General features: G+C 39.9%; 108 protein-coding genes, 5 tRNA genes and 5 pseudogenes (1 of these 118 running past the window's edge). 73 read left to right on the top strand and 45 right to left on the bottom strand.

The genetic code is table 11. The features are described from left to right. Positions 1 to 89: 89 nt before the first annotated feature. Positions 90 to 165, top strand: a tRNA-Gly gene (locus tag INT04_RS08020). Positions 166 to 200: 35 nt separating this feature from the next. Next, positions 201 to 276 (top strand) — tRNA-Gly (locus INT04_RS08025). A gap of 716 nt (positions 277 to 992) precedes the next feature. Here the strand turns inward: INT04_RS08025 and queG are convergent. Continuing rightward, on the bottom strand, positions 993 to 2,147 hold the full coding sequence (queG, locus tag INT04_RS08030) for a tRNA epoxyqueuosine(34) reductase QueG (protein ID WP_193015636.1): 1,155 nt from the start codon (positions 2,145 to 2,147) through the stop codon (positions 993 to 995). A gap of 225 nt (positions 2,148 to 2,372) precedes the next feature. Here queG and tsaE point away from each other — a divergent pair, with 225 nt between their 5' ends. The 16 genes from tsaE to rplI all read left to right on the top strand — a co-directional run bounded on the left by tsaE (position 2,373) and on the right by rplI (position 18,849). After that, entirely contained in the window at positions 2,373 to 2,840 is a 468-nt protein-coding gene (gene tsaE / locus INT04_RS08035; RefSeq protein WP_193015637.1) for a tRNA (adenosine(37)-N6)-threonylcarbamoyltransferase complex ATPase subunit type 1 TsaE, read from the top strand. Positions 2,841 to 2,853: 13 nt separating this feature from the next. Further along, positions 2,854 to 4,176 carry an N-acetylmuramoyl-L-alanine amidase gene (locus INT04_RS08040; RefSeq protein ID WP_193015638.1) on the top strand — a complete coding sequence of 441 codons (1,323 nt, stop codon included), beginning with the start codon at positions 2,854 to 2,856 and terminating at the stop codon, positions 4,174 to 4,176. Positions 4,177 to 4,199: 23 nt separating this feature from the next. Continuing rightward, the gene (mutL, locus tag INT04_RS08045) at positions 4,200 to 6,212 is read left to right on the top strand and encodes a DNA mismatch repair endonuclease MutL (RefSeq protein WP_193015639.1); all 2,013 of its coding nucleotides are present in this window, start codon (positions 4,200 to 4,202) and stop codon (positions 6,210 to 6,212) included. Then, positions 6,181 to 7,122: a tRNA (adenosine(37)-N6)-dimethylallyltransferase MiaA gene (miaA, locus tag INT04_RS08050; RefSeq protein WP_193015640.1), complete on the top strand. Its 942-nt coding sequence runs from the start codon at positions 6,181 to 6,183 to the stop codon at positions 7,120 to 7,122. The genes mutL and miaA overlap by 32 nt, the downstream gene beginning before the upstream one ends. 109 nt (positions 7,123 to 7,231) lie before the next feature. Further along, positions 7,232 to 7,519: an RNA chaperone Hfq gene (gene hfq, locus INT04_RS08055; protein ID WP_072069604.1), complete on the top strand. Its 288-nt coding sequence runs from the start codon at positions 7,232 to 7,234 to the stop codon at positions 7,517 to 7,519. A 94-nt stretch (positions 7,520 to 7,613) separates the two neighbouring features. Then, on the top strand, positions 7,614 to 8,897 hold the full coding sequence (hflX, locus tag INT04_RS08060; protein WP_193015641.1) for a ribosome rescue GTPase HflX: 1,284 nt from the start codon (positions 7,614 to 7,616) through the stop codon (positions 8,895 to 8,897). 92 nt (positions 8,898 to 8,989) lie between these two features. After that, a complete protein-coding gene (gene hflK, locus INT04_RS08065) occupies positions 8,990 to 10,264 on the top strand; it encodes an FtsH protease activity modulator HflK (RefSeq protein ID WP_193015642.1) in 1,275 nt (424 codons plus the stop codon). Positions 10,265 to 10,266: 2 nt separating this feature from the next. After that, complete coding sequence (hflC, locus tag INT04_RS08070) at positions 10,267 to 11,271, top strand: protease modulator HflC (protein WP_193015643.1); 1,005 nt, start codon at positions 10,267 to 10,269, stop codon at positions 11,269 to 11,271. Positions 11,272 to 11,724: 453 nt separating this feature from the next. Further along, a complete protein-coding gene (locus INT04_RS08075; protein ID WP_193015644.1) occupies positions 11,725 to 13,023 on the top strand; it encodes an adenylosuccinate synthase in 1,299 nt (432 codons plus the stop codon). 425 nt (positions 13,024 to 13,448) lie between these two features. After that, a complete protein-coding gene (gene nsrR, locus INT04_RS08080; RefSeq protein WP_193015645.1) occupies positions 13,449 to 13,877 on the top strand; it encodes a nitric oxide-sensing transcriptional repressor NsrR in 429 nt (142 codons plus the stop codon). 39 nt (positions 13,878 to 13,916) lie between these two features. Further along, positions 13,917 to 16,406 carry a ribonuclease R gene (gene rnr / locus INT04_RS08085; RefSeq protein WP_193015646.1) on the top strand — a complete coding sequence of 830 codons (2,490 nt, stop codon included), beginning with the start codon at positions 13,917 to 13,919 and terminating at the stop codon, positions 16,404 to 16,406. Positions 16,407 to 16,505: 99 nt separating this feature from the next. Next, the gene (gene rlmB, locus INT04_RS08090) at positions 16,506 to 17,237 is read left to right on the top strand and encodes a 23S rRNA (guanosine(2251)-2'-O)-methyltransferase RlmB (protein WP_193015778.1); all 732 of its coding nucleotides are present in this window, start codon (positions 16,506 to 16,508) and stop codon (positions 17,235 to 17,237) included. A gap of 162 nt (positions 17,238 to 17,399) precedes the next feature. Next, positions 17,400 to 17,798: a 30S ribosomal protein S6 gene (rpsF, locus tag INT04_RS08095; RefSeq protein ID WP_193015647.1), complete on the top strand. Its 399-nt coding sequence runs from the start codon at positions 17,400 to 17,402 to the stop codon at positions 17,796 to 17,798. 8 nt (positions 17,799 to 17,806) lie between these two features. Continuing rightward, positions 17,807 to 18,127 carry a primosomal replication protein N gene (gene priB / locus INT04_RS08100; RefSeq protein ID WP_193015648.1) on the top strand — a complete coding sequence of 107 codons (321 nt, stop codon included), beginning with the start codon at positions 17,807 to 17,809 and terminating at the stop codon, positions 18,125 to 18,127. 4 nt (positions 18,128 to 18,131) lie between these two features. Further along, positions 18,132 to 18,359 carry a 30S ribosomal protein S18 gene (rpsR, locus tag INT04_RS08105; RefSeq protein ID WP_000135199.1) on the top strand — a complete coding sequence of 76 codons (228 nt, stop codon included), beginning with the start codon at positions 18,132 to 18,134 and terminating at the stop codon, positions 18,357 to 18,359. Positions 18,360 to 18,399: 40 nt separating this feature from the next. After that, positions 18,400 to 18,849 carry a 50S ribosomal protein L9 gene (gene rplI, locus INT04_RS08110; RefSeq protein WP_023583606.1) on the top strand — a complete coding sequence of 150 codons (450 nt, stop codon included), beginning with the start codon at positions 18,400 to 18,402 and terminating at the stop codon, positions 18,847 to 18,849. 83 nt (positions 18,850 to 18,932) lie between these two features. Here rplI and INT04_RS08115 read toward each other — a convergent pair whose 3' ends face one another. Together INT04_RS08115 and INT04_RS08120 are read right to left on the bottom strand one after the other, a co-directional pair. Beyond that, positions 18,933 to 19,601: a LysM-like peptidoglycan-binding domain-containing protein gene (locus INT04_RS08115; protein ID WP_193015649.1), complete on the bottom strand. Its 669-nt coding sequence runs from the start codon at positions 19,599 to 19,601 to the stop codon at positions 18,933 to 18,935. 53 nt (positions 19,602 to 19,654) lie between these two features. Beyond that, complete coding sequence (locus INT04_RS08120; protein ID WP_193015650.1) at positions 19,655 to 21,349, bottom strand: hypothetical protein; 1,695 nt, start codon at positions 21,347 to 21,349, stop codon at positions 19,655 to 19,657. A gap of 236 nt (positions 21,350 to 21,585) precedes the next feature. Here INT04_RS08120 and INT04_RS08125 point away from each other — a divergent pair, with 236 nt between their 5' ends. The 4 genes from INT04_RS08125 to INT04_RS08140 all read left to right on the top strand — a co-directional run bounded on the left by INT04_RS08125 (position 21,586) and on the right by INT04_RS08140 (position 23,341). Continuing rightward, on the top strand, positions 21,586 to 21,834 hold the full coding sequence (locus INT04_RS08125; protein WP_193015651.1) for a type B 50S ribosomal protein L31: 249 nt from the start codon (positions 21,586 to 21,588) through the stop codon (positions 21,832 to 21,834). 10 nt (positions 21,835 to 21,844) lie between these two features. After that, the gene (gene ykgO, locus INT04_RS08130) at positions 21,845 to 21,970 is read left to right on the top strand and encodes a type B 50S ribosomal protein L36 (RefSeq protein ID WP_006535739.1); all 126 of its coding nucleotides are present in this window, start codon (positions 21,845 to 21,847) and stop codon (positions 21,968 to 21,970) included. A gap of 4 nt (positions 21,971 to 21,974) precedes the next feature. Next, positions 21,975 to 22,622 (top strand): metal-binding protein ZinT, encoded by a 648-nt coding sequence (gene zinT / locus INT04_RS08135; RefSeq protein ID WP_193015652.1) that lies wholly within the window; start codon positions 21,975 to 21,977, stop codon positions 22,620 to 22,622. Positions 22,623 to 22,864: 242 nt separating this feature from the next. Beyond that, entirely contained in the window at positions 22,865 to 23,341 is a 477-nt protein-coding gene (locus INT04_RS08140; protein WP_193015653.1) for an Hcp family type VI secretion system effector, read from the top strand. Positions 23,342 to 23,372: 31 nt separating this feature from the next. Here the strand turns inward: INT04_RS08140 and INT04_RS08145 are convergent, their stop codons facing one another. From INT04_RS08145 to INT04_RS08155, 3 genes are all read right to left on the bottom strand, one after another. Continuing rightward, positions 23,373 to 23,774, bottom strand: a complete 402-nt coding sequence (locus tag INT04_RS08145; RefSeq protein ID WP_088493996.1) for a DUF1240 domain-containing protein — start codon at positions 23,772 to 23,774, stop codon at positions 23,373 to 23,375. After that, entirely contained in the window at positions 23,767 to 24,603 is an 837-nt protein-coding gene (locus INT04_RS08150; protein WP_193015654.1) for a hypothetical protein, read from the bottom strand. Before INT04_RS08150 ends, INT04_RS08145 begins: the two co-directional genes overlap by 8 nt. Positions 24,604 to 24,982: 379 nt before the next feature. Then, positions 24,983 to 26,431 (bottom strand): NAD-dependent succinate-semialdehyde dehydrogenase, encoded by a 1,449-nt coding sequence (locus tag INT04_RS08155; protein ID WP_193015655.1) that lies wholly within the window; start codon positions 26,429 to 26,431, stop codon positions 24,983 to 24,985. A gap of 261 nt (positions 26,432 to 26,692) precedes the next feature. Here INT04_RS08155 and INT04_RS08160 point away from each other — a divergent pair, with 261 nt between their 5' ends. Both INT04_RS08160 and cysQ read left to right on the top strand, forming a co-directional pair. Continuing rightward, the gene (locus tag INT04_RS08160) at positions 26,693 to 27,313 is read left to right on the top strand and encodes an FKBP-type peptidyl-prolyl cis-trans isomerase (protein WP_193015656.1); all 621 of its coding nucleotides are present in this window, start codon (positions 26,693 to 26,695) and stop codon (positions 27,311 to 27,313) included. A gap of 143 nt (positions 27,314 to 27,456) precedes the next feature. Beyond that, positions 27,457 to 28,197, top strand: coding sequence for a 3'(2'),5'-bisphosphate nucleotidase CysQ (gene cysQ / locus INT04_RS08165; RefSeq protein ID WP_193015657.1), 741 nt, complete (start codon positions 27,457 to 27,459; stop codon positions 28,195 to 28,197). A gap of 53 nt (positions 28,198 to 28,250) precedes the next feature. On the opposite strand, the gene INT04_RS08170 is transcribed toward cysQ, so the two are convergent. Next, positions 28,251 to 28,811 carry a YtfJ family protein gene (locus INT04_RS08170; RefSeq protein WP_193015658.1) on the bottom strand — a complete coding sequence of 187 codons (561 nt, stop codon included), beginning with the start codon at positions 28,809 to 28,811 and terminating at the stop codon, positions 28,251 to 28,253. 283 nt (positions 28,812 to 29,094) lie between these two features. Here INT04_RS08170 and INT04_RS08175 point away from each other — a divergent pair, with 283 nt between their 5' ends. Then, positions 29,095 to 29,301 (top strand): DUF1107 domain-containing protein, encoded by a 207-nt coding sequence (locus INT04_RS08175; RefSeq protein ID WP_193015659.1) that lies wholly within the window; start codon positions 29,095 to 29,097, stop codon positions 29,299 to 29,301. 78 nt (positions 29,302 to 29,379) lie between these two features. Here the strand turns inward: INT04_RS08175 and INT04_RS08180 are convergent, their stop codons facing one another. Beyond that, a complete protein-coding gene (locus tag INT04_RS08180) occupies positions 29,380 to 30,762 on the bottom strand; it encodes a hemolysin family protein (RefSeq protein ID WP_193015660.1) in 1,383 nt (460 codons plus the stop codon). Between the two features lie 157 nt (positions 30,763 to 30,919). Further along, positions 30,920 to 31,552: a peptide-methionine (S)-S-oxide reductase MsrA gene (msrA, locus tag INT04_RS08185; protein ID WP_193015661.1), complete on the bottom strand. Its 633-nt coding sequence runs from the start codon at positions 31,550 to 31,552 to the stop codon at positions 30,920 to 30,922. Between the two features lie 126 nt (positions 31,553 to 31,678). Between msrA and tamA the strand changes: the two genes are divergently transcribed. From tamA to INT04_RS08200, 3 genes are read left to right on the top strand one after another with little or no spacing between them, the layout of a single operon-like run. Then, on the top strand, positions 31,679 to 33,421 hold the full coding sequence (gene tamA / locus INT04_RS08190; protein WP_193015662.1) for an autotransporter assembly complex protein TamA: 1,743 nt from the start codon (positions 31,679 to 31,681) through the stop codon (positions 33,419 to 33,421). Beyond that, positions 33,418 to 37,245: a translocation/assembly module TamB domain-containing protein gene (locus tag INT04_RS08195; protein WP_226894032.1), complete on the top strand. Its 3,828-nt coding sequence runs from the start codon at positions 33,418 to 33,420 to the stop codon at positions 37,243 to 37,245. The genes tamA and INT04_RS08195 overlap by 4 nt, the downstream gene beginning before the upstream one ends. Before the next feature lie 4 nt (positions 37,246 to 37,249). Further along, positions 37,250 to 37,597 carry a gamma-glutamylcyclotransferase gene (locus INT04_RS08200; protein WP_193015663.1) on the top strand — a complete coding sequence of 116 codons (348 nt, stop codon included), beginning with the start codon at positions 37,250 to 37,252 and terminating at the stop codon, positions 37,595 to 37,597. Positions 37,598 to 37,820: 223 nt separating this feature from the next. Here the strand turns inward: INT04_RS08200 and ppa are convergent, their stop codons facing one another. Together ppa and fbp are read right to left on the bottom strand one after the other, a co-directional pair. Further along, positions 37,821 to 38,348, bottom strand: a complete 528-nt coding sequence (gene ppa / locus INT04_RS08205; RefSeq protein WP_166540294.1) for an inorganic diphosphatase — start codon at positions 38,346 to 38,348, stop codon at positions 37,821 to 37,823. A gap of 199 nt (positions 38,349 to 38,547) precedes the next feature. Beyond that, positions 38,548 to 39,555, bottom strand: coding sequence for a class 1 fructose-bisphosphatase (fbp, locus tag INT04_RS08210; protein WP_193015664.1), 1,008 nt, complete (start codon positions 39,553 to 39,555; stop codon positions 38,548 to 38,550). A gap of 164 nt (positions 39,556 to 39,719) precedes the next feature. Between fbp and mpl the strand changes: the two genes are divergently transcribed. Beyond that, entirely contained in the window at positions 39,720 to 41,099 is a 1,380-nt protein-coding gene (gene mpl / locus INT04_RS08215) for a UDP-N-acetylmuramate:L-alanyl-gamma-D-glutamyl-meso-diaminopimelate ligase (RefSeq protein WP_193015665.1), read from the top strand. A 59-nt stretch (positions 41,100 to 41,158) separates the two neighbouring features. Here the strand turns inward: mpl and argR are convergent, their stop codons facing one another. Further along, on the bottom strand, positions 41,159 to 41,629 hold the full coding sequence (gene argR, locus INT04_RS08220; protein ID WP_193015666.1) for a transcriptional regulator ArgR: 471 nt from the start codon (positions 41,627 to 41,629) through the stop codon (positions 41,159 to 41,161). A gap of 446 nt (positions 41,630 to 42,075) precedes the next feature. Between argR and mdh the strand changes: the two genes are divergently transcribed. Further along, on the top strand, positions 42,076 to 43,014 hold the full coding sequence (gene mdh, locus INT04_RS08225) for a malate dehydrogenase (RefSeq protein ID WP_193015667.1): 939 nt from the start codon (positions 42,076 to 42,078) through the stop codon (positions 43,012 to 43,014). Positions 43,015 to 43,116: 102 nt separating this feature from the next. On the opposite strand, the gene INT04_RS08230 is transcribed toward mdh, so the two are convergent. Further along, positions 43,117 to 43,383: a helix-turn-helix domain-containing protein gene (locus INT04_RS08230; RefSeq protein ID WP_109408493.1), complete on the bottom strand. Its 267-nt coding sequence runs from the start codon at positions 43,381 to 43,383 to the stop codon at positions 43,117 to 43,119. Positions 43,384 to 43,569: 186 nt separating this feature from the next. Between INT04_RS08230 and INT04_RS08235 the strand changes: the two genes are divergently transcribed. Together INT04_RS08235 and INT04_RS08240 are read left to right on the top strand one after the other, a co-directional pair. After that, positions 43,570 to 43,920 carry a DNA-binding protein gene (locus tag INT04_RS08235; RefSeq protein WP_193015668.1) on the top strand — a complete coding sequence of 117 codons (351 nt, stop codon included), beginning with the start codon at positions 43,570 to 43,572 and terminating at the stop codon, positions 43,918 to 43,920. Between the two features lie 78 nt (positions 43,921 to 43,998). Beyond that, on the top strand, positions 43,999 to 44,415 hold the full coding sequence (locus INT04_RS08240; RefSeq protein ID WP_193015669.1) for a DNA-binding protein: 417 nt from the start codon (positions 43,999 to 44,001) through the stop codon (positions 44,413 to 44,415). A 49-nt stretch (positions 44,416 to 44,464) separates the two neighbouring features. Here the strand turns inward: INT04_RS08240 and ispB are convergent, their stop codons facing one another. Beyond that, on the bottom strand, positions 44,465 to 45,436 hold the full coding sequence (gene ispB / locus INT04_RS08245) for an octaprenyl diphosphate synthase (RefSeq protein WP_193015670.1): 972 nt from the start codon (positions 45,434 to 45,436) through the stop codon (positions 44,465 to 44,467). 263 nt (positions 45,437 to 45,699) lie between these two features. Between ispB and rplU the strand changes: the two genes are divergently transcribed. From rplU to cgtA, 3 genes are all read left to right on the top strand, one after another. Next, complete coding sequence (rplU, locus tag INT04_RS08250) at positions 45,700 to 46,008, top strand: 50S ribosomal protein L21 (RefSeq protein ID WP_036939370.1); 309 nt, start codon at positions 45,700 to 45,702, stop codon at positions 46,006 to 46,008. A 19-nt stretch (positions 46,009 to 46,027) separates the two neighbouring features. Then, positions 46,028 to 46,285, top strand: coding sequence for a 50S ribosomal protein L27 (rpmA, locus tag INT04_RS08255; RefSeq protein WP_004246250.1), 258 nt, complete (start codon positions 46,028 to 46,030; stop codon positions 46,283 to 46,285). A 130-nt stretch (positions 46,286 to 46,415) separates the two neighbouring features. Beyond that, positions 46,416 to 47,591, top strand: coding sequence for an Obg family GTPase CgtA (gene cgtA, locus INT04_RS08260; protein WP_193015671.1), 1,176 nt, complete (start codon positions 46,416 to 46,418; stop codon positions 47,589 to 47,591). Positions 47,592 to 47,664: 73 nt separating this feature from the next. Here cgtA and dacB read toward each other — a convergent pair whose 3' ends face one another. Beyond that, positions 47,665 to 49,107: a serine-type D-Ala-D-Ala carboxypeptidase gene (gene dacB / locus INT04_RS08265; protein WP_193015672.1), complete on the bottom strand. Its 1,443-nt coding sequence runs from the start codon at positions 49,105 to 49,107 to the stop codon at positions 47,665 to 47,667. Positions 49,108 to 49,514: 407 nt separating this feature from the next. Between dacB and greA the strand changes: the two genes are divergently transcribed. Continuing rightward, a complete protein-coding gene (gene greA / locus INT04_RS08270; RefSeq protein ID WP_193015673.1) occupies positions 49,515 to 49,991 on the top strand; it encodes a transcription elongation factor GreA in 477 nt (158 codons plus the stop codon). 121 nt (positions 49,992 to 50,112) lie between these two features. Here the strand turns inward: greA and yhbY are convergent, their stop codons facing one another. Then, a complete protein-coding gene (gene yhbY, locus INT04_RS08275) occupies positions 50,113 to 50,406 on the bottom strand; it encodes a ribosome assembly RNA-binding protein YhbY (RefSeq protein WP_151436703.1) in 294 nt (97 codons plus the stop codon). 145 nt (positions 50,407 to 50,551) lie between these two features. Here yhbY and rlmE point away from each other — a divergent pair, with 145 nt between their 5' ends. The 16 genes from rlmE (at position 50,552) to INT04_RS08355 (ending at position 68,702) form a co-directional block, all read left to right on the top strand. Beyond that, positions 50,552 to 51,181: a 23S rRNA (uridine(2552)-2'-O)-methyltransferase RlmE gene (gene rlmE / locus INT04_RS08280; RefSeq protein ID WP_193015674.1), complete on the top strand. Its 630-nt coding sequence runs from the start codon at positions 50,552 to 50,554 to the stop codon at positions 51,179 to 51,181. Between the two features lie 47 nt (positions 51,182 to 51,228). Beyond that, entirely contained in the window at positions 51,229 to 53,175 is a 1,947-nt protein-coding gene (gene ftsH / locus INT04_RS08285; RefSeq protein ID WP_193015675.1) for an ATP-dependent zinc metalloprotease FtsH, read from the top strand. A gap of 83 nt (positions 53,176 to 53,258) precedes the next feature. Further along, positions 53,259 to 54,101, top strand: coding sequence for a dihydropteroate synthase (gene folP / locus INT04_RS08290; protein ID WP_193015676.1), 843 nt, complete (start codon positions 53,259 to 53,261; stop codon positions 54,099 to 54,101). After that, positions 54,098 to 55,435 carry a phosphoglucosamine mutase gene (glmM, locus tag INT04_RS08295; protein ID WP_193015677.1) on the top strand — a complete coding sequence of 446 codons (1,338 nt, stop codon included), beginning with the start codon at positions 54,098 to 54,100 and terminating at the stop codon, positions 55,433 to 55,435. Before folP ends, glmM begins: the two co-directional genes overlap by 4 nt. Positions 55,436 to 55,600: 165 nt before the next feature. Beyond that, positions 55,601 to 55,945 (top strand): preprotein translocase subunit SecG, encoded by a 345-nt coding sequence (gene secG / locus INT04_RS08300; RefSeq protein WP_193015678.1) that lies wholly within the window; start codon positions 55,601 to 55,603, stop codon positions 55,943 to 55,945. Positions 55,946 to 56,005: 60 nt separating this feature from the next. Next, positions 56,006 to 56,095: transfer RNA gene (locus INT04_RS08305), tRNA-Leu, on the top strand. A gap of 60 nt (positions 56,096 to 56,155) precedes the next feature. Next, positions 56,156 to 56,232 (top strand) — tRNA-Met (locus INT04_RS08310). A 202-nt stretch (positions 56,233 to 56,434) separates the two neighbouring features. Beyond that, positions 56,435 to 56,887: a ribosome maturation factor RimP gene (gene rimP, locus INT04_RS08315; RefSeq protein WP_193015679.1), complete on the top strand. Its 453-nt coding sequence runs from the start codon at positions 56,435 to 56,437 to the stop codon at positions 56,885 to 56,887. Between the two features lie 20 nt (positions 56,888 to 56,907). Beyond that, the gene (nusA, locus tag INT04_RS08320; RefSeq protein ID WP_193015680.1) at positions 56,908 to 58,416 is read left to right on the top strand and encodes a transcription termination factor NusA; all 1,509 of its coding nucleotides are present in this window, start codon (positions 56,908 to 56,910) and stop codon (positions 58,414 to 58,416) included. Positions 58,417 to 58,438: 22 nt separating this feature from the next. Then, positions 58,439 to 61,195: a translation initiation factor IF-2 gene (gene infB, locus INT04_RS08325; protein WP_193015681.1), complete on the top strand. Its 2,757-nt coding sequence runs from the start codon at positions 58,439 to 58,441 to the stop codon at positions 61,193 to 61,195. A 302-nt stretch (positions 61,196 to 61,497) separates the two neighbouring features. Further along, the gene (gene rbfA, locus INT04_RS08330) at positions 61,498 to 61,899 is read left to right on the top strand and encodes a 30S ribosome-binding factor RbfA (protein ID WP_193015682.1); all 402 of its coding nucleotides are present in this window, start codon (positions 61,498 to 61,500) and stop codon (positions 61,897 to 61,899) included. Continuing rightward, on the top strand, positions 61,899 to 62,852 hold the full coding sequence (truB, locus tag INT04_RS08335; protein WP_193015683.1) for a tRNA pseudouridine(55) synthase TruB: 954 nt from the start codon (positions 61,899 to 61,901) through the stop codon (positions 62,850 to 62,852). The genes rbfA and truB overlap by 1 nt, the downstream gene beginning before the upstream one ends. A 124-nt stretch (positions 62,853 to 62,976) precedes the next feature. Then, positions 62,977 to 63,246, top strand: a complete 270-nt coding sequence (gene rpsO / locus INT04_RS08340) for a 30S ribosomal protein S15 (protein WP_193015684.1) — start codon at positions 62,977 to 62,979, stop codon at positions 63,244 to 63,246. A gap of 250 nt (positions 63,247 to 63,496) precedes the next feature. Continuing rightward, on the top strand, positions 63,497 to 65,626 hold the full coding sequence (pnp, locus tag INT04_RS08345; protein WP_193015685.1) for a polyribonucleotide nucleotidyltransferase: 2,130 nt from the start codon (positions 63,497 to 63,499) through the stop codon (positions 65,624 to 65,626). A 112-nt stretch (positions 65,627 to 65,738) separates the two neighbouring features. Beyond that, a complete protein-coding gene (gene nlpI, locus INT04_RS08350) occupies positions 65,739 to 66,626 on the top strand; it encodes a lipoprotein NlpI (protein ID WP_193015686.1) in 888 nt (295 codons plus the stop codon). A gap of 171 nt (positions 66,627 to 66,797) precedes the next feature. Beyond that, positions 66,798 to 68,702 carry a DEAD/DEAH family ATP-dependent RNA helicase gene (locus tag INT04_RS08355; RefSeq protein WP_193015687.1) on the top strand — a complete coding sequence of 635 codons (1,905 nt, stop codon included), beginning with the start codon at positions 66,798 to 66,800 and terminating at the stop codon, positions 68,700 to 68,702. Between the two features lie 121 nt (positions 68,703 to 68,823). Here INT04_RS08355 and INT04_RS08360 read toward each other — a convergent pair whose 3' ends face one another. From INT04_RS08360 to INT04_RS08370, 3 genes are read right to left on the bottom strand one after another with little or no spacing between them, the layout of a single operon-like run. Then, a complete protein-coding gene (locus INT04_RS08360) occupies positions 68,824 to 69,198 on the bottom strand; it encodes a YjaA family stress response protein (RefSeq protein ID WP_193015688.1) in 375 nt (124 codons plus the stop codon). A 24-nt stretch (positions 69,199 to 69,222) separates the two neighbouring features. After that, on the bottom strand, positions 69,223 to 69,939 hold the full coding sequence (btsR, locus tag INT04_RS08365; RefSeq protein WP_036939320.1) for a two-component system response regulator BtsR: 717 nt from the start codon (positions 69,937 to 69,939) through the stop codon (positions 69,223 to 69,225). Positions 69,940 to 69,941: 2 nt separating this feature from the next. Further along, the gene (locus INT04_RS08370; RefSeq protein ID WP_193015689.1) at positions 69,942 to 71,645 is read right to left on the bottom strand and encodes a sensor histidine kinase; all 1,704 of its coding nucleotides are present in this window, start codon (positions 71,643 to 71,645) and stop codon (positions 69,942 to 69,944) included. Positions 71,646 to 71,879: 234 nt separating this feature from the next. On the opposite strand from INT04_RS08370, the gene INT04_RS08375 reads away from it, so the two are divergent. From INT04_RS08375 to INT04_RS08385, 3 genes are read left to right on the top strand one after another with little or no spacing between them, the layout of a single operon-like run. Further along, a complete protein-coding gene (locus tag INT04_RS08375; RefSeq protein WP_193015690.1) occupies positions 71,880 to 72,851 on the top strand; it encodes an HlyD family secretion protein in 972 nt (323 codons plus the stop codon). A 9-nt stretch (positions 72,852 to 72,860) separates the two neighbouring features. Continuing rightward, the gene (locus INT04_RS08380; RefSeq protein WP_193015691.1) at positions 72,861 to 74,006 is read left to right on the top strand and encodes an ABC transporter permease; all 1,146 of its coding nucleotides are present in this window, start codon (positions 72,861 to 72,863) and stop codon (positions 74,004 to 74,006) included. Continuing rightward, entirely contained in the window at positions 74,006 to 75,166 is a 1,161-nt protein-coding gene (locus tag INT04_RS08385; protein ID WP_193015780.1) for an ABC transporter permease, read from the top strand. The genes INT04_RS08380 and INT04_RS08385 overlap by 1 nt, the downstream gene beginning before the upstream one ends. Positions 75,167 to 75,308: 142 nt before the next feature. On the opposite strand, the gene INT04_RS08390 is transcribed toward INT04_RS08385, so the two are convergent. Both INT04_RS08390 and ubiU read right to left on the bottom strand, forming a co-directional pair. Next, a complete protein-coding gene (locus INT04_RS08390; protein ID WP_193015692.1) occupies positions 75,309 to 76,187 on the bottom strand; it encodes a U32 family peptidase in 879 nt (292 codons plus the stop codon). 13 nt (positions 76,188 to 76,200) lie between these two features. Next, complete coding sequence (gene ubiU / locus INT04_RS08395) at positions 76,201 to 77,196, bottom strand: ubiquinone anaerobic biosynthesis protein UbiU (protein WP_193015693.1); 996 nt, start codon at positions 77,194 to 77,196, stop codon at positions 76,201 to 76,203. A gap of 216 nt (positions 77,197 to 77,412) precedes the next feature. Between ubiU and ubiT the strand changes: the two genes are divergently transcribed. Continuing rightward, positions 77,413 to 77,946: a ubiquinone anaerobic biosynthesis accessory factor UbiT gene (ubiT, locus tag INT04_RS08400; protein ID WP_193015694.1), complete on the top strand. Its 534-nt coding sequence runs from the start codon at positions 77,413 to 77,415 to the stop codon at positions 77,944 to 77,946. Then, the gene (locus INT04_RS08405; protein WP_193015695.1) at positions 77,940 to 78,446 is read left to right on the top strand and encodes a GNAT family N-acetyltransferase; all 507 of its coding nucleotides are present in this window, start codon (positions 77,940 to 77,942) and stop codon (positions 78,444 to 78,446) included. The genes ubiT and INT04_RS08405 overlap by 7 nt, the downstream gene beginning before the upstream one ends. Positions 78,447 to 78,461: 15 nt before the next feature. On the opposite strand, the gene INT04_RS08410 is transcribed toward INT04_RS08405, so the two are convergent. Next, positions 78,462 to 78,752: a GIY-YIG nuclease family protein gene (locus tag INT04_RS08410; protein WP_193015696.1), complete on the bottom strand. Its 291-nt coding sequence runs from the start codon at positions 78,750 to 78,752 to the stop codon at positions 78,462 to 78,464. A gap of 287 nt (positions 78,753 to 79,039) precedes the next feature. Here INT04_RS08410 and INT04_RS08415 point away from each other — a divergent pair, with 287 nt between their 5' ends. Then, positions 79,040 to 79,291: a YdgH/BhsA/McbA-like domain containing protein gene (locus tag INT04_RS08415; protein WP_193015697.1), complete on the top strand. Its 252-nt coding sequence runs from the start codon at positions 79,040 to 79,042 to the stop codon at positions 79,289 to 79,291. A gap of 114 nt (positions 79,292 to 79,405) precedes the next feature. After that, positions 79,406 to 79,846: a YhbP family protein gene (locus INT04_RS08420; protein ID WP_193015698.1), complete on the top strand. Its 441-nt coding sequence runs from the start codon at positions 79,406 to 79,408 to the stop codon at positions 79,844 to 79,846. Positions 79,847 to 79,871: 25 nt separating this feature from the next. Here the strand turns inward: INT04_RS08420 and INT04_RS08425 are convergent, their stop codons facing one another. The 8 genes from INT04_RS08425 to argF all read right to left on the bottom strand — a co-directional run bounded on the left by INT04_RS08425 (position 79,872) and on the right by argF (position 86,814). Continuing rightward, on the bottom strand, positions 79,872 to 80,234 hold the full coding sequence (locus INT04_RS08425) for a hypothetical protein (RefSeq protein ID WP_226894033.1): 363 nt from the start codon (positions 80,232 to 80,234) through the stop codon (positions 79,872 to 79,874). 159 nt (positions 80,235 to 80,393) lie between these two features. Next, complete coding sequence (gene nrdG, locus INT04_RS08430) at positions 80,394 to 80,858, bottom strand: anaerobic ribonucleoside-triphosphate reductase-activating protein (protein ID WP_193015699.1); 465 nt, start codon at positions 80,856 to 80,858, stop codon at positions 80,394 to 80,396. A gap of 4 nt (positions 80,859 to 80,862) precedes the next feature. After that, complete coding sequence (nrdD, locus tag INT04_RS08435) at positions 80,863 to 83,001, bottom strand: anaerobic ribonucleoside-triphosphate reductase (protein ID WP_193015700.1); 2,139 nt, start codon at positions 82,999 to 83,001, stop codon at positions 80,863 to 80,865. Positions 83,002 to 83,345: 344 nt separating this feature from the next. After that, positions 83,346 to 83,732, bottom strand: coding sequence for a RidA family protein (locus INT04_RS08440; RefSeq protein ID WP_006535650.1), 387 nt, complete (start codon positions 83,730 to 83,732; stop codon positions 83,346 to 83,348). A gap of 322 nt (positions 83,733 to 84,054) precedes the next feature. Beyond that, positions 84,055 to 84,513, bottom strand: a complete 459-nt coding sequence (pyrI, locus tag INT04_RS08445) for an aspartate carbamoyltransferase regulatory subunit (protein ID WP_006535648.1) — start codon at positions 84,511 to 84,513, stop codon at positions 84,055 to 84,057. Positions 84,514 to 84,526: 13 nt separating this feature from the next. Beyond that, positions 84,527 to 85,462 carry an aspartate carbamoyltransferase gene (gene pyrB / locus INT04_RS08450; RefSeq protein ID WP_193015701.1) on the bottom strand — a complete coding sequence of 312 codons (936 nt, stop codon included), beginning with the start codon at positions 85,460 to 85,462 and terminating at the stop codon, positions 84,527 to 84,529. Continuing rightward, complete coding sequence (locus INT04_RS08455) at positions 85,462 to 85,632, bottom strand: hypothetical protein (RefSeq protein WP_193015787.1); 171 nt, start codon at positions 85,630 to 85,632, stop codon at positions 85,462 to 85,464. The genes pyrB and INT04_RS08455 overlap by 1 nt, the downstream gene beginning before the upstream one ends. A gap of 177 nt (positions 85,633 to 85,809) precedes the next feature. Next, complete coding sequence (argF, locus tag INT04_RS08460) at positions 85,810 to 86,814, bottom strand: ornithine carbamoyltransferase (protein ID WP_193015702.1); 1,005 nt, start codon at positions 86,812 to 86,814, stop codon at positions 85,810 to 85,812. Positions 86,815 to 86,998: 184 nt separating this feature from the next. On the opposite strand from argF, the gene rraB reads away from it, so the two are divergent. Beyond that, positions 86,999 to 87,433, top strand: coding sequence for a ribonuclease E inhibitor RraB (rraB, locus tag INT04_RS08465; RefSeq protein ID WP_193015703.1), 435 nt, complete (start codon positions 86,999 to 87,001; stop codon positions 87,431 to 87,433). Between the two features lie 108 nt (positions 87,434 to 87,541). Here the strand turns inward: rraB and INT04_RS08470 are convergent, their stop codons facing one another. The 7 genes from INT04_RS08470 to pepA form a co-directional block, all read right to left on the bottom strand. Beyond that, on the bottom strand, positions 87,542 to 88,411 hold the full coding sequence (locus INT04_RS08470; RefSeq protein WP_193015704.1) for a pirin family protein: 870 nt from the start codon (positions 88,409 to 88,411) through the stop codon (positions 87,542 to 87,544). 287 nt (positions 88,412 to 88,698) lie between these two features. After that, positions 88,699 to 89,622 carry a tetratricopeptide repeat protein gene (locus tag INT04_RS08475; protein ID WP_193015705.1) on the bottom strand — a complete coding sequence of 308 codons (924 nt, stop codon included), beginning with the start codon at positions 89,620 to 89,622 and terminating at the stop codon, positions 88,699 to 88,701. Positions 89,623 to 89,832: 210 nt separating this feature from the next. Further along, positions 89,833 to 90,000, bottom strand: coding sequence for a YhfL family protein (locus tag INT04_RS08480; protein WP_036914671.1), 168 nt, complete (start codon positions 89,998 to 90,000; stop codon positions 89,833 to 89,835). A 421-nt stretch (positions 90,001 to 90,421) separates the two neighbouring features. Then, positions 90,422 to 90,931, bottom strand: coding sequence for a GNAT family N-acetyltransferase (locus INT04_RS08485; RefSeq protein ID WP_193015706.1), 510 nt, complete (start codon positions 90,929 to 90,931; stop codon positions 90,422 to 90,424). A gap of 363 nt (positions 90,932 to 91,294) precedes the next feature. Further along, positions 91,295 to 94,183, bottom strand: a complete 2,889-nt coding sequence (locus INT04_RS08490) for a valine--tRNA ligase (protein WP_193015707.1) — start codon at positions 94,181 to 94,183, stop codon at positions 91,295 to 91,297. Between the two features lie 13 nt (positions 94,184 to 94,196). Next, complete coding sequence (locus tag INT04_RS08495; protein WP_006535638.1) at positions 94,197 to 94,646, bottom strand: DNA polymerase III subunit chi; 450 nt, start codon at positions 94,644 to 94,646, stop codon at positions 94,197 to 94,199. 105 nt (positions 94,647 to 94,751) lie between these two features. Beyond that, positions 94,752 to 96,260 (bottom strand): leucyl aminopeptidase, encoded by a 1,509-nt coding sequence (gene pepA / locus INT04_RS08500; protein WP_193015708.1) that lies wholly within the window; start codon positions 96,258 to 96,260, stop codon positions 94,752 to 94,754. A 286-nt stretch (positions 96,261 to 96,546) separates the two neighbouring features. Between pepA and lptF the strand changes: the two genes are divergently transcribed. Further along, positions 96,547 to 97,644 carry an LPS export ABC transporter permease LptF gene (lptF, locus tag INT04_RS08505; protein WP_193015709.1) on the top strand — a complete coding sequence of 366 codons (1,098 nt, stop codon included), beginning with the start codon at positions 96,547 to 96,549 and terminating at the stop codon, positions 97,642 to 97,644. Then, positions 97,644 to 98,723 carry an LPS export ABC transporter permease LptG gene (gene lptG, locus INT04_RS08510; RefSeq protein WP_193015710.1) on the top strand — a complete coding sequence of 360 codons (1,080 nt, stop codon included), beginning with the start codon at positions 97,644 to 97,646 and terminating at the stop codon, positions 98,721 to 98,723. Before lptF ends, lptG begins: the two co-directional genes overlap by 1 nt. 69 nt (positions 98,724 to 98,792) lie before the next feature. On the opposite strand, the gene ampH is transcribed toward lptG, so the two are convergent. Continuing rightward, positions 98,793 to 100,025 (bottom strand): D-alanyl-D-alanine-carboxypeptidase/endopeptidase AmpH, encoded by a 1,233-nt coding sequence (gene ampH / locus INT04_RS08515; RefSeq protein WP_193015711.1) that lies wholly within the window; start codon positions 100,023 to 100,025, stop codon positions 98,793 to 98,795. A gap of 1,594 nt (positions 100,026 to 101,619) precedes the next feature. Here ampH and INT04_RS08520 point away from each other — a divergent pair. From INT04_RS08520 to INT04_RS19340, 3 genes and pseudogenes are all read left to right on the top strand, one after another. Beyond that, positions 101,620 to 101,704: transfer RNA gene (locus INT04_RS08520), tRNA-Leu, on the top strand. A gap of 188 nt (positions 101,705 to 101,892) precedes the next feature. Further along, positions 101,893 to 103,164 (top strand): tyrosine-type recombinase/integrase, encoded by a 1,272-nt coding sequence (locus INT04_RS08525; protein ID WP_193015712.1) that lies wholly within the window; start codon positions 101,893 to 101,895, stop codon positions 103,162 to 103,164. Positions 103,165 to 103,192: 28 nt separating this feature from the next. Continuing rightward, positions 103,193 to 103,429, top strand: a pseudogene (locus INT04_RS19340) (integrase); the annotation flags it as partial. 202 nt (positions 103,430 to 103,631) lie between these two features. Here INT04_RS19340 and INT04_RS19345 read toward each other — a convergent pair. After that, positions 103,632 to 103,818: pseudogene (locus INT04_RS19345) on the bottom strand (IS3 family transposase); the annotation flags it as partial. A gap of 249 nt (positions 103,819 to 104,067) precedes the next feature. Between INT04_RS19345 and INT04_RS08530 the strand changes: the two are divergent. The 3 genes from INT04_RS08530 to INT04_RS08540 all read left to right on the top strand — a co-directional run bounded on the left by INT04_RS08530 (position 104,068) and on the right by INT04_RS08540 (position 105,914). Further along, positions 104,068 to 105,252 carry a hypothetical protein gene (locus INT04_RS08530; RefSeq protein ID WP_208291971.1) on the top strand — a complete coding sequence of 395 codons (1,185 nt, stop codon included), beginning with the start codon at positions 104,068 to 104,070 and terminating at the stop codon, positions 105,250 to 105,252. Between the two features lie 64 nt (positions 105,253 to 105,316). Then, positions 105,317 to 105,502, top strand: a complete 186-nt coding sequence (locus INT04_RS08535) for a hypothetical protein (RefSeq protein ID WP_166685026.1) — start codon at positions 105,317 to 105,319, stop codon at positions 105,500 to 105,502. 154 nt (positions 105,503 to 105,656) lie between these two features. Next, the gene (locus INT04_RS08540) at positions 105,657 to 105,914 is read left to right on the top strand and encodes a hypothetical protein (RefSeq protein ID WP_166685025.1); all 258 of its coding nucleotides are present in this window, start codon (positions 105,657 to 105,659) and stop codon (positions 105,912 to 105,914) included. A gap of 80 nt (positions 105,915 to 105,994) precedes the next feature. Here INT04_RS08540 and INT04_RS08545 read toward each other — a convergent pair whose 3' ends face one another. From INT04_RS08545 to INT04_RS08555, 3 genes and pseudogenes are all read right to left on the bottom strand, one after another. Further along, positions 105,995 to 108,457 (bottom strand): DNA cytosine methyltransferase, encoded by a 2,463-nt coding sequence (locus tag INT04_RS08545; protein ID WP_193015713.1) that lies wholly within the window; start codon positions 108,455 to 108,457, stop codon positions 105,995 to 105,997. Positions 108,458 to 108,793: 336 nt separating this feature from the next. Then, a complete protein-coding gene (locus INT04_RS08550; protein WP_193015714.1) occupies positions 108,794 to 109,141 on the bottom strand; it encodes a hypothetical protein in 348 nt (115 codons plus the stop codon). A gap of 155 nt (positions 109,142 to 109,296) precedes the next feature. Beyond that, positions 109,297 to 109,413, bottom strand: a pseudogene (locus tag INT04_RS08555) (IS30 family transposase); the annotation flags it as partial. 67 nt (positions 109,414 to 109,480) lie between these two features. On the opposite strand from INT04_RS08555, the pseudogene INT04_RS08560 reads away from it, so the two are divergent. Continuing rightward, positions 109,481 to 110,013, top strand: a pseudogene (locus tag INT04_RS08560) (transposase); the annotation flags it as partial. 633 nt (positions 110,014 to 110,646) lie between these two features. On the opposite strand, the gene INT04_RS08565 reads toward INT04_RS08560, so the two are convergent. The 3 genes from INT04_RS08565 to INT04_RS08575 form a co-directional block, all read right to left on the bottom strand. Next, positions 110,647 to 110,964 (bottom strand): hypothetical protein, encoded by a 318-nt coding sequence (locus INT04_RS08565; protein ID WP_193015715.1) that lies wholly within the window; start codon positions 110,962 to 110,964, stop codon positions 110,647 to 110,649. 235 nt (positions 110,965 to 111,199) lie between these two features. Next, the gene (locus tag INT04_RS08570) at positions 111,200 to 111,409 is read right to left on the bottom strand and encodes a helix-turn-helix transcriptional regulator (RefSeq protein WP_193015716.1); all 210 of its coding nucleotides are present in this window, start codon (positions 111,407 to 111,409) and stop codon (positions 111,200 to 111,202) included. A 105-nt stretch (positions 111,410 to 111,514) separates the two neighbouring features. After that, a complete protein-coding gene (locus INT04_RS08575) occupies positions 111,515 to 112,102 on the bottom strand; it encodes an inovirus Gp2 family protein (RefSeq protein WP_193015717.1) in 588 nt (195 codons plus the stop codon). Positions 112,103 to 112,509: 407 nt separating this feature from the next. Here INT04_RS08575 and INT04_RS08580 point away from each other — a divergent pair, with 407 nt between their 5' ends. From INT04_RS08580 to INT04_RS08595, 4 genes and pseudogenes are all read left to right on the top strand, one after another. Further along, positions 112,510 to 113,469 carry a hypothetical protein gene (locus INT04_RS08580; protein WP_193015718.1) on the top strand — a complete coding sequence of 320 codons (960 nt, stop codon included), beginning with the start codon at positions 112,510 to 112,512 and terminating at the stop codon, positions 113,467 to 113,469. 60 nt (positions 113,470 to 113,529) lie between these two features. Next, a complete protein-coding gene (locus tag INT04_RS08585; RefSeq protein WP_193015719.1) occupies positions 113,530 to 114,402 on the top strand; it encodes a GTPase family protein in 873 nt (290 codons plus the stop codon). A 91-nt stretch (positions 114,403 to 114,493) separates the two neighbouring features. Next, the gene (locus INT04_RS08590) at positions 114,494 to 114,919 is read left to right on the top strand and encodes an antirestriction protein (RefSeq protein WP_193015720.1); all 426 of its coding nucleotides are present in this window, start codon (positions 114,494 to 114,496) and stop codon (positions 114,917 to 114,919) included. 13 nt (positions 114,920 to 114,932) lie between these two features. Further along, positions 114,933 to 115,343 (top strand): annotated as a pseudogene (locus INT04_RS08595) (DUF932 domain-containing protein) (it continues 426 nt past the right edge of the window).

Consider the following 115,343-nt stretch of genomic DNA (forward strand, 5'->3'; position numbering starts at 1 on the left):
AACACAACCTTGCCAAGGTTGGGGTCGCGAGTTCGAGTCTCGTTTCCCGCTCCAAATCTTTTACTAATTATTGTCAAAACTTACCAAACGCGGGAATAGCTCAGTTGGTAGAGCACAACCTTGCCAAGGTTGGGGTCGCGAGTTCGAGTCTCGTTTCCCGCTCCAAATCTTTTACTAATTATTGTCAAAACTTACCAAATGCGGGAATAGCTCAGTTGGTAGAGCACAACCTTGCCAAGGTTGGGGTCGCGAGTTCGAGTCTCGTTTCCCGCTCCAAGTTTTTCTCTTCAGCTTCACCAAATCTCATTTTTAATTCCCATAAAGAAAATTTTAAGTTTTTCTCTCGCTTTTTTAAATATCGACTACACTGTTTTAGGGTGCTAATTAAGGAGTTTTACTTAATACACATAAAGAGAGTATGAATGATTATTGTGCAAAAAAAGAAATGTTGTTATTGCCTGTAAGATCAAGCTATTTTTTTGTGATCTATCTTTGATCTTTGCTTGCTTTTCTATTTTGACAGCACTAGAATGTGCGCCTTTCCTCATTTAAGAGGGAAATAAGAGGCAAGATCATTTTTTAGGTTTTAGGCCTTTATTCTGTTAAACATGCATTGAATAGTATTTTAGAAAAAGAAAAGGATTTTTCAGGCTTTTCTTTAAAAAAATGTGATAGATATTCTACTATTCTTAAAATCTTCCCACATCGATTTATCCACAGTAAGATGCTAATAACCACCGCATCTAAGCACTGTTTGTTTTTTTACTGCACAGAGTTATCCACAAGCACGTATCATAATGTGATAAGGGTATTATTCTCTTTTATAAATTAATTGGATTTTATATCTAATTGATAATTCAGTTTATTTTAATTTTTTTAAATTTGAGTCTTAGTTCGCTTGAATTTTTTTTTCATGTTGATAGGCAAGGGATTTTTATTTTATTCACAGATAAAATTAAGGGTTACTCGTTATGCGCTTATTCTGTTAAAAATTAAGCATCACGGGGTAAGCCTTTAGTTATTGCTCTTACTAAGCGTTTTTGTTGTGAAGTCTGTATTTTCACCTCTTTTTCATTTCTCTTTGTTGTCTGCTGGGCTATCGCCCAATTCAAATGTTCATCTAAAACGTCACTCAATCCAACGCGTTCTTGCAAGGCAAGTATAATTTTATCCTGATAAGGTGCATTTCCTAACGCCACACTAATATTTCTAAGCCAACGTAAATAGCCAATACGGCGAATAGGTGATCCCTCTGTTATACGAAGAAATTTTTCTTCATTCCATTGAAAAAGATCGAGTAACTCAGGGGTATGAAGTGCTCGGCGGGGAGAGAAATCGTCTTCATCAGTCAGCGATGAAAAGCGATTCCAAGGGCAGATAAGTTGGCAATCGTCACAGCCATAGATGCGATTCCCCATTAATGGACGAAATTCCTCAGGAATAGCACCATCTAGCTCGATAGTAAGGTAAGAGATACAGCGACGTGCATCAATAGTATAAGGATCAACAATCGCACCTGTCGGGCAAGTCGTCATACAAGCCACACATTTACCACATTGCTCTTCAACAGGGCTATCTGTGGGAAGTGGCAAATCAATGAGTAATTCACCAAGAAAGAACCAAGAACCTGCTTGATTATTGATAACAAGTGAGTGTTTACCAACCCAGCCAAGTCCTGCCTTAACGGCTAAGGGGCGTTCCATAATTGGCGCTGAATCAACAAAAGGACGAAAATTAACGATCCCTTGATATTCATATTGTTGACAGTATTGTGAAATTTTCTCGCCAAGTTTTTTAAGACGCTGTCTGAGTACTTTGTGATAATCCCGCCCGAGTGCATAACGGCTGATATAACCCTGTTCGGGGTTATTTAACGTTCGCGCAAAAGCGGCATCGGTGGGGAGATAATTCATTCTTACACTAATAACGCGTAATGTACCAGGTACAAGCTCATGAGGCCTAGCCCGCGTCATGCCATATTTTTCCATCCATGCCATTTGACCATGATATTGCTTATCTAACCACGCTTGTAAGCGGGGCTCTTCAAGTGATAAGTCAGTATCACATATCCCTGTTTGTTGAAAACCTAGCTCAGAGCCCCATAATTTAATGTGCTGAGCGAGAAGATTAAGATCAAGTGATGACATGAATAAACCGAATCAATAGGTAAGAGGTGAGTCCTAAGAGCGCGCAGTGTATCATAGTGGAGCAGTAGGAAAAATCCTCGCAATAAATAGATTTATGGTATGGTTATTTGGTAGTGATTTCGATAACTATTTGCCTTAAGAGAATATAAAAAAGCTTAGTGTTTGATGTTTTCCAACGATCTCTCTTAACTAAGCCGTTATAACTTAACAATAGATTATATAAATATGAAAGAATGGGTTGTTACATTAGAAGATGAAGCGGCGACAGTTGAACTTGGGCGCACTGTTGCAATGGCGACTCATCATAGCGGATTGATCATGTATCTATATGGTGATTTGGGGGCAGGTAAAACAACCTTTAGCCGAGGCTTTTTACAAGCGCTTGGTCATCAAGGGCATGTTAAGAGCCCAACATATACATTGGTTGAGCCTTATATGCTCTCGCCAAACCCTGTTTATCATTTTGATCTCTATCGTTTAGCGTCGGCTGAAGAACTGGAATTTATGGGAATACGCGACTATTTTGAGCAAGATGCGTTATGCCTTATCGAATGGCCATCACAAGGCGAAGGTTTTTTACCCAACGCAGATTTAGAACTGCATTTAAGTTACGAAGATGAAGGTCGAAAAGCGCGTTTTGTTGCCCTTTCACAAAGAGGGAATACTGTTTTATCCCATATTCAGTCTGCATAAAGGAATATTGATTATGTCGAGTCTTATCACTATTGTGAGTCAAAGTCAGCGCTATTTTGTTGCCTTTCTGTTGGTTGTTTTATCTTTTTTCTTTGTGCAAATAGCACAAGCTGCCACTGTGACAGGTGTAAAAGCAGAAAATGGTAGCGCAGTAACAACCCTCACATTCTCGTTTAGTGATGGGAAGCCTAGCTATCGATATTACTCATTAAAAAGCCCAGACCGCTTGGTAATGGATTTTAAACAGAGCACAAAAATAACCGGCTTACCTGCAACGTTTAGTACAAACCAATTAGTGCATAAAATTCGCTCGACTCAATCAAAAGATAGCCAATACCAAAGTATGGTTGTCGAGCTTGCTCAACCGGTTGTGGTGACGGAAAGCTTGATAAAAGTTAGTGGTGATTATAAGTTAGTGCTTACTATCAAATCAATGAATGGTCGCCAAAATAGCAATGCTCAATCAACTGTGAGTGTCGTTGCGTTATCTTCTACAACAACAGTTACTGCATCAAATTCAAATAGGGAAATGGCCCCTTTAATCACTACGCCAAAAGCAGAGATTACCCCTGTTGTCCCTGTTGTAAAACCTCGCACTCCCCCTTCAAAGCCACAAGCAGGCTCTCGCCAAATTATTATTGCGATAGATGCAGGCCACGGTGGACAAGATCCAGGTGCTATTGGTCAGAAAGGAAATCGTGAAAAAGATGTCACGTTAAGTGTAGCAAGGAAACTAGAAGCACGATTACGTAATGATCCCATGTTTAAGCCGGTATTAACACGTAGCGGCGACTATTTTATTTCAGTTGCAGGACGCTCTGAAGTTGCTCGTAAGCAAAGTGCCAATATGTTGGTTTCTATTCATGCAGATTCTGCACCTAACCGCAGTGCAAGAGGCGCTTCAGTGTGGGTGCTTTCTAATCGTCGTGCAAACAGTGAATTAGGTAAGTGGCTTGAACAAAGTGAAAAGCAATCTGAATTGCTAGGGGGGGCGGGAGATGCTTTATCAGACGGTGCTGATCCTTATTTAAGCCAAACAGTACTTGATTTGCAATTTGGTAACTCACAGCGAGTCGGTTATGACGTTGCTGTTGCCGTGTTATCTGAACTTAGAAAAGTAGGCTCATTACATAAAAAGACGCCAGAGCATGCAAGTTTAGGTGTTTTACGCTCGCCTGATATCCCTTCAATTTTAGTTGAAACAGGTTTTATCAGTCATGCATCTGAAGAACAGCTGCTGATTTCGGATGCCTATCAAGAGAAACTGGCCGCATCTATTCATGCGGGGTTAAGACATTATTTTCTGGCTCACCCCTTACAAAATGCGCCTAATTGATTGAGTAAAATGGAATAAAGGTCATGGCGATAAATTTATTACCTCCTCAGCTTGCAAACCAGATTGCCGCAGGGGAAGTTGTTGAAAGACCTGCCTCTGTCGTTAAAGAGTTGCTGGAAAATAGTTTAGATGCTGGGGCGACAACTATTGATATAGATATCGATAAAGGTGGCGCTAAGCTCATTCGTATTCGTGATAATGGATGCGGCATCAATCGTGATGATTTGAAGTTAGCGCTTGCTCGCCATGCAACAAGCAAAATATCAAGTCTTGACGACCTCGAAGCTATTATGAGTATGGGATTTCGCGGTGAAGCCTTGGCCAGTATTAGCTCAGTTTCTCGTTTAACACTGACATCACGCACGCCATCTCAAGATGAAGCATGGCAAGCTTATGCTGAAGGTCGGGACATGGCGGTTACAGTTAAACCTGCGGCTCATCCTGTGGGAAGCACTGTTGAAGTATTAGATTTGTTTTATAACACGCCAGCCAGACGTAAATTTTTGCGTACTGAAAAAACAGAGTTTGCACATATTGATGAAGTGGTACGCCGGATTGCATTATCACGTTTTGATGTTTCCATTAATCTTACGCATAACGGTAAACGTGTCCGTCAATATCGAGCCGTAAAGGATGAAAGCCAGCAAAACCGTCGTTTAAGTGCGATTTGTGGCAATAATTTTGTTAGCCAATGCATGCACTTATCGTGGGAGCATGGCAATTTAGCAATAAAAGGCTGGGTTGAACATCCTTTATCTCCAGTACAAAGTAGCGAAATTCAATATTGTTATGTAAACGGACGAATGATGCGTGACAGGTTAATCAACCATGCTATTCGTCAAGCCTATGAAGGGTATCTGCAAGGAGAGCAGCAACCTTCTTATGTTTTATACCTAAGCGTTGACCCTCATCAAGTTGATGTTAATGTGCATCCAGCTAAACATGAAGTCCGTTTTCATGAATCTCGTTTAGTGCATGACTTTATTTACCAAGGTGTCTTGAGTGTTTTACGACAAGCCATACAAGAGCCATTACCACTGACGGAAGATAATAAAGAAGAAAGCGAAATGGCGTTAAATTTCCCTGAGAATCGACAGGTTGCAGGTGAAAATGTATTTTCTCAGCCTTACCAAGCATCCGTTAATAAAACCAGCCCAAATAGAACCTCATCACATCAACCAAATGAACGTGAATATGGAAATAGCCATTATCAAAAACAATCTCCTCAATTAGGTGAAAATCGCCAATTTGGTGAAAGTTATCAACGGACTCAAGGCGCGCTTTATCAAAAAATGATGCAAGAAAGTGCATCCACATCAAAAGATAAAGAAAAAATACCGTTATTTCCTGACCGTTCCCCATTGAATTTAGATGAAATCGTTCATACAACTAATAGCATCGAAGAAAATGTTATTTCTGTGATGCCGCGTTCCGTCAATGCGCAAGAAGGGCAAACTGATTATACTTTTGGGCGAGTATTGGCAATTTATCAGCAGAAATATGCGTTAATCGAATCTTCACAAGGTCTCGGGCTGTTATCATTGGAAGAAGCTGATTTTCTGTTAAAATGCGCGCAGTTATTGCCTAAAGATGAAACATTGAAGCCTCAACCTTTGTTAGTACCGCTAAAGTTAGCGCTAAGTAAAGATGAAATTAGTGTATTCAATCAGTTTCAAGCACTCATAAGTGATTTTGGTATTATTATCGAAATCTCTCATGGTAAAGCAACAATACATGCGGTGTCGTTGCCTTTGCGTCAGCAAAATTTACCTGCATTACTAACCGCATTATTGGCGTATTTGTCTGTAGAGAAATCATGTACCAAACAACAGCTTGGGCAATGGTTTGCAAAACAGATAAGCTCAGAGCAAGCACCTTGGTCACAAGCTCAGGCAGTGGGATTATTGGCGGATATTGAAAGACTTTGTCCTCAATATGTCAGACAGCCAGCAAAAAACTTATTACAATTAATAGAATTACAACCGGTGGTAGTGGCATTAAATAATGAGCGATGTAAACACACAAATAAAACCTAAAGCCATTTTTCTAATGGGGCCTACAGCGTCAGGTAAAACAGCATTAGCAATAGCACTAAGACAAAAACTGCCTGTAGATATTATTAGTGTTGATTCAGCGCTCATCTATCGTGGTATGGATATTGGAACAGCAAAGCCAGATGCCACAGAGCAATCGCTTGCGCCACATCGATTAATTGATATTTTAGACCCCGCATTACCGTACTCTGCAGCAGATTTTCGACGGGATGCACTCAGTGCAATGGAAGAAATTACAGCCGCTGGGCGAATTCCACTATTAGTGGGCGGGACTATGCTATATTTTAAAGCGTTACTTGAAGGTTTATCGCCTTTACCCAGTGCAAATCCTGATATTCGAGCTGAAATAGAGAAAAAAGCAGCAGAGCAAGGATGGGAGGCATTACATAAAGAGTTAGCATTGGTTGATCCTGTTGCTGCGCAACGGATACACCCTAATGATCCTCAACGACTTTCACGTGCGCTAGAAGTTTACCTGATTTCAGGTAAGACAATGACAGAATTGACTAAAATATCGGGCGAGTCTTTGCCTTATGATGTTTATCAATTTGCGATTGCTCCGAAAGATAGAAATGTTCTTCACCAACGCATTGAAGCTCGTTTTAAACAGATGTTAACGTGCGGTTTTGAAGATGAAGTAAAATCATTATACGAAAGGGGCGATTTGCATGAAGATTTACCGTCTGTACGTTGTGTCGGTTATCGCCAGATGTGGTCATATTTATCTGGTGAAATAGATTATGATGAGATGGTTTATCGAGGGATCTGCGCTACCCGGCAATTAGCGAAGCGACAAATCACCTGGTTAAGAGGTTGGAATAATATTCACTGGCTTGATAGTGAAGATCCAAAACAATCTCTTGACACTGTTTTGCAGGTAGTTAGTGCATAGATGGTAGGTTTGTGTAAAATTGATGGTTGCCAAAGCGCAATTTTTGAGTAGTTCATTTTTCGAACCAATTGGGTTCTAATATAAAACAACAAAATAAGGAAAACATAGAATGGCTAAGGGGCAATCTTTGCAAGATCCTTTCCTAAACGCATTACGTCGTGAAAGGGTTCCCGTTTCTATCTATTTGGTAAACGGCATTAAATTGCAAGGTCAGATCGAATCTTTTGACCAATTTGTTATTTTGCTGAAAAACACAGTAAGCCAGATGGTATACAAACATGCTATCTCTACCGTGGTACCTTCGCGTCCTGTTTCTCATCATAGCAACACTGGCACGAATCAAACGGGTACAGGCTACAGCGGTAGTGCTACTCAGCAGGATGATGTTGCAGAATAATTATCGAATATTATTCTTGATATAAGAAAAACATAGGTAGGGAGACTTTACCTATGTTTTTTCCTGTTTTTATAAAGTCCAAGAGGTTTCGCCTTTGTTTGATCGTTATGAAGGTGGCGAATTAGCCGTTTTAGTGCACGTCTTCTTTTCTCAAGAAAAGGACGTTGATGATTTGCAAGAGTTTGAATCGTTGGTGACATCTGCGGGTGTGAAGCCAGTTCAAATTATTACAGGAAATCGCAAGGCGCCACATCCCAAATATTATGTGGGTGAAGGTAAAGCGGAAGAAATTGCCGAGGCTGTAAAAGCAAGTGGTGCAGATGTTGTTTTATTTAATCATGCACTGACACCTGCACAAGAACGAAATCTGGAAAGACTTTGTGAATGTCGTGTGGTTGACCGCACGGGAGTTATCCTTGATATTTTTGCTCAAAGAGCAAGAACTCATGAAGGAAAGCTACAGGTAGAACTCGCCCAGTTACGTCACTTATCAACCCGTTTAGTCAGAGGGTGGACTCACCTTGAAAGACAAAAAGGGGGGATTGGGTTACGTGGACCTGGTGAAACTCAGCTAGAAACAGACCGCCGCTTACTCCGAGGTAAAATTAGTCAAATACTAATGCGATTGGGTAGGGTCGAACGTCAGCGTGAACAAGGACGACAAGCGCAGAGTAAAGCTGATATTCCAACATTATCCCTAGTAGGTTACACAAACGCAGGAAAATCGAGTTTATTTAATCATATTACCTGTTCGAATGTGTATGCGGCAGATCAGCTCTTTGCAACATTAGATCCTACGTTAAGACGTATTCAAGTTGATGATGTAGGAACGGTTGTATTAGCCGATACGGTTGGATTTATCCGACATTTGCCTCATGATCTTGTTGCTGCTTTTAAAGCCACTTTGCAAGAAACTCGAGAAGCAACCTTACTTCTTCATGTTATTGATGCAGCAGATAGCCGTTTTGAGGATAATATTCATGCCGTTGAGTGTGTATTAGAAGAGATCGATGCTCAAGAAATACCCACACTGCATGTGATGAACAAAATTGATCTTCTTGAAGACTTCACTCCAAGAATTGATCGAAATGAAGATAATTTACCTGTTAGGGTTTGGGTTTCTGCACAAACAGGTGAAGGTATCCCGCTGTTATATCAGGCGTTAACTGAGCGTCTTTCAGGTGAGATCGCACACTATGAATTGCGTTTACCGCCAGAAGATACAGGGCGCTTACGTAGTCGTTTTTATCAATTACAATCAATAGAACGTGAATGGATTGAAAAAGACGGTAAAGTTGGGCTAATCATACGTATGCCTATGGTAGACTGGCATCGCCTTTGCAAGCAGGAACCCAATTTATTGGATTACGTGGTCTGATATTTGGCCATAAAAAAGAACATTAACTGAGAGCTGGCGACGAAATCGGCTCTTAAGCCTGATAAATCTAATCATAATAATGGAGCTAGAACATGGCGTGGAATCAGCCCGGTAACAACGGACAAGACCGCGACCCGTGGGGTAACCGAAACGGCGGCAATAATAACGGCGAAGGTAACGGTAACTCCAACGGTAATCAAGGAGGTCGGAATCGTGGGGCATCAGATCTCGATGATATGTTCCGTAAACTGAGTGAAAAACTTGGTGGTTTCGGCGGTAAAAAAGGTGGAAACTCCTCTTCTGGGCAAAATGGCGGGCCTCGTAGTAATGCGGGAAATCTTCTGGTTTCTCTTGCATTAGGTGCGGTTATCGTAGTTTGGGCAGCAAGCGGTTTTTATACCATAAAAGAAGCAGAACAAGGCGTTGTGACCCGGTTTGGTAAATTCTATCAAATCGTTGAGCCCGGTCTGAACTGGAAACCCACTTTTGTTGATGAAGTTCAGCCTGTTAACGTAAAAACTATCCGTGATTTAACCACGGGTGGCATGATGTTAACGTCAGATGAGAATATGGTTCAAGTTGAGATAAACGTGCAGTATGTTGTCTCTGATCCAGAAACATTTCTGTTTAACCTAACAACACCAATTAATAGCTTAGGTCAGGCGACTGACAGTGCAGTACGTGGTGTTATTGGTCGTTCAGAAATGGAAAAAATTCTGACCTCAAATCGTTCGGAAATTCGTGACCAAACACGTCAAGAATTAGAAGAGACTATTCGTCCTTATAAGATGGGTATCTCTATTGTGGACGTCAACTTCCAAGTTGCTCGCCCACCAGAAGCAGTAAAAGCCGCATTTGATGATGTAATTGCCGCCCGAGAGGAAGAGCAAAAAACGATTCGTCAAGCCGAGGCTTATAAAAACGAAGTTTTACCTTTAGCTAAAGGTAACGCACAGCGGATGATTGAAGAAGCAACAGCGTATAAAACGAGTGTGGTGATGAGAGCAGAAGGTGAGGTGGCGAGTTTCGCCAAAATCTTACCTGAATATCGAGCAGCCCCTGAAATTACTCGCGAGCGTCTTTATATTGAGACAATGGAAAAAGTGCTATCTAAAACACGTAAGATTATTGCTAACGATAAAGGTAACAGCATGTTAGTGCTACCTTTGGAGCAAATGTTACGTCAGCAATCTCAATCAGGAACATCAAATACACTTGAAGCTCCTACTCGTATGCCAGCACCTGCTCCAACTGTAAACCCAGCACCTGCACAAAAACCAGCAACAACGACTTATGGTAATGGTGGATATGGTAGTAATAATGGCGGTTATGGTCAGCCTTACGGCACTAATCAGGGAGGACAATAATCATGCGTAAAGTTATCGCTGTTGTTGCAGTTATTATTTTAGCATTGTTGTACTCTTCTGTTTTCGTGGTACAACAATATGAGCGTGGTATTATTCTACGCTTTGCGAAAGTTGTTCGTGATGGTGAAAATAAGCCAGTTGTTTATGAACCAGGTCTTCATTTTAAAATTCCATTTATTGAGAACGTGAAAAAACTGGATGCGCGTATTCAAACTATGAATATCCAGCAAGACCGTTTCTTATCTGGTGAGAATAAAGACTTATTGGTTGATTCTTATCTGAAATGGCGTATCAGCGACTTCAGTACCTACTATCTAGCAACAGGTGGGGGTAATACAACGCAAGCTGAAACGTTGCTGCGTCGTAAATTTAGTGACCGTTTACGTTCTGAGATTGGTCGTATGAGCGTAAACCAAATTATTACGGATTCTCGTGGTCGTTTAACCATTGATGTTCGTAATGCACTGAACGAAGGTACTCCTTCTCGCGATACAAGCGCTGCTGATGATGCGATTGCGATTGCTGCGAAGAAAGTGGCTGAAGAAACAAAAGGTCAAGCTCCTGCTATCAATATGAACAGTATGGCAGCTTTAGGTATTGAAGTGATTGATGTTCGAATCAAACAAATCAACCTGCCGATGGAAGTTTCTGAAGCGATTTATCAACGTATGCGTGCCGAGCGTGAAGCGGTTGCTCGACGTCACCGTTCACAAGGTCAAGAGCAAGCAGTAAAAATTCGTGCTGCTGCTGATAAGACAGTAACGGAAACATTAGCTGAGTCTGAGCGTGAATCATTGCGCCTTCGTGGTGAAGGTGATGCCCAAGCAATGAAACTTTTTGCAGATGCATTCAACCAAGATCCGGACTTCTACGCTTTCATTCGTAGTTTACGTGCTTATGAGAAGAGCTTTAACCAAGACGGTAATGACGTCATGGTGTTAAGCCCAGATAGCGATTTCTTACGCTATATGAAAGCACCGACGAAAGCACGAGCTATCGAAGAGTAATCAAAACACCTTAAAACGTTTGAATAAATAATAAATCCCCCACCTTAAAAAGTGGGGGATTTTTTTTGATATCAATAAGATAAAATAGAGTACTTAGCTAAAAAATAAATCATTGTACATATTAAGATGAAAATTTATGCTTAATGGTTTCCAAAATAGTGTTAGCTGGGATAGTATAAAGTGAAAATTGCATTTCAAGATAAACCTTCGGCAATTCCGAAGCGTCTTCTTCGCTGTTTTCACTTTTATGTCACTCTGCTTCCTATTTTTGCGTTCAAATCTGTTGATGAAAGTCACTATTAGTTTGTGATGCGGATTTTTTGGGCGAAAATATTAATCATGGCAAGATAATCTATTGCTTAAAAGCGGGGATGACATAATTAGATAAAATCTACTGTAACTCTTGAATTGAGATGGTAGAATCCTTTTTTAAGCAACCGAGTGTATTTTGAAATGAGTAATAACGTTGTCGTATTGGGCACCCAGTGGGGTGACGAAGGCAAAGGCAAGATAGTCGATTTGCTGACAGAACGTGCCAAATATGTTGTTCGCTATCAAGGTGGCCATAACGCAGGTCACACCCTAGTCATCAACGGTGAAAAAACCGTTCTTCATTTAATCCCATCAGGCATTCTCCGTGAAAATGTTGTTAGCATCATAGCAAACGGTGTCGTTTTATCGCCGGAAGCGCTGATGAAGGAAATGACCCAACTTGAAGATCGTGGCATTCCTGTTCGTTCTCGTTTACTTCTGTCTGAAGCTTGCCCATTAATCCTTCCTTATCATATCGCATTAGATAATGCGCGTGAGAAAGCACGTGGCGAGAAAGCTATCGGTACAACAGGTCGCGGTATTGGTCCTGCTTACGAAGATAAAGTTGCTCGTCGTGGTTTGCGTGTTGGTGATCTGTTTGATAAAAAAGCCTTTGCACAAAAACTGAAAGAAATCATCGAATATCATAACTTCCAACTGGTGAACTACTACCAAGTAGAACCCGTGGATTACCAAAAAACCTTAGATGAGGTTATGGCGATTGCCGATATCCTGACAGGTATGGTTGTTGATGTTTCTGACTTACTGTACAAAGCAACACAAAACGGTGAGTTAGTGATGTTTGAAGGCGCACAAGGCACTTTATTAGACATCGACCATGGTACTTATCCGTATGTAACCTCTTCAAACACAACAGCTGGTGGTGTAGCGACAGGTTCTGGTTTAGGCCCTCGTTATGTGGGTTACGTATTGGGGATCATCAAAGCTTACTCAACGCGCGTAGGTGCAGGTCCATTCCCAACGGAATTGTTTGATGAAGTGGGTGACTTCTTACGTGAAAAAGGCCAAGAATTTGGTGCAACAACAGGTCGTAGCCGTCGTACAGGTTGGTTAGATATCATCGCTATTCGTCGTGCGGTGCAAATCAACTCACTGTCTGGTTTCTGTATGACTAAACTGGATGTGCTAGATGGTCTGAAAGAAGTCAAACTGTGTGTAGGCTATCGCTTACCAAATGGTGAAGTGATTGATACAACACCTTTAGCTGCTGATGATTGGGAAGGTATCGAACCTATCTATGAATCAATGCCAGGTTGGAGCGAGGTCACTTTTGGTATGAAAGATCACGCACAATTACCACAAGCAGCACTGAACTACATCAAGCGTGTAGAAGAATTAACAGGTGTTCCTGTTGATATCGTTTCTACAGGCCCAGATCGCTCAGAAACTATCATTCTCCGTCATCCATTTGATGCATAATTTGTATTAAATCGGTTTGATGTGAAAATCGTCCCTGAAAATGACAGGGGCGATTTTTTCGTATCTGTTTGTTGGTGAATTAAAGATAAAAATACGCGTTACATATAAGATAAGACAGCTTTACACTCGGTTTTGCTTCTGTTTTATCAGTAACGAGTACAAAACAATAAGACAATGTTATTGTTGTAATGCCAGAAATAGGAAAGCGATCTGTTGAAAATCGACAGTATCGCTTTTTCTTTGCCTGTGATGTCGCTATTATTTTGTTAATAGTCAAGTGAGAGATGGAAATAACTCACTTTTGAGCATATCTTTGCTAAATGTCCAAAAATTAAACATAATATTGCTTAATAAAATGATATTCTCATTACTAATTACTTATCCCTTAACGAATTTAAGAGGGAAACCACTTTTCAGAGGTCATTGTGCAATTAACCAGTTTTACAGATTATGGATTGCGAGCATTGATATATATGGCTTCACTGCCAGAAGGCAAAATGACGAGTATCTCGGAAGTGACGCAAGTGTATGGTGTATCGCGTAACCATATGGTGAAAATTATTAATCAACTGAGTCATTTAGGTTTTGTTGAGGCTATTCGCGGTAAAAATGGAGGGATCCGTTTAGGCAAGCCTGCAGCAAATATCATAGTGGGTGAGGTTGTTCGTGCTTTAGAGCCGCTTTCATTAGTAAACTGTAGTGCTGAGTTTTGCCATATTACCCCAGCTTGTCGATTAAAATTGGTGTTAAATCAGGCGATTGAACAGTTTTTGAAAGAGTTAGACCGTCACACACTTGCAGAGCTCGTTGAAAATAATAGTTCCTTATATAAATTGTTATTAGAAGATGTTTGAGTCTACTATTTCATCAAATCTGATAGCTTGGAGGTCATAATGTCAAAAGATCCTTTTCAGGGTAGAGAAGCAGAAAAATACGCCTCTCCAATTGCTAGTCGCGAATATATTTTAGAAGAAATGAAAAAGCGCACGGCACCAATGAGTCGTGAAGACTTAGCACAGGCGTTAAAAATTTCTGGAGAAGAAGATTTGGAAGCATTACGTCGTCGTTTAAGAGCGATGGAACGTGATGGTCAATTAGTTTTTACCCGTCGTCAATGTTATGCATTACCTGAACGCCTTGATTTATGGAAAGGCAAAGTCATTGGTCACCGCGATGGTTATGGTTTTTTACGTGCTGAAGGCCAAAAAGATGACCTGTATCTTTCACAAGATGAAATGAAAAAAACCATGCACGGTGATGTTATCCTTGCTCAACCTTTAGGGATGGATAGAAAAGGTCGTCGTGAAGGTCGTGTAGTGCGTGTTATTGAACCCAGAAACAACCAGATTGTTGGGCGCTATTTTATCGAATCTGGTATGGGATTTGTTGTACCAGATGACAGTCGTTTAAGCTTTGATATTCTTATCCCTAAAGAAGATCTTATGGGTGCGCGTATGGGAAATGTGGTGGTTGTCGAAGTCATGACAAGGCCAACCCGTCGTACTCAAGCTGTTGGACGTATCGTTGAGATCTTAGGTGAAACAATGGGAACAGGTATCGCGGTAGAAATTGCGTTACGGACCCATGAGATACCGTATACATGGCCTGCGAAAGTCACTAAAGAAGTCGCTGATTTAAAAGAGGAAGTCCCTGAGTCTGCCAAAGAAGGTCGTGTTGATTTACGTGATTTACCTTTAATTACTATTGATGGCGAAGATGCGCGAGATTTTGATGATGCGGTTTATTGCCAACGTAAAAAAGGCGGTGGCTGGCGTTTATGGGTCGCAATTGCTGATGTTAGCTACTATGTGCGCCCACAAACAGCATTAGATACCGAAGCACGTAGCCGAGGAAATTCTGTTTATTTCCCTTCTCAAGTTGTGCCAATGTTGCCAGAGATACTGTCTAATGGGCTCTGTTCATTAAACCCACAAGTAGACCGCTTATGTATGGTCTGTGAAATGACAATTTCTGAGCAAGGCCGCCTCTCTTCTTATAAATTCTATGAAGCCGTAATGAGTTCTCATGCTCGAATGACTTACACCAAAGTGTGGAAAATTATTCAAGATGATGAAGAATTGCGTGAGCACTATAAGCCTATCGTTGAAGATATTGAGCATCTGTATGAGTTATACCAAGCTCTTGATAAAGCGCGCGAGCAACGTGGTGCGATTGGATTCGAATCTGAAGAAGCGAAATTTATCTTCAATGCAGAGCGCCGTATTGAACGTATCGAGCCAGTTGTCCGTAATGATGCACACAAATTAATTGAAGAGTGCATGATCTTAGCAAATATCGCTGCAGCTCGTTTTGTTGAGAAAAATGAAGAGCCTGCGTTATACCGTATTCATGATAAACCGAAAGAAGAAAGTGTACTGAATTTACGTTCTGTCTTTAATGAATTAGGTTTAACATTGCCGGGTGGATTAACGCCAGAGCCAGCAGACTATGCGCGTGTTATGAAAGAGGTTGAAGATAGACCTGATCGTGAAATGCTACAAACCATGGTTTTGCGCTCGATGAAACAAGCAATTTACGATCCTGAAAATCGTGGACACTTTGGTTTGGCATTGAAATCTTATGCTCACTTTACGTCGCCAATCCGTCGTTACCCTGACTTAGCGTTACACCGCGCTATTAAATATCAAATTGCTAAGGAAGAAGGTCACGGTTCTCAACGCTGGACACCAACCGGTGGTTACCATAGTGATATGGACACCATGTTACAATTGGGTGAACACTGTTCTTTAACAGAGCGCCGTGCTGATGAAGCTACACGAGATGTAGCTGATTGGCTGAAATGTGACTTTATGCTGGATCAAATTGGCCAGCAGTTTACGGGAATTATTACGAGCGTAACGGGCTTTGGTTTCTTTGTTCGTTTAAATGATCTGTTTATTGATGGTCTGGTGCATGTTTCTACATTAAATAATGATTACTATCAATATGACAATGTGGGTCAGCGATTAATTGGTGAGTCTTCTGGACAGGTATATCGTCTTGGCGATGAAGTTGAAGTCAAAGTTGAAGCTGTAAGTATGGATGAACGTACTATCGACTTCTCTTTAATTTCGACAACACGTACTGCGCGTAATCCGGGTAAAACAGCACGTGTTCGCGGATTAAAAGGCGAAAAAGACAAGAAAAACGCAAGTTCCAGTAAGTCTCGACGTCGTGATGCAAGTAAAGATAAAAACTTCGAACCTGATAGCGCCTTTAAAAAAGGAAAATCAGCTAAAAGTAATGAGAACAAAAATAAAGCAGTAAAAGATCAAGTTGCTAAAGATAAAGCAAGCAGTAAGCGTAAGAAAGCATCATCACAAACCAAAAAAATAGAAGAAAAACTTAAGGCTAAGCGCGCTGCAAAACGCGATAAAGCATAACATTTTGTTCTTCTTGTTTTTTAAAAGGCGGAGACCCCGCCTTTTATCTGTTTTGTACCTTTTATTTTTTAATGAGTAAGCACCGCTATGAGCGAAGAAATTATTTATGGTATTCACGCAGTAAAAGCACTGCTTGAGCGTGATCCTGCCCGTTTTAAAGAAGTTTATGTATTAAAAGGGCGTGAAGATCGCCGTTTAACACCCGTTATTCATGAATTAGAGGCCCAAGGGGTTTTAGTTCAAGTAGCTAATCGTCAGTGGTTAGATAGCCAAACCGAAGGTGCTGTTCATCAAGGTATCATTGCAAAAGTGAAACCGGGTCGTCAGTACCAAGAACAAGATTTACCTGATTTATTAGCAAAAGTTGGGACACCTTTTTTACTCGTTTTAGATGGCGTAACAGACCCACATAATTTAGGTGCTTGTTTACGTAGCGCAGATGCTGCGGGCGTTCATGCGGTTATCGTCCCTAAAGATCGCTCCGCACAATTAAATGCAACGGCAAAAAAAGTGGCGTGTGGTGCGGCAGAAAGCGTTCCTTTAATTAAAGTGACTAACCTTGCTCGGACTTTACGTTTTCTACAAGAAGAAAATGTTTGGATTGTGGGTACCGCCGGCGAAGCAGATCACACCTTATATCAAAGTAAACTTACAGGCCCAATGGCACTGGTGATGGGGGCTGAAGGTGAAGGAATGCGTCGTTTAACGCGAGAACATTGTGATGAACTCATTAGCATTCCAATGGCGGGTACAGTGTCTTCTTTGAATGTTTCTGTGGCAACGGGTGTTTGCTTGTTTGAAGCGATGCGCCAACGCATTTCAGTAAAATAACGCTTTAGTTTATTTATTCTCTATACTCCCTTGAGTTTTATTGACTGCGGGGGTATAGTTACGCGTCAATTTTTTCAGTCACAACTTAACTAAGTTCCTTGCCTCCATGGGTGGTGACTGACCCTGACAGGAGGCTGATAAATCCGTAAGGAGCAATATCAAATGCGTCATTACGAAATCGTTTTTATGGTTCATCCTGACCAGAGCGAACAAGTTCCGGGCATGATCGAGCGTTATAAAACCGCTATCACTAATGCAAATGGTCAGATCCACCGTCTAGAAGACTGGGGTCGTCGTCAATTAGCTTATCCAATCAACAAACTGCACAAAGCACACTACGTTCTGCTGAACGTTGAAGCGCCGCAGGAAGTGATTGATGAACTGGAAACTACTTTCCGTTTCAACGATGCCGTTCTCCGCAACATGATTATGCGTACTAAACACGCAGTAACTGAAGCTTCTCCAATGGTTAAAGCAAAAGACGAACGCCGTCGTGATATCGCTGATGATCTTGATGATGAAGATGAAGTTGATGATGTAGCAGAGGATTCTGAAGAGTAATTCGTGCTGTGACGGCTAATAATCATTTGGTGCTAACTGGCACAGTGTGCAAGGCATTAATACGAAAAGTTAGCCCCGCTGGGATCCCGCATTGTCAATTTGTTATTGAACATCGTTCAATTCAAGAAGAGGCGGGATTAAAAAGACAATCATGGTGCAGAATGCCCATTATTGCTAGCGGGAAAGCGTTACAAGCAATTACTCACAGTATAACGGTCGGCAGCCAAATCACCGTTTCAGGATTCATTAGTAGCCATCAGGCGCGAAATGGATTGTTTAAATTGGTGCTTCATGCCGAGCAGATTGAATTGATAGATTCTGGAGACTAGCCATATGGCACGTTATTTCCGTCGTCGTAAGTTCTGCCGTTTCACAGCAGAAGGCGTACAAGAGATCGATTATAAAGATATCGCTACGCTGAAAAACTATATCACTGAAAGTGGTAAAATTGTACCAAGTCGTATCACCGGTACTCGTGCAAAATACCAGCGTCAGCTGGCTCGTGCTATCAAGCGCGCACGCTACCTGTCTTTATTACCTTATACTGATCGTCATCAGTAATAGGTATATAGTCCATTAATGACTTGTAGAGGATAAGGTAATGCAAATTATTCTGCTTGATAAAGTAGCGAATCTGGGTAGCCTGGGTGATCAGGTTAACGTAAAATCGGGCTATGCTCGTAACTATTTAATCCCACAGGGTAAAGCTGTTTCAGCGACTAAGAAAAACATTGAGTTTTTTGAAGCGCGTCGTGCTGAGTTAGAAGCTAAATTAGCTGAAACTTTAGCAGCAGCTGAAGCTCGTGCAGCGAAGATCAATGCACTGGGTTCTGTCACTATCAGCTCTAAAGCGGGTGACGAAGGTAAACTGTTTGGTTCAATCGGTACTCGTGACATCGCTGATGCAGTAACTGCAGCTGGCGTTGAAATGTGTAAGAGCGAAGTTCGCCTGCCAAATGGCGTTCTGCGTACTACTGGTGACCACGAAGTTCACTTCCAAGTTCACAGTGACGTATTCGCTGAACTGAATGTTATCATCGTTGCTGAATAATCTTTGATTAAACAGTTAATGTTGATAAAAAAACGCCAGCTTAGCTGGCGTTTTTTTTTGCATAAATTTAATTTTTTTTCTGGCTATGGTGTACGGTAATAACTTCCATCACTTAAACGTGTATAAGTTATCACAGTGCCAGTACTGTTTGTCACTTCTAGCATACTCACATCACCTTGTGGACTACGTTGCAAGCGCATAGTTTGACCTGCGCGTAGTTGGCTCAATGATTTCTGTTGATCTTCTGATTTTGCCATAGAAAAAGCATCATTGACCGGAAGCTGATTATCTCTAAAAAGCTGTGCTAAGGTTTGCCCTTCTTTAATGGTGTATGTTTGCCATGTTTGTGTCGGAGTTAATGTGGGCTGTTGAGATTGTGCTGTTTGAGACGTATTTTCACCTGTATTACGTGTTATTGGATCCTCATCAGACGGTGTTGTTTCTTGATCGGCATTTAAGCTGTCTTGTGATTGCGGGATCGACGTTTGATAAATAGGATCCCCATTAGTAACTGATGGCGCAATTGGCACAGGAAGATCTTGTGTCGATGATGATGGTTGAGGTGGCTCACCATTATTTTCACTTGTCGGCCAAAAGAAGATGACCAACAAAACCACGGCAATAACCAGTATTGCTCGACGATGTAAGCCAGGGAATTTGCCCATATTCACCTCATTATTGATCTGTGAATCAGTGTTATGAATTGCTGTAACATCTTTTTTATTTCTTGTAGCCATACTAGCACGAACCATGATCCTAACCTGCTCCCTGAATTCTTTTCAGAATTATCTATTCGCTCTAACCGTTAATGTTCTTCATTCCCTTGATGGTTAACTAAAAATAGCTTCATACGTTGATACGCATTTTTGTCAGTTTCTGTGGTTAAGGCTTGTGTTAATTCACCATAAAGATCATGAGGTAATAATGTATCAGACCAAGTTGAAAGAACATTCAGTGCCATATTTCTATCACGCAATGTTGGGCTACGTAATTGCCGTTTAATGAGTGACCAACCAATACCAGGAAAACCACCAAGATCTTGCATGATATATTCAACGGCATGATGAGGCTGAAATTCAGTGTCAGTAGCGATTAATGGTTCATCTGTACTATCTAATGCTGTTAATTCAATTTGTTGTTCTGCAAGTTTGACTACTCTTTCTATTTTATGAGAAGCATCTGTTTGCATTAATTGATGCCACCAATCTGCATGAGGATTGTCTTTTTGTAGTGAAAAGAGTAACTCCCAAATATCAAGGCGGAGAGATTTTGCTACAAGACTTGCTTGGTAATTCTTTGCGCGAGAAGGACTTTGTAGTGCTTCAATAATAAGTGTTGACCACTCCGGTTTTTGAAGAATGTTTTGTGAGATAGACATAATCTGTTGTTGGCAGTGATCATCCCACCCTAATGCCTCAAGTAATAACCAATCTTCACCACTATTTTGTACGAAATCAGCAATTTCACAGACACAATAAAGTAATTTCAATTCTTTCGGAGGCAGTGTATCGACTTGTGAAATAAAGGCTTTGCAAGCTTGAGCACCCTCAATGTAATCATAAATATCTTTTGCTGGGCCACCATTAAGCAATGCACGTAATAAATCATTACAACCTAGTAGCAGTGTGTTATCTAAAGGATGCGTATGGAGCATCTCTAATAGCTTGCCTTTCATTACACAGTCATAGGCGACATATTCTGTCATTACATTATTTTTATAGCCTTCAGTGAGTAACCAATAACGATTATTTACCGAAAGCGTTGATGGCAGATGTTCAATAAACTGAATTCGCCCCCACCCCTTAGTGCGTTGGCCAAGTGAAGATAGAAAAGGTTCAAATTCTTCGCACGAGAGACGTTGTTTTAGTGAGCGGATTGCATAGAGGGTAAATTCAGGATGGAGTACAAACAATAAAAGTAAACGTTGAGAGATTTTATCGCAAAATGATCCTAATAGTCCTAACGCAATTTTAACCGGGTTCTTATCAGGGCTTTGTTTTAAGATCCATAAGATCAATTGAAAATAGATCTCATGCTTGGCGAGTGCTTCATCTTGTTCTATTTGCGCTATCAAGTGTGAAAGATAGGTAATCGGTGCAAGCTTATCTTGGCAAGCTATAGTATAAAAAGAAGAAACATGGTCTTTATCAGGCAAAAGTACAACCTGTTTTATTGCTTGGTAGAGAGTGCATGCAAATTCTTTACATACCTGAAGTGAAGGCTGTTGCTCAATAGATCGACCTATCCGTTGGCGTAAAATAATTCCTTCTCGTGCCCCCGCCGACCAACTAAATGGGATCGAATCTCCGTTATCGTTTTCTTTTATGCGGCCTTCTGATAATAGATTTAATTCATCAGGCAGTGGTGTATTGCCTATTTCATAAGGTGCTAGTTGTGAAAGGATCGAAGACGTAGAAGAAGGACAAATACAAGGAAAGTCTATTGTAAGATCAATAGACAGCGGTGACTTACTGAAAAGCTTATCGCGCCAATGAGTCATAATATGTCCTATTTGTTTTGCCGTCTTAGTATAACTCTAGCGGAAAATAGAAAAGCTGGACAAAAAAAGGCAAGAAAATTCATTTATACCATTTAAAAATCCATCACTCATCATGCAATTCTCTTTTTAAGATAGAAAAATACACTAAAAAAACTGGTCAAAGGAATTAAAAAGCGTTACATTATCACAATTCAATATTGTTATATTATAACATTACATATTAAAGTGAGTTTATTATGAAACCAGGCATTCATCCAGAATATCGAACAGTGATTTTTCATGACACTAGCGTAGATGCTTACTTTAAAGTGGGTTCAACCATCAAAACGGAAAAAACGATAGAGTATGAAGGGTTAACTTATCCTTATGTCACGTTAGATGTCTCTTCTCAATCACATCCGTTTTATACCGGTAAGCAAAAAACACATTCTCAAGAAGGTAATGTGGCACGCTTTAATAAACGTTTTGGTCAATTTATTAAGTAAGGAAGAAAAAATGCAGGTATTAAGTTCGTTGAAAAGCGCTAAACAACGCCATCCAGATTGCAAAGTGGTGCGTCGCCGTGGTCGTCTTTATGTAATTTGTAAGTCAAATCCACGTTTTAAAGCCGTTCAGGGGTAAGATTATGCAAAAACCAGTCCTTTCTTGTATTTTAATTATGGGGCTATTGGGTAGTGCAATGTCAGTTTTAGCGCATGGACATCATCATGAAAAAGTACAAACACAAGCTCAACGAAATGCCGCTAATGGAATTTTTGAAGGTAAGGATGTTCTTGATCGCCAACTCAGTGATTGGGATGGTGTATGGCAATCTGTAGAGCCTTATCTTCTCAGCGGTGAATTAGATGAGGTGTTGCAAAAGAAAGCGGAAACAAAAAAAGATAAAACGGTTGAAGAGTACCGAGCTTACTATACACAAGGCTATAAAACTGATGTGGATATGATTGGTATTGAAAACAATATCATTGAGTTCCACCGTGGAGAGAAAGTCGATAGCTGTGAATATCACTATGATGGTTATCGTATTCTGTATTATGAGTCGGGTAAAAAAGGGGTACGTTATCTTTTCCGCTGTGATGATGCCAAAAGCCAAGCGCCCAAATTTATTCAATTTAGCGACCACATTATTGCACCAGAGAAAGCAGGGCACTTCCATTTATATATGGGCAATACATCGCAAGATGAATTACTTAAAGAATTAAGTAATTGGCCAACATATTACCCTTATTCGATGAAAGCAGATGATATTGTTCACGAAATGCTTTATCACTGATTTAAGTGGAATAAATAGAAAATAAAATAATAAAAATCTTTAGCAAAGGAGTGCTGGATTTTTTTTAATTAATTATTTGATATAAAAAAAACAATAAAATAATTCATGTGAAAGTCATTTGATTAGTAACTATAGTTATGTTTATTTGGTGATAAAATAAATTATATCAAATTAAGTTTCTTCATTTTTATTATCTAATATATATAATTAATTATTGATTAATTTTTTTAAAAGGAATTTTTATGGCATATCCTATTTATCTAACTTTAAAAGGAAAAGTCCAAGGGTTAATTTCTGTAGGTTGTTCATCTCTTGATTCGATAGGAAACCGTTACCAACTTAATCATGAGGATGAAATTCAAGTTATTAGTTTAAATAATAGTTCTGTTCGTGCACAAAATGCATCTTATCAACCAGTTATATTTACTAAGCCTATAGATAAATCATCACCATTACTTTCAACAGCTTTAGATAATAACGAAGTCTTAGAAGCAATATTCACTTTTTATAGAACAAGCCAACATGGGCAACTTGAAGAATATTATGAAATTAAATTGACTGAAGTTTCTCTAATTGAGGTTTCTGATATTTTTCCTGATTCAATAAATGATAATGAATCAATGCCATATCAACGTATTCAAATGAAATACACCTCAATATCCAGGGTTCATTTGGTTGCTAATACATCAAGTTATAGTATTAACAGTGACATGATTTAATAAGCTTTAGTTCATTATCAAAAGATATGTGCTATTTACACATATCTTTTGATATAACATATTCACTTGGTGCAAAAATTGATTGTTTATAACAAATATAATACCCCTTAGAGACTAAATCATATCTGACATAAAATGAAAAAAAGAAACTGAAAATAATACCTGCTATTGCCATAATTGCGAGGTAACCAGCTATTTTATTATTCATTTTTTGTGTTTTTTTCTTATATGCACAAATAAAAATCAAATAAGAAAAATATATTAATAGGGGAGAACCAAAACACAATAATGCTGTCTGGAAAGAGAATAATATACGTTCTTTCATTGAAAAATATTCAATGTAATATGATATTGAAAAATAAAAACAAAAAATAGATAATAAAAAAACAAATAAAGAAGTTAAAAATAATTTCAGTGGGCTTATTTTATCCACGGCTAAGTCTTCCCCATTGTGTGAAAAATTGATCAGGGTGATAAGGCGTTTCAGGTTTCTTTTCCCGATAAGATTTTAGATTTTTAATTATGGTTTCACTGATCTTAAATTCATCATCTAACTTATAGAGAAAATATGAAATTGCAAGACCCAGTAAAAATATTCCTACAGATACAACAATGATACTTCCTCCTGAAATTATCCCTAATGTTGTTATAACACCGACTATAGTTGCACTTACTTGTGTTGCAATAGCCAATTTTGCCATATCCATAGTGATATTTACGAAAAAATTAGTGAGATCATATTCATCTCTAAATATGAGTTCTACAATTCTATAAGCTGCTGAAAATACAATTGCAAAACGTACACCTCCAGCTGAAACGGAATTCATTCCTTGGGTTCCTACTCCCATATATATAATACGAGGATTATTTGCTAGGTATCGAGTTGCATTTAAATAAGCTCTAACGCCTGCATGACCTGAAATTCTTATATAAACATTTCCATTTTTACCTACATACTCAGTCGCTGTGATATTGATATTTCTAAACTCATTAACAATTCTTTCGACTCTATATGATTCATAGATATTTCCAGAATATGATGAAGCGATATCACCAATACTAAATAAAGTATCTTTCGATGATTTGTAAGGTGTTGGGGTGGATAAGTTTTTTAGAACATAATCAGCTTCTTCAAGGGTGATCAGTGCCGCAACATTTTCATCATCTTCGGTATCATTAAGGATCCGCTCAATTCTTTTCTTATTGTTGTATTGTTCTTCTCTGTCCCAATCAATAACGGTGGTATCGTATATATAGCCCATATAAAAAGATCCTTTTTTTATAAATTTAAATTAGATTAATAAAATTTATGATTTTATGCAATTAAAAATATCTGCTGTTAGATTAATTAATTAAAAGTTAGCTTAACAACAAGTGTGCTTTTATTTTTTATTATGTAAAATTCTATTTTGATTATTTTTATTATTTACTTTAAGTGGATAGTATCCTTCACTATAAAAGAAGTTATTTTTATATTTTTTATATAAGTAATAAATAAACTGAGGGGATATATAAATATAATTTTATATCTTTATGTTAAAAATATAATTTTTAATATTTTTTGATAATAAGAGAAAATAGTAAGGGAAAAAGCAGTAGCATCCATGCTGACTTACTTTTATAAGTTGGGTTAAAGGTTATTTATAATCCTTGGCAGAGATATTTCATCTCCATATAATCTTCAATACCGTGTTCAGAGCCCTCACGACCTAAACCTGATTGTTTAATACCACCAAATGGTGCAACTTCATTGGAAATTAAACCAGTGTTAATACCCACCATGCCGTATTCTAAATTTTCAGCAACACGCCAAATACGTTGTGGATTTTCACTATAAAAATAAGCGGCTAAGCCATAAATGGTATTATTAGCTAAATGCACCACTTCATCTTCATTTTCAAAAATAACTAAAGGTGCAACAGGGCCAAATATTTCTTCTTCAAGGATATGGCTATCAGCAGGAACATTGCCAACAACGGTAGGTTGGAAGAAGTTCTCACCCGCTTTGTCATTATCTCCGCCACAAAGCAGTGTTGCACCGCGTTTTAATGTATCAGCAAGCAATGATTGTGATTTTTCAACAGCTTTACGGTTAATGAGAGGCCCAATAGTGACACCTTCTTCAAAACCATTCCCCACTTTGAGTTTTTTAACGGCGGCAACAAAGCGTTCGCTAAATTGTTGATAAACATCTTTATGAATATAAAAACGGTTAGCACAAACACAGGTTTGTCCTGCATTACGGAATTTTGCTCCCATAGCACCTTCAACCGCTTTATCAATATCGGCATCGTTAAACACGATAAATGGTGCATTGCCACCTAATTCCAAAGAGACTTTTTTTACACTATCTGAACACTGGCGCATTAATAAACGTCCAACACCCGTAGAGCCTGTAAAACTTAATTTGCGAACACGATTATCAAAGGTAAAGACTTCGCCAATTTTAATCGCATCACCAGTGATAATATTAATAACACCAGCAGGAATGCCTGCTTGAGCCGCTAATTCTGCTAAAGCCAGTGCGGTATAAGGTGTTTCATTGGCAGGTTTAATCACCATAGTACAACCCGCTGCTAATGCAGGAGCCGCTTTGCGGGTGATCATAGCGGCCGGGAAGTTCCAAGGTGTAATAGCAGCACAGACACCAATACCTTGTTTGATCACCATTAAGCGTTTATCAGCAGAAGGGGAGGGAATAATTTCACCGTTGGTTCTTTTACCTTGCTCTGCGAACCATTCAATAAAAGAAGCGGCATAGGTAATTTCGCCTTCAGCTTCAGCAATGGGTTTACCTTGCTCGAAGGTCATTAATTCAGCAAGTTTTGTTTTATTTTCAGTGATTAATTTAAACCAATTTTGCAATAATACGCCACGTTGATGTGCTGTTAATGTTCGCCATTGTGGCAAGGCTTTTTGTGCTGCATCAACAGCCATTATTGCTTCTTGTGTTGCCATATTGGGGACTGTACCCAGTAAAGTACCCGTTGCAGGATCGACAACATCAACAGTTTCGTTATTTTGAGCATTACACCAAAGACCATCAATATAGCCTTGTTCGCGGAAATAGGGATTTGTCGTTATCTTCACTTAATACCTCTCTGAACACATATATATTGATATTTATAAGGCTAGGCAGTTTATGCCTGTTTATAAGTATATGCCCGTGTTGCGATATTGTGAAAATAAGTATGACAAATCCCAATAAAAAAAATGATAAAAAACACGATAAATAAAGCTTATAACATATGTTTTTAACGAATAATTCCCATTACTCAAGACAGAAGGTTTACGCTGTACCTTACCACTGTTATTCTTGGGTTTAACTTTCATAAAAAACAGGTATTTTTCATGTCAAAACCATCATTTGATTCTATTGAATCACAGGCAAGTTACGGTATTGGTCTGCAAGTCGGTCAACAACTGACTGAATCAGGTCTTCAAGGATTAGAGCCCGCAGCACTGTTAGCTGGCCTGACCGATGCATTAGAAGGTAACGCACCTTCTGTACCTGTTGAAACACTGCATAATGCCTTACGCACCATGCATGAGCGTGCTGAGGCTGTTCGTCAAGAGCGCCAAGCTGAACTGGCTGATGCCGGTAAAATCTTCTTAGAAGAAAACGTGAATAATGAAGGCGTTCACGTTACAGAATCAGGCTTACAGTACAAGGTACTGACTGCGGGCGAAGGTGCAATTCCTGCAAACACTGATCATGTTCGTGTTCACTATACGGGGCGTCTAATCGATGGCACTGTATTTGATAGCTCCGTTCAACGCGGTCAGCCTGCTGAATTCCCTGTAAATGGTGTTATCGCAGGATGGATTGAAGCATTAACATTGATGCCAGTAGGTTCAAAATGGGAATTATATATTCCTTATCAACTGGCTTATGGTGAACGTGGGGCAGGCGCGGCGATCCCTCCATTCGCAACATTAGTCTTTGAAGTAGAATTATTAGAAATTTTATAATTTCTTATTCTGCGGTAAATATGAGTAAAAAATAGCCGGTTTTTGCCGGCTATTTTTGTCTCTAGACTAAAATAAAGAGACAGTAGGGTAATTGATTTTTATAAGCGAAGTTATCATGCTTGTAGAAATAAGAGAGGTGCATTATGTTAGAACAAGTTAGCAAATTAGCCCGCCAAGCAGGTATGGCGATAATGCAGATCTATCAGCAATCAGAGCCTATTCAAGTACAGGAAAAAAGTGATAATTCACCCGTAACAGAAGCGGACTTAGCCGCTCATCAAATTATCAAATTAGGACTGGCTTCTATTGCTCCAGATATCCCCCAATTATCTGAAGAAGATCCTCCTGAATGGGAAGTTCGTCGTCATTGGGATCGTTATTGGCTAATTGACCCATTAGATGGTACTAAAGAATTTATCAGCAAAAATGGTGAGTTTACGGTAAATATTGCTTTAATCGAAAAAGGTATTCCCATTTTAGGTGTTGTCTATGCTCCTGTACAAAATATGTTATATGCAGCTGAGAATAAACAAGCGTGGAAAGAAGTGTGTAGACAACGATTACCTATTCATGCAAGTCGGGCGGAACCTCCCGTGATTGTGATTAGTCGCTCTCATCAAGATGATGAGCTAAAAGAGTACTTATCACAGCTTGGTGAACACCAAACCGTTGCGGTTGGTTCTTCTTTAAAATTCTGTCTTGTGGCGGAAGGTAAAGCACAGCTTTATCCTCGTTTTGGACCTACACATACATGGGATACCGCGGCAGGTCATGCTATTGCGATTGCGGCGGGCGCACATGTCACGGATTGGAAAGGAGTAACGCTAGATTATTCCCCAAAAGAGTCGCTGATAAATCCAGGATTTAGAGTTTCTATCTTTTAGTCTAGTGCGATAAAGTTGGAGCCCTTTATTGATAAGGGCTCTGACATAACACATTATTCTTTAATTAAGTCATTGATAAGATTGATTGCTGTGGTTATTTCCGCACCACTTAAAACACCTTCTTTAGCAAAACGGACTTTGCCTTGCTTATCAAGAACAACAATCGCTGAATTTTCTTTTTCTAATCCCCAGCCTTTTAATGCTACGCCATCGGCATCAACAATAAATTGTGACCAAGGAAACTCTTTTTTGCTGTCTTCAACACTGCCACGAACAAAAGGCCCAGTACCAAACATCGCATCATCAGTATTAATAATGGTTGTTGTCTGATAACTCGCTTGTGGGAATTTAGCCAATTTTACGGCGTCAATAAAAGGTGCGTTCATCTCCTTTGCTTTACTGCGTCCTGCAATATGCTGAACAGTGTGTACTTTTCCACTGAGCAGACCACTATTCCAATTTTGGTAGCTAAACTTATCTTTGGTTGTGTCATAAAGTAGCTCACCTTTGTCATTGATGCTAACAGCAGGAAGCGTGTTATTTTCAGTGATGTTATGAGCCAATGCCCATGTTGAAGTACTGAGTAAAAGAGCTGCTAAGGTGAGTTTGTGCATAGCCAGTATCCTGTTATTGAAATTAACGTTAGGTTCTATTTAAGCATAGAAGCTAGGGATGAATAATACCTCATCTTTGATACATTTATTTAACATAAAGGGGGTAAGATAGAGGCTGTTTTATCTTTAGTTACATTCTTTACTGTCAATAAATGTAAAAATAGATAAGAAAACTAAATAAGTTGAACCTAGTACTTATAATTAGGTCTTTAAATTTGATATATAAAGATAAGTCTTTATGACTTATTAAACTCAACAACGAGCATGGGAGACTAACTGAAAGATGAAAATCTTCAATCGCTATAACCCTGAAAAAATTGCTCTCTACGTTAAGACATTATTTCGTGGACGGTTTTATATCAAAGGAATGGGTGCATTTGAATTTGATTACGGTAAAATTTTACTACCTAAAATAAAAGATAAGCTACATTTTAATGTGATGAGTGAAGTGAACCAGCAGGTCATTATACTTAAAGCTGAAATGGGTTAACTTTTATCTGATAGATAACTGAGTCTTTCTCTTTTACACTTTTGATAAGACTCAGTTATTAATTTCATTTGTTATCAATTAGCCAGCTGTTTTATTCTCATCTTGTCTAATTTCTACTTCTGTCGTTGTTGTCTGAGTAACCGGTACATGTTCCTGTAAGATAGGTTTAACAGAAGGGATATCATCAACTTTTGTCACCAGTAATTGATCAATTTTATAGTTATCAATATCAACAACTTCAAATTTATATCCAGCAAACTTCACATAATCTGTGCGTTTGGGGATTTTACGTAAACGAAACATCATAAAGCCAGCAATAGTTTCGTAGTTACTCGAATCAGGAAAATCATCAATATCAAGTGCACGCATTACATCATCAATTGGCGTACCGCCTTCCACTAACCATGAGTGTTCATCACGACTCACAATTTGTTCTTCTTGCCCTGGCCCAATTAAATCACCCATCAAGGTTGTCATTACATCATTTAATGTAATTACCCCCATCACCATAGCGTATTCATTAAGGATAATGGCAAAGTCTTCACCGGAGGTTTTAAAGCTTTCTAACATATCTGATAGTGTTAATGTATCAGGAATAATCAGTGCTTTACGGATATGAACACCTTCATTGAGGTTTAAGCTTTGCCCATTGATAACTCGATTAAGAAGCTCTTTAGAATCAACGTAACCAATAATATGGTCGATATCACCTTCGCATACTAAGAATTTAGAATGGGGCTGAGTGGCAATTTTTTCTTTAATATCACTTTCTGTTTCTTCACGATCAAAATAAACCACATCTTCTCGTGGGGTCATTGCTGATGGTACAGTACGCGATTCTAATTCAAAGACATTTTCAATGAGTTCATGTTCTTGTTTACGTAAGATACCTGCAACGGCCCCCGCTTCTACAATGGCAAAAATATCATCAGAAGTAATATCTTCATTTCTTACCATAGGAATTTTAAATAACTTGAAGATAAGATCTGCCATGCCATTGAATAACCAAACAAGAGGGCGGAAGAAGGCTAGACAGAAACGCATTGGATTAACAATTTTCAATGCAATCACTTCTGGTTTAATCATACCAATGCGTTTTGGGGTTAAGTCAGCCAGTAAAATAAACATTGAAGTGACAATAATAAAAGAACAAATAGACCCAAGTTGTTGAGCAAGCGGTTCTTCAAAAAATTGTAGATAAAACGTTTTGAGTGAGGGAGAAAATGCTGATTCACCAACAATACCCGCTAAAATAGCAACGGCATTTAATCCAATTTGGACAACAGTAAAAAACATGCCTGGCATTTCTTGCATTTTTAATACGCGAGCGGCGTTGATATTGCCCTCATCAACAAGTTGTTTGAGTTTAATTCGACGAGAGGCAGCAAGAGAGATTTCAGACAGCGAAAAAAAGGCGCTGATAGCACAAAGCAAAAGCACAATAAGTAAACTATTAAGCATATAAGGCTCACATCACCCCAAGTATTTAATCCAAAGGGCAATACTAGAGTGTTAAAAATAGAAGATAAATCAATATATTGTGATGGAATTATTCACAAAGACAGATAAGAGGGCGTAATTATATCATCGCCCTGCTATTTTCTGCTAGTCTTACTTTTCAGGCTGGGAAGCAGATCCCTATTCCTCCTAAACCACAATAACCATGAGGATTTTTATACAAATATTGCTGGTGGTCATCTTCAGCAAAATAAAAAGGGCCCGTTGGTTGTATTTCTGTGGTGATGGCGTCCTTTGTTCCTTGGGTACTCATAGCGTGTTGGTAACGTATTTTTGATTCAATAGCTTGTGCGTATTGTTCTGGATTTACTGTGTAAATCGCTGAGCGGTATTGGCTACCAATATCATTACCTTGGCGCATTCCTTGAGCTGGATTATGATTCTCCCAAAAAAGGGTCAAGAGCTGTGAATAGCTAATAATAGAGGGATCAAAAACCACTCTCACTACTTCACTATGGCCAGTGGCTCCTTGGCAAACTTGTTGATAGGTCGGATTTTCGGTTACGCCACCACTATAGCCTGCGCTTGTTGAATAAACGCCTGGTTGTTGCCAGAAAAGACGTTCAACTCCCCAAAAGCAGCCCATTGCAAAATAGGCAATACGCATCTTATTAGGAATATCATCAATGGAATGTCCATTAACTGCATGACTAGCAGATATTTCTAATGGTGTCGAAGTACCTCTTAAGGCATTCTTTGGTTGGTAAGCTTTATGTTGCAAGGTAGACTCCATTTTTTATATTTGTAAACGCATTACTATGGTAAAGGTTTAATATTGTTATAAACTAAATCTACAATAAAGCTTAAAACAGTTTGTCGTCAATTTATCACATGGATTAAATCATATTGAGGAGAAAACGTGCCGAGATACTCCGTTATCTACGTTCTCTGTCTGTCTTTTATCGCACCTGTTGCCTATGGGGCAAATTTGCGTTTAAAAATAGAAGGTTTAGAAGGGCAACTCGAAAAAAATGCGCGAGTTCAGCTATCAAACATTACAACAGAAGAAGTTGCACCTGACGGGCGTTTTCGTGCGCGTGTTGAAAAGGCAATTCAAGAAGGACTTCGCCCTTTAGGTTATTATCAGCCTACAGTGACATTCTCTTATCAAGAAAATCCCCCCCCTGCACGTTCTGTATTAACCGCTAACGTTGAGCCGGGTATCCCTATTTTATTAAAAAAGGTCGATATTGTTCTTGAAGGTGGTGCTAAAACAGATGAGCAATATGCAAAGGTGATTAAAGAGAATACACCGCCTCTTGATAGTGTGTTAAACCATGGTGATTATGAAAAACTCAAAGGCTCATTAACAGGGCTTGCGATTCGTCGGGGTTACTTTGATGCTGAAATGGATAAAAGCCAACTTGGCGTCTCTTTAGATAATCACGCCTCATATTGGGATTTTGTTTTTAATAGTGGTGAGCGCTATCGTTTTGGTAATGTGACTTATAATGGCTCTCAAATTCGTGAAGACTATTTACAAAATATTGTTCCGTTTAAAGAAGGGCAGTACTACGCCTCTGAAGATCTTGCTGAATTTAATCGACGCTTAGCGGCAACGGGGTGGTTTAATTCCGCGGTTGTCACCCCCGATATTGCCAAAGCTCGTGCAGAAGGGACTCATTTGCTGCCGATGACCGCTGCGGTGACGCCTCGTTCTCGTAACTACGTTGAATTAGGGGGCGGTTATGCGACAGATGTTGGTCCACGCCTAAATATGCAGTGGGATAAACCGTGGATGAACTCACGGGGTCATAGCCTGACATCCAATATCAGCGTTTCTCAACCTGAACAATCTATTGGTGCAAATTATAAAATCCCTCTTAAGGCAAACCCATTGGAGCAATATTATGGCGTCCAAGGGGGATTTAAACGCACCGATTTAAATGATACTCGTTCTGATACCACAACGTTAAATGTATCTCGTAACTGGGATATGTCTACTGGCTGGCAATACAGTGTGAATACACGTTGGAGCCTCAGCCACTTTACTCAAGGTGAAGTCACCAACACGACGATGTTGCTTTATCCTGGGGTCACTGCTAGCCGTGTACGTCAACGGGGCGGTATGATGCCTTCTTGGGGCGATAGCCAACGTTACTCATTAGACTACTCCAATAAAATATGGGGCTCAGATGTCGAGTTTGCTGCCTTCCAAGCGCAACAGGTTTGGATACGTACACCATGGGATGGGCATCGCTTTGTGGTAAGAGGCAATTTGGGTTGGATTGAAACCAATGCATTTGAACAAGTTCCTCCTGAATTACGTTTCTTTGCGGGGGGGGATAGAAGTGTGCGCGGTTTTAAATACCAAAGTATTTCGCCTGAAGATGGTAAAGGCAATTTAACAGGTGCATCAAGAATGTTAGTGGGATCGTTAGAATATCAATATAACGTAACGGGCAATTGGTGGAGCGCGGTGTTTATTGATAGTGGTGAAGCGGTTAACGATTTTACGCGCAGTGATTTTAAAACGGGAGCGGGTGCTGGTGTACGTTGGGCGTCACCTGTTGGCCCAATTAAATTTGATTTAGCATTACCTGTGAGTGACGTTGATAAACGTAGACTTCAGTTTTATATCGGGTTAGGAGCAGAGTTATGATAAAAAAGTGGTTGAAATGGATTGCGCTAACACTCCTTATCATTATTTTGCTTACATTCGGTGCTGTTACTTGGGTTTTGGGAACACAATCAGGTTTGCATTTTGCTATTAACAGTGTAGCTCGCTGGGTTCCTGGTTTAGTTATCAAAGATGTTAATGGTGGCTGGCAAGATCTGCGTTTAACGGGTGTTGAATATCAAATGCCTGGGGTTGATGTGAACGTGGGTGAGTTATCGTTAGGATTACGTTTAGCGTGCCTGATGGATAAACAAGTTTGTGTCGATACATTAGGCACACGAGATGTTGTTGTAAATGTTGATACTAGCGCCTTTCCCCCTTCTGAAGAAACACCTCCATCAGAGCCTCTAACAGAGCTTAATGCCCCATTACCTCTCTATTTAAACTCGCTCTCATTAGAGAATACTTACGTGAAGATTGACGATATAGCGATCTCGCTGGGTGAGTTTAAAACGGGCGCACAGTGGGAAGGCCGTCAAATCACTTTAAATCCAACGATAATTAACGATTTGCTGGTGGCATTACCGAAAACGCCAGAAGAAAGCAGTATTGAAGCTGCTGCGCAAGATATAAAAGACGTTACAACCGCAAAACCCCAAGTAGAACCTACAACACAAGAAGAGAAAGAGCAGGCGTTAGCAGATACAATTAAAACAATTTTTGCTAAGCCATTATTGGCTGAATTACCTGAAATTATTATTCCTGTTGATATCAATATTGAAGGCATTGAAGGTAAGCAATTACAAGTTAGTGGGGATGCTCCCGTTACGATTAATCAATTATCGTTTGAAGCAAAGACGCAAGGTAAGCAGGTTAATCTCACTAAATTAAATATTGATGCCCCAGAAGGTGAAGTAAGTTTAAATGGGGGAATTACCCTAGATAAACAGTGGCCTGTTAATTTAGATGTGAATGCGACTATTCGTGATATTGCTGGGCTTGAAGATTTTAAAGATCAAAAAGCGACACTTTCTTTACAAGGCGCATTACTTGAAGAGCTTAAATTAGGACTCTCTTTAACAGGAACAGTGACAGCAACTTTAGATGCTCAAGCTGAGCTGGCAAAACCACACCTTCCATTAAAACTGACGCTTGAAAGTCAGAAAGTTCGCTGGCCATTAACGGGCGATGTGCAGTATCAACTTAACGGTACTCGATTACGCTTAAATGGTCAGACAGATAACTATGATCTCTCATTACGCTCTGATATTGAAGGTCAAGAGATCCCTCCAGCCAAATTAATGCTGGATGCAAAAGGGAATGAAGAGAAAATAGAGCTGACGCGTTTACGTTTAGCCGCTTTGCAAGGTCATGCTGATATCACGGGTGTGGCAGATTGGAGTAAAGCGATTAGCTGGAATGCATTACTCACTATTTCAGGGATTAATACAGCAAAACAATACCCTGATATACCTGCGAAACTGGATGGGCGTATAGCGACAACAGGGAGTCTGTATGGTGGAAGTTGGCAATTACGTGTTCCGGAAATTACTTTAGATGGCAATATCAAAAATAATCTAATTAAGGCGAGAGGAAATGCGTATGGTAATGACTCCGGTCAATGGAATATTCCTCAATTAAATCTAATTTTAGGCAAAAACAAACTCGATATTGAAGGACATTTAGGTGATAAGTGGGCATTAGATGCCAACATTAATGCACCGGGTTTAAATGGTTTAGTGCCAGGTTTAGCGGGTGTTATTAAAGGTAAGGTTAATATTCGAGGTGATATTGATACGCCTAAGATCATTGCAGATATCAACGCTCAGGGCATTAAATGGCAAGACCAAGTCAGTGTCGAATCTATCACGATTAAGGGTGATGTTCAGTCTGATAAAGAGATTGGTGGCAAGCTGGCGATTACTGCACGCCAGTTAAAACAAGCCGATTTAATTATCCGCAATTTAACGTTAGATGCGGCGGGGACTGAGAAACAGCATAAACTCACGCTAAAAATGGAAGGTGACCCTGTTTCTGGCGGACTGACATTAGCGGGTTCATTTGATAAAGAGAAACAACAGTGGAAAGGAACGCTAAATAATACGGCATTTGATACCCCTGTGGGGGAATGGCGTTTAAATAAAGCAATGGCGCTGAACTTACTGGCAGAAAAGCAAGAAGTGACGATTGGTGCTCATTGTTGGGTAAATCCAAATGCACAAGTCTGTGTTCCTAAAGCGATAACAGTAGGTGAAAGTGGATCCGCTGCAATTACGTTAACTCGTTTTGATTTAGCCATGATTAAACCATTCTTACCACCTGAGACTTCTGTTCGGGGTGTGTTTACAGGGGATGCAACAGCAACATGGAGTTCAAAAGGCGGATTACCGAAAGCATCAGTTAACCTTAAAGGGCAAGGTGTTGCGGTAAAACAGAATATTGAAGGAACTATTTTACCTATTGATTTCGATGCCATTACCTTAAATGCGGGTATGAATAATGGTAAAGCAACATTGCAATGGCTGATTAGCATTGCAGGTAATGGTGACTTTAAAGGTAATGTGCATGTTGCCGATCTTGAGAAAAAACGTCAATTATCAGGTACGGTTGATATTGATAATTTGACATTAGATTTAATCAAACCATTCTTAGGTAAAGGTGAAATTGCTCAAGGGAATATTGGCGCTCAATTACGTTTAGGGGGAAGCGCTCAATCACCACTGCTATTTGGTCAATTTGGGATTAATCAATTAAAAGTGGTGGGGCATTGGATCCCATTTGATATTACGAAAGGTAATGTTGATGTTCGATTTAATGGAGCAACATCGGACTTAGGCGGCAGAATTGAAACGCCAGAAGGTTATTTAAATCTTACTGGGAATGCAGATTGGCGTAAGTTAGATGAATGGCGCGCAGTTATTGCTGCAAATGGCAATAAACTACGAGTGTCATTACCGCCAATGGTGCGTATTGATGTTAATCCTGATCTTGTGTTTGAGGCGGGACCTCATTTACTGAAGTTAGATGGCCGCATTGATATTCCTTGGGCTCGTATTGTTGTTCAAGAGTTACCTGAGTCTGCGGTATCGGCCTCGTCAGATGAAGTGATGTTGGATAAAAATTTACAGCCAATAGCACCAAAAGAGACATCGATTCCAATTCAAAGTAATTTAGCGATTAATATTGGCGATGATGTGACACTGGACGCATTTGGGCTGAAAGCTAGATTGACGGGTATGCTGAAAGTCAATCAGAATAAACAAGGGTTAGGTTTAAATGGCCAAATCGATATTCCAAGAGGTGCATTTAAAGCCTATGGACAAGACTTGCAAGTCCGTAAAGGACAAATCTTGTTCTCAGGACCCGTTGATCAACCTTACTTAAATATTGAAGCTATTCGTAATCCTGAAAATACGGCAAATAATGTGATTGCGGGTGTCAGAGTGACAGGACTCGCAGATAAACCGAAAGTTGAAATTTTCTCTGAACCTGCTTTTACACAGCAAGAAGCATTATCTTACTTGTTAAGAGGTGAAGGGTTAGATAAAAGTGGTGATGCGGATTCATCACAAATGACGGCAATGCTAATAGGATTAGGTGTTGGCCAAAGTGGTCAGTTAGTGGGACGTATTGGTGAAACTTTTGGTGTTTCTGATTTAGCATTGGATACACAAGGAGTGGGTGATAATTCACAAGTTGTGGTCAGTGGTAAGATAACAAACGATCTACAAGTGAAGTATGGAGTGGGTATATTTGATTCGCTAGCGACGTTAACCTTACGTTATCGCTTGATGCCCAGGTTGTATTTACAAGCAGTGTCTGGTATGAATCAGGCAATAGATCTGCTTTATCAATTTGAGTTTTAATTATATGCGAATTATTGTTTATGGTAGTTTACGGCAAAACCAAGGCAACCATCACTGGATGACCTATGCACAACTCTTGGGTGAGCATAAACTCGTGGGATATAAGCTCTATGATCTAGGGTTTTACCCTGCAGTTATTGAAGGCGAGGGTGAAATAGAGTGTGAAGTCTATCGGATAACCCCCTCTATATTGACAGAGCTTGATGAGTTGAAAAAGAATGATCAAGATTACAAGCGACAATTGATTTCAACGCCTTATGGCAGCGCTTGGATCTACCTTTATCAAAAGCCTGTTGATGGTTTGCGTGAAATAAAATGTGGTGACTGGATCAAACGTCACGAAGAAGAGTAACAGGTTTACTCAACGCGATGCGCCAAAACGGCTTGATAGGAATATCGAGCCGTTTTTATTTTAGCAAGATCTGCCGTAAGCCTTCGTCCAGTACGGGCGGGGAGCCGTCATAGGATATGAACCGCGTTGTTATCATAAAAAAAGCCCTTCAATAAAATGAAGAGCTTATTTTTAAGTAAATTATTAAAAATAACTTACTTAGTTAATTCTGATGGTGTCAGAATTATTTTTTAGCGCGTTCAAAAGAAGACAGAATTTCAGCTTTAGCAGCTTCTACGTCTTCCCAACCGTCAACTTTAACCCATTTTCCAGCTTCTAAATCTTTGTAGTGCTCAAAGAAATGTTTGATCTGTGCTTTTAACAGTTCTGGCAGATCAGTCACATCTTTAATGTGATCGTATTCTTTGCTCAGTTTAGTGTGTGGTACTGCAACCAGTTTCGCATCTTCACCTGATTCATCAGTCATTTTCAGTACGCCAACAGGACGGCAACGAATAACTGAACCTGGTTGTAATGGGTATGGAGTTGGAACCAGAACGTCTACTGGGTCACCATCTAAAGATAATGTGTTGTTGATGTAACCGTAGTTGCATGGGTAGAACATTGCGGTTGACATGAAACGGTCAACGAACAGTGCACCACTTTCTTTATCAACTTCGTATTTGATAGGATCAGCATTTGCTGGAATTTCAATAACAACATAGATATCTTCTGGTAGTTCTTTACCAGCAGGAACATGATTCAGGCTCATAAAAAATTTCCTATAAAAAAATTAATTTTACGTGGCCTGTAGTATAGCGAAAAGTTTTTAACAATACCCGTTTTTTGCCGAACATGTTGCGTTCTGACGTAAAAATAAGCAGTAAATAAAAGGAAGTTCTATTTTCAAAGATGAAAAAACCGGACGAATAAGAAGCCCGGTTTATCTATATTGATGCTAGACCAATAAATTATTCTTCGTCTGGGTATTGCGCCATAAAGCTTTCAGCTTGCTCAACCATAGATTTAGTGCCGACGAAGAAAGGCATACGTTGGTGAAGTTCTTTAGGTTCAATATCGAGAATGCGATCTTTACCATTACTTGCTTTACCGCCAGCTTGTTCTGCTAAAAATGCCATTGGGTTACATTCATAGAGTAAACGTAATTTACCAGTAGGATGGCTGGCTGTACTTGGGTAAATATAAATACCGCCTTTCAGTAAATTACGGTGGAAATCTGCAACTAAAGAACCGATATAACGCGTGGTATAAGGGCGATTAGTTTCTGTATCTTGTTCTTGGCAGTACTTGATATATTTTTTTACCCCTAATGGGAATTTAATATAGTTACCTTCGTTGATAGAGTACATGTTACCTGTTGGTGGAAAATGTACGCTTTCGTGAGATAAACAGAACACGCCCAGAGAAGGATCATACGTAAAGGCATGAACGCCACAACCTGTTGTATACACTAACATGGTTGATGAGCCATAGACGACATAACCTGCGGCAACTTGGCGATGACCAGGTTGTAGAAAGTCATCTAACGTTACAGATTGACCAATTGGCGTAATTCGGTGGTAAATAGAGAAAATAGTCCCGACGGAAACGTTTACATCAATATTCGACGAACCATCTAAAGGGTCCATTAGTACAACATACTTAGCATTTTCAGCGCGATCACCTTCAAAGATAACAATGTCATCTTCTTCTTCTGATCCGATACCCGCAACTTCACCACGTGCTTTTAGTGCAGCTTTTAGTTTCTCATTCGCGTAAAGATCCAGTTTCATCTGGGCTTCACCTTGAACATTAGAAACACCGTTAGTACCAAGAATATCGACTAACCCTGCTTTGTTAATATCACGGTGGATAATTTTAGCCCCAAGCTTAATGGCAGAAAGCAGTGCAGTGAGTTCGCCAGTTGCATGGGGAAAATCTTGTTGTTTCTCGACGATAAATTCGCCTAATGTTTTCATGACGCAGGTCCTGAATGTGAGTGGGTAAAGTAAAAAAGGAGAAAAATCTCCTTGGTGGTGGCAAGTTTAGCCAAAGAATCGAATGTTTCAAAGGTTAATCCGTTTCTTATCTGCTTTTTGATCGTTAGAATAGTGACCAACTTCATGCTATTGGACAGAAATTCATGCACATTCATATTCTTGGTATTTGTGGCACCTTTATGGGAAGTCTTGCCATCCTCGCTAGAGCTAAAGGACATAAAGTCACAGGCTCAGATGCTAATGTCTATCCACCTATGAGTACCTTACTTGAAAATCAAGGAATTGAGCTGATTGAGGGATATGACCCAAAACAATTAGAACCTGCTCCTGACATGGTGATTGTTGGTAATGCAATGACACGAGGTAACCCTTGTGTTGAAGCGGTACTTGAAAAAGGTTTGCCTTATACCTCAGGCCCTCAGTGGTTACATGATTATATTTTACCTGAACGTTGGGTCTTAGCCGTAGCTGGAACTCATGGTAAAACAACAACCGCAGGTATGCTGGCTTGGATTTTAGAAGACTGTGGTTATAAGCCGGGCTTTTTAATCGGTGGTGTACCGGGTAATTTTCAAGTATCAGCACAGTTAGGTGAAAGCCCTTTCTTTGTGATTGAGGCCGATGAATATGATAGTGCTTTCTTTGATAAGCGCTCTAAATTTGTCCATTATTCACCACGTACACTAATTTTAAATAATCTTGAATTCGATCATGCCGATATTTTTGATGATTTAGCGGCCATTCAAAAACAATTCCACCATTTAGTTCGCACTGTACCGGGCAGTGGGAAAATTATCATGCCTGACTATGATATGAATTTAAAACAGACGATTGGCATGGGATGTTGGAGCGAACAAGAATTTACGGGTGAAACAGGTGATTGGCAGGCTAAAAAACGAACTAATGACAGTCATCATTTTGACGTATTTCATAAAGGCGAGCGAGTAGGCGAAGTGTGTTGGGCGCTTTCAGGTGAACATAATATGCAAAATGGCCTAATGGCGATTGTTGCCGCTCATCATGTTGGTGTTTTGCCTGCTGATGCTTGTGAAGCTTTAGATAAATTTATTAATGCACGTCGTCGCCTAGAACTTCGTGGTGAAGTTAATCAAATTAGTGTCTATGACGATTTTGCTCATCATCCTACGGCGATCCTAGCCACGCTTGAAGCATTACGCAGTAAAGTTGGCGGCACAGCGCGTATAATTGCCGTTTTGGAACCTCGTTCAAATACGATGAAAATGGGTATTAGTAAAGACGATATCGCACCAGCATTAGGTCGAGCTGATGAAGTCTTCTTATTCCAGCCATCAAATATTCAGTGGTTAGTGAGTGATATCGCAGAGCATTGTGTACAGCCACCACGTTGGAGTACTGATCTTGATACATTAGTTGATATGATCGCGAAAGAAGCGCAAGCGGGTGATCATATATTGATCATGAGTAATGGTGGTTTTGGTGGCATACATGAAAAATTGCTCACGAAATTAGCACAACCTAAAGAATCAGAAAATCAGTACTAATAATAAGAAAAGCCACTGAAATTTCAGTGGCTTTTCATTTTTAAGTGAAGAGTAAGATATTATAGTTCCTGATCAAACAGGTTTAAAATGGCATCTCGCAGTTCTTCTGTTGAAAATCCTGGGGCGGGTGTTGAGAAAATAGTATCATCACCTGCAATACTGCCCAGGATCCCTTCTGCTTTGCCTAATGAATCTAATAAACGTGCAATAAGCTGTGCAGCGCCTGGACTGGTTCTTATCACAACAACAGAATGGTTGTGGTCAATATCGAGTACCAGATTTTTTAATGGGCTGCTTGCTGTTGGTACGCCAAGTTCAGTTGGAAGGCAATACACCATCTCCATTTTAGCGTTACGGGTCCTTACCGCACCAAATTTTGTTAGCATACGAGAAATTTTAGACTGGTTGATATTATCATACCCAGCTTCTTGTAATGCGGTCACAATCTCGCCTTGTGAACTGAATTTTTCTTCTTTCAGCAGGGCTTTAAACGCTTTAACCAAGTCTTCTTGCTTAGAAGGAATGCGCATAGTTCACCTTTAGTGAGTTATCAATAACCTGTGTATTATGCAGAGAAGTGAATTTTTATGCAACATAAGACGAAAAAAGGGGCGAGATAAGTGACTCAACATTGTAAAGTAGGATGTACTGCAAAAAAGATTTATTTATTGAGTTTGAATGTGATAATTTAATTAAAGTAAAATATTTGTTAAATAAATGATAAGCTTAAATGATTGCTGTAAGGAGAATGGTTCACTTAACACTTTGCCATATTTATTGGAATTATTTATCAAAAGAGTGTCCACTATCTCATTAACAGATAAGCAATTTGTTTAGAATAAACAAAGTATTATTTTCCACTGTAAATGCCTTATTATGCAATATTGCTGTTAAATAATTGTTTTTTAAAAGGTGAATTGCGTAATAGTGAGTCTCTCTAAGGCGTTCCACTATCTCGTAACTAAGGAGTATCAGAATGAAAGTAGCAGTTCTCGGTGCAGCGGGTGGTATTGGTCAAGCACTGGCACTTCTTCTTAAAAACCAGCTTCCAGCTGGTAGTGAACTCTCTTTATATGATATCGCTCCCGTCACACCGGGTGTCGCAGCTGACTTAAGCCATATCCCAACCCAAGTGACTGTAAAAGGTTTTGCGGGTGAAGATCCTTCTCCTGCTCTAAAAGGCGCTGATGTTGTTCTGATTTCTGCGGGTGTTGCTCGTAAACCTGGCATGGATCGTTCGGATCTTTTCAATGTTAATGCGGGTATTGTGCGCAACTTAATTGAGAAAGTGGCACAAAATTGTCCTAAAGCGCTGATTGGTATCATCACTAACCCTGTTAATACAACCGTTGCTATTGCTGCCGAAGTGCTCAAAAAAGCAGGTGTTTATGATAAAAAACGCCTATTTGGTATTACGACACTGGATATCATTCGTGCAAATACCTTTGTCGCTGAGCTAAAAGGCCAAGATCCCCAAAAAACAAATGTTCCTGTGATTGGCGGACACTCGGGTGTCACTATTCTTCCTCTGCTCTCTCAAGTTGCTGGCGTATCGTTTACAGATGATGAAGTTGCTGCACTGACAAAACGTATCCAAAATGCAGGTACTGAAGTCGTAGAAGCAAAAGCAGGTGGCGGATCTGCAACATTATCAATGGGACAAGCTGCCGCTCGTTTTGGTCTTTCATTAATTCGTGCTTTTAATGGCGAGAAGAATGTTATTGAATGTACCTATACTGAGGGTGACGGAGAATATGCCCGTTTCTTCGCACAACCTATTCTTTTAGGTAAAAATGGCGTAGAAGAATATTTATCTATTGGTAAATTAAGTGATTTTGAAAAACAATCTCTTAATGGCATGTTAGATGTATTGAAAAAAGATATAATTCTTGGTGAAGAATTTATAAATAAATAAAGAAATACTTTTTTTGCTATAAAAATAATGCAAATTTAAATAAAAACCGCTGATATAGTATCAGCGGTTTTTTTTATTAATTATAATGTATGAAATTATTAGTTAATTATTAGTTTTGTCACGAATCTTTCGTTCAAGTAATTCTCCTGTTTCAGGATGAAAATAACGACTTGGCCAAATTTCAGAAGGCGCGATACCAAGATAATCAGCAATGATTTTCTCTCCTTTAGGCCAAGGGCGTGACAGTGCATTTGCTAGTGTTGAAGAGCTTAATCCGGCTTGACGAGAGATGGCAGCAAGTGTTGTTCCTCGTTTTCTAAGTGCGGCAATAATATCGGCAGGATGCCAATCAGATTTCCTTGAAATCATTTTTAATCCTTTTTCTATAAAATTAATTGCTGTGTTAGTGGTATAAATAACAGTTTATTAGAAATGTCCTAAAGCATTTAAACTGATTATTTAGAAAATAAAATAACATTATTTTTCTAAAAAGATTTCTGATTTTTTTCTTAATAATTTCTTTTTTGAAGTTGATAACAATTTTAGAGAAACGTAATGAAAAAAGAGTGGTATACGGCAAAGGAATTGACGGGTATAGGTGGATTACCTAAATCACCACAAGGTGTAAATGCAAAAGCTAAACGTGAATGTTGGCAAAAACAAAAGATAAAGAATAAACAAGGCAATGGCGTTGAATATCATTGTTCTTGTTTACCAGAAGACACTTTAATTGCTCTGGAACTTTATGAACCATTAGCACATTACAAACTAAATAAAAAAGAGGAGCCACTCGTTATCTGGGTGAAAGCATTCCAACAACTAAATGATGGTGAACAAAAAACATTAACAGAGCTGATATTGCGGGATGGTATTAGAAGTTTTTTAGAAAAAGTCGTCAATGATTAAGCGATTTTAAAGAATTTATTATTGCGTTATCCGCAACAGATATCTGACTAACCTCTTAGTTGAATGTGAGATGAGATCATGAAAAAAGAATGGTATACAGCGAAAGAATTAGTGGGGCTTGCGGGGTTACCTAACTCACCGCAAGGAGTGAACTTGATGGCGCGTCGTGAAGGGTGGGAGAATCGCCGTAAACGAGGTGTTCAGGGGAAAGCTGTCGAGTATTCAGTGAAAAGTCTGCCTGATGAGGTTATTGGCGTATTAGCTGCGCACGAGCCTCCAGCAGAGTATTTATCCAAACGTCAGGATGCTTTTTTGATTTGGGTTGAAGCTTATTATCAATTGACCAAGTCAGAACGTGAAAAAATTGTCAAATTCGTTCTGCGGGAAGGATTAGCAAAACTAATTAGTTATATTGATGCAGATAATCAAGATGCTATTGAGCGAGAAAATGAAGAAGTACTCAATAAATTAAAAAACCCACCAGAGACGACATAGTCGCTCTGGCGGGCTTCTTTATACTATTAATGGAGTAATACCATTAGGATTACGATAAACGCTGTACTGCAACGTGAGCAAGCCCAATAAGCGCCTCTTTATAGGGTGAATCGGGTATAATTGATAAAGCATCAATTGCTTTGTCAGCTTCTTCTTCTGCTTTTTGGCGGGTATATTCCAAAGAGCCGCTTTGCTTCATGGTATGCAAAACCGTATCCAATAAATGGCGACCATTACCTTGTTCAATCGCTTGACGAATTAATTGAGATTGTTCTTCATTACCATTATGCATTGCGTGAAGTAATGGCAAGGTGGGTTTACCTTCATCAAGATCATCACCCGTGTTCTTACCCAATTGAGTATTGTCCGCATCATAATCAAGAAGATCGTCAATGAGCTGGAAAGCAGTCCCAAGATAGCGACCATAGTCTTGGAATGCTTTTTCTTGCTCAGGCGTTGCACCAGAAAGAATAGCTGACGCATGAGATGCCGCTTCAAATAATCGAGCTGTTTTACTGTAGATAACTTGCATATAGTCATCTTCAGAAATGTTAGGATCGTTACAATTCATTAATTGTAAAACTTCACCTTCAGCAATCACATTGGTGGCATTAGACATTAATTTTAATACACGCATCGAATCAAGATCCGTCATCATCTGGAAAGATCGTGTATAAATAAAGTCGCCAACAAGTACACTTGCTGCATTTCCAAAGACGGCATTTGCCGTTTGTTTACCTCTGCGCATATCTGATTCATCAACCACATCATCGTGTAACAATGTGGCAGTATGAATAAACTCGATAAGCGCTGCGATCGAGATATGTTTGTCACCTTGATAGTCCAATGCTCGTCCTGTGAGCACTGCGATCATTGGTCGGATCCTTTTACCACCACCACTAATGATGTAGTAACCAAGTTGATTTATCAAAGAAACATCTGAATTAAGCTGGTAAAGGATTGCCTCATTTACCGCAGCCATATCAGCGGATGTTAGTTTTATAATAGATTCTAAATTCATGTTTTTTCGACTTTGGCTCGCCAATGAGCGCGTTATTATTAATAAAAAATGATCATGCCATAGATTTTACTCTCTTATAATTTAGATTGTACTTTAAAAATGGCTGAAATAAATATCGCATAAAAAACTCTTTTTTTTAACGCTAGTTTGCGATCTGTACTTGTCATCGGCACTAAATTTGCGTAGAATTCGCGCCCTATGTGAATATTTTAATTGTGCACTCAAATTATACATATTGGGAGTGTGCGGAAAGCGGAGTTTATATGTACGCGGTTTTCCAAAGTGGTGGTAAACAACACCGAGTCAGCGAAGGTCAAACTATTCGTTTAGAGAAGCTTGAAGTAGCTACTGGCGAGACAATCGAGTTTGATACTGTAATGATGGTCGCTAATGGCGATGATATTCAAATTGGCGCTCCAATCCTTGCGGGCGTTAAAGTTAAAGCGGAAGTGGTTGCTCACGGTCGCGGCGAGAAAGTTAAGATTGTTAAGTTCCGTCGTCGTAAACATAGCCGTAAACAACAGGGCCACCGTCAGTGGTTTACTGATGTTAAAATCACTGGTATCGCTTAAGGTTTAGGAGAGTAGTTCAATGGCACATAAAAAGGCTGGCGGCTCGACTCGTAACGGTCGTGATTCCGAAGCAAAACGTCTGGGTGTTAAACGTTTCGGTGGTGAAGCTGTATTAGCAGGTAGCATCATCGTTCGTCAACGTGGTACTAAGTTCCATGCAGGTACTAACGTTGGTTGTGGTCGTGACCACACCCTGTTTGCATTAGCTGACGGAAAAGTTAAATTCGAAGTTAAAGGTCCAAATAACCGTAAATTTATCAGCATCGAAGCTGAATAATTACTGGTCCTTTAGTTACCGAGTTAAAAGCCCTGCAAGTCTGTTGCGGGGCTTTTTATATTTAAAAAAGGCCATCTCTGGGTAATTTCGGCCATCCAGCACGTTAATGGCTACTATACGGAGTAAAATCATGAAATTTGTTGATGAGGCCAAGATCCTAATCGTCGCAGGCGATGGTGGTAACGGCTGTGTAAGCTTTCGTCGCGAAAAATATATCCCTAATGGGGGGCCAGACGGTGGTGATGGTGGTGATGGTGGTGATGTCTACATGATTGCAGACGAAAACCTGAATACCCTAATTGATTACCGTTTTACAAAATCTTATCGTGCTGAACGTGGTGAAAATGGTCACAGTCGTGATTGTACCGGTAAGCGTGGTCAAGATATTACGATTAGTGTTCCTGTTGGGACACGTGTCCGTGATTTAGCCACCAATGAAATTATTGCTGACTTAACCGTTCACGGTCAAAAGCAGATGGTCGCTAAAGGCGGCTTCCACGGTTTAGGTAATACTCGCTTTAAATCCTCGGTTAACCGTGCTCCACGTCAACGTACAATGGGAACGCCTGGTGAAACCCGTGAAGTACTATTAGAGCTAATGTTATTAGCTGATGTGGGTATGTTAGGTATGCCGAATGCGGGTAAATCCACGTTTATTCGTGCTGTGTCAGCAGCCAAACCTAAAGTTGCCGATTATCCATTTACTACATTAGTACCAAGCCTAGGTGTGGTACGTATGGATAATCATCAAAGCTTTGTTGTTGCGGATATTCCTGGATTAATCGAAGGCGCTGCTGATGGCGCAGGTCTTGGGATCCAATTCTTAAAACACTTAGAACGTTGTCGTGTATTATTGCATTTGATCGACATTGATCCTATTGATGGATCAGATCCTGTTGAGAATGCGCAAATTATTGTCTCTGAATTAGAGAAATACAGCGAAAAATTAGCCAAAAAACCACGTTGGTTGGTATTCAATAAAGTAGACCTTCTTGATGCAGAAGAAGCGAAAGAGAAGGCAAAAGCGATTGTTGAAGCACTCGGTTGGGATGAAAACTATTACATGATAGCGGCCATCAACCAAGAAGGTGTGAAAAAACTTTGCTGGAACATCATGGAATTCCTGAATGTGACGCCACGTGAGCAAGATTTAGTGGCAACCATCACAGAACCAGGAAAAGTTGACTTTATGTGGGATGATTACCATAAAGAACAACTAGAAAATCCTGATTTTGAAGAAGATGACGACGATGATGATTGGGATGAAGAAGATGACGACGGTATAGAGTTTATCTACAAACGTTAATCATTATTCTTATTGTGATAAAACAAAAAACGCCTGATTAATCAGGCGTTTTCTTTATCTATCTATCGTAAGTTTAACGGTTATTATACATATCTTTATACAGATTAGTTTCAAAACGGACTAAGTACGCGCGCCCCGCATTACGATTTTGGGTTGGGGGGGAATAGGCAGAAACATATTGTACAAAAGCCACTTTTTGCCCATTTGCGGTGGTCATAAAGCCCGCAAGATTATAAACCCCTTTTAATGAGCCTGTTTTTGCAGAAACTTTGCCATCAACACCCGCTTCATGAAAGCCACCGCGATATTGTAATGTACCATCATGGCCTGACAGCGGAAGCATCGTAATAAAGTTCAATTCATTATCATGTTGTCCAATGTATTGAAGCACTTGCATCATTGTTGCGGGTGAGATGAGGTTATGACGAGAAAGTCCTGAGCCATCAACCATTACCGTATTACCCAAATCAATACCCGCTTTTTGTTTTAAAATAGCGCGGGTTGCTTCTGCACCTGAACGCCATGTCCCTGCAACACCATAATACTCACGACCAATAGTTCTAAATACAGTGTCTGCAATCATATTATCAGACTCTTTTAACATGGTGGTGAGTAGGTTATGTAATGGTTTTGATTGTGTCTGTGCGAGCACTGTTACGGGAGCTTTAAGTTGAGAACGGCGTTTTATATAACCATCAAGTTCAATATTGGCACGTTGTAATTCTTCTTTCAGAATAGTACCAGCCCAGTGAGCCCCATCTTGGATAGAAAACATTAACGGTACCGCATCATCACGTTTAGGGATACAACCTGTAATGACATAAGTATTTAAATCACGGACAGTGACATCTAACTCACAAAAGCGGGTGCGTGTTGAGCCTTTTTCATAAGTTTCAACTTCACTTAAAACTGTAACAGGGTAAAACGAGGCTTTGCGTATGGTCGCTATATCACCGTCTTTGTTGCCACTTTGCAGTAAGACAGAAAAACAGTTTTTATCAACAATAGCTGCACTTGGTGGTGCGCTAAAGCATTGAGTCATATCATTCCAAACCCAACCTGGTGCTTTATCATGGCTTGAGAAAGCAGAGGTATCAATGAGTAAGTCGCCATGTATCTTAGTCACACCAGATTGTTTTAATACGGCAACCATACCTCTTAATTGTTGACGGGTTAAAGTGGGATCGCCAGTAAAACGAAAGATCAAATCACCATTAAGTTGATCATTTTTTATTTTGCCTTCTGTTTCCATTGTTGTGATGAATTGATAATCACCTCCCAATTGAAGTAATGCCACAAGTGCTGTCACTACTTTTTGAGTACTGGCAGGAAGTGCTAATTGATCCGCATGATAATTAAGACTAGGAGACGCCGCGCCAACGGGTTGGGTAATCAAACCCACTTGTGTTCCTTCAGGAAGATGTTCAATGTAGTTTTCAACAGGTATTGCTTGAGTTGAAAAACTTATGATACTTAATGTATAAAGTATCCGTCGGAATATCGATAATAAGCGCATAATTTCTCTGCCCGTGACTATAGCGTGGTAACGTTACAGTATTGATTGCCAGTGGCTAATACTAAAGGGCAATGAGGGCAAAAGTAAACGGAAGAACGAGTGATTACTGCATTATCAGAAAATATCTGTTTATTGATTTATAAAGAGAGATAAGGCGTGAAGCCATGCGTCTCTTGTGTTAGATTTAGTTTTAGGTATGGGCAGTTAAGTTTGCTTCCCGACAGCATGAGTAGGGGAATAAATAACCCTTAATTCACCGAATATATGTAGAGACAGGCCCAATTTAAGGCTGCCTGTGTCTTTTTTTGTCTTGAGAAGAGTAAATAGATGCTTTTCTCTGTGTTGTTAGTATAAAAAATCAGGATGATACCTATTTTTTATTAGGAATAGTATTGAGGTATTAACACATGAATCAGATCCCTATGACAGTTCTTGGTGCAGAAAAATTACGCGAAGAGCTGGAGTATCTAAAAAGTGTTCGTCGTCCCGAAATTATCGCGGCTATTGCAGAAGCGCGTGAACACGGAGACTTAAAAGAGAATGCAGAATATCATGCAGCAAGAGAACAACAAGGCTTCTGTGAAGGTCGAGTACAAGAAATTGAAGCCAAGTTATCAAATGCTCAAGTTATTGATATTACAAAAATAAATAACAATGGTCGTATTATTTTTGGCTCAACAGTGACATTATTAAATGTTGAGACAGAAGAAGAGCAAACTTATCGCATTGTGGGCGATGATGAAGCCAACATCAAAGTTAACTTAATCTCTGTGAATTCGCCTATTGCGCGCGGATTAATTGGTAAAGAGTTAGATGATGTCGTGGTTATCACAACGCCAGGTGGGCAAGTTGAGTATGAAGTTTTAAACGTAGAATATATTTAATTTATAATTTTACGTTTCTATAGAAAACTAGACTGCTATCCTGTGGTAATATAAAAAAGGCCTTAAAAGGCCTTTTTTGCCATAGAGTTAGTTATGGCATTTTTATATAAAGATACAAGTTTTATTTCGGTAAAATAATCTTACGTGCTTCTGAAGGACGATAAAGAACAAGAATTTTTCCGATAACTTGTACATTCTGTGCACCGCTTTCGCGTACAATCGCTGCAACGATCAAGTTTTTAACATCTCGATCTTCGCCTGCGATTTTGACTTTGATAAGCTCATGGTGTGCCAGAGCGACTTCAATTTCTGCAAGAACGCCTTCAGTCAGTCCGTTGTTACCAATCATAACGACTGGATTCAGGTGATGAGCGAGCCCTTTCAGGTGTTGAATTTGTTTTTTGTTAAGAGTCATCATTAATTTTTGCTTTGTTGGGATTGAAAACGGTCTATTCTAACGCCATCTCTCACTTATCACCATAAAATGTCGTTAATACGGGGTTAAATGAGTGAAATAGTAAAAATTATGATAGCTAAGTGTATGATAGTTGGAAAACGCAATGGCCAATAAGAAACGTTCGGCAAGCTCTAGCCGCTGGTTACAAGAACATTTTAGTGATAAATATGTTCTGCAAGCAAAGAAAAAAGGGTTTCGCTCTCGAGCTTGGTTTAAACTGGAAGAAATTCAGCAAAGTGACAATATCTTTAAACCAGGTATGACCGTTGTCGATTTAGGTGCTGCTCCTGGTGGGTGGTCTCAATACGTTGTACAGCAGTTAGGAAGCAAAGGTCGAATCATCGCATGTGACCTTTTACCTATGGATCCTATTGTTGGAGTCGATTTCCTTCAAGGCGATTTTCGTGATGAACTTGTGTTGAAGGCGTTGCTTGATAGAGTAGGTGAAAATAAAGTCCAGGTTGTCATGTCTGACATGGCTCCAAACATGAGCGGTACCCCCGCGGTCGATATCCCTCGATCCATGTATTTAGTGGAGTTAGCGCTTGATATGTGTCGTGATGTACTGGCTCCCGGGGGAAGTTTTATTGTCAAAGTGTTTCAGGGAGAAGGCTTTGATGAATACCTAGGGCAAATACGCTCCCTGTTTACGAAAGTGAAAGTTCGTAAACCAGACGCTTCACGGTCTCGTTCCCGTGAGGTATATATTGTAGCCACAGGGCGTAAACTTTAGTACCCTAAAGCTATTTGTTAACACAGTTGTAATATGAGGTTAATCCCTTGAGTGACATGGCGAAAAACCTGATCCTCTGGCTAGTTATTGCAGTCGTTTTGATGTCATTATTCCAGAGCTTCGGACCCAGCGATTCGAATAGTCGTAAGGTGGATTACTCTACCTTTATCAATGAGTTAACTAATAACCAGTTACGCGAGGTCAGCATAAGTGGTTATGATATTAATGTAACTAAAACAGATAACTCAAAGTACAGCACGTATATGCCTATGCGTGATGACAACCTGCTGACCACTTTAATGAACCGTAATGTAAAAGTAACGGGTGAACCCCTTGAAGGCCAAAGTCTTCTGACTCAAATTTTTGTGTCTTGGTTCCCAATGCTATTACTGATTGGTCTTTGGATTTTCTTTATGCGCCAAATGCAAGGTGGTGGCGGTAAAGGTGCGATGTCTTTCGGTAAAAGTAAGGCACGCATGTTGACAGAAGACCAAATCAAAACAACTTTTGCGGATGTCGCGGGTTGTGATGAAGCAAAAGAAGAAGTAAGCGAATTAGTTGAATACTTACGTGATCCAGGTCGTTTCCAGAAACTAGGCGGTAAAATCCCTAGAGGTATTTTGATGGTAGGGCCTCCTGGTACTGGTAAAACACTATTAGCGAAAGCTATTGCGGGTGAAGCGAAAGTCCCATTCTTTACTATTTCAGGTTCTGATTTCGTTGAAATGTTTGTGGGTGTTGGTGCTTCTCGTGTTCGTGATATGTTTGAACAGGCTAAAAAAACAGCACCATGTATCATCTTTATTGATGAAATTGATGCGGTAGGGCGTCAACGTGGTGCTGGTTTAGGCGGTGGTCATGATGAACGTGAGCAAACACTGAACCAAATGCTAGTTGAAATGGATGGTTTTGAAGGAAATGAAGGTATTATCGTTATTGCGGCAACTAACCGTCCTGACGTTTTAGACCCAGCATTACTTCGTCCAGGTCGTTTTGACCGCCAAGTGGTTGTGGGTTTACCCGATGTACGCGGACGTGAGCAAATTCTTAAAGTCCATATGCGTCGTGTCCCTTTATCACCAGATGTTGATCCTGCAATTTTAGCGCGTGGTACACCAGGCTTCTCTGGTGCAGACTTAGCTAACTTAGTGAATGAAGCTGCTCTATTTGCTGCACGTGGTAATAAACGTGTTGTCTCAATGGTCGAATTTGAGAAAGCGAAAGATAAGATAATGATGGGTGCTGAACGTCGTTCAATGGTAATGACGGAAGAACAAAAAGCATCAACAGCTTATCATGAAGCCGGACATGCGATTATTGGACGCTTAGTACCAGAACATGACCCTGTGCATAAAGTAACGATTATTCCTCGTGGGCGCGCATTGGGTGTGACTTTCTTCTTACCTGAAGGTGACCAAATAAGTGCAAGCCGTCAGAAATTAGAAAGCCAAATTTCAACACTTTATGGTGGACGTTTAGCGGAAGAAATCATCTATGGTGTAGAGCATGTTTCTACTGGGGCATCTAATGATATCAAAGTAGCAACAAGTATTGCACGTAACATGGTGACTCAGTGGGGGTTCTCTGAAAAATTAGGGCCATTACTGTACGCAGAAGAAGAAGGTGAAGTATTCTTAGGTCGTTCTGTTGCGAAAGCGCAACATATGTCTGATGAAACAGCGCGCACTATTGACGAAGAAATTAAAGCCATCGTTGATCGTAACTATGTTCGTGCACGTCAAATATTAATGGATAACCTTGATATTCTTCATTCAATGAAAGATGCACTGATGACTTATGAAACTATCGATGCGCCTCAAATTGATGATTTAATGAATCGTCGTGATGTTCGCCCACCTGCAGGTTGGGAAGGCAATAATGGTAATAGTGGTACAACCACTACTGCCCAGCCGACTCAAACACATGTGGCAAGTGAGCCAAAAGATAAGCCAGAGTCAGAAAGTGATACGCCTTCTGATAACAATACTCACTAATCCTTATCGGATTGTGCATATTGAATAAGCTATAAATACAAACCCCAGGCTTCTGGGGTTTTTTTTATAAAGGTATCAATGAAATGAAATTGATTGCTAAGGGCAGAGAACTTAATTTATCTACACCTCACGTTATGGGGATTTTGAATGTCACTCCGGACTCTTTTTCTGATGGTGGCACTCATAATTCACTTAATGATGCGCTTAACCACGCGGCGAAACTAATCGCTGATGGTGCTTCTATCATCGATATTGGTGGAGAGTCGACAAGACCTGGCGCAAGTGATGTTTCTATAGATGAAGAATTACAGCGTGTTGTTCCTGTGGTTGATGCTATCCGTCAGCGTTTTGATGTTTGGATTTCTGTTGATACATCCAAAGCTCAAGTAATCACTGAATCGGCAAATGTAGGTGCTTCAATTATTAATGATATTCGCTCTTTGCAAGAGCCAGGAGCACTTGAAGCTGCTGCTAAAACGGGTTTGCCTGTGTGTATTATGCATATGCAAGGCGATCCTAAAACTATGCAACAATCACCACATTATGAGAATGTGATGATAGATGTTGACCGTTTTTTACGAGAAAATATTCAGCGTTGTGTTGATGCTGGAATTGAAAAAAATCAAATTATTCTTGATCCAGGATTCGGCTTTGGTAAAAATTTAGCGCATAATTACCAATTATTAGCACATTTAAGTGAACTTCATCACTTTGGTTTACCCATACTGGCTGGAATGTCACGCAAATCAATGGTTGGACAACTATTAAATGTACCGCCACAAGAACGAGTTGCGGGTAGCGTGGCCTGTGCTGTGATTGCAGCAATGCAAGGCGCACAAATTATTCGTGTACACGATGTTAAAGAGACAGTTGATGCGATGAAAGTCGTACAAGCGACTCTTTCTGCAAAGGAAAATAATGAATGAGCGAACGTAAATACTTTGGAACAGATGGTATCCGTGGAAAAGTAGGTGATAGTCCAATTACACCTGATTTTGTATTAAAGCTGGGTTGGGCTGCGGGCAAAGTATTAGCACGTCATGGCTCTCGTAAAATCATTATTGGCAAAGATACACGTATTTCAGGCTATATGTTGGAATCTGCATTAGAAGCAGGTTTAGCCGCGGCGGGTTTATCAGCCTCATTTACAGGCCCTATGCCAACACCCGCCGTTGCGTATTTAACACGTACATTCCGCGCTGAAGCGGGAATTGTGATTTCAGCATCTCATAACCCTTATTATGATAATGGAATAAAATTCTTCTCTATTGATGGAACAAAATTACCCGATGAAGTAGAAGAAGCGATTGAAGCTGAAATGGAAAAACCAATTACGTGTGTTGAATCGGCAGAGCTTGGTCGTGCAAATCGTATTGTCGATGCGGCGGGCCGTTACATTGAATTTTGTAAAGGGACTTTTCCTAACGAGAATAACCTTAATGGCTTAAAAGTGGTTGTTGATTGTGCTCATGGCGCAACATACCACATTGCACCTAATGTATTTCGTGAGTTAGGTGCTGAAGTGATTACGATTGGCTGTGATCCGACAGGTATCAATATTAATGCAGAATGCGGCGCAACAGATGTCCGTATGCTACAACAACGTGTACTTGAAGAAGGTGCAGATGTTGGTTTAGCCTTTGATGGTGACGGTGACCGTATTATCATGGTTGATCATCAAGGTTTAAAAGTCGATGGTGACCAAATTCTCTATATTATTGCGAGAGAAGCCTTACGCCAAGGTCAATTGCGTGGTGGCGCAGTCGGCACACTGATGAGTAATATGGGATTAGAAATCGCCCTTAAACAACTGGGTATTCCTTTTGTAAGAGCCAAAGTGGGTGACCGCTATGTGCTCGAAAAATTACAAGAAAAAGGCTGGCGTTTAGGGGCTGAAAACTCAGGCCATATTATTTTATTAGATAAAACAACGACCGGTGATGGTATTGTTGCAGGTTTACAAGTCTTAAGTGCGATGGTACGTAATCACATGAGCTTGCATGATTTATGCAGCGGCATGAAATTATTACCTCAAATTTTAGTTAATGTCCGTTTTACGGGCAGTCATGATCCTTTACAAACACCTGAAGTTCAGAAGGTTGCTAAAGCGGTTGAAGAAGAACTTGCCGGTAAAGGACGTGTGTTGTTGCGTAAATCAGGTACAGAACCTTTAATTCGCGTGATGGTTGAGGGTGAAAATGAAGAGCAAGTCACTGCAATGGCAAATCGTATTGCTGACGCAGTGAAGCACGTTGGCTAATTGATGCTTTTTTCTTCAATCAATCACTTTGTAGAAAAATAACCTTGCTTGTCAGTTCAGCTTTGGTTAGTATTCACACCCGCTTAGTCAGGTCTTGAGCTAAAGCGGGTGAAGCAATCGAAGGTTATCGTTAAGACGATAAGTTCCATAAAAAAGGTAACGCAAATGTATACGGCACTCATTGTTATTCTTATCATTGTAGCAACAGGGCTAGTTGGTTTGATCCTGTTACAGCAGGGTAAAGGTGCTGATATGGGCGCTTCTTTTGGTGCAGGTGCTTCCGGTACAGTATTTGGTTCAAGCGGTTCAGCTAACTTTATGACCCGTATGACCGCTGTTTTAGCGACAGCTTTTATTGTACTTGCCCTTATTTTAGGTAATTTAAGTGCCAATAAAACTGTACGTGATGACAGCAAGTGGATGTCTATCGAGCAGACTGCAGAAGAAGCTAAAAAAGCTGAGCAATCAGCACAGCCTGTAGCGCCAGCAAATACAGATATTCCGCAGTAAGACTAAGAAAAGATTTAAATGAGATTGTTAATTTTTACGCAGTAACAGTCTCATTAAAGTGCCGAGGTGGTGAAATTGGTATACACGCTACCTTGAGGTGGTAGTGCCTATAAAACGGGCGTACGGGTTCAAGTCCCGTTCTCGGCACCATTATTCCAGATAGCTTGCGTTTTGCTTGTTATCAGCGTAAAATTTGCCACGTTTTTCGAACGCGGGGTGGAGCAGCTTGGTAGCTCGTCGGGCTCATAACCCGAAGGTCGTCGGTTCAAATCCGGCCCCCGCAACCACTTCTAACAATACAGCACTTTTCTCATTAATCATCTTGTTGAACCGATTATGATCCTGAGTGGAATGTGCCGTAAGAAGAGGTTATTCTCGAATGGCAAGTTACAGGGTCCAGTTGCATAAAGCCCCGAATTTCGGGGTTTTTTGTTATCAGAGAATAGAATACTGGGCTATAGGCCCTTTTTTTATGCCTTGGGGGTGGGTTTGTCCACATTAGAGCAAAAATTAACAGCGATGATTTCAGCACCAGTAGAAGCATTAGGCTTTGAATTTGTCGGTCTTGAGTTTATTCGTAGCCGAGAATCAACATTGCGTATCTATATTGATAGTGAAGATGGTATCACTGTTGATGATTGTGCTGATGTTAGCCACCAGGTCAGTGCTGTACTGGATGTTGAAGATCCAATTCAAACAGTTTATAACCTTGAGATTTCATCTCCTGGTTTAGAACGACCTTTATTCACTGCAACGCACTATGAGCAATTTATCGGCGAAGAAGCCGCTATCGTATTACGAATTGCAATGCAAAACCGCCGTAAATGGCAGGGCATTATTAAGTCTGTCGCTGGCGAAATGATCACGGTTACTGTGGATGGTAAAGACGAAGTGTTCGCACTGAGCAACATCCAGAAAGCTAACCTGGTACCCCACTTTTGAGTTTTGAAGAGGCAACTAGGATGAACAAAGAGATTCTGGCTGTTGTGGAAGCGGTCTCTAACGAAAAATCTCTTCCTCGTGAAAAGATTTTTGAAGCACTGGAAACCGCACTAGCGACAGCAACTAAGAAAAAATACGAGCAAGAGATTGATGTTCGCGTTAGCATCGATCGCAAAACGGGGGATTTCGATACCTTCCGTCGTTGGGTTGCTGTTGATGAAGTTACTCAACCTACCCGCGAAATCACGCTTGAAGCTGCACAATATGAAGAGCCTGGCATTGAGCTAGGTGGCTTTATCGAAGATCAGATTGAATCTGTTACTTTCGACCGTATTACAACACAAACCGCCAAGCAAGTTATCGTACAAAAAGTACGTGAAGCTGAAAGAGCAATGGTTGTTGATCAATTCCGCGAACAATTAGGCGAAATTATCACGGGTGTTGTGAAGAAAGTAAATCGCGAAAACATCACCTTAGACTTAGGAAATAACGCAGAAGCGGTTATTTTACGCGAAGATATGTTACCGCGTGAAAACTTCCGTCCAGGTGACCGTTTGCGTGGTGTGTTATACGATGTACGTACAGAAACTCGTGGTGCACAACTTTTCGTGACGCGTTCTCGTCCTGAAATGCTGGTTGAATTATTCCGCATTGAAGTGCCAGAAATTGGCGAAGAAATCATTGAAATTAAAGCAGCCGCGCGTGATCCAGGTTCTCGTGCCAAAATCGCAGTAAAAACTAACGACAAGCGTATTGACCCTGTGGGTGCTTGTGTTGGTATGCGTGGTGCACGTGTACAAGCCGTTTCCAGTGAATTGGGCGGCGAGCGAATTGATATTGTTTTGTGGGATGATAATCCTGCACAATTCGTTATTAATGCAATGGCTCCGGCAGATGTTGCTTCTATTGTTGTTGATGAAGACAACTGTACAATGGATGTTGCGGTTGAAAGCAGTAACCTTGCACAGGCGATTGGTCGTAATGGTCAAAACGTACGTCTGGCAGCACAGTTACTGAAAAAACATCGTGGTGATGACAAGTGGGAATTAAACGTCATGACTGCTGATGAACTGAATGCAAAACATCAGGCAGAAGCAAACGCAGCCATTGAACTATTTACTAAGCATCTCGACATTGATGAAGACTTCGCAACTGTTTTAGTTGAAGAAGGTTTCTCTACCCTTGAAGAGTTAGTTTATGTGCCAATCAGTGAATTGCTGGCGGTTGACGGATTAGATGAAGATACCGTTGAAGCTCTACGTGAAAGAGCAAAAGCAGCACTCACAACGATTGAATTGGCTCAAAAAGAAAGCCTAGGCGATAACCAGCCAGCAGAGGACTTATTAGCTCTCGAAGGCTTGGAGCGCTCTTTAGCATTTGATCTAGCTGCCCGTGGTATCTGCACACTGGAAGATCTTGCCGAACAGGGTATCGACGACCTGACTGATATTGAAGGCCTTACTAATGAACGCGCAGGCGAACTCATTATGGCTGCTCGTAATATCTGCTGGTTTGGGAATGATGCGTAACAACTGAGCAGGAAGGAACAGAATGACAGATGAAACAGTAAAATCACTGGCAGAAGAGATTCAGACACCGGTTGAACGTTTGGTACAGCAGTTTGCTGATGCCGGTATTAAGAAGACCGTCTCTGATTCTGTCTCCCAAAAAGAGAAAGAAACCTTACTGGCTTGGTTGAATCGTGATAAAGACGTATCAACCAACCAACCAGAAAAATTAACGTTACAACGTAAAGTTCGTAGTACGTTAAGTGTTCCTGGTACAGGTGGCAAAAGTAAATCAGTAGCCATCGAAGTCCGCAAAAAACGCACTTATGTGAACCGCGACGCCGTTGAAAAAACGCAAGCGGATGAGCAAGCTCAGCGTGAAGCGGAAGAAAAGGCGCATCGCGAAGCCGAAGAAAAAGCCCAGCGCGAAGCACAAGAGAAAGCACAGCGCGAAGCTGAAGAAAAAGCAAAACGTGAAGCTGAAAAGGCAAAGAAAGACGCCGAAGATAAAGTGAAACGTGAAGCTGAAGAAGCAAAACGTGAAGCAGCGGAATTAGCTAAGCGCGAAGCAGCGGAAAAAGATAAAGTGAAACAAAACGATAAACCAAAAGCTGATAAAGCAGATCAGGAAAAAGCACGTCGCAATGCTGAACAGGCTGAATTGAAGCGTAAAACGGAAGAGACACAACGCCGTAAAGCGGAAGAAGAAGCGCGTGTTGCAGCAGAAAAAGCACGTCTTTTAGCTGAAGAAAATGCTGAAAAATGGACGACTGAACCTAAAGCGCCTGAAACTGAAGGCTCAGACTATCATGTAACAACATCACGCTATGCTCGTGATGCTGAAGATGAGAGTGATGCTGAAGTTGAAGGTGGCCGCGGTCGTGGTCGCACCGCTGCTAAGGCTCCTCGTCCTAAGAAAAATAACCGCCATTCTGAAAAAGCAGATCGTGAAGAAGCGCGTGCTGCAGGTCGTACTAACAAGAAAGGCAAACGTAAAGGTAGCTCATTACAACAAGGTTTTAATAAGCCAGCTGCTGTTGTAAACCGAGATGTCATTATTGGTGAAACCATTTCTGTTGCTGAACTTGCAAACAAAATGGCAGTAAAAGGGTCTGAAGTTATCAAAACTATGATGAAAATGGGCGCAATGGCGACTATTAATCAAGTTTTAGACCAAGAAACTGCACAGCTTGTTGCGGAAGAAATGGGCCATAAAGTAATCTTACGTCGTGAGAACGAGTTAGAAGAACAAGTCATGAGTGATCGTGATACTGGCGAAGAAAGTGCAGTATCTCGTGCACCTGTTGTTACCATTATGGGTCACGTTGACCACGGTAAAACGTCATTACTGGACTACATTCGTTCAACGAAAGTAGCATCTGGCGAAGCGGGTGGTATTACTCAGCATATCGGTGCTTATCACGTTAAAACTGATAAAGGTGAAATTACCTTCCTAGATACCCCAGGTCACGCCGCGTTTACGTCAATGCGTGCTCGTGGTGCTCAGGTAACGGATATCGTTGTTCTGGTTGTTGCGGCAGATGATGGTGTAATGCCACAAACTATCGAAGCAATCCAACACGCAAAAGCAGCAAACGTGCCTGTTGTTGTTGCTGTGAACAAAATTGATAAACACGAAGCCGATCCTGATCGCGTTAAAACTGAGCTGTCTCAATATGGTATTTTGCCAGAAGAATGGGGCGGTGAAACTCAGTTTATGCACGTATCTGCAAAACAGGGTTTAGGGATTGATGAATTACTCGATGCTATTCTTCTACAAGCTGAAGTACTTGAACTGAAAGCAGTTAAAGAAGGCATGGCAAGCGGTGTTGTTATCGAATCTTACCTCGATAAAGGTCGTGGTCCAGTTGCCACTATCCTAGTTCGTGAAGGTACACTAAACAAAGGTGACATCGTTCTGTGTGGTTTCGAATACGGTCGTATTCGTGCAATGCGTAACGAATTAGGCCAAGATATTCAATCTGCGGGCCCATCAATGCCTGTTGAGATTTTAGGTCTGTCTAGCGTTCCTTCTGCAGGTGATGAAGCAACCGTTGTTCGTGACGAGAAGAAAGCACGTGAAGTTGCGCTATACCGTCAAGGTAAATTCCGCGATGTTAAACTGGCTCGTCAGCAGAAATCTAAACTGGAAAACATGTTTGCTAACATGGAAGAAGGTAAAGTTTCTGAACTGAACATTGTTCTAAAAACAGACGTTCAAGGAACTTGTGAAGCGATTACTGAAGCCTTAAATAAACTCTCTACTGATGAAGTTAAGCTGAGAATTATTGGCTCAGGTGTGGGTGGTATCACTGAAACTGATGCAACTTTAGCCGCAGCTTCTAACGCAATCATCCTTGGTTTTAACGTTCGTGCTGATGCTTCTGCGCGCCGTATCATTGAACAAGAAAGTGTTGATTTACGTTACTATTCCGTTATCTATAGCCTGATTGATGAAATCAAACTGGCAATGAGCGGTATGTTAGCACCTGAATATAAACAAGAAATCATGGGTCTTGCAGAAGTCCGTGATGTGTTTAAATCACCTAAATTCGGCGCAATCGCGGGTTGTATGGTGACAGAAGGTAACATTAAACGTAATAATCCAATTCGTGTTCTACGTGATAACGTGGTTATTTACGAAGGTGAACTTGAGTCACTGCGTCGCTTTAAAGATGACGTCAATGAAGTTCGTAACGGTATGGAATGTGGTATCGGTGTGAAAAACTACAACGATGTCCGCGCCGGCGATATGATTGAAGTCTTCCAAGTTATTGAAATTAAACGTTCTATTGATTGATTCTGAGCGTTTTATTTTAAAGGGGAGCTTAACGGCTCCCTTCTTAATTCCCTTCTTTGCTGTATTCTCTTTTATTTTCTCCTCATTTTTCAACATAACCGAAATAGATTGGCTTTCAGTAATTTATGAAAGTGAAATAACAGGGTAAAATAGCAATTAAGAAACGTTTTATGCCTAAAGAAAGAAATCAGAGAAAGCAGTTGTTAAATATGACTTCCTGTATACTCTTTAGATATCATCGATTTTAGATTTGAATTAACAGTGACAATAAGGGCAATACCCTATTGTCAGGGAGAGATAAAATGGCAAGAGATTTTAGCCGTAGTCAACGTGTTTCTCAGGAAATGCAAAAAGAAATCGCCATCATTTTACAACGTGAAGTGAAAGATCCACGTATCGGAATGGCCACCGTATCTGGCGTTGAAGTTTCTCGTGATTTGGCTTATGCCAAAGTGTTTGTCACCTTTTTAAACTTATCTGGTGGTGAAAAAAGCGAAGAAGAGATGGTTGCTGATGGCTTAACGGCCTTGAATGAAGCAGCAGGTTTTATTCGTTCATTGTTAGGTAAAGCAATGCGTTTACGTATTGTACCTGAACTGACATTTGCTTATGACAACTCATTAGTTGAAGGTATGCGTATGTCTAACCTAGTTTCTAATGTCGTTAAAAACGATGAAGAGCGTCGTCATAAAGAGGACGAATAATGGGGCGTCGTCGTAAGGGGCGTGAGATTAACGGCGTATTGCTACTCGATAAACCCCAAGATATTTCCTCTAACGATGCACTCCAAAAAGTCCGCCGGATGTTTAACGCCAGTAAAGCGGGACATACGGGCGCATTAGATCCTCTAGCAACCGGTATGCTTCCTATTTGTTTAGGGGAAGCGACCAAATTTTCACAGTTTCTATTGGATTCAGATAAGCGTTATCGCGTTATTGCTCGTTTAGGTCAACGAACAGACACCTCTGATGCTCAGGGTGAAGTTATCCAAGAGCGGCCAGTACAATTTACGCAACAAGCTTTAGATGATGCCTTAGAGAGCTTTCGAGGCGAAACATTGCAAGTGCCTTCAATGTATTCTGCTTTAAAGCACCAAGGTAAGCCGCTTTATGAATATGCAAGACAAGGCATTGAAATTGAGCGTGAAGCAAGACCCATTACGGTTTATGAGTTACAGTTTATTCGCTGGGAAGGTAATGAGTTAGAGCTGGAAATTCATTGTTCTAAAGGAACTTATATTCGCACTATCATTGATGATCTGGGTGAGAAATTAGAATGTGGCGCTCACGTTATTTTTTTACGTCGATTAGAAGTTGCTGATTATCCTAAAGAAAGAATGATAACACTGGAACAACTTAGGGCGATAGTAGATAACGCGCAATCAGCACAAGAAGATCCTTTCTTAGCACTTGATGCGTTATTGTTACCGATGGATACTGCTGTCGCACATTTTCCTGTCATCAACCTCACTACGATTATTGCGGGTTATCTAAAACTGGGCCAACCTGTTCGCGTTAATCATGATATTCATGAAGGTGAATGGGTAAGGGTGACAGAAGGCGATGAAGAAAAATTTATTGGCCTTGCCATTATTAAAGATGGCTTAGTTGCGCCTAAAAGAGTGGTTGTTGATTATAGTGCGCAGGATAACACTTAATAGCAATCTTGCGCTAAAAGTGTTTGAAGCGTAGAATAATGCGGCTATCTGTTTAGGTGGCTGAGTTGGATAGCTGAATTAGAGATTGGCTATCCTAAAAATTTTAATTTAATTGGAGTTTATTATGTCTCTAAGTACTGAAGCGAAAGCACAAATCGTTGCTGAATATGGTCGTGATGCTAACGATACTGGCTCAAGCGAAGTTCAGATTGCACTGCTGACTGCAGAAATCAACCACCTGCAAGGTCACTTTTCAGAGCACAAAAAAGATCACCACAGCCGTCGTGGTCTGCTGCGTAAAGTTTCCAGCCGTCGTAATCTGCTGGACTACCTGAAACGTAAAGATGTTGCTCGTTACTCTGCACTGATTGCACGTTTAGGTCTGCGTCGTTAATCAAACGAGTTTCAGTGAAAAGGGGCCTGTAGGCCCCTTTTCTACTAGAAAGTGCTATTTTTACTATAAGTCGTTATGTTTTAATGTGGTGATTGTTATTTAGTCTCTCTAGTTACGACAATTCGCGCGGCTAATGAAAATATTTATGTTTATGCGGTAAATATTTTCATTAGTCGCGAGGGGACGTAGCGGAGAAAAGATCATTCATCGTCGCTAAACATCTGGCGACAATAAGATAAAGGATATTATTTTGCTGAATCCTACAGTTCGTAAATTTCAATACGGTCAACATACTGTTTCAATCGAAACTGGCATGATGGCACGTCAAGCAACAGCTGCCGCTATGATTGATATGGACGGTACTTCTGTTTTTGTTACTGTTGTTGCAAAGAAAAAAGTCAAAGCGGGACAAGATTTCTTCCCATTAACAGTTAACTACCAAGAGCGTGCATACGCTGCAGGTCGTATTCCAGGTAGTTTCTTCCGTCGTGAAGGTCGTCCTGGTGAAGGCGAAACATTAATTGCACGTTTAATTGACCGTCCTTTACGTCCATTATTCCCAGAAGGTTTCTTAAACGAAATTCAAATCGTTGCTACCGTTGTTTCTGTTAACCCACAAGTTAATCCAGATATCGTTGCAATGATTGGTGCTTCTACTGTATTAGCATTGTCAGGTGTTCCATTTAATGGTCCTATCGGTGGTGCTCGTGTTGGTTTTATTGATGGACAATATGTTCTGAACCCAACGGTTGATGAACTGAAAGTCAGTAAGTTAGACTTAGTGGTTGCAGGTACTGCAGGCGCGGTTCTGATGGTAGAATCAGAAGCTGATTTATTATCAGAAGAAGAAATGTTAGGTGCAGTGGTATTTGGTCATGACCAACAACAAGTTGTGATTGAAAATATCAATTCGCTAGTAGCAGAAGTCGGTAAAGAAAAATGGGATTGGGCGCCAGAAGCTATCAACCAAACTTTACATGAACGTATTGCACAATTAGCACAAGCACGTATCGGTGATGCTTACCGTATCACTGAAAAACAAGAACGTTATGAGCAAATCGAAGCTATCCGCGATGAAGTGGTTACAACATTATTAGCGGAAGATGAAACCTTAGATGAAGGTGAAATCAATGATTTATTCTCTAGCTTAGAGAAAAACATTGTTCGTGCTCGCGTTTTAGCGGGTGAACCACGTATTGATGGCCGTGAAAAAGACATGGTACGTGCATTGGATATTCATACTGGCCTATTACCACGTACTCATGGTTCAGCCTTGTTTACACGTGGCGAGACTCAAGCGTTAGTGACTGCAACATTAGGTACTGCACGTGATGCTCAAACGATTGATGATATCATGGGTGAGCACACAGATACTTTCTTACTGCACTATAACTTCCCTCCATACTCTGTTGGTGAAACAGGCATGATGGGTTCACCAAAACGTCGTGAAATTGGTCATGGTCGGTTAGCAAAACGTGGTGTGTTAGCGGTAATGCCAACAATTGAAGAATTCCCATACACTGTTCGTGTGGTTTCTGAAATCACTGAATCTAATGGTTCATCTTCAATGGCGTCTGTTTGTGGTGCTTCTTTAGCTCTGATGGATGCAGGCGTGCCAATTAAAGAATCTGTTGCCGGTATTGCAATGGGTCTAGTAAAAGAAGGTGACAACTTTGTTGTTCTTTCTGATATTTTAGGTGATGAAGACCATTTAGGTGACATGGACTTTAAAGTTGCGGGTAGCCGTAACGGTGTCAGCGCGTTACAAATGGATATCAAAATCGAAGGTATCACACGTGAAATCATGCAAGTTGCGCTAAACCAAGCAAAAAGCGCACGTCTGCATATTTTAGGTGTTATGGAAAATGCGATTAGCCAACCTCGTGCTGATATTTCTGAATTCGCACCACGTATTCACACTATCAAAATCAACTCAGACAAAATCAAAGACGTTATCGGTAAAGGGGGTTCAGTTATCCGTGCATTAACGGAAGAGACTGGCACAACTATCGAAATCGAAGATGATGGTACTGTGAAAATTGCTGCAACGAGCAATGAACAAGCGAAAATGGCTATTGCACGTATCGAAGAAATCACAGCTGAAGTTGAAGTAGGTCGTATCTATAACGGTAAAGTTACTCGTATTGTAGACTTCGGTGCATTCGTGGCTATTGGTGGCGGAAAAGAAGGCCTAGTTCATATTTCTCAAATCGCTGACAAGCGTGTTGAGAAAGTCAGTGATTATTTAACAATGGGTCAAGAAGTCCCTGTTAAAGTACTTGAAATTGACCGTCAAGGCCGTATTCGCTTAAGCATGAAAGAAGCTCAAGCGAATCAGCCAGAAACGACAGAAACTTCTTCTGAAGATTCTGCAAATTAATGATATTCTACTACCGATATCTAGACATAGGTATCGGTAGCGATTTATCATGATTGACAAGTAGGACGTCTAGAACACTTTTTGTTGAAAGGTCTGACTTTGGGAGTGAGAAATGAAAACATTTCTGCACAGTTGCACTATTGCTGTTTTCATCTTTATTTCCGGATGCAGCAATAGTCCAGAATGGCGTCAGAATGCGATTTTTGCCACACCATTGCAGCCTTCCTTACAACAAGAAGTGATATTGGCTCGTATAGAACAAATCCTTGCGAGCCGCTCATTAACCGAAGATGAATACGCACAGCTTTTATATGAGCGTGGTGTGCTGTATGATAGTCTCGGTTTACGAGCTTTAGCGCGTAATGATTTTTCAATGGCGCTATCAATGAGACCAGATATGCTAGAAATTTTTAATTTTCTAGGTATCTATTTTACGCAAGCAGCGAATTACGATGCTGCTTATGAAGCGTTTGATTCTGTTTTAGAGCTTGATCCAACTTACAATAATGCGCGTTTTAATCGTGGTATCGCTTTATACTACGGTGGCCGATTGAAATTGGCGCAGGATGATCTGCAGGCGTTTTATCAGGTCGATCCAAATGACCCCATTCGTTCGCTTTGGTTATATCTTGTCGAAAAAGAGATAAATACTGATTTAGCAAAACAACAGCTAAAACAGCGATACCAGCAAGCGGATAAAACGGGGCAATGGGGATGGAATATAGTTGAGTTTTATTTAGGTAACATTAATGAAAAAACATTAATGCTAAAACTACGTGAAGCTTCAACTGATAACACTTCGCTCGCTGAGCATCTTAGTGAAACTAACTTCTATTTAGGTAAGTATTACCTAAGTCTGGGGGACATGGATAGCGCAGAAGCGTTATTCAAGCTGACGGTTGCCAACAATGCACATAACTTTGTTGAGCACCGCTACGCATTGTTGGAATTAGCACTGTTAGGCCAACAAGAAGACCTAGCGGAATCGGACCAGCAATAGCTGACGAACATTTCTCTGATCAGTTTGAAAGCCATCATCTATATAGGATGAGGGCTTGTTTGTTCGTTTAATAATATAATTTGAGCCAGTTCACATTTTAGATGATAAAGACCGACAAACCATGCGGTATGTTATGTCAACTGGCTGCCATAATGAATGAGGCACAGTGACATGACTACTGAAACCGATATGACTTTTGCTGATCTAGGTTTATCAGCACCTATTTTGACTGCACTGAATGACTTAGGCTACGAGAAGCCTTCTCCAATTCAGCAAGAATGTATTCCTTCCCTTTTAAACGGCAATGACGTTTTAGGTATGGCGCAAACCGGTAGTGGTAAAACCGCTGCATTTAGCCTGCCTTTATTACACAACCTTGATGAATCATTAAAAGCACCACAAATTTTAGTCTTAGCACCGACTCGCGAATTAGCGGTTCAGGTTGCTGAAGCTATCGAAGCTTTCGCTAAACATTTACCAAAAGTAAATGTTGTTGCACTGTATGGTGGCCAACGTTATGACGTTCAATTACGTGCATTACGTCAAGGGCCACAAGTTGTTGTAGGTACACCAGGTCGTCTGTTAGACCACTTAAATCGTGGTACGCTGGATTTATCTAAACTGAAAGGTTTAGTACTTGATGAAGCTGATGAAATGTTACGTATGGGCTTTATTGAAGATGTTGAAAACATTTTAAGTAAAATCCCAGCAGAACATCAGACAGCACTGTTTTCTGCAACAATGCCAGAAGCTATTCGTCGTATTACGCGTCGCTTTATGAATGACCCTAAAGAAGTTCGTATTCAAAGCAGCGTAACAACACGCCCAGACATCAGCCAAAGTCACTGGATGGTATTTGGTGCGCGTAAAAATGAAGCGTTAATTCGTTTTCTTGAAGCCGAAGATTTTGATGCAGCAATTATTTTTGTGCGTACTAAAAACGCGACATTAGAGGTTGCAGAAGCATTAGAACGTAATGGTTATAACAGTGCCGCATTGAATGGCGACATGAACCAATCATTACGTGAGCAAACATTAGAACGCTTAAAAAATGGTCGTTTAGATATTTTGATTGCGACAGACGTTGCAGCTCGTGGTCTTGATGTTGATCGTATTAGCCTTGTTGTGAACTATGATATCCCTATGGATTCAGAATCTTATGTTCACCGTATTGGCCGTACGGGTCGCGCTGGTCGTGCTGGTCGTGCACTGTTATTTGTTGATAGCCGTGAACGTCGCTTACTGCGTAATATCGAACGTACTATGAAGATGACAATCCCTGAAGTAGAACTGCCAAATGCAGAACTTATCAGCCAACGTCGTCAGGAAAAATTTGCAAAACAAATCGCACAGCAATTAGAAACTAGCAACCTGGATCAATATCGTGCTCTGTTACCTAAGTTAGCGCCACAAGGTGAAGAAGAGTTAGATATGGAAACATTGGCTGCGGTATTACTGAAAATGGCTCAAGGTGAGCGTGCGCTTATTCTGCCGCCAGATCCAGTTCGTCGTCCTCGTCGTGAGTTTAACGATCGTGATGATCGTCGTGGTAGTGATGATCGCCGCCGCGGTGATAACGATCGTGAACGTTCTCCTCGTCGTGAGCGTCGTGATGCGGGTGAAATGGATTTATATCGTATCGAAGTGGGTCGTGATGATGGCGTTGAAGTTCGTCATATCGTGGGTGCAATTGCTAACGAAGGCGATATTAGCAGCCGTTATATTGGTAATATCAAATTATATGGTACTCACTCAACTATCGAGTTACCAAAAGGTATGCCAACCGACTTATTAGGTCACTTTACACGTACACGTATTATGAATAAGCCACTGAATATGCAATTAGTGGGTGATGCTCAACCGTACAGCGAACGTCGTAATAACACTCGCCGTGATGGTCAGCCACAAGGTGGTCGTCGTTTTAATAATGGTGATCAACCACAACGTCGTGGTAATAACGACCGTGGTGGTGAACGTAGTGGCAGCAGTGAACGTGGTAATAGTGATCGTGGTAACTTCCGTGGTCGTAGTAATGAAGGAACACCACGTCGTCGTAGCAGCTCTCATAACCAATAAGAGCCTGTATTCAACTCAAGATTAAATTGAGCTGACGATAAAAAAGTTAAAACCAGTCAATGAAAGTTGGCTGGTTTTTTTATCTGTTTTATAATTGACTAAATACCTACTTATTTTATTATTAGGCTTTATCAATTAACTCAATTACTTCAGCATCCATAAGTGGTGTTAGTTTTTCACTGATCACTATTTTCTTATATTTACGATTAAATCCACCCACAATAACTTCGTTAAATAAGCGGATCTCTACTTTGGATAATCCATCTTCTACTTTTTCCAAAGGATGGATAACCACATTTCTTTTTTGACAAAAAAAGGAGGATGGATTTATACCGAGATCTTTAAGTGCAATATGAATGGCTTCAATTGCGGGATAAAAATCCCCAATTAACATTCGACTATGAGAGAAATTGCGTTCTACGGATGCTTCTTTCTGGGTGTGAATATCACGAATTTCAATGCGGTTTGTATAAATTTTAATATAAATAGGTTCCATCCTATTTTCTCCTTTTATCAATACTTAACTTAAACCAATTGCCTCTTTTAACGGCTTTAGATAGCGACGGCTAACAGGAATTTGGCTGTTATTGTGTAATATCAATTCAGCTTGTCCATTATCACCAAAAATAATCTCATTAACATAATCCATATTCACTAAATATTGGCGATGGCAACGCACAAGCTGTGTCCGTGTTTCTAATGTGCGTAGTGTTAATTCTGTAAAACCTTCCTGACCTTGGTTATTTGTGACATAAACACCACTGAGTCTTGAGGTTGCAAAGATGGCCTCGTCAATTGGCATTAACCAAATACGGCTATGGCCTGTACATGGAATGCATTTTAGACGCTCTTCTGGAGGGGTTAATAAATCAATATTTTGCTTATTGCCTTGGCGTAGACGGTTTAAGGTTTTTGTTAGACGCTCTTGTTCTAATGGCTTGAGTAAATAATCAAAAGCATGTTCTTCAAAGGCTTGGATAGCATACTCTTCAAATGCGGTTAAAAAAACAATATAAGGGCGGTGTTCAGGATCAAGCATGGTGACCATTTCAAGTCCTGTAATACGTGGCATTTGAATATCAAGAAAAACAACATCAGGTTTTTTACGATGTATTTCGCCTATGGCTTCAATTGCATTACTACATTCACCAACAATATGAATATCCTTTTCAACTTCAAGTAAACAACGTAAATTCTCACGAGCTAACGGCTCATCATCAACGATTAATATATTCATTGTTATGTCACGTTATCCATGCTTTTTTCTAAGGGTAAGCAAATTTTCACCTTTGTATATTGATCTGCCTGGCATTCAACCAAAACACCATAAAGCTCGCCATAGCGTAATTTTAATCGTTTATCCACGAGCCTCATGCCTAATCCCAACTCATGAGACGGACATTGAGGTCGATAAAGTCCCGCATTATCACAGATTTCAATAATGATCAGGTGGTGCTCTTGGTGCGCCCTAATTGTAATCTTTCCAGTATCTAATAACTGTGATGTTCCATGTTTAATTGCATTTTCGACCATTGGCTGAAGCGAGAAAGCAGGTAGTCGGGCATTTGCTAAGTTTTCAGGAATTTGAATATCGATTTGTAAGCGTTCTTGAAAGCGTGCTTTTTCGATTTGCAGATAGGCATTTACATGCTCGATTTCATCACTTAATGTCACAACCGCTTCAGGTCTTTTTAAATTCTTACGAAAGAACGCAGAGAGAAATTGCACTAATTGCTTAGCTTGTTCGCTATCACGACGAATAACCGCTTGTAGTGTATTTAACGCATTAAAAAGAAAATGTGGGTTCACTTGCGCATGCAGGAGTTTAATCTCTGATTCTAAAAGCGATTGCTTATTTCGTTCATATTGTCCCGCCAGAATTTGTGCAGATAATAGACTTGCAATACCTTCACCTAGAGTGCGGTTAATAGAACTAAATAGGCGATTTTTAGCCTCATAAAGTTTTATTGTTCCAATGACTTGGTTATTTTCGCCTCTTAACGGAATAACTAAGGTTGATCCTAGTTTGCAATGAGGGGAAAGAGTACAGCGATAGGGGGTTTCATTACCATCAGCATAGACAACCTCATTATTATTAATGGCCTGTTTGGATTGATCTGATGAAATAGGGGTACCGGGTAAGTGATGATCAGCACCAATACCGATAAAAGCGAGTAGTTTTTCTCTATCTGTAATCGCAACGGCACTGACTCTTAATTCTTGATAAATAACTTTTGCCACACGGGTACTATTATCTTGGTTAAATCCTTTACGCAAAATACCTTCGGTACAAACGGCAATTTTTAATGCTTGTGTTGAGAATGCACTGGTATATTTCTCAAATATTGCTCGTCTATCTTGTAATATTCGAATAAACATTGCCGCACCAACGGTATTTGCCACAATCATAGGTGCGGCAATGTCTTTGACTAAGGCTAGTGCCTCATTAAACGGACGGGCTAATAATAAAATAATACTCATCTGTATTATTTCGGCAAAGAAAGTCACAGCTGCCGCAGTCCATGGATTAAATATCCGGTGCATTTGGCCGCGTTTGACATAATGACGGTGAACCAAACCACCAATTAATCCCTCGGCGATTGTTGATACCATACAACTCAGCGCGGTCATGCCACCAAGAGAATAACGGTGTAAGCCACCAGTAAAGCCAACAAGAAAGCCAACATAAGGGCCACCGAGCAATCCGCCTAAGACTGATCCAATCGCACGTGTATTGGCAATAGAGTCATTAATATGTAGTCCAAAATAGGTACCCATAATGCAAAAAATAGAGAAAATGACGTAGCACATTAACTTATGTGGTAGCTTTATCGTGACCTGTAGTAGGGGCGTAAATAAAGGTGTTTTGCTTAAAAACCAAGCAATAATTAAATAAACGCACATTTGCTGTAATAACAGCAAAATAAGATCGAATTCATACATAAGTATTGAGTACCGTTCTCTTTTCTATCTGATGAACATAAAAATATCAGATACAATGGGGCTATTAATTAGGCGATAAAGTTTGATATAAGAATAACTTAATCGCACTATCAAAGAAAATATTCCTTGGCATCAGTGATCTGGCGCACAAAATTCTTAAAGAAATTCTAAGTTATTGTGTAATATAACTCTGTCAGTGAGTGTTCTACGTCACTATTAAGGTCTAATCGTTATATGAAAAAAAGTGCCATCTATCTTATTTTATTAATGCTAATACTAATTGCATTAGCCATACTTTTCCGCGCGCATAATCAATATTTATTACTGCAAGGAGAAGTTGACGCACCCGAAGTTATTGTTGCCTCTAAAGCCAAAGGCCGTGTTATTGAACGCCATATTGAGCGTGGTGATGATGTTAAAGCTGGGCAATTAATGATCACATTAGAAAGCCCGGAGCTTAATGCACAAGTTGCCGCACTTGAGGCGGCCAAAGCCCAAGCCCAAGCCCAATTAGATTTGTCGTTGCATGGCACAAGAGAAGAGAGTATTCGTAATTTAGAAGCGGTACTATCTCAAGCTAAAGTTGAAGCAACTAATGCCGCACGAGATTATCAGCGCATTAGTGCGGTGGCTAATCAAGGTTATGTGTCAGCAACAGAACTTGATAATGCACGCCGTGGCCGTGATGTTGCTTCACAGCGTGTAAGGGCAGCTCAGGCAGAGTTGGATGAAGCCAAAAATGGTGATCGTATTGAATTACGTCATAAATACACTGCGGCAGTGCAACAGGCAGAACAACAACTTATTGAGTTGAAGATCCAACAAGACGATCTGCAAGTTAAAGCCCCTGTGGATGGTGAAGTTGGCCCTATTCCTGCCGAAATTGGTGAGCTTTTTAATGCCAACAGTCCACTTGCTACCCTTATTCGTATTCCTGATGCTTATTTTGTTTATAACCTTCGTGAAGATATCTTAGCGGATATTCGTAAAGGTGATCGTATTACTATTACGGTTCCTGCGTTAGGTAATAAAGAAGTTGAAGCAGAAATTCGCTATATCGCGCCAATGGGTGACTACGCAACAAAAAGAGCGACAAGAGCAACCGGTGATTTCGATTTAAAAACCTTTGAGATCCGACTGTACCCTGTAACCCCCATTGAAGGGCTACGTCCTGGTATGAGCGCATTATGGCGCTGGGATAAATAAGGACGAATAATGAGAGTAAAAGCAGCTTGGCGTGGCTTTAGTAGCGCATTTTCACGAGAAACTCATATGGCAGTTCGTAGCCCAGTTTTTCACTGGCTAAGCTGGTTATTTCCATTGATGTTGTTTACGTTAATTAGTGCTAACTTTTCTGAAGGCACATTGTTAAATTTGCCTGTTTCTGTGATTAATAACGATAATAGCCCATTATCGAGAACACTGATCAGAGACTTAAATGCAGGCTCTCATGCGCAATTAAATACACTAGATGGTAATCCTCGCACAGCAATGGAACGACTTGGTAGCGCAAAAGATTATGCGATACTCACCATTCCTCGACACTTTGAAAGCAAGGTATTAGCGGGAAAGCAACCTACTACACGTATGTATTACAACGGGTTGTATTATGCTGCAGGGAGTTACGCAATACAGGACTTTAGTGGTTTGATTGCAGAGCTTAATGCGCAATATCGTTCTGTATTAGCACAAGAGATGAATAAACCCGTTCCGCCATTGGCAAAAGTGACACTCTCTTATGACAGTTTATTTAATGCCAGTGGTAGCTATATTTATTATCAGCAATTTGCCGCAACTATTCATATGCTTCAATTATTTGTCGTGACCTGTACGATTTATTCGTTATCACGCGGTAATATGCTACTGAATATTAAGCCTTTTACTTTTGCTCTTATTGGTAAGCTTGCACCTTATACTCTATTTTTCCTGACGTTATTAATGATTGAGTTAGCTGCGTTAGTGTATTTTTCAGGAGCAAAGGTCAATGGTAATCCGCTATATATGGTATGGGTGGGATTCTTTTATATTATTGCGGCTCAAAGTGTTGGGTTATTGCTCTTTGCGTTTACTAATAGTGCGATAACGGCATACAGTATGATAGGTATGTTGGTGAGTATTGCCTTGGCATTTTCTGGCATGGCTGTACCTGAGCTTTCAATGATATTACCTGCACAAATTATCTCTAATCTAGAGCCTTTAACACACGCTTTAAACGCGATGTTTGATATCTTCTTAAGGGAAGTGTCGCTACAAGGTATTTTATATGTTTGCTCTTTATTATTGATTTATCCTTTTGCTATCGCCTTCTTAATTCGTAAACGTATTTTTAAACGATTGGAATTACAGGTAGGTGTTGCATGATGCAGATGTATTTCCAAACGTTTAAGCGCGTTCTACTGGGTATGTTAGAAAAACCTATGTGGATGCTGTTAATTGTTTCTCTGTGTGTGATGAGCTTAGTTTATGCCAAACCTGTTTTGTGGGATCTTCCTGTTGCAGTGATTAATCAAGATCACAGTCCTGCAAGTTACTCACTTATACGGGCATTAAACTCGACACCAAAATTAAGTATTAAAAATTACGATAATTTAGATGAAGCACGTCACGATATGATCATGCGTGAGCTTTTTGCCATCATTATTGTGCCAACTGATTTTGAAAAAAAATTACTGAATGGCAAAGATGTCACCGTTCCTGTCTTTGGTGATGCGACTAACCGTCTTGCCAGTGGACAAATTCAACAAGAGTTGATGCTAGCGTATCAACAGCTATTAGATTCTTACAATGGCCGTATTTTACAAAATGCCGGCTTTAGTGCTGAGCAATCGAGAATTCTGTTAAAGCCTATTCAAGGTGAAACCATTGCGATGTATAACCCTGGCGTGAGTTTTGCGGCAATTATTTTCCCTGGGTTATTAGTGATGTTATTGCAACACTCCCTTTTAATTGCCTGTGTACGTGTCAGTATTGCAGTGAGAAGTACGCCAAAAGGAAAGCCACCTTTAGCCGTTTATTTAGGGGCATTATCTGCACTTATTCCGATTTGGTTATTTTTGTCGGCAGTATTCTTTGCGTTATGGCCTTGGGTATTGGGTTATCGCCAAGAAGCGCCCCTTTACCAAGTCTGGATGCTGACATTTCCATTTTTATTGGCCGTGTTGGGGTTAGGTAAATTAATTACAGAATGCTTACGCAGTGTCGAGATGATTTATCTGACACTGGCCTTTGTGACAACACCGGTGTTCTATATTTCAGGCACGATCTGGCCACTACAAGCCATGCCTGATTGGGTATTTGCAATCTCATCCGCATTACCTTCTACATGGGCAGTAAACGCTATGGCTGGTATTAATCAAATGGGATTATCATTCCAAAGCATATTGGGTGATATTGTGATGATGCTGGTTTTAGGCGTGATTTATACGGTATTAGGTGTGCTAGTGGGGATGTTACGTAATGGCGAATTAAGGCATATTACGCACCAATTTAAGCATTGGTTACATCATCGCGGTTCTAAATAGATTATAGCTCGAAAAATATTCAAGATTAATTTAAATGAGAGACCTGTTAATGCTAATTATGGTTTGCTTAGAACTCGATATACAATTTACTTTGAAAGAATAAATCCACTCTATCATAGATTAAATAGAGTGGATAAAAGACTTATTCAACCAACTCTAATCCTGCTAGCTTGCGCCAATAGCCATTACAGTCATGGTGATGAATCGTCGTGAGTGGTTGTTGACCTTGTTCGTTTTTGCGAAATTGTTGCAAGGTATCAAAAATAGCATCAGATTCAGGCGATAAACGGATAATATCCACTAAACCTGCCATTGAAGTCTGATCATTACCCAAGTTATAACAATAGCCACTTTGTGTTTGAATACCATTAAGAACAAACACTTGCTGATTTTCTTGTGATAACACCTCACGGCCTTGAGGGTATTTTTGACAGCAAGTTTCGCAATCATCTTTAGCGCGATTTTCAGAACGTGCAGTAAAACAACGGGCAGAATAGGCTAAAGGAAGATGTCCATAAGCCAGTACTTCAACTTCAAATTTATCCCTAATACCTAGTGTTTCGCATTGGTTTAAAATGTTATTTAGCCAATCACGAGAAAGCTCAACCGGCATACACCACCGTATCATGCCTTGTTTATGCAATAAACGGAGCGCGTAAGCGTTGTAGCAATTAAGCCCATGCCCTGCAATAAAAGGTAAATTACGCTCGTAAAGCATGTTGATGACGCCAAAATCATGCGCTTCAATTAAGAATTCGCCGTTATCAACCAATTTAGCAATCTCTTTTAATTCAGAAGGGGCTTGTAATAACGCTAAGGTAGAAAGAACCACTTGTTTGCCACTTTTTGCCACTTCTTTGGCAAGATTTATCCAGTCTTGGGGCTTGGTTTCACGGCGTTTACTGCAAACTGTTTCACCTAGATAAATAACATCGGCATCACACAGCTTTGCTTTTTCATAGAATGTTTCTAGATCTGCTTTTTGCCAATAATAAAGTACAGAGCCTAATGCATATTTCATCTTCTTATCCTTATTATTGCCATTTACGGTGATATGCACCCAATGTCGTTTGCGTTCCTTCTGAAATTTTTCCTAATGCGTTCATCCAACGAGGGTGAGTATTAAAGCCTTGAGGATCTTTTTTGCATTGATCGATAGCTGCACGCCAAACCCTTGCGACTTCAGTAACATAAGCAGGACTACGTTGACGACCTTCAATTTTGACAGATGCGATATTCATCGCCATTAATTCTGGTAATAGTGACAGAGTATTGAGGCTGGTAGGCTCTTCTAGTGCGTGATAACAGTGGTCATCAACAAAATAACGCCCTTTGCATAATGTTGGGTAACCAGCATTCTCATTAGGTGAATAGCGGTCGATAAGCACATCATTTAAGCGAGACTCCATTCCTTGTGGTGTTTGTTGCCAACGAACAAAACGCGCAGGAGAGCATGCACCGACTGTATTGGGTGATTCACCCGTTAAATAAGAAGAAAGATAGCATCTACCCTCAGCCATAATACATAAGCTACCAAAGGCAAAAACTTCTAAAGGTACTGGGCTGCTTTGTGCTAATTGCTTAACTTGATGAATAGATAAGACACGAGGAAGAACAATACGTGCAACATCAAAATTACGTTGATAAAATTCAATCGCTTGTGTATTGGTTGCTGAGGCTTGTACGGAAACATGGCGTTCAATGTGGGGATAACGCTCGGCTGCATATTCCAGCATGGCGATATCGGCCAAAATAAGGGCATCAGCACCTAAGGACGCTGCCATATCAACCGCTTTTTGCCAGCGTTCAAATCCATCAGGGTGCGCAAAGGTGTTTATTGCAATATGTAATTTTCGCTGGTGGCGGTGAACATAATTAACCGCTTCTTGTAATTTTTTTTCGGTAAAGTTTAAACCCGCAAAATGTCTTGCGTTGGTATCATCTTTTAAACCGATGTAAACGGCGTCCGCACCATTATCTATGGCCGCTTTTAAGGCAGGTAGATTACCCGCAGGGCACAGCAATTCCATCTTCACTTCCCTTTAGAAATTAAGAATGATCGGAAATTGTAATGAGCAAGATAAAAAAAGGTTTTGATTTAGGGCAGGGAACTTGGCTTTTTACTTAAGTAAAATCAAAGAACTCAAAATATGAACAACGGATTAATGGAATATTGATATAGGATCGCAGAATATCTGTTTATATCTGGCACAATAGCCCCTAATTTTATTTATAGGAGTCCGAAAGTGTTTAATAAAATTCGTACCCATTTGGTTAAAGAGGGGCCTCGTTTTTTACGTTACCCCTTACAAGTTACCCCATTTGCGCTGCAACGCGATATTTTAGAACAGTTTTTAAGCTGGCAGTTTCGTGAATCTCTTGCCGAAGGAGATTTACACTTTTTAGAGAATAAATGGCTAAAAGTTGAGATAAGAGACTTACATTTACAGTGGTTTATCAGCGTTCGTGATGATAAATTAGTGGTTAGTCGCTTAGAAAAAGAAGATGTTAGCTTTAGTGGAGATGCGAATGATCTTATTTTAATTGCAGCTCGTAAAGAAGATCCTGACACCTTATTTTTCCAACGCCGTCTACAAATTGAGGGTGATACAGAACTCGGGTTATATGTTAAAAACCTGATGGATGCAATTGAATTAGACTCAATGCCATCTGTGTTGCGTTTTGGTTTATTACAACTGGCTGAATTTGTAAAAAGTGGACTTCAAGAAGAAACTGAAGACAAAATGCACAGCCATGAACTGAGCTCAACTTCATGCTAATACGTGTTGAAATTCCCGTTGATATTCCGGCTATTGATAGCCTTTTACGGCAAGTGTTTCCGACAGGCGCGGAAGCTGATTTGGTCGGACATTTACGTGAAGAAGGTCTATTAACATTAGGTATGGTGGCAATTAGCGATGAAGGCCAATTAATTGGCTATATCGGTTTTACACCAGTTGATGTTGATGGAATAGATTGTCAGTGGGTAGGGCTTGCCCCACTTGCTGTTGCGCCAGAGTTCCAAAACCAAGGTATTGGACGCCAACTGATTAATGAAGGGCTTGATAGTCTAAATGAATTTGGTTATGGCGCTGTTGTCGTGTTGGGTGATCCCAAATACTATCAAGCATCGGGCTTTATTCCTGCTAAATCGCAAGACTTACATTGTAAATGGCTTGATACAGAAGACGCATTTCAGCTTTATGCGTTAGATAATGGCAATGTTGAAGATATTCACGGTTTAGTCAACTATTCACCTTTATTTGATCAATTTAGCTGATCAATTTAGCTAAATTTATTTATCCTGTATTAAATACAGTGCAATGTCCGAAGGCTGGTCTGTGATCAGCTTTTCTTTTTGCCTTTTTTTTAACTGTTTTAATTGGTACTCAAGCTGAGATGCCCGTTGTCTGTCGCCTACCTGACAATAAAATTCTAATAACAAAGGACCTTTCCCTTTGAGCGCCTTAGCCCCTGTTCCATTTTGATGTTGTTGAAAACGGCGCTCAACGTTTGTTGTGATCCCAGTATAAAGAGAACCAAGCCGATTTCTGACAATATAGAGTGACCACATTGTGTCAGCCATCATTTTTTCCTTTTCGTGCTACTTTTTCTTTTGATAAATAATGTTTCTTAATTCATAAAGTGAGTAATTTATCTCTATATCAAGAGTAAATCTATTAATCATATCAATATGTTGTGAACAATGTGTGATAACAAAATCTATGATTTAAAAAATAATATTCAAAATTTTTGAAAATGAACAGCAATTATTGCTAATTTTAAAGTCAAACTAAAGCGCATAATATGATCCACATCACAGAGACACACTCCGCGATAGACAATAAATTTAGAATATAACTGGAGTTTATTATGAAAAAATCTACATTAATCGCTGCAACATTTGCTTTAAGTGCTATTTCATTCGGTTCGATCGCATCTGATAGCGTATCAAAAAGCCCTTCTGCTAATGGTGAGTATATCACAATCACGGGTAGCGATACTTTAGATGGTTTAACCACTAAGATTGCTCAAATTGCAAAAGATGAAGGTGCAAAAGGCTTTAAAGTTGTCGGCGCAACAGGTGATGATTACCTTACTGTAAATGCTGAAATTTATCGTTAATTTTAATTAGATTCGATAAATAATCTGTAATAAGAGACACGCGGTAAGACGCTCGTTTTGATGATATAATTACCATCTAAACAGCGTCTCTTTTTGTTTCTATGCAGGTGTATTATGTCTTCTTTAGACTCGATCAAAATAATTAAACAATATATACATAGCAACCATATATTTACTTTATGTACAACATGTTCATTAGATGATATTTGGTGTGCTAATTGTTTTTATTGGTTCGATGAAGGTCAGATGAGGCTAGTTTTTCTTTCTGAAAAGAAAACACGTCATGCTCAAATGATGCAGGAAAATTTATTAGTTGCAGGAAGTATTAGTACGCAAGAAATTGCAGTATCTGATTTACAGGGTCTTCAATTTACTGGCTCTGTTTCTTTGTTAGCAGGCAGAGACGACATCAATGCAAGAAAGCATTACTGTTTACGCTTTCCGGTCGCATTAGCCGCCATTCATGTGCCTTTATGGGAATTACAATTGCAAGAAATTAAGATGGTAAATAATCGGTTGGGCTTTGGAACCAAGCTTTATTGGCAACGTGATTAACTTTCTTATTCTTCTTAAATTTTCTTTATTCCCAAAAATAATGACTCTTTTGTTCCCATCCTTTTAAAGACATACATGAAGTATAGAAGGTTTTTCTATCTTCTTGGTTAATGTCTTCAACATAACTTTCTGTCATAGGGACGCGTTCGGTGTAAGTTTTTTTATCACCACAATGGTCTTTATCATCTTTACGGCAAGTTTTTTGCACATCACGATAAACTGTACGTTGTAGCACTTCTTTACGAATAGGGTAGCGAGTATTAGCGTCGAATTCACAAAGCATTTTAGCTTCTTGCAATGTGTAATCTGATGCACCTTTAGGTTCCCAAGTACTGCTACAGCCAGAAAGTAAAACCATTGAAAATAAAGGTAAAAGTACTAATTTCATATCGTATATCATCATAAAAAGAATAGTTAAGAGTGTTAATAATAAAACAAAACTAATCACTTTGACTATCTTTTTTGAAAATGATTCGCATTTGATAACGGAGGTGATTAAATGAGAATGATGAAAGAAGAAGCCCATTATAAAATGGGCTTTTAGATATTATCTCAACTTATGAATAACTTGATTACTACTACCACGCCACAGTAATGCGGGATCATAAAGTTCTTGTACGAACTTTCCATCAATCAGTACGTTAATATAACTAATAACGTCTTGCTGCTCTGGGGTTAAGTCAGCCAGCAAATAGCCCGTCCAAGCCCAAATATCTTTCTCAGGGCATTGCGTTTTAACGCGTTTTACCAATTTTAATACAGTAGAAAGATTTTGAGGGTGTAGGGGATCGCCACCTGACAGTGATAATCCTTGTCGCTTAATACGACTGTCTTGAAGATCAGCAATAATCTGATCTTCCATTTCTTGGGTAAACGGCTTGCCAGACGTTAATGACCACGTTGATTTGTTATAACAACCTCGACATTGGTGTATGCACCCTGCAACAAACAGGGTGCAACGCGTACCAGGGCCATTGACAACATCAACAGGGTAATATTGATGGTAATTCACACTCTTAACCTAATTGACCATTTGCCAGATGTTTCACACGACGCTTAACTTCTTCTTGCTTACCCGCATTAAATGGGCGTGAATCTGGGCTACCTAAATATCCACATACACGGCGAATAACGGAAACTCTTGCAGGGTTGTGATTACCACAACGTGGGCAAGTAAAGCCTTTACTGGTACAAGAGAACTCACCGGTATAACCACAGTCATAACATTCATCAATCGGAGTATTCGTTCCGTAATAAGGAACGCGGGTATAGCTGTAATCCCACACATCCTCTAATGCTTTAAGGTTATGCTGTAAGTTTGGATATTCGCCGTAACAAATAAAACCGCCATTTGCTAATGGAGGATAAGGTGCTTCAAAATCCAGTTTGTCGTATGGGTTTACTTTTTTCTCAACATCTAAGTGGAAGCTATTGGTGTAATAACCTTTATCCGTCACACCCGGTAAAATACCGAATTCAGCGGCATCTAAGCGGCAGAAGCGATCACATAAGTTTTCACTTGGTGTGCTGTAAAGGCTAAAACCATAACCGGTTTCTGCTTTCCATTGATCAGTAGCTTCGCGTAGACGATTAATAATGGCGACCGCTTTTTCTCTTAGAGTTTCATTATCAAAAACGTGTGTTTGAGTACCAAATAGGGCATTGATGGTTTCATGAACACCGATATAGCCTAATGAAATTGAGGCTCTGCCATTTTTAAAGATCTCAGCGACATTATCGTCCGCTTTTAAGCGCACGCCGCAAGCACCTTCCATATAAAGGATGGGGGCAACTCGTGCTTTGACGTTTTCTAAACGCGCAATACGTGTCATCAGTGCTTTTTTCGCTAATTCGAGGCGGTCATCGAGTAGTGACCAGAATGTGGCTTCATCACCTTGAGCTTCAATAGCAATACGCGGTAAATTTAGACTGATAACACCGAGGTTATTACGACCTTCATGGATCATTTCACCATTTTCTTTGTAAACACCTAAGAAACTACGGCAACCCATTGGGGTTTTAAATGAACCAGTTACTTTAACGACTTGATCATAATTTAAGATATCGGGATACATGCGTTTACTTGCACATTCAAGAGCAAGTTGTTTGATATCGTAATTAGGATCACCAAATTTATGGTTTAAGCCATCTTTAATAGCAAATACGAGTTTAGGGAAAACGGCCGTTTTACGATTTTTGCCTAAACCAGCCATACGGTTTTCAAGAATAGAACGTTGAATTAAACGTGCTTCTTTTGACGTACCAAGGCCAAAACCAAACGTAACAAAGGGCGTTTGTCCATTAGCGGTATGCAGGGTATTGACTTCGTACTCTAAAGATTGAAACGCGTCGTAACACTCTTTTTCAGTGCGCGCATTGGCGTAAGCTTCTTTATCCGCAATTTGCCACTCTTGTGCCACTTTATAGTGTTTGTCGTAACTTGATTTTACAAATGGCGCTAATACTTCATCAATACGATTTATCGTTGTGCCACCATAAATATGGCTTGCGACTTGTGCGATAATTTGTGCTGTAACTGCTGTTGCTGTTGAAATAGATTTAGGGGGTTCTATTTCTGCATTTCCCATTTTAAAACCATTATTTAACATACCTTTGAGGTCAATTAGCATACAGTTAAACATAGGAAAAAATGGAGAATAATCGAGATCATGATAATGAATTTCACCACGCTCATGAGCGAGTACCACATCTCTTGGCAGGATATGCAATTTTGCGTAATGTTTAGCCACAATACCCGCAAGTAAATCACGTTGGGTAGGGATAACCTTACTGTCTTTATTCGCATTTTCATGAAGAATAGAGACATCACTTTGTTCGATAAGACCTCGGATTTCCTGAGTTAATCTTCCGCGTTGCTCACGAGCAACATCTCGGTCATGACGGTATTCAATATAGGCTCTGGCGACATCTTTATGCTCGCCAGCCATCAGCTGATTTTCTACGGCGTCTTGGATCTCACGGATATCGACATTCGAACGTCCTGCGAGAGATTGTGAAACGGATTGCGCAATAAAATCGCAATAATCATCATCAGTGATTTCACATGCGACAGCTGCTCTTTTGATAGCATCGCTGATGCGGGTTTGGTCAAAAGAGACCTTACATCCGTCTCTTTTTATCACTATGGTTTTCACAATCTTGCTCCTTAACTATTTATCCACAGGCTCAAATCCCATAAAAACAGGTGATGGCACAGCATTTAGGCTTATTGTGGATAAGATGTGTATAATTACTATATGTTGTAGGTCGGTATGTATTAAAGCACAATATATAGTAATTAAAAGGGAAATAATCGTCATTAAAACTGATCTACATCAAGGTATTTTTGCTACATCAGGCATCAAGAGGGGTTGGTTGAATTGTAAATATGTGCCAAAAACAGAAGTGATAAATTATTCACCAAAAAGTAAGAACATAAAAAAAGCAAAGTGCTCATAAAGAGACCTTTGCTTTTTTATGACTGATTTTTGAGACGCAATTAACGGATAGCGATAACTTCGATTTCTACTTTTGCATCTTTTGGTAAACGGGCAACTTCAACGCATGAACGAGCAGGGAATGCTGCGTTATGCTCTTTAAAAAATGCTTCATACGCAGCATTGATTGTGCCGAAATCATTTAAATCTTTTACGAAAACAGTAGTTTTGATGATATTAGCAACCGTTAAGCCTGCTTTTTCAATAATTGCTTTTACGTTTTCTAAAGATTGACGGGCTTGTTCTGCTGCATTATCAGAAACAAACTCACCTGTAGCAGGATCAACAGGTAATTGACCTGAAGTGATCACTAAATTACCTAAGTCAACACCTTGTACATAAGGGCCGATTGCTGCAGGGGCTTTATCGGTATTAATTTCGTAAGACATGTAGAACTCCTGTTTTTATAAGATTAACACTAACATTTGATTAGCGTGGCGTTATTATAGCCAGCACTGTAGGTTAGCAATATGACAGATATCAGGCTTTATCATAAAGTTTATAAGCATAAAAAGAAAATAATCGTAGCGCTCTCTTGAGTTTTTACATGGTTTTAATCCATAAAAATTGCCAATTTGTAGCAATTTTTTTTATGAAAAAAGGTTATGAGCTATTTTTATTTTTTTAGAGAGGGAATTAAACGTATCAAGAGGGAATTATTCTATTCTTATCAAAAAACTATCTGCCCTTGCGAGCAGATAGTTAAAAGAATTAACGAATAACCGCGTGGCGTTCGAACTCTTTTTCACAGTATTTGCAGGTTAATACAACATCTGAGGCCAGTTTTTTGACACGGAAACTACTTTGTACTGGCTCGTTATGACTAATACAGTTGCTATTAGGGCAAGGCACCACATCTTCAAGCAATTCAGGTAGGCTTAATGCCATCTTATTAACCACTTGATAATCATCAATAATATTGACGGTGGCTTGTGGTGCATACATCGCTAAACGGTTTGCTTGTTCTGAGGTTAAAAAGACATTTTCGATTTTAATTAAGTCTTTTTTACCTAAATTTTCTGAAGGTAAATTAAAACCTACGGTTATTCTTTCATCAGTTTCAGTTAAACGGAACAGTGAAAGAATTTTAAAGCCCACCTGCGCTGGAATATGATCAATAACAGTCCCACGTTTGATAGCTTCAACTTTTAGTTTGTGATCATGTGTCATGGTGTGCTCCTTATTAAAGAACTAAGTTTTTATTCAGAACTAAGGCAAGTAATGCCTGACGTGCGTAGATACCGTTACCAGCTTGTTGGAAATAATAAGCGTAAGGTGTTTTATCTACATCTGTCGTGATTTCATCAATGCGTGGCAGTGGGTGTAAGATCTTAAGATTATCTTTCACATTCACTAAATCAGCGCTAGTTAAAACAAACTGTGCTTTCACATTTGCATATTCAGATGGGTCTAAACGCTCTTTTTGTACGCGTGTCATATAGAGAATATCCAGCTTTGGCATGACTTCATCGACCGTTTCATGCTGGCTATATTCAACACCATTTTCTTCCAATAAGTGAAGAATATGTTCTGGCATTGCGAGTACTTTAGGGGCGATAAAGTAGAGATGATTGCCTTTAAATTTGGCTAAGGCCTGTGCCAGTGAATGCACTGTTCGACCGTATTTTAAGTCACCCACCATCGCGATATTGAGATTATCTAAACGGCCTTGTGTTTCTTGAATAGTGAATAAATCGAGTAAAGTTTGTGTTGGATGTTGGTTAGCACCATCTCCGGCATTTAGTACAGGAATATCGCCAGCAAATTCAGAGGCTAAACGTGCTGCACCTTCTTGAGGATGTCGAATAACAATCGCATCGGCATAAGTGCGTAGAACAGAAATGGTATCCGCCAATGTTTCCCCTTTTTTTCCCAGCGATGTGTTGCTTCCATCCGCGAAGCCGACAACCGATGCGCCAAGGCGGTGAATCGCTGTTTCAAACGATAAGCGAGTACGTGTTGAGGCTTCAAAAAAACAGCTCGCAATCACTTTATCTTTTAACAATTCGTTATTAGGTTGCTGTTTTAATTTATCAGCAACACGAAGAACAGACTCTAAATCTTCCCTGTCCAGATCATTGATAGAGATAATATGCTTTTGGTAGAGCGGATTAGTCATTAGAGTTCCCCTTGAGCGATGAATTGTGCGATGAGTATGTTTCTACAGGCCAAAAAAAAACCCTCAATAAGAGGGGCTTTAAAAAATTGGGCTATTGGAAAAAAGAGAATGCGCTTGCGACCGGCTAAGGTGCGATTTTTTTTAACACGTTGGAATAGGCGCTGTTTCATCTTTCCTCCTGACAAATTGTGGCGAATTATACGCATCTTAGATTTGCACGCAAGCGTTTGCTTTGATTTTTTTTAAAACTATTTTTTTTGATTTAAAAATCAATAAGCTTGGGATAGAACGAAGAAAACACCTATTTTTTTCTGTTAAAAAATAGGTGTTTTGCATGATTATGTATTTCAGAAAGGATTGGCAAGAGTGGCGACCATCACGGCTTTTATGGTGTGAAGACGATTTTCTGCTTCATCAAACACAATACTGTGTTTTGATTCGAAAACTTCATCTGTCACTTCAAAGCCACCGTATAAGTTAAATTCTTCCGCTAAGGTTTTACCCATTGTCGTTTCTTCATCATGAAAAGCCGGTAAGCAATGGAGGAATTTTACATCAGGGTTTTCAGTTAATTTTACAACGTCCATGTTGACCTGATAAGGCTTAAGTAAAGCGATACGCTCTTTCCAAACTTCTTTTGGTTCACCCATAGAAACCCACACGTCGGTATAAAGAAAATCGGTATTTTTAACGCCTTCAGCCACATTTTCAGTGAGTGTGATTTTCCCACCCTTTTTATTGGCAATATCTTGGCATTGCGCGACAAGTTTAGCATCGGGCCAGCACGCTTTAGGCGCCACTAAACGTAAATCGATACCGGTTAACGCCGCCGCTTCTAACATCGAATTTCCCATGTTATTACGGGCGTCGCCCAGATAGGCAAATACCGTTTCTGACAACGGCTTAGTTTGATGTTCTGTAATAGTCAGTAAGTCGGCTAACAGTTGTGTGGGATGAAACTCATTGGTTAACCCGTTCCAAACAGGAACACCTGAATATTGTGCAAGTGCATCTACCGTTTTTTGTCCATAACCCCGATACTGAATACCATCATACATACGACCTAATACTCGTGCGGTATCTTTTATCGATTCTTTATGTCCAATTTGACTTCCGCCTCCTAAATAAGTGACTCTTGCACCTTGGTCAAAAGCTGCAACCTCAAAGGCACAACGGGTACGTGTTGAGTCTTTTTCAAAAATGAGCGCGATATTTTTTCCTGCAAGGTACTGAGTTTCTTGGCCTGATTTTTTGGCTTTTTTTAGTTGCGCTGACAACGTGAGTAGCTGTTGGATTTCAGCGGGTGAAAAATCCAGTAAACGTAAGAATGATTTTTGATAGAAGGGGTTCATAGGGTGATATCCTGTTATTGAATTTATATTCAATTTATATCAATAAATATTCATCATCAACCCCAAAAGGAAAACTTTTAATTTAAAACGTCTACGATAAGGGAACTAGATTAGGTATGGTGTGTTGATTCGCCCTGTGGGAGAATGAACAAGATACTTTTTCAGACTATTGCGGAGCATGATTATGGCGGACAGCAAAGAGTTAGCAGAACAACGTGAAGAAACACGTCTTATTATTGAAGAATTACTGGAAGATGGCAGTGATCCTGATGCACTGTATGCAATCGAGCACCATATTTCTTGTGAAAATTTCGAAACACTAGAAAAAGCAGCCGTTGAAGTCTTTAAGTTAGGTTATGAAGTGACAGAGCCTGAAGAAATTGAAGTGGAGTCAGGTGAAATATTAGTTTGTTTTGATGCAGTCAGTGAAAGTGGTTTAAATGCTGAACTTATCGATACTCAAGTTGAACAGTTAATGAATTTAGCTGAAAAAATGGGTGTTTATTACGATGGTTGGGGAACTTACTTTGAAGATCCTGACGCTGAGTATGATGATGAAGACGGCGAAGGCGAAGATGATGAAGAAGATGAGTCTGAAAAATCATCTCGCTTACATTAATTTTTGCTAAATGTTGTCCCTTTGTACCTGATTTATCAGTGCAAAATAATAGCACCAGCCACAAAATAATACATTGTGACTGGTGTTATTGGTTTTAAGCTAGTGCGATTAATTCATCACACCAAATTTGCCATTGTCATAATCATCAAAAGCGTGTTGTAACTCTTCTTGTGTGTTCATCACAAAAGGCCCTTGTCCTACAATTGGCTCATTAATGGGCTTACCAGTTAATATCAAAACAATAGTGTCACCCATTGATTCTAATGTCAGCGTATCTCCATGATTATCGAATATCGCCATATCGTGTTGACGTGCAATTTCACGGTCATTGATATGTACGGCTCCTTTCACCACAAACAGCATCACATTATGATCATTTGGAATGCTGTAATGTGAAACACCCGCATGATTTAAACGCAGATCCCACACATTAAGCGGTGAGTAGGTCATTGCGACACCTTGGGTATTTGCGTAATTACCAGCTATGACTCTGACATAACCTTGGTTATTGGGTAATTCAACATGAGGGATATCCTCTGCTTTCAGCGCCTGATAACGAGGCTGTGTCATTTTGTACGCTGTTGGCAGATTCACCCAAAGTTGCACCATTTCCAGCACACCACCTTCTTTGGTCATTTTTTCAGAGTGATACTCTTTATGCAAAATACCAGAGGCTGCCGTCATCCATTGCACATCACCTGCGGCGATGGTTCCCGCATGGCCTTTAGAGTCATGATGAGAAACCTCACCTTGATAAGCGATTGTGACGGTTTCAAATCCACGATGAGGATGCGCTCCTACACCACGGGCATTGGTGACAGGTTTAAACTGTGTTGGCTCGGCATAATCCATCAGCAGAAACGGGCTATGTTTCTCACCATTTTCCTGATAGGAAAATAAGGTGCTGACAGGAAAGCCATTACCTACCCAGTGTGAATTTGGCGCCGAATAAATATGATTAATCTGTCTGATAGTCATGATTGTTCTCCGAGTTAAGGAAAGAAACCGCAATAACCAAGACACAGAAGGAGGTAATACAGATTATTGCGATTTCTTAATGAGGCTGATCATAAAGTGTTCGCGTGATGAACAAAATAGGGGGAATTTGTTGATGGTGTTCAAAAAAAATGAATGAATTTATAAAAAGTAAATAGAGATATTGACTGAGTAGATATATTGGTGGTGAGAACTTTCGCTCTTTTCGTATTTATCATACTCTTGTTTTGAGACCAGACTGGATATGTCGAAAACAGGCAACATAGAATTTAATTATTCATTCTTTTTATTAAATGGTTATTTAAGAAATTAATTCGTAACTGAATATCGGTATAACCTAATTGATAGGCTCTTGTATATAAGTCGATGGCTTTTTCATAATTTTGAGGTACTCCAAGGCCTTCTTCATACATCAGCCCCAAATTAATCAACCCACCAATTCCATCTTTATTTGCTGCATCTTGATATAGTTTGACAGATTGACTAATATCACGTTTTACACCAAAACCATGTTGATATAGTAATCCCATTGAGTTCATTACTGCGGGATCACCTTTTTTGATAGCTTCTTGATAATATATTATCGCTTCATCATATTTTTCCAAATTACCATACAGTATTCCCAATCGTGTAATGGCAAGATAATGATCAGCTTGAATAGCTGCTTTATACCAATGTTCGGCTAATTCCATATTTTTTTCAACACCGAATCCATCAAAATATAAATCACCTAAACTCATCATTGCTTTACCTGAATTATCATCAGTAATTGCTCTTTCAAACATCTCTTTTGCTTTTTTATAATTATTATTATATTTGTACAGAATACCTAGATTATAATTTGCAGAAGATGAACCGAGTTCTATTGCTCTCTGGTAAAGTAAAATAGCTTCTTGTTTTTTACCCTGATCTTCCTTAAGCATTGCCAGTTGATTAACTCCATCAGCATCATTGTTATCTGCTAAGAGTTGATAGATTTGTTCCGCTTTCTCTACATTTTTTTTAACTCCTGTACCCGTTTCATAGAAATGTCCAAGTGCTAATAATGCTTTATCATCTCCTTGTTTTGCTAATATCTCACATACGGAAAAATTTTTTTCTTCGGGAATACATTTAGCTTGGGGGGAGGAATAAGCCAATATAGGAATAGATAAAAATAATGTGACGATAATAATCTTGTAGTTTAATGTCATATAAAATTACCTAAGATAGATTTTATTAATGATTAATTTAATCTATCTTCCATTAAAATGGAAACACTAAGCTCTGATTTCTTATGTTGGTGAGGAATGCGATTCATGAAAAACGAGTAAAAATATAAGATATGAAAAAATAAAAACCACATTCTTTCTTAGCAACAATAAGTCAGAATGTAGTTTATGAATATGTTTATTTCTTAAATCTTATTTGCTTGTGTCGCCACAACCGCCAATGATTTTAGAAATAGAAACTGCTGGGTGCAGTAAGTAGTCGTAGTTACAGTCTTTTTCTTTATTGTATACGCTACCAGTACAACCGGTCATTACGGTAATTACAGAAGCAATAAGTGCAATTTTAACAAAGTTTTTCATGAAAAAATTCCTTTTAAATTTTAGAGTTATAAAAGCCATTGCATGACTTTATCTGCATAAAGATATTAAATTAGCGATAAATAGCAATATAAAAAATGAGGAAATTTAAAATAGAAAAGATACTAAAAAATATTTAACTTAAGGGGGGAAATATAATTATCTAGAGTGAAATGAGTAAAAAAATAAACTTGTGTTTTTTAATGATATTTAAGATGAAAAATTAATAAATAATAAATAGGTAATAATTTAATAATAAATCAATTTGAAAAAATAGAGGGTGAATAGCGTTCTTTTATATCATTTTAAAAAATAGAATTTGTGTTTATAGATGCTATTTTTACTAATAAAAACCCGCATAAGAAATGCGGGTAAAGTAGAGCTTATTTTATTTATTGTATTACGTAGGGAACAGCAAGAACGCTTAAAGTGGCTTCACCATACGGATCTCACAATCACTATGTCCAGTGTTACCTAAGGCTTCATCAATAAATTCGAATCCTAATTTCTCATATAAGCCCACTGCTGCTTTTAAGATATCGGTGGTTTCTAAATAGCAACGGTTAAAGCCTTGCTCTTTACCAAACTCAAGAGATTGTAGAACGATTTTTTTCGCAATACCTTTGCCACGCAGTTTGGATGAAAGGTACATTTTTTGTAGTTCACAAGTATTGCCATCGCCACCAGCAAGTGGTGCGACACCACCACCGCCAACAACTTCTCCATCCATTTCAACAACCCAGTACGCACTGCGTGGCTGATGATAAACTTCATAGAGGGTATCTAAAATTGGATCGGCAACCGCAAAGCCTTTATCGGCAGTTAAACCGTGCTCTGCTGAGACTTCACGAATAACGCGTGCAATATCTGCGTTGTCTTTTTCTTCAATGGCTCGGATAACAATATTTGGGGTTGCAGTCATAGTTGCACTCATCGTTTTCACTTATTAGTAGAATATTTTTTGATTATTTATTGAGAGAGCACCAGAAAGGAACTTCTTCATTGAAAGTAGCACTGATGGCTACAAAAACTATCTTAATTGATTAAGCGTGTTTGTAAACCGTTAACCCTTTCTCTTTGCTTAACTTCTCCCTTTATTTCCAGCGTTATATTTTAGTGAGTGATTAAATTTAAGTGAAAATAGAGGATGAAACGACGTATTGACGAAAATAGAACTGTGAATAATAAGAAATGAAGTGAAAAATGGTTTTATTTTTTGGCTGAAAGAGACTAAGTAAAAACCCGCGATAAACGCGGGTTTTCATTATCAATCTCTGTGTCTTTAAAGCGATAGTGCTTATAAAGAGGCGATAGAGACTTTCTGTGCGATTAACTTTTCTTTTGCACTTAAGCAAGTTGCTAAGCGTTCACGCTCTTTGGCAACAACGGCTTCTGGTGCACGGCTAACAAAGCCATCGTTAGATAATTTACTGTCTAAAGTCGTGATATCGTTCTCTACTTTTTCAAGCTCTTTATCTAAACGTGCAAGCTCTACATCTTTATCAATAAAGCCTGCCATTGGGATCAGCAATTCTGCACCGCTAACCAGTTTAGTGACTGATAATGGCGCTTCTTCGCCTTCAGCTAATGGGCGAATATCTTCTAAACGACCCATTGCTTTTAAGAAGCCAATATTGTCACTAACACGACGCTTAGCATTGTCATCAGCACCTCGTAAGATAACGTCAAGAGGTTTACCTGGGGAAATATTCATTTCTGCACGAATATTACGAACTGCAACAATAACTTCTTTGATCCACTCAAGATCGCTAAGCGCAGGTTCATCAACCAATGAAGCATCGAATTCAGGGAAAGCTTGTAGCATGATGGTTTCACCTTCAATGCCTTTTATTTCCTTCACGCGTTGCCAGATTGTTTCTGTGATAAATGGAATAATTGGATGAGCGAGACGCAGTAAGCCTTCTAACACTTCAATCAGAGTATGACGAGCTGCGCGTTTTTGTGCATCATTACCTTTGTGGACCGCAGGTTTTGATAACTCAAGATACCAGTCACAGAATTGGTTCCAAGTGAACTCATATAAAATACCTGCCGCGATATCGAAACGATAAGTATCTAGCGCTTCACGATAGGCTTTAACGGTATTGTTAAATTCAGCTAAAATCCAACGGTCAGCCAGTGAGAATGTCATCTCACCACCTTGGTAGCCACAATCTTGATCTTCAGTATTCATCAGAACAAAGCGGCTTGCGTTCCACAGCTTGTTACAGAAGTTACGGTAACCAGACAGGCGTTTCATATCCCAGTTAATATCGCGACCGGTTGATGCTAACGCGGCTAAAGTAAAGCGCAGGGCATCTGTACCGTGTGCTTCAATTCCTTCTGGGAACTCTTTGCTTGTACGCTTGCCAATCTTCTCAGCCATTTGTGGCTGCATCATATTGCCAGTACGTTTTTCTAACAGTGCTTCTAATGAAATACCGTCAATCATATCTAGAGGATCAAGCACGTTACCTTTAGATTTTGACATCTTCTGGCCTTCTTCATCACGAATAAGACCGGTCATGTAAACCGTATTAAACGGAACTTGCGGTTTACCATCTTCGTCTTTGATAAAATGCATGGTCATCATGATCATGCGTGCGATCCAGAAGAAAATAATATCGAAGCCACTGACTAATACATTCGTTGGATGGAATGTTTTCAGGGCTTCAGTGTTATCTGGCCAGCCTAATGTTGAGAATGTCCAGAGCGCTGATGAGAACCACGTATCTAATACGTCATCATCTTGGCGTAATGCGACATCAGCAGCGATATTGTTTTCATGACGCACTTCTTCTTCGTCACGACCTACATAGACATTGCCTTCATTGTCGTACCACGCAGGGATACGATGGCCCCACCACAGTTGACGAGAAATACACCAATCTTGGATATCGTTCATCCATGAGAAGTACATGTTTTCGTACTGTTTTGGTACAAATTGGATATCGCCATTTTTAACAGCTTCAACCGCAGGTTTTGCTAAAGGTGCCGCACGAACATACCATTGGTCTGTCAGTAAAGGTTCGATAACCACGCCACCACGGTCACCGTAAGGTACGGTTAAATCGTGAGGTTTGATCTCTTCTAATAAACCTAAACGTTCAAATTCAGCGACCATTGCTTTACGTGCTGCAAAGCGTTCCATACCTTGATAAGCTTCTGGGATCTCAGGGCTGTAAACGTCAGATTCAACACCGTTGGTGTCTAAAACTTCTGCGCTAACACGAATGTTGCCATCAAAATCCATGATGTTAATCATTGGTAATTGATGACGACGTCCGACTTCATAGTCATTAAAGTCATGGGCAGGGGTGATTTTTACACAACCCGTACCTTTTTCCATATCCGCGTGTTCATCCGCTAAAATAGGGATACGGCGATTGACGATTGGTAGAATAATTTCTTTACCAATTAAATCTTTATAACGTGGATCTTCTGGGTTAACCGCAACGCCAGTATCACCTAACATGGTTTCAGGGCGTGTTGTTGCGACAATCAGATAATCTTTACCTTCAGCGGTTTTTTCACCATCCGCTAAAGGATAACGCAGATGCCACATTGAGCCTTTGATTTCACGGTTTTCAACTTCAAGATCAGAAATCGCTGTGTGTAATTTAGGATCCCAGTTAACAAGGCGTTTACCACGGTAAATAAGATCTTCTTTGTGTAAACGAACAAAGGCTTCTTTAACCGCTTTAGATAAACCTTCGTCCATGGTGAAACGTTCGCGTTCCCAATCAACAGAGTTACCTAAACGGCGCATTTGGTTAGAAATGTTACCACCTGATTCGGCTTTCCATTCCCAAATTTTGTCGATAAATGCATCACGACCATAGTCATGACGGTTTTTACCTTCTTCAGCAGCAATTTTGCGCTCAACGACCATTTGTGTGGCAATACCTGCGTGGTCAGTCCCTGACTGCCATAAGGTATTTTTACCTTGCATGCGCTGATAACGGATCATGGTATCCATAATGGTCTGCTGGAATGCATGACCCATATGCAGGCTACCTGTGACGTTTGGCGGTGGGATCACGATACAAAAGCTTTCTTTGGTTGTATCGCCATTAGCTTTAAAATAGCCGTTCTTTTCCCAATGCTGATACAGAGGTTGTTCAATCTCTGCTGGATTATAGGTTGTGTCGAGCGATGGCTCTTTCGGTGCGGATTTATTTTCCATATTCTTTACGTATTCAATAGGTTGGCGGCGTAGCCATTGTCAAAGTAAAGCCGACGCTACGATAAATTTTATATCGTTCACGCGCCAACTGTTTCAATTGTTCATCAATAGGTACAAAGTCTATCACTTCATGGAAAGCTGTGGCAAAGTCTACGAATTGCGATTGCAAATTAATCAGAAGATCACGAGGCGCATTACCACGTTTTCCAGGCCAACATAATTCAACAGGAGCGCCATAACGAGGGCCTTCACCTGCAAGATTATGTGGAACAAATTGATGCGGTTCTCTTGCCCATAATGCCTCATCAAGCAATTCTGCTTGAGCCTGAGACTCACAAACCAACAAAATACGTTTGCCTAATCGCCAATGTTCAGCGGTAAGTTGACAGGCAAGCCACTCATGAGCCTGTAAATCGTCGTGTATTGATGGGTGTTCCATTAAATAAAACGTGGCGTTTTTCATGATATCCCGATAACAGAAGGGTATTGCGTTGCAATACCCTTCTTGGAGTCTGCTCTATTTACCATAATAATAGGGTAATACCTTTACCCTGATAATTATGCGGTATTAATCGTCGCTATTCAAACCCGCGCGATTAAGTAAGAACTGAGACAATAAAGAAACAGGGCGACCGGTTGCCCCTTTTGCTTTACCAGAACGCCATGCAGTACCCGCAATATCCAAGTGAGCCCAGTTATATTTAGTTGCAAAGCGTGCTAAGAAACAACCTGCGGTAATGGCACCGCCTAGACGACCACCAGTATTGGCTAAATCAGCAAAGTTAGACTCAATTTGCTCATAGAATTCATCACCTAATGGTAAACGCCAAGCGCGGTCGCCCGCTTGCTCTGATGCATTCATTAACTCGTGTGCTAATGGATTATGGTTAGACATTAATCCACTGTAGTGATGCCCTAAAGCGACCATACAAGCACCTGTTAATGTCGCGACATCTACCACTAATTCAGGTTCAAAGCGCTCAACATAGGTTAATGTATCACACAGCACTAAACGACCTTCAGCATCTGTGTTTAATACTTCCACCGTTTGGCCTGACATGGTTGTCAGAATATCACCCGGGCGATACGCTTTTCCACCCGGCATATTTTCACAACCGGCTAGCACACCGATGACGTTGATAGGTAATTGCAGTTCAGCAACTACACGCATCACACCATAAACAGTGGCAGCACCACACATGTCGTATTTCATCTCATCCATGCCATCAGCCGGCTTGATAGAAATACCACCAGAGTCAAATGTCAGCCCTTTGCCCACTAATACGATTGGGCGAGCTTCTGGATCTTTACTGCCTTTGTACTCAATAATTGACATTAAAGATTCATTTTGAGAGCCCTGACCTACCGCAAGGTAAGCATTCATACCGAGCTCTTTCATTTGCTCTTCGCCAATAACACGCGTAGAAACATGTGAAGCCGAATCTGCTAATTGACGTGCTTGAGAGGCTAAATAAGCCGCATTACAGATATTCGGTGGCATGTTGGCTAAATCTTTACAGGCTTTAATCCCTGATGCGATAGCTAAACCGTGTGCAATTGCACGCTCGCCACTAGGTAGTTCACGACGAGTAGGAACATTAAAGACCATCTTACGTAATGGACGACGTAATTCTGTCTTATTGCTTTTCAGTTGATCAAAGGTATAGAGGCAGTCTTTTGCAGTCTCAACCGCTTGACGTACTTTCCAGTAATTATTACGACCTTTAACATGCAGCTCAGTCAGAAAGCATACCGCTTCCATAGAGCCAGTTTCATTGAGCGTGTTAATGGTTTTTTGAATGATCTGTTTATATTGACGTTCATCCAACTCACGCTCTTTACCGCAACCGATCAGTAAAACGCGCTCAGAGAGAACATTAGGGACATGATGTAACAGCAATGATTGTCCGACTTTGCCTTCCAGTTCACCTCGGCGTAACAAGGCGCTGATATAGCCATCACTGATTTTATCAAGTTGCTCCGCGATCGGAGATAAACGACGAGGCTCAAACACCCCCACGATAATACAAGCGCTGCGTTGTTTCTCTGGGCTGCCGCTTTTTACATTAAACTCCATGCGTTCTCCTGAATATTAAAGACAAAAACGGAAAGTATCGTTTAGAATAGTGATCCGCATTAATCTACCCCATAGAAAGTTTACTTTTTATGTTAAGCTAAATGCATTAATTGAACACAACTAATTTAGCTAACTTATAAGCTTGTTCTTATTGGGAACCTGTTTATAGCATGTTTTGATATCATTTGGGCTGCAAGAATGTCTAACTGAGATGCACAAATGATAGATATACAACGAAGTTAGCGATTTTCCTGCAAAAAGACAAGTTTTCACAGGCATAACTAGCGTGATTATAATTCGATATTTAGCTCGGGAAACCCTTAAAAGTCAGATAGCCATCTTATTTATTTTGATGCTGATCTTCTTTAGCCAGAAACTGGTTGAAATTTTAGGGGCTGCTGTAGAAGGTAATATTCCAACAAACCTTGTGATTTCTCTGCTGTGGCTGGGAATTCCCGAGATGGCACAGCTTATTCTTCCACTGAGCCTTTTTCTTGGGCTTCTGATGACTTACAGCAAACTTTATGTTGAAAGTGAGATAACCGTCATGAATGCGTGCGGAATAGGTAAGAAAGCATTAGTGCAAGCTGCACTGCTGCTCTCATTACTGACCAGCGCATTAGCCGCAGGAAATGTCATTTGGCTTATTCCTTGGTCATCAGTACATCAAGAGCAAGTGCTTGAAGATGCCAAGGCAAACCCAAGTTTAGCGGCCTTGATGGAAGGACAATTTAAAATGTCCAGCGACCGTAATATGGTGCTCTATCTTGGAAGCGTAAAGGGTAATCAATTTCAAGATGTGTTCCTTGCGCAGTTGCGCCCAACGCAAGATCAGCGTCCATCTGTTGTGGTGGCAGATAAAGGCTATACCAAAGAATTACCAAATGGGAATCAGGTCGTTGTGCTAAGCGAAGGAACTCGCTATGAAGGTACAGCCGTGTTACGTGATTTTCGTATCACTGATTTTAATGACTACCAAGCGGTGATTGGGCATCGTGAATCGACGATCAGCAGCAATCGTGTAGAGCAAAAGACAATGTCAGAGTTATGGCATTCAAATGAAACAGAATCTATTGCAGAGTTTCATTGGCGCTTAACCCTGATTTTCTCTGTCGTCATTATGGCGGTGATGGTGGTGCCTTTAAGTGAGGTCAATCCACGCCAAGGCCGCGTATTAAGTATGCTGCCTGCAATGTTGCTTTATCTGGTCTTTTTCTTATTACAAAGTTCTTTGCACTCTAATGGTGAAAAAGGAAAAGTGGATCCCCTCATGACCATGTGGGCAGTTAACGGTGTGTATTTTGCCATTGCTGTCTTATTGAATATTTGGGATACCTTGCCTATGCGTAAATTCCGAGCTCGCTTTAAGAAAGGAGTTGCCTGATGTTTGGTGTATTAGATAGATATATCGGGCGTACAATTTTACAGTCGATTTTAATGACACTGTTCTTGCTGGTTTCATTATCCGGCATTATCAAATTTGTCGATCAACTGCGTAAAGTAGGGCAAGGGGACTTCACCACCCTGGATGCAGGTATTTATGCCATTTTAAATATTCTTAAAGATGTGCAGATTTTTTTCCCCATGGCTGCATTACTTGGTGCGTTATTAGGGCTTGGTGCATTAGCAACACGCAGTGAGCTGGTGGTGATGCAAGCATCCGGTTTTACCCGTTTACAAATTGCGGGCTCTGTGATGAAAACGGCTATTCCATTAGTACTAATAACCGTACTGATTGGTGAGTGGGGCGCGCCTCAAGGTGAGCAGTATGCACGTAACTATCGCGCAGAAAAAATCATGGGTAACTCTTTAGTTTCTACCAACCGTGGTATGTGGGCTAAAGATGGCAACCAATTTATTCATATCAACCGAATAAAGAGCCAAAATGAGATGCAAGGCATCACACTCTATGATTTTAATGATGATAGAAAGCTAGCAACTGTGCGTTACGCATCAAGTGCAACCTATGACGTGAATAAAAAAACGTGGATGTTGAAACAGGTTGAGCAGTCAGATTTAACTAATTCACAAAAAATCACGGGTAAAAAACAAGTATCGCTTGAATGGCCGACACGATTAACGCCTGAAAAATTAAGCGTGGTTGCGTTAGATCCGGATGCATTGTCAATAAGCGGGCTCTATCAATACGTTAAATACCTGAAACAGAGCGGACAAGAATCGGCAAACTATGAGCTGAACTTCTGGAAAAAAATCTTTGCACCGATTTCTGTTGCAGTAATGATGTTAATGGCGCTGTCATTTATTTTCGGCCCATTACGTACTGTGCCTATGGGATTAAGAGTTGTAACAGGGATTTCTTTTGGCTTCTTGTTCTATATCGTTAATGAAGTGTCAGGACGATTAAGCCTTGTTTATGGGATACCCGCCGTGATCGCGGCGTTAGTGCCAGGAATATTATTTTTAACCTTAAGTTTATGGTTATTGATGAAGCGAAATCGCTGAGTATTATCAGACTAAAAAAGCCAAAGCGCCTCTAATGAAGGCGCTTTTTTTAGGTCTGTTGGCATGTCATTATTGGTAAAAATCTTTTGCCAGTGCGCGTACAAGGGCATTAGTACCTTGAGTGACTTCACTGAATTTGGTGCCATTAGGCTTACGGGTGATCACGACAAATACACCAATATTTAATTCAGGGATGGTTGCCATATAAGTATTAAATCCACCGCCACCGCCTGTTTTTTGATAGATAGCAGGAATTCCATTGGCAGGAGCCATATAAACCCAACCTAAACCCACACCATCAGCACGACCCGCAACATCCATACCTTCGATTGACGATAATTGGTTACGAGGAAAGTAAATAGATTGCTCCTTGCTGGCGGTTGCTTTTCTCATGGCATTATGAGAAGTCAAAAAGCCTTGCATCCAACGTTGCATATCTGCAGGGGTTGAATACACACCGCCACTTCCAGCGGCTGCAAGGGTGTCAGAGCATGGACTGGGTTTATATCCCACTAATAATCGTTGGCATTGTGCTTGGGTTGGCGTCAGTGTGGTATTCGTCATTCCTGCTGGCTGAGCAACATAGTGTTGTAAGAGTTGAGGATAGCTTTTACCTGAAGCTTTCACTAAGGCATCTGCTAATAAGTCATAGGCTAAATTTGAATACGCAGCTTGAGCCCCTGCGGGTGCAGTGAGCGTTGCTTTTTTTAACCAGTTCCAACGATCGCCATGGGTCGGCCATATAAAAACAGGTCTACCCCATTTACCGCCGGGTTGTTCTCGAGGAAAACCGCTGGTATGACTGGCTAAATGATAAAGACGAATAGGTGATTGAGCATTTACTAACGGGATATTGACACCGTAGTAATTATATTTTTGTAATGGGTCAGTAACTAATAATTTTCCATCATCTTGCAGTTTTAGCATCACTTCACTGGTCATCAGCTTTGTAATTGAAGCGATACGAATAAGCGAGTTCATTGATGGCGTATTACGACTTTCTGGCGTAGTCGTCCCAAAAGAACGATTTAAGGTTTGAGTGTTATTGATCATGACAATAACCATACCTTGGGGATTACTCTTTTGATAAATCTGTGATGCATATTTATCAAATAACACGCTTGCATTACTTACATTCGGGCTTAATGCCGTTGGCCACTGTGTAAGTTCAGGCACATTATTATTCTGCTGATTTAACATAGAAGGAAGTGTTGCAGGGGGTAATGATGAACGCTGGCTACACGCATTCAATGTCAGCAACGCAATGGGGATCATAAGATATTTTAGAAACTGTTTTTTCATTTTTACTTTCAACAGAAGTCAGTGAGGTGAAAGGAGTGCGATCAACATAAAGTAGTTTATGTTTTAATTTGGGCCTTTCTTATCGCGCTATTTTTTCTTTATCATTTTTAATATGGCACCTACGATAATACCAACAAATATACCCGTTATAATCCAGCCAACAATGCCCATAACACCGCCTTCTAATCAGATTTAAACCAAATTTTGATTATATTATCAGAAATAAGAATGTCTATCAGTGCAAGTGCCAGTTATCAGAAAGTTGACGTTAAATGTGTCAAATTGTCTCTGATAAAAGGATTGAGAAGAAAAACTGCATCATAAAAAGACATTTCTCTAATATTTTCTCTCTAAAAATGAGGTAAGTATTACTGTTAAGTTACAATCTCCCTCGGTTTACCTTAGTTTTCAACTCTATTATTAGCTTTTCTTTATTATTAAGTTAGGATATGTATATCAAGAAAATGTTAATTAATGGTGTTATAATCTTCTGAGTGTTGTTTTTGTGGTTTATTGCTCTTGTGTTTATTGGTTTTCGACTTTTTATTGAAGCTTTATAAAGATAATATAAGAGTGTGTCATATTTTGTAATAATTTACTGATTGTAGGATTGTGAAATTAAATTTATTATAGCTTCATCAAGTCGAGAGACTGAAAATATAAGCGTTACAGAGCAAAGATAACACAGCAATAATAGAGTGAAGTAATAAGAAGGCGTATTATAAAATAGCCTCTTCAATAATAAATAAGTTATATATTAGTAGTAATATTTCAACACCATTATATTAGATAGCAGTTCCTTTGTTAAAGCAGTAAATAAGTGCCTTTGTTATAGAAGTAATAAGTACCTTTATATTAGATAGTAGTTCCTTTGTTATAGAAGTAATAAGTACCTTTATATTAGATAGTTGTACCTTTGTTAAAATAGTAAATAAGTACCTTTGTATTAAATAGTCATTTCCTATGTAGTAGTAAGAAGTACCTTGTTAAAATAGTAAGTTCCTTTATATCAATAATATGCAGTATCTATAAGTAAGTTAATTTTTAATATAAAAACATAACTACCTTCTTCCTCACACCAGGGAAGAAAAGGGCAGTGACGCTACAAAAATAATTTATAGTCATTAAAATAAAACAAAGCCCTCGTTTAGCAGTACTGTCGGATCAAAACACTAACCCAGTTTTGATCCTTTTTTTATTAATCGATATATAAATAAAAATATAACGAATTAATGAAATAAAAATATATAGATAATAACTTTTATATTAAAAAGATATTATTATAAAAATAAGTGAATATATTTAAGGTTGGTTACTGTTATAAAAAAGAGGAAAAGGAGAAAAAAACAGATAAAAAAGAATAAATAAAAAAATCAAAATGGGATGCAGTGGCAACAAGCCATTTTGATTATTGATACAATATGGCTTAAACCTAAACGGTTGAGGCATAGGTTTAGCATTATAATCGTACTTTCAGGGCAGCTATAAACCCTAAATGCCTTTTTTTTCGCCAATCAAGCTGAAAACTAACAATAATTGTTGCGGGGGTTCTCCACGCAAGTATAATGAGCGGGTTTTCCAAAAACACTTCAGTGCCGGAGTGGCGAAATTGGTAGACGCAGTTGATTCAAAATCAACCGCCTTCGGGTGTGCCGGTTCGAGTCCGGCCTTCGGCACCATAAGAACATCAAGAGACGTCAACCGACGTCTTTTTTTGTATCTGAAATCCCAGTTTTACAAGGCTTTTCCCCACTTTTCAGTCTTCCCAAGTATACTAAGGTCAACCCACATCAAGTACCTGCTGTTGGTATATGTGTTGGTATCTCTCGATTCGATAATAGTTTGTACCAACAGAAGGAGATAAATCATGGCTCTTACTGATGCTAAAGTCAGGGCTGCCAAGCCTTTGGATAAATCGTATAAATTGACCGATGGTGATGGTATGCACTTGATGGTACATACCAACGGCTCAAAATATTGGCGTTTACAGTATCGCTTTGGCGGTAAGCAAAAAATGTTGGCTCTGGGTGTTTACCCTGATATTTCACTCGCAGAAGCCAGAGAGAAAAGAGATGCTGCCAGAAAGTTAATTGCTAATGGATTTGATCCCAGCGAAAAACGCAAAGAAGTGAAAGAAGAGCAACAAAAGGAATTTAATACCTTTGAGAAGGTTGCTCGTGATTGGCATGCAACAAATAAGAAGTGGTCAGAAGGGCATAGCCATCGAGTCCTCAAAAGCCTTGAGGACAATATCTTTGCTGCTATTGGTAAACGCAATATAGCCGAATTGAAAACTCGCGATCTACTCGAACCGATTAAAGCCGTGGAGATGTCTGGACGTCTTGAGGTTGCTGCACGTTTACAACAACGTGTGACAGCTATTATGCGTTATGCCGTACAAAGCGGTTTAATTGACTATAACCCTGCACAAGATATGGCTGGCGCAGTTGCGACAGGTAAACGAGTCCATCGGGCAGCTTTAGAACTGAAACGCCTACCAAAGTTCTTACAACGCATCGATGCTTATAAGGGAAGACCTTTAACTAAACTTGCAGTCAAACTTACCTTGTTAGTCTTTATTCGTTCCAGTGAATTGCGCTTTGCTCGTTGGGACGAAATTGATTTTGAAAATGCCATGTGGACGATCCCTGCTGAACGCGAAGCGATAGAAGGCGTTAAACACTCCCATCGCGGATCAAAAATGCGCACTACCCATTTAGTTCCTTTAAGTAGACAAGCCATTGAGATCTTAAAACAGATTTATCAGTTCAGTGGTAATCACGACCTGATCTTTATCGGTGATCATAATCCTAGAAAACCCATGAGTGAAAACACAGTAAACAACGCATTACGTGTGATGGGCTATGATACTAAGACGGAAGTCTGTGGACATGGTTTTAGAACGATGGCATGTAGCTCGTTGATTGAGTCAGGATTGTGGTCGAAGGATGCAGTAGAAAGGCAGATGAGCCACCAAGAACGCAACTCAGTGCGCGCGGCTTATATCCATAAGGCGGAGCATATAGAGGAAAGGCGATTGATGGTGCAATGGTGGGCGGATTATCTGGATGCGAACAGGGAGAGGGAGATTTCACCGTTTAGTTTTGCTAAGTTGGGTAATCCATTAAAGCCAATTTAAATCAGGCTATTTAATTGATTGGGTATTAGGGAAGCTAACAGGATATGATTTCTGCTACATGATGAGTATAATTTTGCATGAAAATAGCTATAACTCTGCCTGGATTGAGACTCAGCTTGCTCATATCGACAAGAATGCGATCTGTGGTACATATAATCATACACAGTATATGGATGGGAGAAGAGAAATGATGTAGTAGTATGCAGACTACATGGATGGGTTGGAGGAGAGTTTGGATAATGCTGTTAATGTGAATTTTAAGTAATATTTAACAACCATCTTTACGTTCAAGCGTAAAGATGGTTGTTGTAGTGTCTTTATTTTTTTATACCTATAAAATAGGTAAGGTATTTAAGCTGCATTGATGAATAACTCTGAAAGTGAATGGTACTTTTCCGGGATACTTACACTTCATCCCGTTCGGCCAGTCGTCGCTTAAGACAGTTGATTCTAACAGACATTTCCTACTCAGCTGCGGAAGATGAATAGACATTCTTTAGTTTGCTGCGTTAGGTATAAAGATGTGGCTCATACAGACTAAGCACCTACTGCGGCAGGAATACTGATGCGTTCAGCGAGTTTCAGGGCTTCATTTTGGAATTTAGGTGTGTATTGTTTACGGAGCATTTTGCTTGTTGATCCTGTGTTTGTCATGTGTAATCACTTCTGGATGAGAGTTTACTCACTTAGTCCCGTGTCCACTATTGGTGGGTAAGATCAAAATCCTCTGGAATAGAGGGAAATATAGAGACTATCCTGATTTCTGTTATAACATAATGAGCTCCGTAAGCGGCTTTTGAAGTGGTCGACAAAGCCCAGAAAAGTACAAAAATATTGCATGCTTATAAATAATCTTATAAATTCAGCAAGATATATACAGTAACTCTTAAGGCTAATCAACCCGTGAGAAAAATTAAAGAAAGTATTAAGTTGCATTTCGATTTACTAAATCTCGATCTTCGTCTTAATCGTAATGGACGCTACATCGACCAAAAATGTACACCAGACATGTTTTCATCTGTGAGCGATGTGATTTTGGAAATGTATGAAAATGGTCAAAAATCGTTCACAGTGCGTGATGTTATGGACTCAGATGAACTCAACGAAGTAATGGTGGAACAGTTTAAGAAACCGCCTATTGCTCATCCAGGAGCAGCTAAAGAATATGATAAAGTTGCCTCGCAACAAATCAAAGCACTCACACAAGCAGGCGTTTTACAAGAAGCCGGCAAGTTAGGAAACTCAAAACTATACAGCGTCGCCAATGAGGGCTTTCTTCGCTTCATAGCAACCAGCGAGCGTAATGCTCTGAAGTTTTTGACCATCTATCTAACAAAAACGATGCAAGATAGCGGACTTTATCCTAAGTTCGAGCAATATTTTGCTAGCCCAACCAAGTCTAACTATATCGACCTCAGAGACACCTACTGTAATTTTATCATCGATAACACTAATATTAATGGGGTTACGGAATGTCGTCGAATCTTCGCCAAGGTTCTTAATCCAATCGCTTTTTCAAAGTCCTCTCATGGAACCATTGATGGGCGTCCATCGCCTGAACCAATCCAATACCAAGATTTGTTCTACAATCGTCCTAATTTTAGAGATCTTAACAAGCCGAAAGGCATGCCAAGGAGCACATTCCTAGAGCAAATTCCAGAGGAAACGACCACTGAGATCTACCTCGTCAACAAAGCGAAGAAGAGTATACGTCGCTACCACGAGGGTAAAAGTGAGGTGAATCGTTTCAAGGAGTTGGAAGCTAGCCATGTTCATCACATTTTTCCTCAGTCAGAGTTCCCTGAACTTTCTGATACGTTTGAAAACCTGATCTTACTAACGCCAGGTCAGCACCTTGCGTACGCGCACCCAAATGGTAATACTCAAATCGTATCGAAGTCTTATCAGCTTGTTGCTCTACTAGCCAAACTAGACAGTATTGAACGTTCCGTTTTCTCTCTATTTGACGAGTTTTATAGCTTGAGTGATTTTATCAATATGGTCAACATTGGATTAGATTCAGATCTCCTAACAGAGGGAATGGGTGTAGAAGAGATCAGATATAAGATTGCAACAGCGTATATTTAGACGAAGCTAAAATTGGGTAAAGGCTACTATACAAAGGCAAATAATCATAGAATTTACTAATGAAATGATTGAGCAATCAATTATTCAAACAAAGAAGCGCAATCCTGATTTAAAACCGCATTTTGAAAACATAAACATGCCTAAAGAAGAAGGTCATCAAATTGGTTTTTTAGGTGAGTTTGCCGCCTGCGATTACTTCGGGCTAAATTGGCTAGATAATATTCGAACAATTACAAACTCAATTTACTAAGTCATGTAACCAAATAGAGAAACATTCTCTTCAATGGAGAAAAAGACCTTACTTTCAACATGAGTCAATTTTCGATGACCAACCTTATAGCAGACGGCTTAGAAGACGGCTGATTAATACAGGACAAAGAGTAGAATTAGAGAAGAAGTATGTCGTGTTATTTGGTGCTGTAAATAGAGATAGCATAATTGAGCATGAAAATAGTACATTTTTAAGAGGCTTAAGCGGTTGGCTTCCTTTTGGTTACATTACAGTTAATAACGCAATGAAGTATCCAATCATTGAGGGTAAACTGTTTCCAGCTAAAAATCCCAGATATCGAACTCCTGTAATGGCAATTAAGAGCTCTGATTTACTATCAATTGATAGTCTAAAGCAAAGATATACCAAACATAAAGAGACCCACTGTTAACACAGAAACATATACACCTTTTATTAATGTTCAACTATCAGCTCACCATACGATTTTGTGAACTGATAGTTGAGACGTTACTAACGCTTCACCCCAAAGTAATTCACCGAAATACTATCGATATTCATTGAACGAGTGCCGTAGTTTCTGGCAATGCGATAAAACTTATTAAACTCCGAGCTTGAGAAGTAATCAATATCATAATCGGTGATCACATCATCAGTGTATAAGATCGCCGCAGAGCCGTCAGTAACGCAGCCTTTGGGTAGGCGTGTTGCGCGTGGGTTATAGGTCAGGTTCGGAACAAGTATCACATTTGTATCTAGATATTTTTTCACAGCTAACTCAGATATGTCATCCACATAACAATCGTAATTTTCTATATCTTTGATATATCCATGGCCAATATTACGCGACTTGATCACGCGATATTTACCCTGCTCTTTGGTGTGCTTCTTAGTAATTTGGCGGTCGCGAAATACTTTAAACTTACCAAACTCTAGAGTCTGGAAGATCTCATCAAACCACTCATTGCGATACAGCAACCAACTGTTGAAGTAGTTGTGGGTGATGTAATCTTGTTCAAGTTCAAAGTAAGACTTGTTAAGGTAAGAGTAAACGCTCACCTGATTGTATCCTTGAGACTTGGAAGTTGTATAAGTGACTGAAATGGTTTCAATTTTCACATCAAACGCTTTTTCATTGTAATCATTGACATGTAGCAATGTATGCGTTTCTAGCAACTTTCGCGTTTTCATATATTCCGGCGCATTTAGTAGCGCTTTCGGTACAATCAATGAAACATGTTTGCCCAACTTGCTACATTTCTCGATAAAAAATGAGAAAATGTTATTAGTAACTTGGTTCGCTAAACCACGACGATACTTACTAAGTAGACTGTTATCTTTAATTTTCATATACGGTGGATTACCAACAACCACATCGTAGGTTTTGTTGGTTTCTAGCAGTAAGAAGTCTTCATTAAAGAAATTGATTTCTACATTATCGAGCGAGATATATTTTTTTATCAGTAACTTACAAAGCTCAATCGAATCTTTATTGATGTCCACGCAATCAATGATCAGCTTTTTACCTTGATACTTTTTGATAATTTGATGCAGGAAGTTACCCACACCAACTGCAGGCTCTAGTACGTGCAATGTATCAGAACTAATCTCTGGCAACGGCGCTATGGCGGAAAAACAAATCTCTTGATCGGTGTAATATGCGGCAGTATCAAGCCTTTCTGCATTAGCTAGCTCGCAGATTTTAAACATATCTTGTGGCGTGAAATTTTGCCAGTTCTGCTCAACGAAATTGTAAAGTTTCGTCACGTCTTCCAAGTGATGTTCGTGGATTGTATCAACGATCTGTTTTTTAGATAAACGAGGAGGTGTCAACCCCATGATCTTACGTCCTATTTCACAGAACACTTCACTAGGTACTGCTTCACCTAAGCATTGACGAATATTGATATCAGTCTTCTTTCTAAACTGATTTTTCACATCATAACTAGCAGTATTGGCAGGTACAGTACCACTTGGGAACCATTTAAAAGACTCAGGGATCGACATCATCAGCATCAATTCACGGATACTGAAGACGCGGTCATCCACTGGATGGACCGTGTTTTGGCTTGGTAAACAGTCGTTACGTGTGTGAATACAAGGTGCTACCTTATCCCAAAGCTGACGCTGATACTTATCGCCATTTTTGCTTTGGTTCACCACAATTTGTCCATCGACAATTTTGTGCGGCTTTAGCTTATCGTCGGCATTATCAAATGCACTCTTGCCGTATGGAGTAGCCTTAATCCATGGCAACATTTCTTCTCTATACGGCCTAAATGAGTGGAAGAAATCATCTTCCGAAAATTCACCCATCTCTTTTAGAGATGGTAAGTGACCAATAACGTCTTGCAGTGTTTTTTCGGGGCGGAAATCTGGATAGAGATCGAGTGGTGTCACGCCTTTTTGATCTCTTCTAACGCCGATAACAAGAGTACGGGTGCGACTTGAGTTCGCGCCGTAATTCTTGAGGTTAAGAACTTTGCTTTCGATCTGGTAGTCCGGGCCCAAGTTGGTATAGATTGCCTCTTTGATTGGCTTATCGACACCATCGAGATCCGTACACACAGATTTAAGAAATGCGCGTACGTTTTCAAAGATAAAGAACCTTGGTTGCAGCTCTTTAACTATCTTCAAAGACTCAACAACTAATGAATTACGCCCAAGCTCCTCATTTTTCTTATGGTTGGCCACACTCATACCTTGGCACGGGGGCGTCGCCACAACGAGGTCAATATCTTTGAGCTTTTTACGCTGCTTGTAGGCATCTATTTCACCATAAAGCCTATCATGCGTGTCTTTTTGAGTAAGATCACCACAGATGTATCCGGAGTCATACTCACATTTATTGTTGTATTTTTGGATGTTTAAACGCTTTTCTAGCAGTTCAGCAGTAGCGATACATTTAAATCCGAGTTCTTTTAAACCGAAGCACCCAATTCCCGCAGAACTGAATAGGCTGACGTACGTAAGCATGATATACCCTCATTCATTGACTGGCACAATCTAACACATCCTACTTTAATTTGAAGGGGTTATAAATATTTATTTTATAAGTAATTGATTTAAAATTATTTATTTTTTATCGTGGGTTTTCCATTGTAAGAAGGAATTAAAAAGCCAGCATATTACTGGCTTTTAGAATAAGGTGGGAATGGGTGAAATTGAACCACCTAAAGCTTTGCTAACAGATTTAAAGTCCGTTCTCTTAGGCCATTCAGCCCCCTCGAAAATGTACTCACATAATAAAGAAATATTTAGATGGAGTACATGGAAAAGCTTTCAACTTCAGTTCAAGTGTCTAAATTTGTATCATGCACTATACCCGTCATCGAAATCTTGTTGAAGCTCAACTGGCACAGTAGCTTTTACCGAATGATAATCAGGAGCAGACTGAAAGCTAAAGTTATGATGTTCAGTCAAATACTCTAGGTATTGGTTGCAATTGATGCGACCTAAAATGTTACCGATACCAGCACTTACTCGATCAGTATATAAACTGCTAAACTCAGCGAGGCGATCAAAAACTTGAATACGGCACTCATACCCCCAAGCACCTTGGTTTTGGTTGTTTTCCAAAACTAACTTGCAAGCTTGAGTTTCAATTGCACGAACTAAGAAGCCTAAAGCATAATAGAAGTGTTGCTCGTCCGAAAACATCAAATAGGGGCTACGAGAGCCAAAAGATAACTTCATAATGTCTACCCTATATTATTAAGTTCAGATACAGTAGCAACATGAGCTCGTGATTTCCGTGATGAGAATTATATATCAATAATTTATATGTAAATTCAATCTATCAACGCAATACCCTTTTAAAATATCTCTTTCGGTGTTTTGAATTTCAGTGTCTTTCTGGGTCTGTTATTTAGCTGAGCTGTATAGTGATCCAACTCATTTTGAGTATATTGGGCAAGGCATGTTTTTTTGGGACAGTGAATCGTCCCAGGTTTAACAGACACATCAGAGTCATCTAGAATGGCTTAAAAGAACGTACTCATGAGCGGCAAACGTTATCCCGAAGAATTTAAATTGAAACGGTCAAACAGGTTGTTGATCGCGGTCATTCTGTTTCCAGCGTAGCAATACGTCTTGGTACCACTATCCACAGCCTCTATACCTGGATAAAAACATATGGCCCGGACTCATCCTCCATAAGGCCCAGTCAGATACTCAGGCTGAGATTCGACGGCTCCAGAAATAGCTGAAGTGGGTTACGGACGAACGGAACATATTAAAAAAGCCGCAGCGAACTTCGTAAAGCTGTCCAGCTGAGGTACGACTTTATCCGTGATAACAACCATTACTGGTCTGTCCGTCTGTTCTGTCGGGTGTTGGATGTGCACCTAAGTGGTTTGTATGCCTGGCTTCAGCGGCCGCATTCACGATGACATCATACAGATCTGAAACTGATGGGGAAGAGCAAACAGTTCTGGCTGGAGTCGGGCTGCGTTTATGGGTATCACAAGATCTATATGGACTTTCGGGATGCCGGGCAACAATGTAGTGTTAAAAAAGTCTGGCGGTTGATCGGTAAGTGTCAAGATAGTTGACACCCTTTGTTAATTTAAGAAGCCTGTTTTTCCCGCTCCAGATTCAGGGTAACGATCTCTTTCCTCTGCCAGTTCAGACTCCGACTAGCCGGCTCTTGTCGCTTTAAATACCGCATCACGCTATGTCAGCAGTGCGATATCATTCCCTCTGTACAGCGTTGTGACGGTGTGACATAGCCGATACCGCTGTGCAGATGACTGTCGTTGTACCATCGGGTAAATTTTTCCACTCATTCACGGGCTTCTGTTAGTGTCCTAAAGCCTGATGACGACCACTGCAACACGTATTTCAGCGTCCGGAACACCGATTAAGTATACACATTATCATGGATCACAAGCGGCCGACTGTGGGACGGTGTAATACACTTCATAGCCGATGATTTTCCGGATGTAAATATCAATAATACGATACAGATAAAACTAGCGTCCACGCACCATGGAGGGCAGCCAGGTGATGTCCCATATCCAGACCTGACAGGGGTTGTCGACGATATAGGTCAGAGGCGGAGTCCGTTTCAGCAGTTGCTGACGACCTCGGTGATACACTTCATGATTCCGGTGCAGCAGGTGGTAAAAGGGGCGATTCACTCGCCAGATATATCCCCTTATCCGTCAGTTTCGGTACGATTTGGGATGGTGGCAGGCGTAGTTCCACTTCACGGCTGGCAACCGCCCGTTTTCCCTTAATAATCGCTGAGTTTCTCGAAGCACCAGTATCGCCGTCGCCACAAGAGCTTTCTCCTTGCGGAGCAGTTCACGCATTAACGGTTTGTTTTCTTTGAGGCTCTGTTTCAGTGCAGCCTTATCTCCGGGAGGGGAGACCTGCAGGAACCCTTGTTTCCACTGCACCAGTTGTTCCGGATAGAGCCCTTTTTTACGGCCGTATTCGGCGACTTCGACTTCGGCTTCACTGAGCGTCGCGGTTTCCACGATAGCCGCAAAGCGGGCTGCCGCCGGCTACTGTTCTGTATTTTTATCTGCACCGGGCACGGATTTTCCTTCTGATTAAGCCTGGCTCCGCCAGCTATAGAGCGTAGCTTTGGCTATTGTTGATAATGGTGTAGTAATGCTTCATGGCGTGAATGATGCTTTTTCATCATTGAATTTCCGAGGTGATTTAAAAGCTAATGCTATTGGTATGGAATGAGAGGGGCGGTGTGATGGGTTAAGCTCTGGATTCAGCGATACGTTCCTGTAGCCAATTCTCGACCTCGCTCTTTAACCAGCGAGAGCTACGCCCCAGTTTTATCGGTTTTGGAAACTCCCCATCTTGGATCAATTTATAAAACCATTTGTCAGTTAGCCCAGTTAAACGGGTTATAAATTTCATATCAACGCATTGGTCATCTAATAAGAGAATCGCTTGAGTGCTCATTATTGAACTCCTGTCTTTAAAGTTAAAAGGCAGAAGGGATATCTATGAATATTTAGGGATATCTCTCTTCCAAAAGATATCCCCTTCATGTTTTTTATTGGTAAGTTAACGGCTACATCCAAATGAACGCTCGCCATCACCATAATATTTTGTATGTTCTTTGGCTAAGTAACGACAGCGCTGGTTTAATTCAAAAATAGAGTTTTCATTGTAGGTATTACTATTATCTAGCCAAGTAACAGCTTTATCTGGAATTTGAACTGAATAACGATCAGTAGGGTAATCAATACCAATAGCGCAGCACCATGCTTGCTGTATTAATGCGTATAACGTTCCTTCCGTTTTCTTAAAATCCCCTAAACCTTTATAAACGTCTTTGTTCAATAGTAAAAGCACATGGTAGTGCTTTCTATTCTTTATCTCACCGAATTCTCTAACCCATACATAAAACAATGAGCATGAATGGTTTCGCTTCCATGCTTTATTTTTACGTTTTAGGTCAGCTTCTATTTTAGCTTTTAATGATTCAAAAAATCGAGTAATAACGCTGGAATCATTAAAGTTAAATATATTTGATGAAGGAAAGCGCAAGTCCACTCGAATAGCAGCAACACGATTGTGTGTTAGGAGGGATTTACGGATCGTGTGGTTTATTTTCTGAATGTAATGCTTATTGTAGGTGTAACTAGACATGATTGATACCTTTGGTTGGTTTTTAATTCATATCTAGAATCGATCTTGTTAAAAATATGGTTCATCATTCATAAATGGTGGCTTATCTAAATTACGTGATAAGTGACAGGGTGATTTCTAATAATCAATGAGTGACTATATTAATAATAATACTATACCAACACGCAAATCTTTACTCACACACTCTGTGTAGCCGTCATTAATGGCTATACGCACAGCCTCGCTCATTTTATCTACTCTGATATTAGTTTCTTTGGCTTTTAGCTATACTTGATATTATTTTCTTGCTTCATGTCACGATATACAAGCTATAAATGACCTATGATGACGCCATCAATGCTACGTAAAATACAGTGTTAGTCTGTGCTATAGTTGCTTACTAAATTGAATGGGATAAGGTGATAAAAATGGAAGCGAGTATAAAAATCCAAGTTAATTCTAATTATCTAAAATATAGAAGAATTTATATTGCTGAATATCTGCTATATAAGGAAAATAAAAATTTCCCTCTTGGTCTTTTTTTCAATAAACAATTTAATAATGATGAAGGGGAAATAATTTCTTTAATAAGTGATTTTTTAAAAAGAAATGAATTTCATGATGATAGACTTTTTAATAGGGTTGATTTTTTTCTTCATGTGAATGAACTAAATGGAAAGGATTATTTAATGGATAAACGCTTTTCATTTTTGGTTATTAATTATCTAATGAAAATATACAATTATAATTTAAAAAATGGGGCTTTTCCTCCTTCTATTATTACCACTGAAAATTTCTCGCCTATAGATATATACTCATTAAATGGCGAAGATATGCCTTTTCATTGTATGATGGCATTACTTGATTTTATCACTATTTTTATTGATTACAAAAAAACCATTACAGATATAGAAGAAATGAAAGAAACATATCTTTCATATTTTCAGGAATATCAAAACCCTTTTTCTTTTTTACCTAAAAATAGAGATGCATTAGATTGGATAGTGTCTAGAATGAAAGATAGCCAAATAAATATTTGGCGTGATAATGATGTTAATGTTTTAATTAGAAATGATGGATGGAAATGTGTTCTTTCATGTTTTGATGTTTTTTTATTTCTCCGCATAAGTGACTCAAAAATATCTGATGTTAAGCTTTTTTTATTGCGAACAAGAAAGGCATGGAGTCAAAAGAAATTCCGTGATGGAGTTAAAGGTAAAGAGGTATTGAATACCTATATATCTAAAGAGTCAAAGTTAAAATTAAAAAAAATAGCAAAGCATCATAATAAAAATATTAATGAAATTATTGAGGCTATGATTGATCAAATTGACTTACCAGAGGAACCATTAGAAAAGTTAATATTGGCAGCTAAAAAGGAAAATTAAAAAAATTACAGATATATATTATTAACTTGAATAGCCACAATGATTTTTCAAGGAAGTAATATGAACGAACATCCTGAATTAGGAAGGGTGATATCTGCCTTTCCTATTTCATTTAAAAATCTGTTTTTCAACCAACTCAATCACCTAATCAACTATTCCCCAACCATCGGCCTAATGGGTAAAACAGGTGCTGGAAAATCCAGTCTGATTAATGCTCTGTTTCAATCCCAACTATCGCCTGTGAGTAATGTTTCCGGCTGCACACGCCAAGCACAGCGCTTCAGTATGACGATGAACAGCCATACACTCACCTTTGTTGATTTACCGGGTGTAGGTGAAAGCCTTGAGCGAGATAGAGAATACCACCAGCTCTATCGTAACTTATTGCCAGAACTGGATTTAATCATTTGGGTACTCAAGGCAGATGATCGTGCATGGTCTTCAGATGAACAGTGTTATCGCTTTCTCACTGAGCAATGTGGTTATCAACCAAACCGCTTTCTATTTGTGCTGAACCAAGCTGACAAAATAGAGCCCTGCCGACAGTGGGATGAACAGTACCACCAGCCATCCCATGAGCAAGCGGCTAACTTGGAATTAAAGCAACAAGCAGTGATAACAGTATTTAAGCCGCATCATCCTGTGATGACCGTTTCTGCGGCAGAAGGCTTTCAACTCACTGAATTAGCAGAGCAATTAATACAGGCGTTACCAGCGCAAGCCAGTAGCGGTGTCGCTAGGCAACTGAACAGCACTTACCGGACGCAATCTGTGGAAAATTCTGCACGTAACGATTTTGGGCAATGTGTCAGTGATATCGTCGATACCATAATCGATATTATTCCATTACCCATATTGATAAAACATACGATCAGCACTGTCAAAAACAGCATCGTATCCGTCGCTAAATCCCTGTGGAGTTTTTTCTTTTAACTTCTTAAATTAACGCAACATTGATGACATCAAGCGCCAGTCCTTAACGGGATTGGCGCTTTTTTATTTCTTTTTATTGGAGTATCAACTAATGAATCATTCAACCGAATCTGCTATCACAATGGAATTAGTCCCTGATGAACAACGCCTTGATTTTTGGTTCAACCATTTTGGTGCAGTGAAAGGCTGGGCTACCTTTGAAGTGGTGATCTTCACCACGATGGGCCAATTCTGCGATGAGTATCATGGAGGTTACTGGGAGTACGGCTCGCTCAATAATGGCGGTGCCTTTATCTATCCCGATATCAACGCAGACACCTTAGCCCTATTCAACATGCACAACGGCAATGAAGTCACCGTGAGCCAAGAGGCGGCAGGAATTGCGGTGTGTCTGATCCTGTACAGCATCTGGTCGTTCCAAACGGAAAGCGAAGTGATGTGCGACCGCTTTTATCAGTTGCGTGACTACGCTTCACAACATCCCGAATCCGCTGCTATTTTCCACTTAATTGATTAATCAGGAGTCTATCATGAGTTTATTAGCTTCGCGTTTTGGTTCTGCTAACAGTATTCGTCGTGAGCGCCCACTGACCATCGAAGAGTTATTCCGTACTGTACCGAGTGTGTTTTCTGAAGAAAAACACGATTCACGCAGTGAACGATATACTTATATTCCTACCATTACCTTACTCGATAGCCTGCAAAAAGAAGGCTTCTACCCGTTCTTTGCCTGCCAGACTCGAGTACGTGATGTGAGCCGTCGAGAGCACACAAAACATATGTTACGCCTGCGTCGTCATGACCAAATCACGGACGTACAAGTCCCTGAAATTATTCTGCTCAATAGCCATGACGGTTCGAGTAGCTACCAGATGTTGCCGGGACTCTTTAGAGCTGTATGCTCCAACGGTTTGGTGTGTGGTGATGTATTAGGTGAAGTG

Source organism: Proteus sp. FME41 (genome assembly GCF_014897315.1).
Classification (GTDB): domain Bacteria; phylum Pseudomonadota; class Gammaproteobacteria; order Enterobacterales; family Enterobacteriaceae; genus Proteus.

What these genes read in the sequence shown, in the direction of transcription:
- INT04_RS08405 (WP_193015695.1), top strand. Translation starts at nt 77,940, where the DNA reads ATGCTAATACGTGTTGAAATTCCCGTTGATATTCCGGCTATTGATAGC.
- argR (WP_193015666.1), bottom strand. Translation starts at nt 41,629, where the DNA reads ATGCGCATTCCTTCTAAGCAAGAAGACTTGGTTAAAGCGTTTAAAGCC.
- INT04_RS08420 (WP_193015698.1), top strand. Translation starts at nt 79,406, where the DNA reads ATGTCTTCTTTAGACTCGATCAAAATAATTAAACAATATATACATAGC.
- rlmE (WP_193015674.1), top strand. Translation starts at nt 50,552, where the DNA reads ATGGCCAATAAGAAACGTTCGGCAAGCTCTAGCCGCTGGTTACAAGAA.
- rnr (WP_193015646.1), top strand. Translation starts at nt 13,917, where the DNA reads ATGTCAAAAGATCCTTTTCAGGGTAGAGAAGCAGAAAAATACGCCTCT.
- miaA (WP_193015640.1), top strand. Translation starts at nt 6,181, where the DNA reads ATGAGCGATGTAAACACACAAATAAAACCTAAAGCCATTTTTCTAATG.
- INT04_RS08525 (WP_193015712.1), top strand. Translation starts at nt 101,893, where the DNA reads ATGGCTCTTACTGATGCTAAAGTCAGGGCTGCCAAGCCTTTGGATAAA.
- INT04_RS08150 (WP_193015654.1), bottom strand. Translation starts at nt 24,603, where the DNA reads ATGGGCTATATATACGATACCACCGTTATTGATTGGGACAGAGAAGAA.
- rplI (WP_023583606.1), top strand. Translation starts at nt 18,400, where the DNA reads ATGCAAATTATTCTGCTTGATAAAGTAGCGAATCTGGGTAGCCTGGGT.
- secG (WP_193015678.1), top strand. Translation starts at nt 55,601, where the DNA reads ATGTATACGGCACTCATTGTTATTCTTATCATTGTAGCAACAGGGCTA.
- INT04_RS08585 (WP_193015719.1), top strand. Translation starts at nt 113,530, where the DNA reads ATGAACGAACATCCTGAATTAGGAAGGGTGATATCTGCCTTTCCTATT.
- INT04_RS08160 (WP_193015656.1), top strand. Translation starts at nt 26,693, where the DNA reads ATGTCAAAACCATCATTTGATTCTATTGAATCACAGGCAAGTTACGGT.
- INT04_RS08480 (WP_036914671.1), bottom strand. Translation starts at nt 90,000, where the DNA reads ATGAAAAACTTTGTTAAAATTGCACTTATTGCTTCTGTAATTACCGTA.
- queG (WP_193015636.1), bottom strand. Translation starts at nt 2,147, where the DNA reads ATGTCATCACTTGATCTTAATCTTCTCGCTCAGCACATTAAATTATGG.
- zinT (WP_193015652.1), top strand. Translation starts at nt 21,975, where the DNA reads ATGCAAAAACCAGTCCTTTCTTGTATTTTAATTATGGGGCTATTGGGT.
- INT04_RS08550 (WP_193015714.1), bottom strand. Translation starts at nt 109,141, where the DNA reads ATGTTTTCGGACGAGCAACACTTCTATTATGCTTTAGGCTTCTTAGTT.
- INT04_RS08120 (WP_193015650.1), bottom strand. Translation starts at nt 21,349, where the DNA reads ATGACTCATTGGCGCGATAAGCTTTTCAGTAAGTCACCGCTGTCTATT.
- mdh (WP_193015667.1), top strand. Translation starts at nt 42,076, where the DNA reads ATGAAAGTAGCAGTTCTCGGTGCAGCGGGTGGTATTGGTCAAGCACTG.
- INT04_RS08455 (WP_193015787.1), bottom strand. Translation starts at nt 85,632, where the DNA reads ATGAAACAGCGCCTATTCCAACGTGTTAAAAAAAATCGCACCTTAGCC.
- msrA (WP_193015661.1), bottom strand. Translation starts at nt 31,552, where the DNA reads ATGGAGTCTACCTTGCAACATAAAGCTTACCAACCAAAGAATGCCTTA.
- lptG (WP_193015710.1), top strand. Translation starts at nt 97,644, where the DNA reads ATGTTTGGTGTATTAGATAGATATATCGGGCGTACAATTTTACAGTCG.
- INT04_RS08575 (WP_193015717.1), bottom strand. Translation starts at nt 112,102, where the DNA reads ATGTCTAGTTACACCTACAATAAGCATTACATTCAGAAAATAAACCAC.
- INT04_RS08490 (WP_193015707.1), bottom strand. Translation starts at nt 94,183, where the DNA reads ATGGAAAATAAATCCGCACCGAAAGAGCCATCGCTCGACACAACCTAT.
- INT04_RS08590 (WP_193015720.1), top strand. Translation starts at nt 114,494, where the DNA reads ATGAATCATTCAACCGAATCTGCTATCACAATGGAATTAGTCCCTGAT.
- ampH (WP_193015711.1), bottom strand. Translation starts at nt 100,025, where the DNA reads ATGAAAAAACAGTTTCTAAAATATCTTATGATCCCCATTGCGTTGCTG.
- INT04_RS08200 (WP_193015663.1), top strand. Translation starts at nt 37,250, where the DNA reads ATGCGAATTATTGTTTATGGTAGTTTACGGCAAAACCAAGGCAACCAT.
- cgtA (WP_193015671.1), top strand. Translation starts at nt 46,416, where the DNA reads ATGAAATTTGTTGATGAGGCCAAGATCCTAATCGTCGCAGGCGATGGT.
- ispB (WP_193015670.1), bottom strand. Translation starts at nt 45,436, where the DNA reads ATGAATTTAGAATCTATTATAAAACTAACATCCGCTGATATGGCTGCG.
- INT04_RS08425 (WP_226894033.1), bottom strand. Translation starts at nt 80,234, where the DNA reads ATGAAATTAGTACTTTTACCTTTATTTTCAATGGTTTTACTTTCTGGC.
- cysQ (WP_193015657.1), top strand. Translation starts at nt 27,457, where the DNA reads ATGTTAGAACAAGTTAGCAAATTAGCCCGCCAAGCAGGTATGGCGATA.
- INT04_RS08545 (WP_193015713.1), bottom strand. Translation starts at nt 108,457, where the DNA reads ATGCTTACGTACGTCAGCCTATTCAGTTCTGCGGGAATTGGGTGCTTC.
- infB (WP_193015681.1), top strand. Translation starts at nt 58,439, where the DNA reads ATGACAGATGAAACAGTAAAATCACTGGCAGAAGAGATTCAGACACCG.
- mutL (WP_193015639.1), top strand. Translation starts at nt 4,200, where the DNA reads ATGGCGATAAATTTATTACCTCCTCAGCTTGCAAACCAGATTGCCGCA.
- greA (WP_193015673.1), top strand. Translation starts at nt 49,515, where the DNA reads ATGAATCAGATCCCTATGACAGTTCTTGGTGCAGAAAAATTACGCGAA.
- hflC (WP_193015643.1), top strand. Translation starts at nt 10,267, where the DNA reads ATGCGTAAAGTTATCGCTGTTGTTGCAGTTATTATTTTAGCATTGTTG.
- INT04_RS08360 (WP_193015688.1), bottom strand. Translation starts at nt 69,198, where the DNA reads ATGGAACCTATTTATATTAAAATTTATACAAACCGCATTGAAATTCGT.
- INT04_RS08570 (WP_193015716.1), bottom strand. Translation starts at nt 111,409, where the DNA reads ATGAGCACTCAAGCGATTCTCTTATTAGATGACCAATGCGTTGATATG.
- INT04_RS08440 (WP_006535650.1), bottom strand. Translation starts at nt 83,732, where the DNA reads ATGTCTTACGAAATTAATACCGATAAAGCCCCTGCAGCAATCGGCCCT.
- nusA (WP_193015680.1), top strand. Translation starts at nt 56,908, where the DNA reads ATGAACAAAGAGATTCTGGCTGTTGTGGAAGCGGTCTCTAACGAAAAA.
- INT04_RS08355 (WP_193015687.1), top strand. Translation starts at nt 66,798, where the DNA reads ATGACTACTGAAACCGATATGACTTTTGCTGATCTAGGTTTATCAGCA.
- ubiU (WP_193015693.1), bottom strand. Translation starts at nt 77,196, where the DNA reads ATGGAATTGCTGTGCCCTGCGGGTAATCTACCTGCCTTAAAAGCGGCC.
- folP (WP_193015676.1), top strand. Translation starts at nt 53,259, where the DNA reads ATGAAATTGATTGCTAAGGGCAGAGAACTTAATTTATCTACACCTCAC.
- INT04_RS08470 (WP_193015704.1), bottom strand. Translation starts at nt 88,411, where the DNA reads ATGACTATCAGACAGATTAATCATATTTATTCGGCGCCAAATTCACAC.
- INT04_RS08485 (WP_193015706.1), bottom strand. Translation starts at nt 90,931, where the DNA reads ATGAGTGCAACTATGACTGCAACCCCAAATATTGTTATCCGAGCCATT.
- glmM (WP_193015677.1), top strand. Translation starts at nt 54,098, where the DNA reads ATGAGCGAACGTAAATACTTTGGAACAGATGGTATCCGTGGAAAAGTA.
- INT04_RS08040 (WP_193015638.1), top strand. Translation starts at nt 2,854, where the DNA reads ATGTCGAGTCTTATCACTATTGTGAGTCAAAGTCAGCGCTATTTTGTT.
- INT04_RS08385 (WP_193015780.1), top strand. Translation starts at nt 74,006, where the DNA reads ATGCAGATGTATTTCCAAACGTTTAAGCGCGTTCTACTGGGTATGTTA.
- dacB (WP_193015672.1), bottom strand. Translation starts at nt 49,107, where the DNA reads ATGCGCTTATTATCGATATTCCGACGGATACTTTATACATTAAGTATC.
- INT04_RS08175 (WP_193015659.1), top strand. Translation starts at nt 29,095, where the DNA reads ATGAAAATCTTCAATCGCTATAACCCTGAAAAAATTGCTCTCTACGTT.
- INT04_RS08375 (WP_193015690.1), top strand. Translation starts at nt 71,880, where the DNA reads ATGAAAAAAAGTGCCATCTATCTTATTTTATTAATGCTAATACTAATT.
- rpsO (WP_193015684.1), top strand. Translation starts at nt 62,977, where the DNA reads ATGTCTCTAAGTACTGAAGCGAAAGCACAAATCGTTGCTGAATATGGT.
- INT04_RS08180 (WP_193015660.1), bottom strand. Translation starts at nt 30,762, where the DNA reads ATGCTTAATAGTTTACTTATTGTGCTTTTGCTTTGTGCTATCAGCGCC.
- INT04_RS08390 (WP_193015692.1), bottom strand. Translation starts at nt 76,187, where the DNA reads ATGAAATATGCATTAGGCTCTGTACTTTATTATTGGCAAAAAGCAGAT.
- rpsF (WP_193015647.1), top strand. Translation starts at nt 17,400, where the DNA reads ATGCGTCATTACGAAATCGTTTTTATGGTTCATCCTGACCAGAGCGAA.
- ppa (WP_166540294.1), bottom strand. Translation starts at nt 38,348, where the DNA reads ATGAGCCTGAATCATGTTCCTGCTGGTAAAGAACTACCAGAAGATATC.
- pyrI (WP_006535648.1), bottom strand. Translation starts at nt 84,513, where the DNA reads ATGACACATGATCACAAACTAAAAGTTGAAGCTATCAAACGTGGGACT.
- INT04_RS08535 (WP_166685026.1), top strand. Translation starts at nt 105,317, where the DNA reads ATGATTGAGCAATCAATTATTCAAACAAAGAAGCGCAATCCTGATTTA.
- hfq (WP_072069604.1), top strand. Translation starts at nt 7,232, where the DNA reads ATGGCTAAGGGGCAATCTTTGCAAGATCCTTTCCTAAACGCATTACGT.
- INT04_RS08115 (WP_193015649.1), bottom strand. Translation starts at nt 19,601, where the DNA reads ATGGTTCGTGCTAGTATGGCTACAAGAAATAAAAAAGATGTTACAGCA.
- INT04_RS08380 (WP_193015691.1), top strand. Translation starts at nt 72,861, where the DNA reads ATGAGAGTAAAAGCAGCTTGGCGTGGCTTTAGTAGCGCATTTTCACGA.
- fbp (WP_193015664.1), bottom strand. Translation starts at nt 39,555, where the DNA reads ATGAAAACATTAGGCGAATTTATCGTCGAGAAACAACAAGATTTTCCC.
- yhbY (WP_151436703.1), bottom strand. Translation starts at nt 50,406, where the DNA reads ATGACTCTTAACAAAAAACAAATTCAACACCTGAAAGGGCTCGCTCAT.
- argF (WP_193015702.1), bottom strand. Translation starts at nt 86,814, where the DNA reads ATGAACCCCTTCTATCAAAAATCATTCTTACGTTTACTGGATTTTTCA.
- hflK (WP_193015642.1), top strand. Translation starts at nt 8,990, where the DNA reads ATGGCGTGGAATCAGCCCGGTAACAACGGACAAGACCGCGACCCGTGG.
- INT04_RS08195 (WP_226894032.1), top strand. Translation starts at nt 33,418, where the DNA reads ATGATAAAAAAGTGGTTGAAATGGATTGCGCTAACACTCCTTATCATT.
- INT04_RS08370 (WP_193015689.1), bottom strand. Translation starts at nt 71,645, where the DNA reads ATGTATGAATTCGATCTTATTTTGCTGTTATTACAGCAAATGTGCGTT.
- INT04_RS08075 (WP_193015644.1), top strand. Translation starts at nt 11,725, where the DNA reads ATGAGTAATAACGTTGTCGTATTGGGCACCCAGTGGGGTGACGAAGGC.
- rbfA (WP_193015682.1), top strand. Translation starts at nt 61,498, where the DNA reads ATGGCAAGAGATTTTAGCCGTAGTCAACGTGTTTCTCAGGAAATGCAA.
- pepA (WP_193015708.1), bottom strand. Translation starts at nt 96,260, where the DNA reads ATGGAGTTTAATGTAAAAAGCGGCAGCCCAGAGAAACAACGCAGCGCT.
- ykgO (WP_006535739.1), top strand. Translation starts at nt 21,845, where the DNA reads ATGCAGGTATTAAGTTCGTTGAAAAGCGCTAAACAACGCCATCCAGAT.
- rraB (WP_193015703.1), top strand. Translation starts at nt 86,999, where the DNA reads ATGGCGGACAGCAAAGAGTTAGCAGAACAACGTGAAGAAACACGTCTT.
- INT04_RS08140 (WP_193015653.1), top strand. Translation starts at nt 22,865, where the DNA reads ATGGCATATCCTATTTATCTAACTTTAAAAGGAAAAGTCCAAGGGTTA.
- truB (WP_193015683.1), top strand. Translation starts at nt 61,899, where the DNA reads ATGGGGCGTCGTCGTAAGGGGCGTGAGATTAACGGCGTATTGCTACTC.
- INT04_RS08495 (WP_006535638.1), bottom strand. Translation starts at nt 94,646, where the DNA reads ATGAAAAACGCCACGTTTTATTTAATGGAACACCCATCAATACACGAC.
- INT04_RS08125 (WP_193015651.1), top strand. Translation starts at nt 21,586, where the DNA reads ATGAAACCAGGCATTCATCCAGAATATCGAACAGTGATTTTTCATGAC.
- nlpI (WP_193015686.1), top strand. Translation starts at nt 65,739, where the DNA reads ATGAAAACATTTCTGCACAGTTGCACTATTGCTGTTTTCATCTTTATT.
- tsaE (WP_193015637.1), top strand. Translation starts at nt 2,373, where the DNA reads ATGAAAGAATGGGTTGTTACATTAGAAGATGAAGCGGCGACAGTTGAA.
- INT04_RS08230 (WP_109408493.1), bottom strand. Translation starts at nt 43,383, where the DNA reads ATGATTTCAAGGAAATCTGATTGGCATCCTGCCGATATTATTGCCGCA.
- INT04_RS08475 (WP_193015705.1), bottom strand. Translation starts at nt 89,622, where the DNA reads ATGACATTAAACTACAAGATTATTATCGTCACATTATTTTTATCTATT.
- mpl (WP_193015665.1), top strand. Translation starts at nt 39,720, where the DNA reads ATGCACATTCATATTCTTGGTATTTGTGGCACCTTTATGGGAAGTCTT.
- pyrB (WP_193015701.1), bottom strand. Translation starts at nt 85,462, where the DNA reads ATGACTAATCCGCTCTACCAAAAGCATATTATCTCTATCAATGATCTG.
- btsR (WP_036939320.1), bottom strand. Translation starts at nt 69,939, where the DNA reads ATGAATATATTAATCGTTGATGATGAGCCGTTAGCTCGTGAGAATTTA.
- rpsR (WP_000135199.1), top strand. Translation starts at nt 18,132, where the DNA reads ATGGCACGTTATTTCCGTCGTCGTAAGTTCTGCCGTTTCACAGCAGAA.
- INT04_RS08235 (WP_193015668.1), top strand. Translation starts at nt 43,570, where the DNA reads ATGAAAAAAGAGTGGTATACGGCAAAGGAATTGACGGGTATAGGTGGA.
- INT04_RS08240 (WP_193015669.1), top strand. Translation starts at nt 43,999, where the DNA reads ATGAAAAAAGAATGGTATACAGCGAAAGAATTAGTGGGGCTTGCGGGG.
- rpmA (WP_004246250.1), top strand. Translation starts at nt 46,028, where the DNA reads ATGGCACATAAAAAGGCTGGCGGCTCGACTCGTAACGGTCGTGATTCC.
- INT04_RS08410 (WP_193015696.1), bottom strand. Translation starts at nt 78,752, where the DNA reads ATGGCTGACACAATGTGGTCACTCTATATTGTCAGAAATCGGCTTGGT.
- INT04_RS08170 (WP_193015658.1), bottom strand. Translation starts at nt 28,811, where the DNA reads ATGCACAAACTCACCTTAGCAGCTCTTTTACTCAGTACTTCAACATGG.
- rplU (WP_036939370.1), top strand. Translation starts at nt 45,700, where the DNA reads ATGTACGCGGTTTTCCAAAGTGGTGGTAAACAACACCGAGTCAGCGAA.
- INT04_RS08580 (WP_193015718.1), top strand. Translation starts at nt 112,510, where the DNA reads ATGGAAGCGAGTATAAAAATCCAAGTTAATTCTAATTATCTAAAATAT.
- INT04_RS08415 (WP_193015697.1), top strand. Translation starts at nt 79,040, where the DNA reads ATGAAAAAATCTACATTAATCGCTGCAACATTTGCTTTAAGTGCTATT.